Source organism: Pseudomonas sp. LBUM1652 (assembly GCF_059716105.1).
Genome location: NZ_CP166804.1, coordinates 2,480,298 through 2,595,404, shown reverse-complemented (window position 1 = coordinate 2,595,404; position 115,107 = coordinate 2,480,298). Strand labels below are relative to the sequence as shown.

Annotated in this window: 104 protein-coding genes and 1 pseudogene (2 of these 105 running past the window's edge); 66 read left to right on the top strand and 39 right to left on the bottom strand. The window is 60.3% G+C overall.

Translation table 11 applies throughout. The annotated features are described in order from the left end of the window. Window positions 1–320 carry the final stretch of a 2-hydroxyacid dehydrogenase gene (locus ACA069_RS11855; RefSeq protein WP_187680246.1) on the top strand. It extends 649 nt beyond the left edge of the window, so 320 of the gene's 969 nt are visible here — the last part of the coding sequence; the start codon falls outside the window, past its left edge; its stop codon occupies window positions 318–320. Here ACA069_RS11855 and tssA read toward each other — a convergent pair. From tssA to ACA069_RS11830, 5 genes are read right to left on the bottom strand one after another with little or no spacing between them, the layout of a single operon-like run. Next, entirely contained in the window at window positions 317–1,399 is a 1,083-nt protein-coding gene (tssA, locus tag ACA069_RS11850; RefSeq protein WP_497617664.1) for a type VI secretion system protein TssA, read from the bottom strand. The two genes, ACA069_RS11855 and tssA, sit on opposite strands and share 4 nt — an antisense overlap. After that, window positions 1,396–5,217: a type VI secretion system protein gene (locus tag ACA069_RS11845; RefSeq protein WP_497617662.1), complete on the bottom strand. Its 3,822-nt coding sequence runs from the start codon at window positions 5,215–5,217 to the stop codon at window positions 1,396–1,398. The genes tssA and ACA069_RS11845 overlap by 4 nt, the downstream gene beginning before the upstream one ends. Next, window positions 5,214–5,978 (bottom strand): DotU/TssL family secretion system protein, encoded by a 765-nt coding sequence (locus ACA069_RS11840; RefSeq protein ID WP_401270968.1) that lies wholly within the window; start codon window positions 5,976–5,978, stop codon window positions 5,214–5,216. Before ACA069_RS11840 ends, ACA069_RS11845 begins: the two co-directional genes overlap by 4 nt. A gap of 18 nt (window positions 5,979–5,996) precedes the next feature. Then, window positions 5,997–7,328, bottom strand: a complete 1,332-nt coding sequence (gene tssK / locus ACA069_RS11835) for a type VI secretion system baseplate subunit TssK (RefSeq protein ID WP_401270965.1) — start codon at window positions 7,326–7,328, stop codon at window positions 5,997–5,999. Between the two features lie 46 nt (window positions 7,329–7,374). Beyond that, window positions 7,375–7,821: a type VI secretion protein gene (locus ACA069_RS11830; protein ID WP_187680241.1), complete on the bottom strand. Its 447-nt coding sequence runs from the start codon at window positions 7,819–7,821 to the stop codon at window positions 7,375–7,377. A gap of 227 nt (window positions 7,822–8,048) precedes the next feature. Here ACA069_RS11830 and tssB point away from each other — a divergent pair, with 227 nt between their 5' ends. From tssB to ACA069_RS11775, 11 genes are all read left to right on the top strand, one after another. Further along, on the top strand, window positions 8,049–8,591 hold the full coding sequence (tssB, locus tag ACA069_RS11825) for a type VI secretion system contractile sheath small subunit (protein ID WP_249486702.1): 543 nt from the start codon (window positions 8,049–8,051) through the stop codon (window positions 8,589–8,591). Between the two features lie 30 nt (window positions 8,592–8,621). Beyond that, window positions 8,622–10,103 (top strand): type VI secretion system contractile sheath large subunit, encoded by a 1,482-nt coding sequence (gene tssC / locus ACA069_RS11820; RefSeq protein WP_187680239.1) that lies wholly within the window; start codon window positions 8,622–8,624, stop codon window positions 10,101–10,103. A gap of 74 nt (window positions 10,104–10,177) precedes the next feature. Beyond that, the gene (locus ACA069_RS11815; RefSeq protein WP_007911046.1) at window positions 10,178–10,675 is read left to right on the top strand and encodes an Hcp family type VI secretion system effector; all 498 of its coding nucleotides are present in this window, start codon (window positions 10,178–10,180) and stop codon (window positions 10,673–10,675) included. A 15-nt stretch (window positions 10,676–10,690) separates the two neighbouring features. Beyond that, the gene (tssE, locus tag ACA069_RS11810; RefSeq protein WP_497617658.1) at window positions 10,691–11,134 is read left to right on the top strand and encodes a type VI secretion system baseplate subunit TssE; all 444 of its coding nucleotides are present in this window, start codon (window positions 10,691–10,693) and stop codon (window positions 11,132–11,134) included. Beyond that, the gene (tssF, locus tag ACA069_RS11805; protein ID WP_497617656.1) at window positions 11,118–12,911 is read left to right on the top strand and encodes a type VI secretion system baseplate subunit TssF; all 1,794 of its coding nucleotides are present in this window, start codon (window positions 11,118–11,120) and stop codon (window positions 12,909–12,911) included. Before tssE ends, tssF begins: the two co-directional genes overlap by 17 nt. Next, window positions 12,875–13,900: a type VI secretion system baseplate subunit TssG gene (tssG, locus tag ACA069_RS11800; protein ID WP_497617654.1), complete on the top strand. Its 1,026-nt coding sequence runs from the start codon at window positions 12,875–12,877 to the stop codon at window positions 13,898–13,900. The genes tssF and tssG overlap by 37 nt, the downstream gene beginning before the upstream one ends. 1 nt (window position 13,901) lies before the next feature. Then, window positions 13,902–16,442, top strand: coding sequence for a type VI secretion system ATPase TssH (tssH, locus tag ACA069_RS11795; RefSeq protein ID WP_187680235.1), 2,541 nt, complete (start codon window positions 13,902–13,904; stop codon window positions 16,440–16,442). A gap of 57 nt (window positions 16,443–16,499) precedes the next feature. After that, window positions 16,500–17,138 (top strand): YopT-type cysteine protease domain-containing protein, encoded by a 639-nt coding sequence (locus ACA069_RS11790; RefSeq protein ID WP_497617652.1) that lies wholly within the window; start codon window positions 16,500–16,502, stop codon window positions 17,136–17,138. Between the two features lie 63 nt (window positions 17,139–17,201). After that, window positions 17,202–18,101 carry a hypothetical protein gene (locus tag ACA069_RS11785; RefSeq protein WP_401270945.1) on the top strand — a complete coding sequence of 300 codons (900 nt, stop codon included), beginning with the start codon at window positions 17,202–17,204 and terminating at the stop codon, window positions 18,099–18,101. 54 nt (window positions 18,102–18,155) lie between these two features. Next, window positions 18,156–20,165 (top strand): type VI secretion system Vgr family protein, encoded by a 2,010-nt coding sequence (locus ACA069_RS11780; protein WP_489880019.1) that lies wholly within the window; start codon window positions 18,156–18,158, stop codon window positions 20,163–20,165. Between the two features lie 13 nt (window positions 20,166–20,178). Then, complete coding sequence (locus ACA069_RS11775) at window positions 20,179–20,721, top strand: toxin-antitoxin system YwqK family antitoxin (protein WP_497617650.1); 543 nt, start codon at window positions 20,179–20,181, stop codon at window positions 20,719–20,721. 144 nt (window positions 20,722–20,865) lie between these two features. Here ACA069_RS11775 and ACA069_RS11770 read toward each other — a convergent pair whose 3' ends face one another. Then, window positions 20,866–21,261 (bottom strand): DUF4280 domain-containing protein, encoded by a 396-nt coding sequence (locus ACA069_RS11770; protein WP_187680231.1) that lies wholly within the window; start codon window positions 21,259–21,261, stop codon window positions 20,866–20,868. 190 nt (window positions 21,262–21,451) lie between these two features. On the opposite strand from ACA069_RS11770, the gene ACA069_RS11765 reads away from it, so the two are divergent. Together ACA069_RS11765 and ACA069_RS11760 are read left to right on the top strand one after the other, a co-directional pair. Then, a complete protein-coding gene (locus tag ACA069_RS11765) occupies window positions 21,452–22,519 on the top strand; it encodes a phosphotransferase family protein (RefSeq protein WP_497617647.1) in 1,068 nt (355 codons plus the stop codon). 22 nt (window positions 22,520–22,541) lie between these two features. Further along, window positions 22,542–23,309: an SDR family oxidoreductase gene (locus ACA069_RS11760; RefSeq protein ID WP_034152479.1), complete on the top strand. Its 768-nt coding sequence runs from the start codon at window positions 22,542–22,544 to the stop codon at window positions 23,307–23,309. A 156-nt stretch (window positions 23,310–23,465) separates the two neighbouring features. Here ACA069_RS11760 and ACA069_RS11755 read toward each other — a convergent pair whose 3' ends face one another. The 6 genes from ACA069_RS11755 to ACA069_RS11730 form a co-directional block, all read right to left on the bottom strand. Next, a complete protein-coding gene (locus ACA069_RS11755; RefSeq protein WP_401270934.1) occupies window positions 23,466–23,606 on the bottom strand; it encodes a hypothetical protein in 141 nt (46 codons plus the stop codon). A gap of 891 nt (window positions 23,607–24,497) precedes the next feature. Continuing rightward, window positions 24,498–24,755 (bottom strand): DUF1652 domain-containing protein, encoded by a 258-nt coding sequence (locus tag ACA069_RS11750; protein ID WP_187681323.1) that lies wholly within the window; start codon window positions 24,753–24,755, stop codon window positions 24,498–24,500. A 137-nt stretch (window positions 24,756–24,892) separates the two neighbouring features. Next, a complete protein-coding gene (locus tag ACA069_RS11745; RefSeq protein ID WP_401270931.1) occupies window positions 24,893–26,386 on the bottom strand; it encodes a helix-turn-helix transcriptional regulator in 1,494 nt (497 codons plus the stop codon). A gap of 178 nt (window positions 26,387–26,564) precedes the next feature. Further along, window positions 26,565–27,446, bottom strand: coding sequence for a LysR substrate-binding domain-containing protein (locus ACA069_RS11740; RefSeq protein WP_187681325.1), 882 nt, complete (start codon window positions 27,444–27,446; stop codon window positions 26,565–26,567). 6 nt (window positions 27,447–27,452) lie between these two features. After that, complete coding sequence (locus ACA069_RS11735; RefSeq protein WP_497617644.1) at window positions 27,453–29,666, bottom strand: xanthine dehydrogenase family protein molybdopterin-binding subunit; 2,214 nt, start codon at window positions 29,664–29,666, stop codon at window positions 27,453–27,455. Further along, entirely contained in the window at window positions 29,666–30,130 is a 465-nt protein-coding gene (locus ACA069_RS11730) for a (2Fe-2S)-binding protein (protein ID WP_497617642.1), read from the bottom strand. Before ACA069_RS11730 ends, ACA069_RS11735 begins: the two co-directional genes overlap by 1 nt. Window positions 30,131–30,248: 118 nt before the next feature. On the opposite strand from ACA069_RS11730, the gene ACA069_RS11725 reads away from it, so the two are divergent. The 9 genes from ACA069_RS11725 to ACA069_RS11685 all read left to right on the top strand — a co-directional run bounded on the left by ACA069_RS11725 (window position 30,249) and on the right by ACA069_RS11685 (window position 40,012). Then, window positions 30,249–31,139 carry a LysR substrate-binding domain-containing protein gene (locus ACA069_RS11725; RefSeq protein ID WP_187681328.1) on the top strand — a complete coding sequence of 297 codons (891 nt, stop codon included), beginning with the start codon at window positions 30,249–30,251 and terminating at the stop codon, window positions 31,137–31,139. Window positions 31,140–31,471: 332 nt separating this feature from the next. Beyond that, complete coding sequence (locus ACA069_RS11720) at window positions 31,472–32,401, top strand: amidohydrolase family protein (RefSeq protein ID WP_123535936.1); 930 nt, start codon at window positions 31,472–31,474, stop codon at window positions 32,399–32,401. Window positions 32,402–32,405: 4 nt separating this feature from the next. Then, the gene (locus ACA069_RS11715) at window positions 32,406–33,311 is read left to right on the top strand and encodes an amidohydrolase family protein (protein WP_034152486.1); all 906 of its coding nucleotides are present in this window, start codon (window positions 32,406–32,408) and stop codon (window positions 33,309–33,311) included. A gap of 118 nt (window positions 33,312–33,429) precedes the next feature. After that, window positions 33,430–34,815, top strand: a complete 1,386-nt coding sequence (locus ACA069_RS11710) for a UbiD family decarboxylase (RefSeq protein WP_401269283.1) — start codon at window positions 33,430–33,432, stop codon at window positions 34,813–34,815. Next, entirely contained in the window at window positions 34,812–35,441 is a 630-nt protein-coding gene (locus tag ACA069_RS11705) for a UbiX family flavin prenyltransferase (protein ID WP_497617639.1), read from the top strand. The genes ACA069_RS11710 and ACA069_RS11705 overlap by 4 nt, the downstream gene beginning before the upstream one ends. Before the next feature lie 74 nt (window positions 35,442–35,515). Further along, a complete protein-coding gene (locus ACA069_RS11700; RefSeq protein WP_497617638.1) occupies window positions 35,516–36,559 on the top strand; it encodes a CobW family GTP-binding protein in 1,044 nt (347 codons plus the stop codon). A gap of 348 nt (window positions 36,560–36,907) precedes the next feature. Beyond that, window positions 36,908–38,275, top strand: a complete 1,368-nt coding sequence (locus ACA069_RS11695) for a nucleobase:cation symporter-2 family protein (RefSeq protein ID WP_497617636.1) — start codon at window positions 36,908–36,910, stop codon at window positions 38,273–38,275. A gap of 13 nt (window positions 38,276–38,288) precedes the next feature. After that, entirely contained in the window at window positions 38,289–39,677 is a 1,389-nt protein-coding gene (locus tag ACA069_RS11690; RefSeq protein ID WP_497617634.1) for an amidohydrolase family protein, read from the top strand. Between the two features lie 149 nt (window positions 39,678–39,826). Continuing rightward, on the top strand, window positions 39,827–40,012 hold the full coding sequence (locus ACA069_RS11685) for a hypothetical protein (protein ID WP_497617632.1): 186 nt from the start codon (window positions 39,827–39,829) through the stop codon (window positions 40,010–40,012). 17 nt (window positions 40,013–40,029) lie between these two features. Here ACA069_RS11685 and ACA069_RS11680 read toward each other — a convergent pair whose 3' ends face one another. Both ACA069_RS11680 and ACA069_RS11675 read right to left on the bottom strand, forming a co-directional pair. Next, window positions 40,030–40,446 carry an NUDIX hydrolase gene (locus tag ACA069_RS11680; protein WP_497617630.1) on the bottom strand — a complete coding sequence of 139 codons (417 nt, stop codon included), beginning with the start codon at window positions 40,444–40,446 and terminating at the stop codon, window positions 40,030–40,032. Between the two features lie 87 nt (window positions 40,447–40,533). Next, a complete protein-coding gene (locus ACA069_RS11675) occupies window positions 40,534–40,701 on the bottom strand; it encodes a hypothetical protein (RefSeq protein ID WP_187677100.1) in 168 nt (55 codons plus the stop codon). A 172-nt stretch (window positions 40,702–40,873) separates the two neighbouring features. Here ACA069_RS11675 and ACA069_RS11670 point away from each other — a divergent pair, with 172 nt between their 5' ends. Continuing rightward, window positions 40,874–41,302 carry a nuclear transport factor 2 family protein gene (locus ACA069_RS11670; RefSeq protein WP_401269265.1) on the top strand — a complete coding sequence of 143 codons (429 nt, stop codon included), beginning with the start codon at window positions 40,874–40,876 and terminating at the stop codon, window positions 41,300–41,302. A gap of 78 nt (window positions 41,303–41,380) precedes the next feature. On the opposite strand, the gene mqo is transcribed toward ACA069_RS11670, so the two are convergent. Beyond that, window positions 41,381–43,027 (bottom strand): malate dehydrogenase (quinone), encoded by a 1,647-nt coding sequence (mqo, locus tag ACA069_RS11665; RefSeq protein ID WP_123529021.1) that lies wholly within the window; start codon window positions 43,025–43,027, stop codon window positions 41,381–41,383. Window positions 43,028–43,561: 534 nt separating this feature from the next. Here mqo and ACA069_RS11660 point away from each other — a divergent pair. Further along, entirely contained in the window at window positions 43,562–43,993 is a 432-nt protein-coding gene (locus ACA069_RS11660; protein ID WP_497617627.1) for a nuclear transport factor 2 family protein, read from the top strand. Window positions 43,994–44,159: 166 nt separating this feature from the next. Here the strand turns inward: ACA069_RS11660 and ACA069_RS11655 are convergent, their stop codons facing one another. Next, complete coding sequence (locus tag ACA069_RS11655) at window positions 44,160–44,885, bottom strand: methyl-accepting chemotaxis protein (RefSeq protein WP_401269288.1); 726 nt, start codon at window positions 44,883–44,885, stop codon at window positions 44,160–44,162. 132 nt (window positions 44,886–45,017) lie between these two features. Further along, a pseudogene (locus ACA069_RS11650) lies at window positions 45,018–45,773 on the bottom strand (MCP four helix bundle domain-containing protein); the annotation flags it as partial. Between the two features lie 247 nt (window positions 45,774–46,020). Between ACA069_RS11650 and sodC the strand changes: the two are divergent. From sodC to ACA069_RS11635, 3 genes are all read left to right on the top strand, one after another. Continuing rightward, a complete protein-coding gene (gene sodC / locus ACA069_RS11645) occupies window positions 46,021–46,542 on the top strand; it encodes a superoxide dismutase [Cu-Zn] SodC (protein WP_401269255.1) in 522 nt (173 codons plus the stop codon). A gap of 139 nt (window positions 46,543–46,681) precedes the next feature. Beyond that, entirely contained in the window at window positions 46,682–46,996 is a 315-nt protein-coding gene (locus ACA069_RS11640; protein WP_187677095.1) for a DUF2388 domain-containing protein, read from the top strand. Between the two features lie 80 nt (window positions 46,997–47,076). Further along, window positions 47,077–47,478 carry a hypothetical protein gene (locus ACA069_RS11635; protein WP_489880005.1) on the top strand — a complete coding sequence of 134 codons (402 nt, stop codon included), beginning with the start codon at window positions 47,077–47,079 and terminating at the stop codon, window positions 47,476–47,478. On the opposite strand, the gene ligD is transcribed toward ACA069_RS11635, so the two are convergent. From ligD to ACA069_RS11615, 4 genes are all read right to left on the bottom strand, one after another. Continuing rightward, window positions 47,479–50,079: a DNA ligase D gene (ligD, locus tag ACA069_RS11630; protein WP_497617625.1), complete on the bottom strand. Its 2,601-nt coding sequence runs from the start codon at window positions 50,077–50,079 to the stop codon at window positions 47,479–47,481. It lies immediately after the preceding gene. A gap of 17 nt (window positions 50,080–50,096) precedes the next feature. Beyond that, complete coding sequence (locus tag ACA069_RS11625) at window positions 50,097–51,050, bottom strand: methyltransferase (protein WP_497617623.1); 954 nt, start codon at window positions 51,048–51,050, stop codon at window positions 50,097–50,099. A gap of 11 nt (window positions 51,051–51,061) precedes the next feature. Then, the gene (locus tag ACA069_RS11620) at window positions 51,062–52,438 is read right to left on the bottom strand and encodes an iron-containing redox enzyme family protein (RefSeq protein ID WP_497617621.1); all 1,377 of its coding nucleotides are present in this window, start codon (window positions 52,436–52,438) and stop codon (window positions 51,062–51,064) included. Between the two features lie 163 nt (window positions 52,439–52,601). Continuing rightward, entirely contained in the window at window positions 52,602–53,363 is a 762-nt protein-coding gene (locus tag ACA069_RS11615) for a tellurite resistance TerB family protein (protein ID WP_401269240.1), read from the bottom strand. Between the two features lie 259 nt (window positions 53,364–53,622). Between ACA069_RS11615 and pcsA the strand changes: the two genes are divergently transcribed. Continuing rightward, window positions 53,623–54,345, top strand: a complete 723-nt coding sequence (pcsA, locus tag ACA069_RS11610) for a phosphatidylcholine synthase (protein WP_103306921.1) — start codon at window positions 53,623–53,625, stop codon at window positions 54,343–54,345. Between the two features lie 133 nt (window positions 54,346–54,478). On the opposite strand, the gene ACA069_RS11605 is transcribed toward pcsA, so the two are convergent. The 4 genes from ACA069_RS11605 to ACA069_RS11590 form a co-directional block, all read right to left on the bottom strand. After that, window positions 54,479–55,291, bottom strand: a complete 813-nt coding sequence (locus ACA069_RS11605; RefSeq protein WP_497617618.1) for a class I SAM-dependent methyltransferase — start codon at window positions 55,289–55,291, stop codon at window positions 54,479–54,481. Between the two features lie 307 nt (window positions 55,292–55,598). Beyond that, on the bottom strand, window positions 55,599–56,810 hold the full coding sequence (locus tag ACA069_RS11600; protein ID WP_497617616.1) for a cytochrome c biogenesis protein DipZ: 1,212 nt from the start codon (window positions 56,808–56,810) through the stop codon (window positions 55,599–55,601). 48 nt (window positions 56,811–56,858) lie between these two features. Continuing rightward, a complete protein-coding gene (locus ACA069_RS11595) occupies window positions 56,859–57,155 on the bottom strand; it encodes a hypothetical protein (protein WP_497617614.1) in 297 nt (98 codons plus the stop codon). A gap of 27 nt (window positions 57,156–57,182) precedes the next feature. Then, window positions 57,183–57,446, bottom strand: coding sequence for a DUF2790 domain-containing protein (locus tag ACA069_RS11590; protein ID WP_187677085.1), 264 nt, complete (start codon window positions 57,444–57,446; stop codon window positions 57,183–57,185). 306 nt (window positions 57,447–57,752) lie between these two features. Here ACA069_RS11590 and ACA069_RS11585 point away from each other — a divergent pair, with 306 nt between their 5' ends. Beyond that, window positions 57,753–58,493: a response regulator gene (locus ACA069_RS11585; protein ID WP_187677084.1), complete on the top strand. Its 741-nt coding sequence runs from the start codon at window positions 57,753–57,755 to the stop codon at window positions 58,491–58,493. Then, window positions 58,490–59,797, top strand: a complete 1,308-nt coding sequence (locus ACA069_RS11580; RefSeq protein WP_187677083.1) for a sensor histidine kinase — start codon at window positions 58,490–58,492, stop codon at window positions 59,795–59,797. The genes ACA069_RS11585 and ACA069_RS11580 overlap by 4 nt, the downstream gene beginning before the upstream one ends. A 60-nt stretch (window positions 59,798–59,857) precedes the next feature. Here the strand turns inward: ACA069_RS11580 and ACA069_RS11575 are convergent, their stop codons facing one another. Beyond that, a complete protein-coding gene (locus ACA069_RS11575) occupies window positions 59,858–60,601 on the bottom strand; it encodes an HvfC family RiPP maturation protein (protein ID WP_497617612.1) in 744 nt (247 codons plus the stop codon). After that, complete coding sequence (locus ACA069_RS11570) at window positions 60,594–61,433, bottom strand: HvfB family MNIO-type RiPP peptide maturase (protein WP_497617610.1); 840 nt, start codon at window positions 61,431–61,433, stop codon at window positions 60,594–60,596. Before ACA069_RS11570 ends, ACA069_RS11575 begins: the two co-directional genes overlap by 8 nt. 406 nt (window positions 61,434–61,839) lie before the next feature. Between ACA069_RS11570 and ACA069_RS11565 the strand changes: the two genes are divergently transcribed. Continuing rightward, the gene (locus ACA069_RS11565) at window positions 61,840–62,886 is read left to right on the top strand and encodes a class I SAM-dependent methyltransferase (protein ID WP_187677080.1); all 1,047 of its coding nucleotides are present in this window, start codon (window positions 61,840–61,842) and stop codon (window positions 62,884–62,886) included. A 54-nt stretch (window positions 62,887–62,940) separates the two neighbouring features. Next, the gene (locus ACA069_RS11560; protein WP_497617608.1) at window positions 62,941–63,783 is read left to right on the top strand and encodes an NAD-dependent protein deacetylase; all 843 of its coding nucleotides are present in this window, start codon (window positions 62,941–62,943) and stop codon (window positions 63,781–63,783) included. A gap of 24 nt (window positions 63,784–63,807) precedes the next feature. Here ACA069_RS11560 and ACA069_RS11555 read toward each other — a convergent pair whose 3' ends face one another. Beyond that, window positions 63,808–64,683 (bottom strand): LysR family transcriptional regulator, encoded by an 876-nt coding sequence (locus ACA069_RS11555; RefSeq protein WP_497617606.1) that lies wholly within the window; start codon window positions 64,681–64,683, stop codon window positions 63,808–63,810. A gap of 231 nt (window positions 64,684–64,914) precedes the next feature. Between ACA069_RS11555 and ACA069_RS11550 the strand changes: the two genes are divergently transcribed. The 3 genes from ACA069_RS11550 to ACA069_RS11540 are packed head-to-tail and all read left to right on the top strand — an operon-like array spanning window position 64,915 to window position 67,496. Beyond that, on the top strand, window positions 64,915–65,613 hold the full coding sequence (locus tag ACA069_RS11550; protein WP_401269215.1) for a CoA transferase subunit A: 699 nt from the start codon (window positions 64,915–64,917) through the stop codon (window positions 65,611–65,613). A 24-nt stretch (window positions 65,614–65,637) separates the two neighbouring features. Then, entirely contained in the window at window positions 65,638–66,303 is a 666-nt protein-coding gene (locus ACA069_RS11545) for a CoA transferase subunit B (protein ID WP_221733818.1), read from the top strand. 11 nt (window positions 66,304–66,314) lie between these two features. Continuing rightward, window positions 66,315–67,496 carry an acetyl-CoA C-acetyltransferase gene (locus ACA069_RS11540; RefSeq protein WP_489879993.1) on the top strand — a complete coding sequence of 394 codons (1,182 nt, stop codon included), beginning with the start codon at window positions 66,315–66,317 and terminating at the stop codon, window positions 67,494–67,496. A gap of 149 nt (window positions 67,497–67,645) precedes the next feature. On the opposite strand, the gene cobF is transcribed toward ACA069_RS11540, so the two are convergent. Continuing rightward, the gene (gene cobF, locus ACA069_RS11535; protein ID WP_497617603.1) at window positions 67,646–68,407 is read right to left on the bottom strand and encodes a precorrin-6A synthase (deacetylating); all 762 of its coding nucleotides are present in this window, start codon (window positions 68,405–68,407) and stop codon (window positions 67,646–67,648) included. After that, complete coding sequence (locus ACA069_RS11530; protein WP_489879991.1) at window positions 68,407–68,976, bottom strand: histidine phosphatase family protein; 570 nt, start codon at window positions 68,974–68,976, stop codon at window positions 68,407–68,409. The genes cobF and ACA069_RS11530 overlap by 1 nt, the downstream gene beginning before the upstream one ends. Window positions 68,977–69,306: 330 nt before the next feature. Here ACA069_RS11530 and ACA069_RS11525 point away from each other — a divergent pair, with 330 nt between their 5' ends. The 8 genes from ACA069_RS11525 (at window position 69,307) to ACA069_RS11490 (ending at window position 77,761) form a co-directional block, all read left to right on the top strand. Further along, entirely contained in the window at window positions 69,307–70,161 is an 855-nt protein-coding gene (locus tag ACA069_RS11525; protein ID WP_187677072.1) for a MurR/RpiR family transcriptional regulator, read from the top strand. 2 nt (window positions 70,162–70,163) lie between these two features. Continuing rightward, window positions 70,164–70,808, top strand: coding sequence for a cysteine hydrolase family protein (locus ACA069_RS11520; RefSeq protein ID WP_497617600.1), 645 nt, complete (start codon window positions 70,164–70,166; stop codon window positions 70,806–70,808). Beyond that, entirely contained in the window at window positions 70,805–72,136 is a 1,332-nt protein-coding gene (locus tag ACA069_RS11515) for a type I glutamate--ammonia ligase (RefSeq protein ID WP_497617598.1), read from the top strand. Before ACA069_RS11520 ends, ACA069_RS11515 begins: the two co-directional genes overlap by 4 nt. Continuing rightward, window positions 72,120–72,872: an N-formylglutamate amidohydrolase gene (locus ACA069_RS11510; protein ID WP_497617596.1), complete on the top strand. Its 753-nt coding sequence runs from the start codon at window positions 72,120–72,122 to the stop codon at window positions 72,870–72,872. The genes ACA069_RS11515 and ACA069_RS11510 overlap by 17 nt, the downstream gene beginning before the upstream one ends. A gap of 91 nt (window positions 72,873–72,963) precedes the next feature. Further along, on the top strand, window positions 72,964–74,313 hold the full coding sequence (locus tag ACA069_RS11505; protein WP_497617594.1) for an APC family permease: 1,350 nt from the start codon (window positions 72,964–72,966) through the stop codon (window positions 74,311–74,313). Between the two features lie 117 nt (window positions 74,314–74,430). Beyond that, window positions 74,431–75,447, top strand: a complete 1,017-nt coding sequence (locus ACA069_RS11500) for an arginine N-succinyltransferase (protein WP_187677067.1) — start codon at window positions 74,431–74,433, stop codon at window positions 75,445–75,447. Window positions 75,448–75,508: 61 nt separating this feature from the next. Beyond that, complete coding sequence (gene astA, locus ACA069_RS11495; RefSeq protein ID WP_497617591.1) at window positions 75,509–76,543, top strand: arginine N-succinyltransferase; 1,035 nt, start codon at window positions 75,509–75,511, stop codon at window positions 76,541–76,543. Between the two features lie 348 nt (window positions 76,544–76,891). Then, window positions 76,892–77,761 carry an isocitrate lyase/PEP mutase family protein gene (locus ACA069_RS11490; RefSeq protein ID WP_016774123.1) on the top strand — a complete coding sequence of 290 codons (870 nt, stop codon included), beginning with the start codon at window positions 76,892–76,894 and terminating at the stop codon, window positions 77,759–77,761. Window positions 77,762–78,205: 444 nt separating this feature from the next. On the opposite strand, the gene ACA069_RS11485 is transcribed toward ACA069_RS11490, so the two are convergent. Then, on the bottom strand, window positions 78,206–79,444 hold the full coding sequence (locus tag ACA069_RS11485; RefSeq protein WP_497617589.1) for a M20/M25/M40 family metallo-hydrolase: 1,239 nt from the start codon (window positions 79,442–79,444) through the stop codon (window positions 78,206–78,208). Between the two features lie 115 nt (window positions 79,445–79,559). Then, a complete protein-coding gene (locus ACA069_RS11480) occupies window positions 79,560–80,633 on the bottom strand; it encodes a diguanylate cyclase (protein ID WP_187677063.1) in 1,074 nt (357 codons plus the stop codon). Window positions 80,634–80,820: 187 nt separating this feature from the next. Here ACA069_RS11480 and ACA069_RS11475 point away from each other — a divergent pair, with 187 nt between their 5' ends. The 7 genes from ACA069_RS11475 to ACA069_RS11445 all read left to right on the top strand — a co-directional run bounded on the left by ACA069_RS11475 (window position 80,821) and on the right by ACA069_RS11445 (window position 89,344). Beyond that, window positions 80,821–82,275: a flavin-containing monooxygenase gene (locus ACA069_RS11475; protein ID WP_401269185.1), complete on the top strand. Its 1,455-nt coding sequence runs from the start codon at window positions 80,821–80,823 to the stop codon at window positions 82,273–82,275. Window positions 82,276–82,296: 21 nt separating this feature from the next. After that, the gene (locus ACA069_RS11470) at window positions 82,297–83,223 is read left to right on the top strand and encodes an alpha/beta fold hydrolase (RefSeq protein WP_497617586.1); all 927 of its coding nucleotides are present in this window, start codon (window positions 82,297–82,299) and stop codon (window positions 83,221–83,223) included. Between the two features lie 191 nt (window positions 83,224–83,414). After that, window positions 83,415–84,914: a glycolate oxidase subunit GlcD gene (gene glcD / locus ACA069_RS11465; RefSeq protein WP_497617585.1), complete on the top strand. Its 1,500-nt coding sequence runs from the start codon at window positions 83,415–83,417 to the stop codon at window positions 84,912–84,914. Then, window positions 84,914–85,963, top strand: a complete 1,050-nt coding sequence (glcE, locus tag ACA069_RS11460) for a glycolate oxidase subunit GlcE (protein WP_401269180.1) — start codon at window positions 84,914–84,916, stop codon at window positions 85,961–85,963. Before glcD ends, glcE begins: the two co-directional genes overlap by 1 nt. 2 nt (window positions 85,964–85,965) lie before the next feature. Continuing rightward, entirely contained in the window at window positions 85,966–87,186 is a 1,221-nt protein-coding gene (gene glcF, locus ACA069_RS11455) for a glycolate oxidase subunit GlcF (RefSeq protein ID WP_497617584.1), read from the top strand. An 88-nt stretch (window positions 87,187–87,274) separates the two neighbouring features. After that, the gene (hglS, locus tag ACA069_RS11450; protein ID WP_497617583.1) at window positions 87,275–88,654 is read left to right on the top strand and encodes a 2-oxoadipate dioxygenase/decarboxylase HglS; all 1,380 of its coding nucleotides are present in this window, start codon (window positions 87,275–87,277) and stop codon (window positions 88,652–88,654) included. 192 nt (window positions 88,655–88,846) lie between these two features. Next, a complete protein-coding gene (locus tag ACA069_RS11445) occupies window positions 88,847–89,344 on the top strand; it encodes a hypothetical protein (protein WP_497617582.1) in 498 nt (165 codons plus the stop codon). 42 nt (window positions 89,345–89,386) lie between these two features. Here ACA069_RS11445 and ACA069_RS11440 read toward each other — a convergent pair whose 3' ends face one another. Continuing rightward, window positions 89,387–90,202 carry a VanW family protein gene (locus tag ACA069_RS11440; RefSeq protein ID WP_497617580.1) on the bottom strand — a complete coding sequence of 272 codons (816 nt, stop codon included), beginning with the start codon at window positions 90,200–90,202 and terminating at the stop codon, window positions 89,387–89,389. A gap of 166 nt (window positions 90,203–90,368) precedes the next feature. On the opposite strand from ACA069_RS11440, the gene ACA069_RS11435 reads away from it, so the two are divergent. Next, window positions 90,369–91,190, top strand: coding sequence for a glycosyltransferase family 2 protein (locus ACA069_RS11435; RefSeq protein ID WP_497618221.1), 822 nt, complete (start codon window positions 90,369–90,371; stop codon window positions 91,188–91,190). Between the two features lie 335 nt (window positions 91,191–91,525). Here the strand turns inward: ACA069_RS11435 and ACA069_RS11430 are convergent, their stop codons facing one another. The 5 genes from ACA069_RS11430 to ACA069_RS11410 all read right to left on the bottom strand — a co-directional run bounded on the left by ACA069_RS11430 (window position 91,526) and on the right by ACA069_RS11410 (window position 96,672). Next, window positions 91,526–92,110 carry a hypothetical protein gene (locus tag ACA069_RS11430; RefSeq protein ID WP_497617579.1) on the bottom strand — a complete coding sequence of 195 codons (585 nt, stop codon included), beginning with the start codon at window positions 92,108–92,110 and terminating at the stop codon, window positions 91,526–91,528. Window positions 92,111–92,195: 85 nt separating this feature from the next. After that, window positions 92,196–92,378, bottom strand: a complete 183-nt coding sequence (locus ACA069_RS11425; protein WP_187677053.1) for a hypothetical protein — start codon at window positions 92,376–92,378, stop codon at window positions 92,196–92,198. A 115-nt stretch (window positions 92,379–92,493) separates the two neighbouring features. After that, entirely contained in the window at window positions 92,494–93,561 is a 1,068-nt protein-coding gene (locus ACA069_RS11420; protein WP_497617578.1) for a lipocalin-like domain-containing protein, read from the bottom strand. After that, window positions 93,551–96,022 carry an ABC transporter permease gene (locus ACA069_RS11415; RefSeq protein ID WP_497617575.1) on the bottom strand — a complete coding sequence of 824 codons (2,472 nt, stop codon included), beginning with the start codon at window positions 96,020–96,022 and terminating at the stop codon, window positions 93,551–93,553. The genes ACA069_RS11420 and ACA069_RS11415 overlap by 11 nt, the downstream gene beginning before the upstream one ends. Continuing rightward, complete coding sequence (locus ACA069_RS11410) at window positions 96,019–96,672, bottom strand: ABC transporter ATP-binding protein (protein WP_497617573.1); 654 nt, start codon at window positions 96,670–96,672, stop codon at window positions 96,019–96,021. Before ACA069_RS11410 ends, ACA069_RS11415 begins: the two co-directional genes overlap by 4 nt. 171 nt (window positions 96,673–96,843) lie before the next feature. Here ACA069_RS11410 and ACA069_RS11405 point away from each other — a divergent pair, with 171 nt between their 5' ends. Next, window positions 96,844–97,785, top strand: coding sequence for a YncE family protein (locus tag ACA069_RS11405; protein WP_497617571.1), 942 nt, complete (start codon window positions 96,844–96,846; stop codon window positions 97,783–97,785). 16 nt (window positions 97,786–97,801) lie between these two features. Here the strand turns inward: ACA069_RS11405 and ACA069_RS11400 are convergent, their stop codons facing one another. Continuing rightward, window positions 97,802–99,499, bottom strand: a complete 1,698-nt coding sequence (locus tag ACA069_RS11400; RefSeq protein ID WP_497617570.1) for a sulfatase-like hydrolase/transferase — start codon at window positions 99,497–99,499, stop codon at window positions 97,802–97,804. Between the two features lie 390 nt (window positions 99,500–99,889). On the opposite strand from ACA069_RS11400, the gene ACA069_RS11395 reads away from it, so the two are divergent. The 13 genes in view from ACA069_RS11395 to ACA069_RS11335 are tightly spaced (at most 21 nt apart) and all read left to right on the top strand, a layout consistent with a single transcriptional unit that may run on beyond the window. After that, a complete protein-coding gene (locus ACA069_RS11395; protein WP_497617568.1) occupies window positions 99,890–101,242 on the top strand; it encodes a UDP-glucose dehydrogenase family protein in 1,353 nt (450 codons plus the stop codon). Beyond that, window positions 101,239–102,276: an NAD-dependent epimerase gene (locus ACA069_RS11390; protein WP_489880800.1), complete on the top strand. Its 1,038-nt coding sequence runs from the start codon at window positions 101,239–101,241 to the stop codon at window positions 102,274–102,276. Before ACA069_RS11395 ends, ACA069_RS11390 begins: the two co-directional genes overlap by 4 nt. Before the next feature lie 18 nt (window positions 102,277–102,294). Further along, a complete protein-coding gene (locus ACA069_RS11385; protein ID WP_497617566.1) occupies window positions 102,295–103,041 on the top strand; it encodes a sugar transferase in 747 nt (248 codons plus the stop codon). Then, complete coding sequence (locus ACA069_RS11380; RefSeq protein WP_008084477.1) at window positions 103,041–103,688, top strand: CpsD/CapB family tyrosine-protein kinase; 648 nt, start codon at window positions 103,041–103,043, stop codon at window positions 103,686–103,688. The genes ACA069_RS11385 and ACA069_RS11380 overlap by 1 nt, the downstream gene beginning before the upstream one ends. A 21-nt stretch (window positions 103,689–103,709) precedes the next feature. Then, on the top strand, window positions 103,710–104,732 hold the full coding sequence (locus ACA069_RS11375) for a polysaccharide biosynthesis/export family protein (RefSeq protein ID WP_497617564.1): 1,023 nt from the start codon (window positions 103,710–103,712) through the stop codon (window positions 104,730–104,732). A gap of 17 nt (window positions 104,733–104,749) precedes the next feature. Continuing rightward, window positions 104,750–106,342 (top strand): GumC family protein, encoded by a 1,593-nt coding sequence (locus tag ACA069_RS11370; protein ID WP_187677040.1) that lies wholly within the window; start codon window positions 104,750–104,752, stop codon window positions 106,340–106,342. Further along, entirely contained in the window at window positions 106,339–107,433 is a 1,095-nt protein-coding gene (locus ACA069_RS11365; protein ID WP_497617562.1) for a glycosyltransferase family 4 protein, read from the top strand. Before ACA069_RS11370 ends, ACA069_RS11365 begins: the two co-directional genes overlap by 4 nt. After that, window positions 107,430–108,797 (top strand): O-antigen ligase family protein, encoded by a 1,368-nt coding sequence (locus tag ACA069_RS11360; RefSeq protein ID WP_497617560.1) that lies wholly within the window; start codon window positions 107,430–107,432, stop codon window positions 108,795–108,797. The genes ACA069_RS11365 and ACA069_RS11360 overlap by 4 nt, the downstream gene beginning before the upstream one ends. Beyond that, on the top strand, window positions 108,794–109,762 hold the full coding sequence (locus tag ACA069_RS11355; protein WP_497617558.1) for a glycosyltransferase: 969 nt from the start codon (window positions 108,794–108,796) through the stop codon (window positions 109,760–109,762). The genes ACA069_RS11360 and ACA069_RS11355 overlap by 4 nt, the downstream gene beginning before the upstream one ends. Next, a complete protein-coding gene (locus ACA069_RS11350) occupies window positions 109,755–110,891 on the top strand; it encodes a glycosyltransferase family 2 protein (RefSeq protein ID WP_497617557.1) in 1,137 nt (378 codons plus the stop codon). The genes ACA069_RS11355 and ACA069_RS11350 overlap by 8 nt, the downstream gene beginning before the upstream one ends. Before the next feature lie 13 nt (window positions 110,892–110,904). Further along, a complete protein-coding gene (locus tag ACA069_RS11345; RefSeq protein ID WP_401265736.1) occupies window positions 110,905–111,906 on the top strand; it encodes a polysaccharide deacetylase family protein in 1,002 nt (333 codons plus the stop codon). Further along, the gene (locus ACA069_RS11340) at window positions 111,903–113,210 is read left to right on the top strand and encodes an oligosaccharide flippase family protein (protein ID WP_497617556.1); all 1,308 of its coding nucleotides are present in this window, start codon (window positions 111,903–111,905) and stop codon (window positions 113,208–113,210) included. Before ACA069_RS11345 ends, ACA069_RS11340 begins: the two co-directional genes overlap by 4 nt. Beyond that, window positions 113,207–115,107, top strand: partial view of a hypothetical protein gene (locus ACA069_RS11335; RefSeq protein WP_497617554.1) — the 5' portion only. Its footprint extends 22 nt past the window's final position; only the first 1,901 of its 1,923 coding nucleotides appear in the window; its start codon is at window positions 113,207–113,209; its stop codon lies beyond the right edge, outside the window. Before ACA069_RS11340 ends, ACA069_RS11335 begins: the two co-directional genes overlap by 4 nt.

Here is a 115,107-nt window from a genome sequence, read left to right as displayed (position 1 = left end):
ATGCGCTCGGCCCGACAGGTTTCATCGTCAACATCGCCCGGGCCAGTGTGATTGCCACGGCGGATCTGATAACCGCGCTTGAGCAGCGGCGCATTGCCGGTGCGGCGCTGGATGTCTTCGACCATGAGCCGCAAGTGCCGCAGGCGCTGAAAGCCCTGAGCAATGTGCTGCTCACGCCCCACGTTGCCGGTCTCTCGCCGGAAGCCACGCAAGGCACGGTGGAGCTGGTGGGGAAAAACCTGGTGGCGTTCTTCTCCGGGCAACCGGTGCTTACGCCGATCCAGTTACCGCCAAAACTCAGCAGCCAGCGCGTGCACTAAAGTACGCCGAGCAATGTCCACAAGCGCCGCGACTCAGCGTCGGCGCTGATCAGCTCACCGAGCAATTCGCTCAGCGGTTTGTTGCCCCACTCGACCCCTCGCCGGATCAGGTACGGCACCGGGCTGTGGGGTTCGGTGCGCGCCAGGTATTCGGCGATCAGCAGCAGTTGACGATACGCCTCTTCGCGATTGGCCGGTTCACGAAAGGCCAAGGCCACCGGCGCAGTTTCTTCTGGCTGCGCGACGGCAACGGGTGCTTCGAACAGAGGGGGTGGCGGTGCCGGTTGTTGTGGGTGCATGGCGATAAACTCCTGGACCAGTTTCAGCAACGCCTGAATGGTGTCCTGCAGGGGGCGCAACCCCGGCGCCAGAGCCCCCAGAAAGGCATCGCTCCAGGTGTCGAGCCGTTGCAGGTGTTGCAGGCTCAGTAGCAGATTGCCCTGAGTGCGCAGCCAGAAGGCCAGCGGCGTGGCGCGGATCTGCTCGTTGAGTTTCTTCTGTTCATTGCGCGCAGTTTCCGCCGAGGTCTTGGCGTTCTTGCTGTCGTTGGCCTGCACCTGCTGTACCTGCAAACGCCGCCAGACTTCCAGGGTGTAGGCCTCGAAATCGCTGTTGCGGCTGCCGAACAACGGCACCCGAGTGAGCAATATTTCACTGTACCGGCGCACCAGCCATTCCAGCGGAATCACCCGCCACGACTGGTCGCCATCCTCGGCCTGCGGGTGCAGGTGCTCGGGAAAGCGCTCACACAAACCGGCGACCAGCGCCAGACTGCCGGGCAAACCGTCCACCGCTTGCAGGTGCAGCCACGCCTCGCCGAGCCAGGCGCTGAGCATCAGATCCTTACTGCGTTCCAGCAACAAAGTCGTGGTCAGTTTCTCGACGTCCGGCCAGTTCGCGCGCTTGAGCGTCGATTGCCAGACGCCGGTCGGCAGGCTGGCGTCGTCTTCACGACGCAGGTCGCGCAATTGGTCGAACTCGCGTTCATAACGCAGATCGACGCCGCAAGGCGCCTCCGCGCTGATCGGCGTGAGCAACTGGTCAATCAAGTCCGGCAACGTAGTCGATGGCAGGCTCACAAGTCCTCCTTCTGCGATTCAAGAGCGGCTGTACTGCCGGTCACCTGAAACGGCGAACGCGGCGCGCGAGTCGGCAATGGTGCTATCGACAGCGGCAGCTTTGAGCCTTGGCTCATCAGCGACAGGCGCACGAACATTCGTGTGAAGTCGCTGGTGACACTGTCGGGCGAGCCGGTCACGGGCAAACGCAATGTCAGCGGGAAATCGGTGTAATCCACGTTCGGCTGACGCTGCACCGAGAAATGCGCGCGCATCAGGCGCAGCAACGACCACGGCCCGCCGTACTCCCAACCGGCCTCCAGATCACGCACCACCAGATTCGGTTGCAATGGATCATTGACCGGACGCTCCTTGCCGTTGCGCGCCCAACGCAGGGTCAGGCGGATGGGTTGGCCGACCATCCAGCGCAGGTTCGGTTGCTCGGCTGCCGGATAGCTGATCTGCTGATTGCCAGCGAGCAAGCCCCAGGCAATCACCTGATCGGCGCCCTGTTCATCATCTCGATCAGTGCGCCAGCGCACGTCCAGCTCGACCCCGAGGATGCCGCTCTTGTCGCGCACGAACAGCGGCGTCAACCAGGTGCTGGCCTGCTTCAGGCGGTTGAGAAAATCCGCCGCCGCCAGGCGTTCCGGTGTCTGGTTGGTGGCCAGACCGGCCTGAGCGACCGGCAGACGTTTGTCGATCAACTGCAGAAAATACTCAACCCGCGCCGGGTCGGCGTCCTGCATCTGCACGCCGTTGGCAAACGGGAAGCGATCCGCCAGATATTGATTGAAGTAGTTGGCCAGTTCATTCCACGCCGCGGCGGCCTGTTGCACTTGCAGCATCTGGCAACGCTGCATGGCTTCCTGTTGCAACTCCACCGCGCGCATCGCCAGGGTGCCGCGTCCCCCCGCAACGTTGGCGGTCTGCAACATTTGCAGGCAGGAATTGACGTCCATTTCGATGAAATCGCGGCTGACCAGTTGCTCGATCTGCGCTGGCGAACTGGCCGGGTTGGCCTCTTTGTATTTGCGCAGTTCGTCGTTGAGCGCACTGAACTGCGTCACGCGTTCATAATCCAGCGCCGACAGATTGGGCTGCTGCGTCATCAGCCACTGCAACGATGACGTCCGTCGTTCAGTGATGCCGAGCATGGTGTTGAACTGCTGCTTGAGGCTCAGCTTCAGATCCTGCACATCGCTGGCGCCGAACAGTTCCAGGCCGAGGTTTTTCGAACCGTCCCACTGGCTGATTTCGGCACGCCCGCCGAACAGCGGTTGCGCGGTGATTTCATCCAGACCACCGACAATCTGCGCCATGGCACGGCGATTGAGGGCCGCTTGCAGGCGCGTGGCGAGGTCCGGGCGATGCACCTCGACGAAGGCCTTCTGCAAGTCCATGGCTTGCTCGGCCTGAACGTTGAACACGGCGTAAGGATGCGTCTGATCGTTGTGATCCTTGAGGCTCAACCACATCACCTGGGCCGCGGCACGCTCGGCGGCTTTAAGCACCGCAACACGATAGTCCGGCGGAATGCGTGGCAGTTCTTCGGCGATGTAGCTGTTGTAGTCGGCGAAATACTTCAGCGATTCATTGAGGTCATCGCCGTCCACGGTCTGACCTTGCATATTGACGTTGTCTTCGCTGGCACGCAGGGCGACCGAAACGAAGTCACGTTTGAACAGCGCCTGTATTGCGCTATCGAGCTTCACCACTTGATCTTGCAAGACCAGTTGCCCGCTGGCTTGCTGCACCAGCAGGTTGTCCCGCGAGCCGATCTGGGCGATCCATTGATCGCGGAAACTCTGCTGCAAGCGTGACGCTTGCGTGTCGAGGTCTTGTTGGACTTGCGCGCCCAGCAATGTGCTCTTGCCCACTTTGGACAGGAAATCACCATAACCCGGCACCAATTCCTGCCCCTTGCCACGGCTCCACGTCGCATTGGTCAGGGCAATCGCCGCTTGCAGGTCGTCGACCAGCGCGGTCAGGTCTTCAAGATCGCGCAGGCTGTTGCCACTGCCGGCCTCCAGTTGATCCAGGTGCAACTTCAGATAACCGGCCTTGCTGACAAAGTTGTCGGCGAGAAAATACTGATCCAGCCAGCGCTGCATCAATCCGGAAAAATGACTGACGATCAGTGGCCGGTCGACGCTCAGGTCGAGCGCCTGCAAACTGCCGTCTTCCCCTGCCACCAGCAGCCGATTGTAGTAAGCCGCATAGGGCAAGGTGCCGGTATTGAGATTCAGCGACAGCGCGTTGTTGCTCAGTTGCACCAAATCGTCCAGCGGGGTGCGCTGATTGTTTTGCACCTGATTGAACAATTGGTTCTGCTGCTCCAGACGCAGCGCCCGATCCACCAGATCGGTCGCTTTCAGATAGTTCTGCCACTGCGCCGGGTCGTCGCTTTCGACACTGCTGCGCCGGTCGGTGCTGCGGATCGCCTTGATTTGCGCCAGCTCCGCGCTCAGCAGGTCATGCAACGGCACCACCATATGGCGCTGAGTGGACTGCAAAACTTCCTGCTCGAGTTGGTTGTCGAGCGAGGAAAACCACGACGTCGGGAAAACCAGCGAGGCATAGTTCCAGTGCGGGGCGCGTTCCAGTACCCGCCAGAAGGTCTGCACGTTGCGCCGGGTCGAGTCGATCCGCTGCGCCTCATCGCTGATCGCCACGTAGCCTTTTTGTGCGCCCTGCATCTGCCGCGCCAGTTCGTGGGCATCCTTGACCGATGCCTGCCAGACCCACAGCATCGCCACCGCCCAGACTACCCCCACCACCAGCGCGATCCCCGCAGTCAGCCGTTGCCAGCGCTGGCGCAGACGCAACAGGCGCGGCACGCTGTGCGCCAGACCTCGCTCGCCAACCAGGCGCTGGCGCCACAACTGCCGGGCAAACGCACTGCGCTGCAAGCCGCTGTCGTCCACGGCAAAACCGTCCTGCGCCTCTTCACCGGCCACGTTGGCGGTGAAATACACGCCGCGAAAACACGGCGCTTCACCTTGCGCATTGCCCTGAAACACCGGCTCCAGCACGTTCTGCAAACCGCGGCGCAAGGTCTCCAGACGATCCGGCAAGGCATATAAATCCGCACTCAGCTGCCCGGACAAGGTGCCGATTTCGATCACCGCCTCAGCCACAGCCCGGTGCAGGCGATCCAGTGCCTGATCGCTCCACTGGCCCTGCCAGACGGCATCGCGCGCATAGGGTGACGACCAACCCAACGTGGCTTCGCGGGCCTCTTCCGGCAAGGCGCTGATCAGTTCCTGAAACCCCGGCAACTCCTCAAGACCGGTGACAATCACGTACACCGGTACGCTTAGCCCGAAGCGTTGCAGCAGGTCGATGAAGCGCCGACGCGCGGCCAGCCCCAACTGTGTTGCTTGCTCAAGATTGCTCAGCCGACTGGCCGGTACAGTCCAAATCACCGCGTCCAGCGGCCGTTTGCTGCGTAGCCGCAGGATCAGGCCCAACAGCCGCCACCAACTGCCGCGCTGTAAATGCATGCCGTCATCCGGCAGAAACAAGGCCTGCGGCACCACCAGTACTGCGCCTTCGGGGTCTGACCACCAGCGCCCGAACCACGCCGGTTTGTCGGTCGGCTGCAGGCGCCACTCCGTTACCAGTTGTGTGCCCTGCACTTCGTCGCCGAGCATCAGCAGCCACGGCAGTTGATAGCGGTCGAGGTTGCCCTGGTCGCGTTCCATATGGCGCACGGACGCATAGAAACTGCGGATCGCCGCGCCGCTCTGGGTGCGCAACCACCACACCGCCACGCCGATGATCACCAGCAACAACAGTAACGCGACGACCCATGCGACGATCGTCAGCGGGCTCATGAGTCTTGCTCCGGCGCACTCTGCACCTCACCGCTTTGCAGTAACGGCGCCAGCTCCTGGCCGATGTCACGCCACAACCAATGCCCGAGCGCAGTCAACAGCAACACCATGGCGAGAATGCCCAGGGTCAGGCGAAAGCCATCCGGCAGCGCGGTGCGTACCGGCAACTGCAACGGTGTGGCCAGCGAGGGTTGTACCAACCGGCGGCTGACGTCGGCATAGGTGGCTTCGTCTTGCCAGGCGAAGTTGAACAGCGCCAGACGCCATTTTTCCAGTTGCGCCTGGCTGTGTTCACCGCGCAGACGGCCGTGGAAACCGAGAATCAGGCACTGCAAATACACGTTGGCCAGATCGCGGGTGGTCGGTTGTTGTTCGTCGAGAAGGGTTTGAATCGCTGCCGGCAGTTGCTCGCCGGCCTGACGGCTGGAGTACAGGCGCGACTCCAGCGGCTTATCCTGCCAGGCGCCCTGCCCCGGCCACGGCGTGAACAGCAGGGTTTCGTCGACCAGTGCAACGAACGCATAAACCAGTGCCTTGACCTGTTCGGTTGCCGAGTCACCGACCCGCGAATACGCGGTGCGCCATAAGCGTTGTGAAGCCTGGGTGGACAGCTCGACCACAGTCTCGACCAGCGCCGCTTCGTCCTCGCTGTCCTTGGGCAATTGCACCCAGTCCTGTTGCCATTGCTGCCATGTCTGGCGGAACGCGCTGCTCAACGGTGCGTCCTGCAACCCCAGGCTTGCGGCACTTCCTTGCGACATACGGCGTTCCTTGTGTGATCAGGCACTTTCACTGTTCTGGGCGACAAACAGCACCACTTGCCACGGACTGCTGGTCAGCTTCGCAGCAGGCGCGGCGATCATCAGCGGCAGTTGCGCGTCGAACCACGCGCCTTCGGCGGTAACCACAAACAGTCGCGTGTCATCGCCGACGCTGTAGGCCACTTGCTCGCTGCGGCTCATGGCCTGGTGCGTCAAACCGCTCATGCGCTGACGACTGAGCAAGGCAATGTGCGGCGCCGAAGCGATGATCGCGCCGCGCAGCCAGTCAAGCGCGGCTTGCTCGCTGGCACCGTTGGGCATGCGCAGGCCGATGACCAGACGCTGGCTCGGCTGCTCGTCCGGCAACTGGATCGAAAAGCTCTGTTCGCTGCGTTCGAACGGCAGGCTGTGATAGCCGGCACGGATCAGTTCGAGGGTGGTTTCCAGCCATTGCAATACCGCGTCATAGCCGCGCTGCAACTCAAGGAAATCCAGCGGCGCAAACGCCGGCACGCCGGCCAGCGGATCGAGCGCCGCCCAAGCCCCGGCCATGCCGAGCAATTGCACATACAGGGTTTGCGGATGAGCGATGCGGCTGTTCAGCGTGCCTTCGACTTCCGGCAGACGCGCCCACAACGCGGTCAACTGACGGCGGATTTCCAGCGCATCGTCCTGGTTGCCGGCCTGTTGCGCCTGACGCAAGCGGCCGCCGAGAAACAGGCACTTCTCCCGCGCCCGCGCGCAGAGCCCGGCGATGCGCCGAGCGAGTGCGGATTCCGGCAACAGGATCGGTGTCGGCGGTGTATAGGACAACGGCAGAAAGCCGCCGCCCTCCTTGCGGATTTTCAGCAGCGGCAGGCAGATCGAGTCGGCCTTGTTCAGTTGCGTACACAGGCGAGGATTGGGTCGCCATACGGTGATCGATTCGGGGAATTCGCCGCTGGTGAGATCGGGTAAGGCGTCGCCGACCACTGATTGCATCCGCCCCTTGAGCGGCAGCAGTTGCCCGGCGCGCCACATCGGGCTGATCGCCAGAAACACGGTGACGGTGGCATCGTCGGTGGTGTCGATCGCCGCGCTGACGTCCAGTTCCAGCGTCGGCCCGACACCGGCCTGCAAATCCACCGGCAAGCCGTCGGGCATCGTCCCTTGCAACGACAACACCCGCACCACCCCGGCGCTCAGCGCCGAAGGGTCGAACTCCATATGACTGACGCCCCAGAACCACGGATTGCAGGCTTGCGCCAGATGCGCGCCGAGCGCTTCGGCGCGCAGCCCCTGCAACTGAAAATGCTGCGGCAGCAATTGCATGCCTTCGTGCCAGCAAACCGCGTCAGGTAGCAGACTCATACGACTCCTTTCGACCCTGCCGCAAGCCGGCGGCGAGCGGTGTTTTTCAGTTTTCCCGGCTGACCAGATTCATCTCGCGACTGTCGAATTTCAGCCATGCCTCGCGCTGATCATCGAGGCGTAATCGGTGTGCTCCGGGTGTGTTATAGCTGGCGAAGACCAAAAGTCCAGCAGCCTTCTTGCCCTCCAGCGGGAAGGGTTGGCGGTCGATGAATTGCCCCGGCACCAGCTCCAGTCCCCACACACTCATCAACTGACGATAGTCGCGCTGGTACTGCTCGCGCCCGGCGAACCACTGGCTGGCACTGATGCCGGACAGTTGCTTGAGCAGGTCAGGGTCGTTGACGGCAATGAAGTCCACGGCAATCGGCGTGTCGTCATTCGCCTTGGGGGCGACGTCGAGGGTCAGGCTGTCAAGATCCACCTTCGGCCCAAAGAAGGAGCAGCCCGCCAGCAGCGCAAACGCCAACGTTAGAAAAAGTCGTCCAGACAAAATGAATTTTCCTTTTCTCGAGTCTGTCGAAAAATGTTTTTGCTTGCTTTTTTATAGACCTGTTCTAGCGTCTTGGGTAGTTCGGTTCCTACAGCCGAATCAAGAAGGTTTGTCAAAGGAACGACAGGTCATCTGCCTCCCTTTCTAACCTACGGTCCAGCAAGGGAAAGCGATGAACGGGCCTCCCCGATGCATTGCCCCCGCCCATCGCATCGGAGTCCGCCGTCATGGCAGAAAGTACTCAGCACAAACTCGACCGGGTACGCCCGCCCCGAGTGCAAATCACTTACGACGTCGAAATCGGCAACGCCATCGAGAAAAAGGAATTGCCGCTGGTGGTCGGGATCCTCGCCGACCTTTCCGGCAAGCCGCTTGAGCCATTGGCAAAGCTGACTGAACGGCGTTTTACCGAAATCGACCGAGACAATTTCAACGAGGTGCTCGCCTCCATCGCCCCGCGCGCAACGCTGCAGGTCAACAACACCCTCAGTGGCGACGACAGCAAGCTCAACATCGAACTCAATTTCAAACACATCGATGACTTCGATCCGGTCAAGGTGGTGGAGCAAGTCACACCGCTGCGTCGTCTGTTCGAGGCCCGTCAGCGCCTGCGTGACCTGCTGACCAAACTCGACGGCAACGATGACCTGGACAAGCTGTTGCGCGACGTGATCGCCAACACCGAAGGCTTGCAGGAAATCAAATCGGCTCGCCCAGACACCGCTACCCCGGCAGCTGATGCCGAGGCCCCGGCCGAACCGCAAGCCTGATTGTCCAATTAACCGAGGGGAGAATTCGTCATGCCCGCCGCCGCTAAGAATCAAGCCAGCGACAGTACAACCGAGACACTTTCACTGCTCGACCAGATCATCCTCGACGGCCGCATGGCCCACGATGACAGTCAGCAGGATTACGCCCGCGACATGCTCGCGGAATTTGCCACTCAGGTGCTTGACGAAGGCATGGCCATCGACAAGGACACCGTGGCGATGATCAACGACCGAATCAGCCAGATCGACGAGCTGATCAGCGCCCAGCTCAACGAAGTGCTGCACCACCCCGACCTGCAAAAACTTGAAGCCTCATGGCGTGGCCTGCATCTGCTGGTGCAAAACACCGAGACCAGCACCCGGCTGAAACTGCGTCTGCTCAATGTCACGCAGAAAGAGCTGCAAAACGACCTGGAAAAAGCCGTCGAATTTGACCAGAGCGCGCTGTTCAAGAAGATCTACGAAGAGGAATACGGCACCTTCGGTGGCCACCCGTTCAGTCTGCTGGTGGGTGACTACACGTTCGGTCGGCACCCGCAGGACATCGGCCTGCTGGAGAAACTGTCGAACGTCGCCGCCGCGGCCCACGCGCCGTTCATTGCCGCCGCCAGCCCACGGCTGTTCGACATGAACAGCTTCACTGAACTGGCCGTACCCCGTGACCTGTCGAAAGTCTTCGAGAGCCAGGAGCTGATCAAGTGGCGCTCGTTCCGCGAGAGTGAAGATTCGCGCTATGTGTCGCTGGTGCTGCCGCATTTCCTCCTGCGCCTGCCTTACGGCCCGGACACGTCGCCGGTGGAAGGCATCAACTACGTCGAGGACGTCAACGGCACCGACCACAGCAAATACCTGTGGGGCAACGCCGCGTGGGCCCTGTCGCAGCGCATTACCGAAGCATTTGCCAAGTACGGCTGGTGTGCGGCGATCCGTGGCGCTGAAGGCGGCGGCGCGGTCGAAGGCCTGCCGGCACATACCTTCCGCACCAGTTCCGGCGACTTGTCGCTCAAATGCCCGACCGAAGTGGCGATCACCGACCGCCGTGAAAAAGAGCTCAACGACCTCGGCTTCATCGCCCTGTGCCACAAGAAAAACAGCGACGTTGCGGTGTTCTTCGGCGGCCAGACCACCAACAAATCCAAGGTCTACAACACCAACGAGGCCAACGCCAACGCGCGGATCTCGGCGATGTTGCCGTACGTGCTCGCCGCCTCGCGTTTCGCCCATTACCTGAAGGTGATCATGCGCGACAAGGTCGGCAGTTTCATGACCCGCGACAACGTGCAGACCTACCTCAACAACTGGATCGCCGATTACGTGCTGATCAACGACAACGCGCCGCAGGAAATCAAGGCGCAGTACCCGTTGCGCGAAGCGCGAGTGGACGTGACCGAAGTCCCCGGCAAGCCGGGCGCCTATCGGGCCACGGTGTTCCTGCGGCCGCACTTTCAGCTTGAGGAACTGACGGCGTCGATCCGCCTGGTCGCGACCCTGCCACCACCGGTAGCGGCCTGACCTGCTCGCCCCCGCCGACGTACGGCGGGGGCTGTTCCCTTATCTAGCGCGACACCTTTCAGGAGTTTCAAGCGATGGATGCAATCATTCTCGACCTCGGCGGCGACATCAAAGGCGACAGCCTGCTCGAGGGCTTCGCGGACAAAATCGAAGTCATGTCCTACAGCCACAACGTGGCGATGCAGGTGACCAACGACGTCAGCAACTCGGAGCGAACCTCCGGCAAACCCCACGTCGGCGAATTCACCGTGACCAAGTTCATTGACAGCTCGACACCGTCCCTCAACGAATACTGCTGCGCCGGCAAACCGATCCCCGAAGCCATCATCACCATCGGGCGTAACGCCGCCGAAGGCAGCGGACAACTGATGCCGTTCATCGTCTACACCCTGACCAACGTGGTGCTGTCGAACGTCAGCGTCAGCGGGGGTACCGGGGGCAAACCGGTGGAAACCGTTTCGCTGAACTTCACCAAGATCAAATGGGAACTCACCGCGCAGAAAGACGACGGCACCAAGGAAGGCACCGCCGCGTCGACGTGGGACATGGCCGCCAACAAGCTCGTCAGCTAACCCGGCGCGACGGCCATGGCAGGCACCGGCATGCTCCCGCCGCTGTTCGAACGCCTCGCCTCCAGCGAGACCGAGAGCACGCGGGAGTTCGATCGGCAGGACTTGCTCGACTCGGTGCACGCCGAGCTCGGACGCCTGTTCAACACCCGCCGTGGCCCGCGCGCACTGACCGACCCACCCAGCGTAATCGACTACGGCATCGCCGACTGGAGTGCGCTGCAACAGCAACGCAGCGATGATCGCCGTCGCCTGGCGCGGGACATCCGCGAAGCCATTACCCATTTCGAACCACGCCTGAAACTGGGCGAAGTTCAGGTCAATCCCTTGCCCGAGCAACCACAGAAAATGAGCATTCGCCTGGTCGGCGAGATGCGCAGTGGCGAGCAGCACTGGCCGGTGGCATTTGTCATCGAGCCCGGCGGTCAGGGGCTGGAGGTGCGCCATGAGCGACTCGATTGACCCGCAACTGCTCGACTACTACCAACGGGAGTTGACCTGGCTGCGGCATGCCGGCGGCCAGTTTGCCGAGCGCTATCCGAAAGTCGCGCGGCGCCTGCAACTGTCCCCCGGCGAATGCCCCGACCCGCATGTCGAACGTCTGCTCGAAGGTTTCGCCCTGCTGGCGGCGCGTCTGCAACGACGGCTCGATGACGATTACGCCGAGTTCAGCGATGCGCTGCTTGAGCAGCTGTATCCATTGGCCATGCGCCCGCTGCCGTCCTGCGCGATTGTCCAGTTCGAGCCAGACCCGAGCAAAGGCAACCTCGACGAGGGCTATCCCCTGCCCCGCGACACGCCGCTGTTCGTGACCACCAGCAAAGGCGAGAGCATCCACTTTCGTACCTCGGCCGCCGTGTGTCTGTGGCCGATCGAAGTGAGCGAAGCGCTGTTGCTCGGCAGTGATGAAGCGCAGGCGCTGACCGGTGTCGCGCAATCGCGCTCGGCATTGCGCCTGAGCCTGCGCTGCCTTGGCGAAAGCCAATGGGCAGGACTTGGGATTGAGCAATTGCGCATCCACCTGGCCGCGTCACCGGTGGTCAATGCCTGTCTTTACGACCTGCTCGGCGCCCATGCGGTGCAGGTGCTGGCAGGGTCGCCGGGCAGTGTGCCGATTGCACTGAAAGGCTTGCCGAAAATTGTCGGTTTTGGCGATGACGAAGTCATGTTGCCCGATGAAGACGGCGTGCATCCGGGCATGCGTCTGTTGGCCGAGTACTTCGCCTTCCCGGATAAATTCCACTTTTTCGATCTGCCGCTGAGCGGTGTCGCCAGTGACAGCCCGACGCTGTATCTGTACATCGTTTTCGACCGTGCGCCGACCAGTCGCTTGCATTTGCAGGCCAGTGACATTGCTTTGGGCTGCGCGCCGGTGATCAACCTGTTTCCGCGCACCTCCGAGCCCCTGCGCCCGGACGGCACCCGAAGTGAGTACCGCCTGATCGCCGACAGCCATCGCGAGAACAGCGTCGAAATCCACAGCATTCGTGGCATGCGCGCCAGTTCCGGCGCCGGCGTGCAGCGGCTACCCGCCTATTACGGCAGTCAGCACAGCGGCGGCGATCAACAACGTTACTGGCATGCCCGGCGAGTCAGCGGCATGACCCCGAACCGGCTCGGCAGCGATCTGCTGGTGAGCGTGGTCGATACCCGTTTCGAACCGCAAACCGATCTGCCCGATTACAGCCTGACCGCCGAATTGCTATGCACCAATCGGCACCTCGCCCAGAGCCTGCCCGCCGGTACCCCGCTGGGTTTCGAGCGTCCCGGCCCGGTGGCCTGGGCCCGCCTGCGCAACTCGCCGAGCCCGCAAAGCTTGCCGCGACTGGACGGTGATTCGCGTTGGCGGCTGGTCTCGCAATTGACCCTCAATCATCTGTCACTGGTCGAAGGGCCGCAGGCGCTCGATGCCCTCAAGGAGATCCTGCATCTGCATAACCTGCGCGATGAAAGCAGCGCTTTGCGCCAGATCGAAGGCCTGTTTAGTCTGAGCTGCGAACGGGTCATCGGCCATGTCGGCGTCGACGCCTGGCGCGGTTGGCGCAATGGTCTTGAAGTGCAATTGCAGCTCGATTCACAGCATTTTGTCGGTAGCAGCGCGGTACTGTTTTCAGCGGTGCTGGCGCAGTTCTTTTCGGTGTACGCCACGGCCAATCGCTTTGTGCGCACGGTGCTGATGCAGGAAGACAAGGAGATCAAGGCATGGCAACCCCAAGCCGGCATGCCCCTGTCGCTCTGACCCTGAGCCAGCGTCTGCGCCGCGATCCGCAAGCGTTCGAGTGGTTGCAGGCGTTGCTGCTGCTCGAGCGCGAGCAACCGCAAGCCCAATCCCTGGGCAGCGGCACCGCACCGCAAGCGGAAGCGCTGAAACTGCGCGGCCCACTGACGCCGATGTTCGCCGCCAGCCAGATAGAAGGCCTGCACGAGGTGCCGGGCGAACCGCTGACCCTCGATACACCGATCTTCGGTCTCGGCGGCCCCGACGGCCCCCTGCCCTATGCGTATCAGGAATGGCTGCAACAACGGGCGCGGGCCAAGGATCATGCGCCGGCAGAATTTCTCGATCTGTTCCAGCATCGCCTGCTCAGTTTGCTCTACAAGGTAATGCGCAAACACCGCATCGCTCTCGGTTTTGTCACACCGGGCGCGTCGCCGGTACAGGCGCAACTGCGCGCGCTGACCGGATTGCTGCCCAAGTCTTTACAAGAACGCCAAGCGGTTCCCGACTGCGCAGTGTTGGCCTGCACAGCGTTGTTTGCCGATGGCCGCCGCTCCCTGGCCGGGTTCGCCGCGATTGTGCGCGAGCAGTTTGCCGTGCCGGTCGAGCTGAGCGCCTACGAAGGCGCCTGGCGCGAGATTCCACGCACGAGCCGCAGCGTCATCAAGCCCGGCGGGCGCAATCTGCAACTGGGGCGCAGCGCCGTCGCCGGTACACGAGTGTGGGATGAACACGCCGGCATTCGCCTCACGCTCGGGCCCCTGCCCTCGGCACAGGCCGGGCGTTTCCTGCCGGACGGCGAGGCCCATCCGGCACTGGCCAGCCTTGCCGCGCTGTATTTCGGCCCGGACCTGGACGTGACGCTGGTGCTGCTGATACGCGGTGCCGGGCCGATGAAACTCAGTCGTCAGGCGCCGGCACTGGTGAGCTGGAACGGCGGTTTGCAACGTCAGGCCAGCCTCGCCGTGCAGCGCATTGAAACCCGTCTTCGTCAGCCGGAGATCACCTGAAATGGAATTGGCCAGCCTGATCGGACGCCTTAACCCGGACAACCGCCGCGCCCTCGAACGCGCCGCGCAACGCTGCTTGCAACGTGGGCATCACTTTGTCGAAATCGAGCATTTGCTGCTGGAGCTGCTCGACATCGAGGGCGGTGATTTTGCCTTTCTGTTGCCACGGTTCGGGTTGGAACGTGATGCGCTGACGGCGGAAATCAACAAGGCTCTGGAGCTGTTCAAGGCTGGTAGCACGCGCACGCCGGCACTGTCTTCGCACACGTTGGGGTTACTGGAAGATGCGGTGGTGCAGGCCAGTGTGTTGGGGATCGACAGCATTCGTTCCGGGCTGCTCTTGCTGGCGTTGATAGACCGCGACGAGCGCCGCAGTTTGTTGCTTAACAGTGCGTCCTCGTTGCTGCGAATTCCCAAGGAAGCCCTGCGTGCGAATCTGCTGGAGTGGACGGAAAAATCTCGTGAGCATGTCGGTGCGCGTGCGTCATCCTCAGGCAATCCAGCGCCAAGGCAGGACTCGGTACTCGATCAATACACCCAGGATCTGACCGCCGACGCCCACGCCGGACGCATTGATCCGATCGTAGGCCGCGACGGCGAGATCCGTCAGTGCATCGATATTCTTCTTCGCCGCCGCCAGAACAACCCAATCCTGGTCGGCGCACCGGGCGTGGGTAAAACCGCTGTGGTCGAAGGCCTGGCCCTGCGCATCGCCGCCGGGGACGTGCCGCCGTCGTTGCAGGAAGTCAGTCTGCGGGTGCTCGACCTCGGTCTTTTGCAGGCCGGCGCCGGGGTCAAAGGCGAGTTCGAACAGCGGCTCAAAGGCGTGATCGACGCGGTACGCAATGCCGACAAACCGATCATCCTGTTCATCGACGAAGCCCACACATTGATTGGCGCAGGCGGGGCCGAGGGCGGCAGCGATGCAGCCAACTTGCTGAAACCGGCGCTGGCCCGTGGCGAGTTGCGCACCCTCGCCGCGACGACCTGGATGGAGTACAAAAAATACTTCGAGAAAGATCCCGCCCTCGCCCGCCGCTTTCAGCTTGTGCAGGTTGAGGAGCCGGACGAAACCACAGCCGTGGAAATGCTCCGAGGCGTCGCCGCCAAACTCGAACAGCACCACGGTGTGCAAGTGCTCGACGCGGCGATCCACGAAGCGGTGAAACTCTCGCACCGCTACATTTCCGGCCGTCAGTTACCGGACAAAGCCATCAGCGTGCTCGACACCGCATGTGCCCGGGTCGCCCTCGGCCAGCATGACGTGCCACCACCGCTGGAAAGCCTGCGCCACCGGCAGAACAGCCTCAAGGATGAAGTCGAACGCTTGCGCCGCGAACAGGCCACCGGCCTGGATCACCGCGAACGCATCACCCTGCTTGAAACCGAATCCAGCGCTAACGTGCAAGCGATCCGCGAACTGGAAACCCGCTGGGGCGAAGAGCGCGTGGCTGTGCGCGAACTGCTCGACACCCGCCGCGAACTGCTCGACCTGAGCGAGCGTGCCGACAGTGACAAACCCGATGAAACCACCGACAGCCGTATCGATCATCTGGCTGGCGAACTGCTGCGCCTTGAGGCCGGACTCGATGCGATCCGCCAGGACGATCCGCTGGTGCCGGAACAGGTCGACGCGAAAACCGTCGCCGCTGTGATTGCCGGATGGACGGGTATTCCGGTCGGCAAAATGCTCGCCGACGAGGCCCACGCCGTGCGCACTCTGGGACAACGCATGGGCCAACGAGTGATGGGCCAGAGCACCGCGCTCAATACCATCGCCCAGCGCTTGCAGGCCTATCGCGCCGGGCTGACCGATCCGCAAAAACCGGTCGGGGTGTTCCTGCTGGTCGGCCCCACCGGCGTCGGCAAAACCGAAACGGCTTATGCGCTGGCCGATGCGTTGTACGGCGGCGAACGCAACCTGATCAGCATCAATCTCTCGGAATACCAGGAAGCGCACACCGTCAGCCAACTCAAAGGCGCCCCACCCGGTTATGTCGGGTATGGCAGTGGCGGCGTACTCACCGAAGCGGTGCGGCGCAAACCGTATTCGGTGGTGCTGCTCGATGAAATCGAAAAGGCCCATCCGGACGTGCTGGAGGCGTTTTACAACGTCTTCGATAAGGGCTTGATGGAGGACGGTACGGGGCTGGTGGTGGATTTCAAGAACACCGTGATGCTGGCCACCAGCAACGTCGGCGCTGAGCTTTTACTGGATACACCAGTGGCACAACTCGGCAGTGAGGCCTTCAACGAAGCACTGCATAAAGTCTTGCTGCAAGCGTTCCGCCCGGCGTTTCTGGCGCGCATGACCGTGGTTGCCTATCGACCACTGGATGAGGCAACGCTGGAAGGGATTGTGCTGGCGAAGCTGGAGAAATTGCGTGGCCGCTACAAGGCGGCGACGGGCAAACAGTTCGAGTTCGATTCGGGAATTGTCAAAGCGGTGCTCGCCAAATGCAGCGCGGCGGGTGCGCGGGATGTCGAGAATGTGTTGATGACGCAGGTGACGGGGAAGTTGGCGGAGTGGGTGTTGGAGTAGTCCGGCACAGCCACGGGGCACCTGGCACAGGCGTGTGGCTGGAACCAAGGAGGCAACATGAGCTACGAAGCTATTTGTACCAAGATTGCGGGACATGGCGCAGGCGTCTATAACTTTGGCCAATCCAGCTTCTTGCTACTGGTTGGCGACAATCGCGATGGCATCTGTCGCGGCGTCAGCACCGCATGGCTGATCGCCAAGAAAAAAGGCAACGACTATCTCAAGGAAATTGTCGATCCGACGCTGAAAACCGGCTTGCTGCATGAGCAGCACACCGCACGGCAAGCCTCAGACTTTCAGAGTGACTACGTGGACATCAGTGGCGACACGCCGGAGTCGCCCTCACCGGCAACGTTGACGGCACTGAGAACAGGTGGCGTGGGAACACTGGCCAGCCACAAAGCGGAAGCCTTTCAAAGCTTCGCCGCGGCCGGAAAATCCATCGGCGAGGTCGTGCTGACGTCGTCCTGCCGTTACTTCATTTTGTCGATCAAAGGCACGCTGGGCGGGCACTCGGTGGCCTTTTTCAGGCCTTGGGCATTCTTCGGCAAGAGCAGCAGCTGTTTCTTTTTCGACCCCAATTTCGGCGAGTTCTCATTGGAAGGCAGTGAGGGCGTCGCGCTGTGCATGACCGCCGTGGCAGCAGCATACGGTCAGGGTCTGTCGAAAGGTTATCGGATATGGGGTTTCAGCTGACGCAAAAGGCGCCACGAGCGTTTCCATGCATCGTCTTTGAAATCACTTCATCAAGGCCCTGACATGACTACTTTTTTGACGTTGTGCACCGCAGAAATGTCCAAGGCAGAACACGACAAGAACCATGTCGGTGGCGTCTGCAGAGTCAATCGCAATGACACCTACCTGGTGACGTTTCATAACAACAGCTATGAGACACCTGCCACCCCGCCGATGATGGGCGAAACGGTTCTGCAACTCGACCCCGCACCGCGTATTCCACCGGTCAGGGCCAACGTGAGGAAAGAGCTGGAGATCATCCATGAGCATCCGGCAAAGCTTGAGCATAACTACTGGGAAGGCATGCACCGGGCCGTAAAGTCCGGTCAGGTCAGTTACGAACATGAAGCGCTGATGCTGCATCGAGAAAGATTGGCATATGGGCTGGATGACTACGACGGCGCAGTCAGGAAAGTCAAAGCACAGCAACTGGCCAACGTGGAAAGCAAACGCTTGATTGCCACTCGCGAAATGGAGAGAAAATATGACGCGGGGGCGCACTCGAAAATGATCTCGGCAATGGCTGAAGAACAATACATTGCGTTGCAAAAACGCTCACTGACTTACCCCGTGGAATATACCTCGCCGAAAGTCGACAACACGTTGGGCGGCCATGCGGAAGAGAATTTCATACGGGCCTGGAGTTCTCTGTGCACACAGATCCCGGAAAAAATTTCGCATATCGAACTGTTTATAACGCGCATGCCATGTCCCGACGCGTCTTCAGGATTCTGGTTGGGTGCACATCTCTATAAAGAGGGTTGCATGGGCAAACTTGCCAAACTGATAACAACCACAGATGAGTCGATCAGTTGGGAAATCACCTATTCGCAAACCCTGAATGGCGCCGACCAGGCTTTTGCGCAGTCGCTGGCACGACACTTCCCTGAAGCCCGAGTGACCTTCGCCGCCAGAGGCGCATAGTCCGGAGCGACCATTGCCAGCCCTTCCCATCCAAGACGCTTGCGAGGACGTTCGATGCCCCGCTCCACCGACAGCAACACCAGCCTGTCTCTGACCGCCACTTCGCTGTCGGCGCTTTACCCTGAGTCGCTGTCCGGCGACGAAACGTTGAACATGCTCGGCGCACAAACCCTCAACGGTCTGAATGACGGCACGTCTCTCACCCTGACCAGCGCCGTTGCCACCCATGTCACCACCACCCTGCACAACGACGCGCAACTGCGCCCGTTCGACGCGCTCGTTGCGGAAATTCGCCAACTCCCCGCCGATGCGACTGCCGAGCGCTATCAGTTGCTGCTAAGACCATGGCTGTGGTGGCTGACCCTGGCCAGCAACAACCGCGTGTTCCAGAATCTCGCCACTTCAGACATCGTCACCACGATCTTCAAGGCTCACGGTTTTACCGATTTCAAACTCTCCCTGACCGGTAGCTACACCCCACGCGAGTACTGCGTGCAGTACGCTGAAACCGATTTTGCCTTCGTCTCGCGGTTGTTGGAGGAGGAAGGGATTTTCTGGTTTTTCACCCACGATGAAGGCAAGCACACCTTGGTGTTGGGGGATAGCAACGACGCCTTCGTACCGATCCCCAACGGGCCGACAGTCACGTATCTGGGGCAAGGATTGGGTCAGCGTGAGTTGCACGGCATCCGTTCCGGGCAGGTCTGCCTGCAAGCGGTGGCCGGGGTGTATCGGGCGACGGATTATGAATTCACCACGCCGACCACTTCACTGTACGACCAGGCAGAAGCGGTGGCCGGGCCACTTTCCATGTACGAACATCCGGGCGGTTACAACGCCAAGGCGCGCGGCGATACGCTGACCAAGCAGCGGGTCGACGGCTTGCGCAGCGAAGAGAAACGCTTTGTCGGTGAGAGCGACTGTCGCTGGTTGGTGCCGGGGCACTGGTTCACCCTCAGCGGGCATGACGATGCCAGTCTGAACATCGATTGGTTGGTGACGCGAGTCACCCACGACGTCAGCCATGAGCACTATCGCAACCGTTTCGAAGCCATCCCCAAAGCCACACCGTTTCGCCCGCAACGGCTGACGCCAAAACCGCGCATGCACCCGCAGACCGCGATTGTGGTGGGTAAGTCCGGCGAAGAAATCTGGACCGACGAGTACGGCCGGATCAAGTTGCAGTTCCCGTGGGATCGCGATGGCAAGAACGATGAAACCAGCTCTTGCTGGGTACGCGTGGTGTTGCCGTGGAGTGGCAAGGGCTTCGGCATGCAGTTCATCCCGCGTATCGGCCAGGAAGTCATCGTTACGTTTATCGATGGCGACCCGGACCGGCCGCTGGTGACCGGTTGCGTCTACAACGGCGATAACGCCCTGCCCTATGCCCTGCCGGCCAATCAGACCCAGTCCGGGATCAAGACTCAGTCGTCCAAGGGCGGCGGCGGCTTCAACGAGTTGCGCTTCGAGGATAAAAAAGACGCCGAAGAGGTGTTTTTGCAGGCGCAGAAAGATCTGAATATCAACGTGCTCAACGACACCACTGCCACCGTCGGCCATGACGAAACCCTCACGGTGCAGAATGCCCGCACCCGCACGGTCAAGGACGGCGATGAGACCGTCACTCTGGAGAAAGGCAAACGCAGCGTGACGATTCAGACCGGCAGCGACAGCCTCGATGTGAAGGACAGCCGCACGGTGACAGTCGGTGCCGATCAGAACCACAGCACTGGCGGCAACTACACCGACAAGGTCACCGGCAATTACAGCCTGACGGTGGACGGCAACCTGACGATCAAAGTCAGCGGCACTTTGACCCTGCAAAGCGGTGGCAGCTTCACGATCAAGAGCGGCGCCGATCTGGCGACTTCGGCCAGCACCTCAATCACCCAAAATGCCGGCACCGCCATGACCAATCAGGCCGGCACTTCACTGGACAACAAGGCCGGCACCACGCTGACCAACGACGCTGGCATCAGCCTGACCAACAAGGGCGCAGCCTCACAGACCGTCGATGGCGGCGGCATGCTGACGATCAAGGGCGGTCTGGTGCAGGTCAACTGAACAAGGAGAAGTCATGGCGATCACACCGTTGGATTTGCAGCAGAGTGACAAGCAGCTCAAGGGGCGCTTGCAGGATGGCCAGCTCGAGGGCCCGTTGAACATCAAGGATGACGGGCGCAAACAGGCGGATTTGCAGTACAGCCAGGGCGAGTTGCAGGGTACGTCGCTGCTCTATCACCCCAACGGCAAGGTTTCGGCGCAGATGCCGTTTGTGCGGGACAAGCTGCAAGGCGTAGCGAGTTTTTATGCGCCCGAGGGCTTTTTACAGCGCAAGGCGACGTATCGGCGCGGCTTGTTGCATGGCGAGGCGTTGAATTATTTTCCGGATGGGCAAGTGGCGGAGGCCGAGTTTTATCGGGATGGCGTGCGTGAGGGGCGCTATCAGCGCTTTCATCCGAACGGGAAAACAGCGGTGGAGGCGCGGTATGTGAATGGGCAGTTGATGGAGCCAGAGCAAGGGTTTGCCGAGGATGGCCGGCCATTGGGGGCCGATGGCAAGCCGATTTCGCGGGTGCGGTGGTGGTATCAGCGCTGGGCGGATCCGCAGCAAGCCTGATGGTTCTCTATTGGCAGCACTGGCCTCTTCGCGAGCAGGCTCGCTCCCACAGTGACCGGTGCTGTACGCACAATCGAACTGATACCGCAAAACCCTGTGGGAGCGGGCTTGCCCGCGAAGAGGCCGTCACATTCAACACAAGGCTCAGGGAATCAACATCTGCATCTGCCCCGGCACGACAATCTTGATCACCCCCGCCCAGGTGCACATCAACGTACTGTTGGCATCGATCGCCGGCATCCCCCCGAGCAACAACGTCGGTGCGCCGCCGGGAATCCACGGTGTGGCCGTCGCCGGAATACACGGCATTGGCGTCAACACTCCCAGCGCAGCCGCCGTGGCGGCGGCCACCATCGGATTGGCCAGGCTCGTGCACACGCCGAACGGCAGGATATTGACCAAGGGGATGTGATCCATGATGTTCGCTGCAGGCATCCCGCCAGTCAGCGTGCGATTGACCGGCAGCACATTGAGCATCGACGGAGCGGCACCGAAGCTGCATTGCAATGTGGCAGTGGCACAGACTTGCGGACAGCCCATTTCCCGACTCCTTGTTGGACACGGCATACCCGCTAAACCTTAGTCTGCTGTGGCCCGCCCTGCACATTCCCAAAGGTGATTATCCGGCAACACGCTAACCTATAAGACCGACCCGCGCTTGTGAGCACCGTAGCGCGCCATTAGATTAGCCAATGATGTCTGGCCTCCAAAATAAGCAGAAGGGATAAGCATGGCGCTTACTGACCAGTCCACCCGTATCCGCTCTGGCGAAGAACTCGATGCCAGCCTGATCGATCCGTACCTCAAGGCACACATACCGGGCCTGACCGGCTTGCCTGCGATCAGCCAGTTTCCCGGCGGTGCGTCGAACCTGACTTACCTTCTCGAATACCCGGAGCAGGAATTCGTTCTGCGCCGGCCGCCGTTCGGCCACAAGGCCAAATCCGCCCACGACATGGGCCGTGAATTTCGCATCCTCAATCAATTGCGCGACGGTTTCCCGTATTGCCCGAAAGCCTACGTGCACTGCACCGACGAAGCGGTGATCGGCGCCGAGTTCTACGTGATGGAGCGGGTCAACGGGATCATTCTTCGCTCGGAACTGCCACCGGAACTGGGTCTGGATTCAGCGAAAACCGAAGCGCTGTGCAAAAGCTTCATCGACCGCTTCGTCGAACTGCACCGAGTCGACTACAAGGCCTGTGGCCTCGGTGACCTCGGCAAACCCGAAGGCTACGTCGCCCGCCAGATCAAAGGCTGGAGCGAACGCTACGAAAAAGCCCTGACCCCGGACGCGCCGCACTGGGAAGCGGTCAAAGCCTGGCTCAACGACAAGATGCCGGCCGACCATCCGATCTCGAGCATCGTCCACAACGACTACCGCTTCGACAACGTCATCCTCGACCCGAACAACCCGATGCAGATCATCGGCGTGCTCGACTGGGAGCTGACCACACTCGGCGATCCGCTGATGGACCTGGGCAACACCCTCGCCTACTGGATCGAGGCCGGTGACCCGGCGCCGGTGCAACTGATGCGCCGCCAGCCGAGCCACGCCCCGGGCATGCTGACTCGCCGCGAGTTCGTCGACTACTACGCCGAACGTGCGGGCATCCAGATCGACAATTACGACTTCTACTACACCTACGGCCTGTTCCGCCTGGCCGGTATCGTGCAGCAGATCTACTACCGCTTCTACCATGGCCAGACCCAGGACAAACGCTTCGCGCAGTTCATTCAGATGAACAAACTGCTGGAGCAGATGAGCTTGCAGGTCATTGCGAAATCGAGCCTCTGACGGCCCACACCAAGGAACCCTTATGTCCAAGACTCAGTTGTTCGACCTCGACGGCAAAATCGCTTTCGTCTCCGGCGCCAGCCGTGGCATCGGTGAAGCCATCGCCAAACTGCTGGCCCAGCAAGGCGCCCACGTGATCGTCTCGAGCCGCAAGCTCGACGGCTGCCAGCACGTCGCCGACGCGATCATCGCGGCTGGCGGCAAGGCCACTGCGGTTGCCTGCCACATCGGTGAGATGGAGCAGATCAGCCAGGTGTTCGCCGGGATCAAAGAACAGTTCGGCCGTCTCGACATCCTGGTCAACAACGCCGCGACCAACCCGCAGTTCTGCAACGTACTGGACACTGACCTGAGCGCGTTCCAGAAGACCGTCGACGTGAACATTCGTGGCTACTTCTTCATGTCCGTGGAAGCCGGCAAGCTGATGCGCGAAAACGGTGGCGGCAGCATCATCAACGTCGCGTCGATCAACGGTATTTCGCCGGGCATCTTCCAAGGCATCTACTCGGTGACCAAAGCGGCGGTGATCAACATGACCAAAGTCTTCGCCAAGGAATGCGCGCAGTTCGGCATCCGCTGCAACGCCTTGCTGCCGGGCTTGACCGACACCAAGTTTGCCTCGGCACTGGTGAAGAACGACGCGATTCTCAAACAGGCGCTGACACAGATTCCGCTCAAGCGTGTGGCCGATCCGAGTGAAATGGCTGGAGCGGTGCTGTACCTGGCCAGTGATGCGTCGAGCTATACCACGGGTGTTGCGTTGAATGTGGACGGTGGATTCCTGTCCTGACCCCCTTTTCCTGACCCAAGACTGACCTGTGGCGAGGGGATTTAGCGAAACGTCGCACCGTCCCGATGGAGCGCGTAGCGGTCCCTAAAAGTTGGGAACTGCTGCGCAGTCCATCGGGGATAAATCCCCTCGCCACAAGAGTCTGCTAATTCTGGATCAGGCATTCAGCACCTTCGGCAATTGCCCGCCAAAGTGCACCGAGAGCCATCGCAAGGCCAGACACTCCGCGCCCGCCAGCAACGCCACCGCCACCGCCACCGCCACGGGCGACACCGCCGTGGCGACCAGATCAGCCACCCGCACAACCCGCTCAACCCGGGACTTGCGCCCTTCGGGTGCTATTGAGTGACGCAACGGGTGGTGGTGATGTGTCGAGTCACCTGCTCATCCACATAAGCGTCGCCGGCCACCTCGGTATTCTCGATGACCTGGCAGGTACGCTCCGGCGGCGGAGGTGGCGTTACGGGTGGAGGTGGTGGTGGACTGGCACAACCGGCCAATAAAACTGCAAGAAAAGCCAACGGCAACACGCGTTTCCCAAGATTGTTCATAGGACGACCCGCGATAAATGGGAGACCAACTTGCGCGACCGAACCGGCCACGCAAGACCTGACCACTCATTCTTTATAGACGAGACGCTTGCAAGCGCCAGTAAACCGGACGTATCGGGGTGTTATGGCTGTCGATTTTGCGTTGGGACTCAGGCGATGATTACCAGGCAACCGCCTTCGCGAGCAAGCCCGCTCCCACAAGGAAATAAGAACACCCCGCACGCGGCGCATGCCGCCCCACTCAACACAATGAGCGCAAGCTCGAGTACGGCTCTTGATCTAAAAGGCCCGTCGGCAGGCTGAGTGGAGGGATTGATCCGGGGGTGGGAGCGCAGCGACCGTTCGACGAAGTCGAACACATCGAGAGGAGGTGCAGCGAAGCAAACCGGAGGCGATGCCCCCGGATCAATCCCGCAGCGAGGGAACCCGAGCCACAGCGAGGGCCGAACGTCAGGGCAAAGCGTTTTTTGCTTACTTTTTTAGGCGCTTGTAAAAAAGTGAGTCGCCGTAAGGGCGAAACCCTAAGCAGCCGTTACCGCAGCAACGGATATGTACTCAAACCGGATATCTACTCAATCAGCAAAAACCCCACCGCCCAAACCGATGACATCGCTGGCAAGCCAGCTCCCACAGAGATCTAAGCCAAATCAGTGTCAGTCGATGCGCGCAAAGAATTGCTCTCCAACTCATACCGCAACTCCTCAATCAACGCGTCCACCGACTCCGGCGTACGCAATGCTTTGAGCTTCAGCCCACTGATCACCAGATCCACCTGCCCTGACACCGGATGATAGAGCTTCACCGTCAGCGAATGATCCCCATCCACGGAACAATCACAGGCAAGCGGCGAAAAACTCTGCTCCAGCCGCGCACGCAACTGCGCAAGATTCATCATTGAAACTGTTCCTTAAGCCATTTCGAAGGGACACGATCCCAAGCCAGAAAAGACTCGTATCGCACCCCAACAGACTAAGAACAGCCCCTTAACACCAACACACTAATTTGCACCGATTGAACTAGTGCATTTGCACCTTATCGCTGTCCCTTGTTCCCCCCGCCGGAAAACAAACCCCGCTCCCGCGCCCAGACAATCGCCTCGCTGCGGCTGTGCACATCCAGCTTGGAATACACCGTTGCCACATGATTGCGCACGGTGTTCGGCGCCAGTTTCAACCGCGCCGCAATCTCCTTATCCGCCAGCCCTTCGCAGATCAAGCCCAGCACATCGCGCTCACGCGCCGTCAAATCTGTGAACGACATACTCGGCAATTGTGGCGAGTTGACCCTCTTCACATTGGCCAGTTTCTCGATCAACGTGCGACTGAACCACGAAGCGTCTTTCATCACCTCTTCAATCGCCGCGACCAGCTCAAGCTCGGTACGCTTGCGCTCGGTGATGTCCATCAGCACCAGCAGATAGCACGGCATATCCTGAATATTGACCGTGTCGGCAGACACCGCGCACTCCAGCAGATCGGCATCCCGCTTGCGCACCCGCACGTCGACCCGATCAATCCGACCGTTCTTTTCCAGCGCCGTCAGCAACCGTGCACGCGCCCCGCTGTCGTCGATAAACTCCAGCTGCGTCACGGTTTTGCCCAGCACGTCGTCGCTGTCATAGGCCAGCGTATCGAGGAACGCCTGATTGACGTCGAGTACCCGCTGCTCATCGGCGCTACAAACCACAATCGGTACCGGGGTCAGGCGGAACGCCTTGGCAAATCGCTCTTCGCTTTGACGCAGCGCCACCTCAGCCTTGTGCCGCAACTCCATGTCGACGAAGGAAAACAGCATGCACTGCTCATCGTTAAGCAACAGCGGTTGCCCGGCGACGATCACTTGTTTGCTGCCGCCATCGGGCAGGCGCAATTCGGCCTGCATCTGAGGAATCGTCGCCACATCACGCAGACGCTGAATGGCCAAATCCTTTTGTTCGGCCTGTTCAAGAATGTCGATTTCATACGCCGACGTACCGATCACCTGATCGCGGGTATAACCGGTCATTTCCAGAAACCCCGGATTGACCTTGATGTAGCGCAAGTCGCTAAGACGGCAGATCACTGCCGGTGCGGGGTTGGCATTGAAAGTCTTTTCAAAGCGGTGTTCGGCGTTGGCCCAATCGGTGACGTCGCTCATGATCAGCACCAGCGACTCGGGCTGACCCTCGCGATCGGTCAGCACCATGCTGCGCACGCTGTGGACCCAGACACGCTCCGGGTCATCCACGGCGAACACCTCGATCAGCACGTCGCTGAAGGCTTCGCAGCGCGCCACTCGGCTGATCGGATAGTTCTCCGGTGGCACCATGTGATTGTTGCGATACCGCAGGCTGAAACGCTTGGCGTATTCGTCGGCGTTAGCGCCCAGCTCACCGATACGGCTGACGCCGTGCATGGCCAGCGCCGCTTCGTTGGCCCAGAGAATGCTCTGATCCAGCTCAAGCAGAATCACACCATCCGACAGCCCGGCGATGATCTGCTGCAACTGGCGACGATTGGTTTCGCGGGTCAGGACTTCCTGGCTCATTGGATCTCCACAAGTGATACGGCCATGTGAAGGTTACGACCGCAGCCGTGCGCGATCGTGCGCCTCGATCTCACACAACCCACATCCCTGTAGGAGCTGCCGAAGGCTGCGATCTTTTGATCCTGTTTTTTAAGATCAAGATCAACAGATCGCAGCCTTCGGCAGCTCCTACAGGGGGTCACTGCTCGACCAGTTCACGCAGCGTATCGAGAAACAACTTGAGCACCGGCGAAGCATCATCAGCGCGATAGGTAGCGTACAGCGGCACTTCCGGCAGCGCCGGGGTCAGCCGCCGAAACACCAGCCCCGCCGGCGCCAACTGCTCGATCGAGGCGGGTAATAGCGCCACGCCGAATCCCGCGCGCACCAGACTGAGCAAGGTCTGCACTTCGATCACCTGCTGGCGAATCTGCGGGGTGAACCCGGCCTGAATGCAGCACTGATAAAGGAAGTGGGCAAACCGCGACTGCTTCAACTCCAGCGCCACAAAAGGTTCCTGCGCCAGATCCGCCGGGGCCAGCACCTCTAGGCTGGCCAACGGATGATCTGCCGGCATGACCACATGAATCGGTTCGTAGATCAGCAATTCATTGCGCAACAACGGATCGTCATAGCCGACGCGAAATACACAGGCATCGATGCGTTTCTCCTTCAACGCCTTGACCTGCGCCGCCGGGGTCATCTCGTGCAAGCGCCAGATGACCTGCGGATAACGCTCGCGGAACAGGTGCAGGGCTTTGGGCAGCACACCGACCATCACTGAACTGATCATGCCGATTTCCAGTTCGCCGAGTTGCCCACGCCCGGTCTGGCGGGTCAGATCCAGCGCCCGCTCAAGCTGTTCGAAGACCAGCGGCGCCTGCTCCTTGAGCATCTGCCCCGCCGCTGTCAGCTCGACCCGATGATGACTGCGCTCGAACAGCGGCGTGCCCAGTTCCTCCTCCAGCAAGCGAATCTGCTGGCTCAGCGGCGGCTGGCAGATATGCAGGCGTTCGGCGGCACGCCCGAAGTGCAACTCATCAGCCAAAGCCATGAAATAGCGCAGTAGACGCAGGTCCATGGCGGCTTACCCCAGGCTCAACGGCGTCGAGCGCTGACGCACACCGGTCAGCGCGAACAACGCGTTGGCGATGGCTGGCACCACCGACGGACTGCCCAGCTCACCGACCCCGCCGGGTTTGCTCGGTTCACCGTCCAGCACGACGATGTCAGTGGCCGGCATGTCCGACATGCGCGTGACACGGTAGTCGTGGAAATTGCTCTGCACCACGCTGCCCTGTTTGATATCGAGCCGGTCGAACAACGCATGGCCCAAACCCCACATCAGCCCACCATAGATCTGCTCCTCGACGCCGCCCGGCGACACTGCCAGACCGCAATCGACCACGCAGGTGAGCTTCTCGACTTTGGCCTTGCCATCGACCGTGGCAACCCTCGCCACCACCGCGATAAAACTGGTGTAACCCTGATTGGTGGCGAGCCCCAGCGCCGTGCCCGGAGGCAGCGGTTGGCCCCATCCGGCGCGCTCGGCAGCTTGCTTGAGCACCGCCACATGGCGTGGCCGCTCCTGCATATTGGCCAGGCGGAATGCGAGCGGATCGGCACCCGCCGCATGGGCCAGTTCGTCCATGAAGCCCTCCACGGCGAACACGTTGGGAATGAAACTCACCGAGCGATACCAGCCACTGGGCACGCCGCTTTCGTGCTTGACCCAGTTCAAATCCAGATGCGGCGCACGATAGGCGAAGTCCCATGCGGTGATTGCTTCGGTGGTGCTGTAATCCATGTGATCCGGGCGCTCAAAGTAACCCGGTTCCCACTGCTCCGGCGAGGCGGGCGACACCGCGTGCAGTTGCAGCGCAGTGAGTTTGCCCTGGGCGTCGAGCGCGCCTTTGACCCGATGCAGCGTGGCCGGGTGATAGAACAGCGCGTGCATTTCATCTTCGCGGCTGTTGAGCAACTTCACTGGCACACCGGTTTGCTGCGCCAGATACGCCACTTCAAACAACCAGTATTTGGCCTCCCGTGCACCGAAGCTGCCACCGGATACGAGCTCGTTGATGGTGACATTAGCCTTGTCGATACCGCACACGGTTTTCGCCGCTTCCAGCGCTGAGGACGGCACCTGCACGCCGCCCCAGTAAGTAATCGCCTTATCCTCGACCAGCGCGGTGATGCAGATCGGTTCCAGCGGGTTTTGCACCTTGTAAGGCATGGTGTAATCGGCTTCGATCAGCTTCGCAGCGCCCGCCCATTGTCCGCTGACATCGCCGTGGGTCATGGCTTTGACGGTTTGTGCTTTCGGATCAGAAATGGCCGCCGCTTGTACCTTGAACAGTTCTGCACTGTCGAACCCGGCCAGTGGCGAATCACTCCATTTGATCTCCAGCACATTGCGCCCCTGCTGAGCCGCCCAGAACGTTTCCGCCAGCACGGCGACGCCTTCCAGATTGCCGCCGAGCACATCGGGCCGCCCCGGAATAGCGATCACCTTGCGCACACCCGGCACCTGCAAAGCGGCCACCGAATCCACGCTGATCACCTTCGATCCAACCACCGGGGCGCGTTGAATCACCGCCACCAGCATCCCCGGCAATTGCACGTCGATGCTGTATTTGAAGCGTCCGCAGACCTTGGCTGCGGCATCACGTTTATGCCGCAGTTTGCCGATGTACTTGAATTGCGCCGGATCCTTCAGTTTGACGTTGGCCGGCGCCGGCAGATGCGCCGCCACGCCAACCAGTTCGCCGTAACCGAGGCTGCGTTGGCTCGATGGATGGACGACCCGGCCTTCTTCGGTGGCGCAACTGTCGGGGCTGACTTTCCACTGTTTGGCCGCCGCCGCGATCAACAACGCCCGCGCCGTGGCACCGGCCATGCGCAAACGGTCGTATTCCAGCGACACACTGGTACTGCCGCCGGTCGAGAACACCTTCCAGACCGGGTGAATGTAGGTTTCGAAAAACGGATCCTCCGGGGTGATCACCTGCACGGTCATCGGGTTGACGTCCAGTTCCTCGGCCACGCACGCGGCCAGCGCCGTTTGCGTGCCGGTGCCGGAATCGTGCTTGTGCACCACCAGTTTCACCGTGCCGTCAGGGAGTACACGCACCCAGGCATTGGGTTCGAATTCGCGGGCAGGGGCTGGTGCTTTCGGATCAGTGGCGGCGATGCCGGACGGCAGATACAGGGCAATCGCCAAACCTGAAGCCACGGTGACGGCTTGCTTGAGAAATACCCGGCGCGGCAGTTCGATACCGCGATCGTCGATGAGGCTCATCACGCCTCCTTCGGCGCATTCGCCGCGCGTTTGATCGCTTTGTTGATCCGCCCGTAAGTGCCGCAGCGGCAGATATTCCCGGACATGGCGTTGCGGATCGAATCGTCAGTCACCGCCGCGCCGGTGTTGAGCAGCGCGGCCGCGGACATGATCTGCCCCGATTGACAGTAGCCGCATTGCGGCACATCTTCGGCGATCCAGGCCAGTTGCAGCGGATGGTTTTCTGTTGGCGACAAACCTTCGATGGTGGTGATGCTGTGGCCCGCGACGGCGGCCACTGGCATTTGGCAGGAACGTACCGCGACACCGTCCAGATGCACGGTGCAGGCACCGCAAAGGCCCATGCCGCAACCGAACTTGGTGCCGGTGAGTTTCAGTTGATCACGCAGTACCCATAACAAGGGCATGGAGGGGGACGCCTCATCCAGCTCGCGTCGTTCGCCGTTAACCGTGAATGCAATCATTGTCAGGCTCCAAAAGAGCGGCCCGTCTTTGTGCGGGCCTGGTGACCGATTATTGGAACCCTTGGCAAAACGCGGCCAGCGACGATTTCTGCCAACCGGTGTAAGCAGGACTAACAACATGTACAAGCGATACCCGTCGGTGCAGTCCATGAGCGCGTTTATCCACGCAGCGCGTAGCGGCAGTTTCTCCAGCGCTGCGCGCAAGCTCGACCTGACTCATAGCGCTATCAGCCAGCAGATCCGCGCGCTGGAAGATTTCATCGGCCAGCCGTTGTTCGTGCGTGAAGGTGGCGGCAGCAATCTCACCGATGCCGGGCAATTGTTTGCCAGCGTGCTGTCGGATGGTCTGGCGCAGATTGATCGGGCACTGTCCTCGGTGAAAAATCGCAGCGTGGCGCAACGTCTGACGCTGGATGTCGACAGTGAACTGGCGCAGAGCTGGCTCAATCCGCGTTTGCCACAACTGCTCGATGGCTTGCCGGATTACGAGGTGACGCTGCTGTCGATGCCGCGCAGTGATCGCAGCACGTTCGAGCGGGTCGATCTGGCGCTGCGTTATGGCTATGGCGATTGGGACGACTGTGAAATGACCCAGATCTGTGGCGATCGGGTGTTGGCGGTGGCCTCTCCCGAGCTGCTGGAGCGCTATGGGTTGCAGTTGCCATTGAGTCCGGCGCAGGTGCTGGAATTGCCGTTGTTGGGGTATACGCGGCGCTCATGGATTCCGTGGCTGGATGCGGCCGGGATGCCTCCGGTAGAACCCCCGGCGCGGGTGGTGTTTGATAATGCGGCCAATCTGATTGCCGCCGCCGAGGCGGGTGTGGGTGCCGGACTGGTGCGGGGATTATTGGCTGCCGATGCATTGCGCAATGGGCGGTTAGTGGCGTTGAACGAGGCGCAGATTGCGGCGCATTACAACCTGTATGCGGTGTGGCCGCATGGGCAAGCTGAGCGGGTTGGGCCGGTGGTTGAAGTGATCAAGCAGTTGGCTTTGCATACACACCACTGACGCTTTCGCGAGCAGGCTCGCTCCCACAGTTTGACCGCATTTCTCCAGTTGGAATGCAATCCCCCTGTGGGAGCGAGCCTGCTCGCGAAGGGTTCGGCACAATCACCACAAAAACCAAAACCATATCGCCCAAGTATCACCACCGCGCCCAATTAATATTGTACGAAACGCTCCCCCCTTTCCAATACTCGCCCCCAGCAGCCACCCACCCGGGCCGGATGCAAACAGGCGAGGGAATGCGCGTGTCCAGCGCATAGAAATGGCCGATTACCCGGGACGTGGATGCCGAGAGCCGCAAGGCTCCCTTCCCCGCTATCAGGAGATCGACTTCAATGATCATCGATATCAGCTGCTATCCCACCGATCTGGTGGACCTCGCCTGGAGGCATGACGGTGACCCGTTCACCGGCGAGCGTCTGCTGGAGATGATGGATGGCCCGTACATGGTCAACGGCAAACCTCGCCGCATCGACAAAGCCTTCATTCAGCCGCCGCAGGGCAACACGATTTACACCTGGACCGACGGCGAACTCTCGGGCCGCGAATCCATCGACGCCTACATGGCCTACACCCTGAAAATGGTCCAGACCTACCCCGACCGTTTCATCGGTTGCTTCGTCTACAACCCGCGCTGCGGAGTGCAGAACGGCGTCGAGGCGATCGAGCGCTACGTCAAGGAACACGGTTTCAAGATGGTCCAGATGCAGGCCAACATGCACGCCTACCGGCCTGATCGCGCACTGGACTGGGTGCGTCCTTGCTTCGAGAAGTGCGCCGAGCTGGGCATCCCGGTCAAGCTGCACACCGGCGACGGCCCTTACAGCATCCCGTCCGAATGGGTGCCGATGATCAAGGAATTCCCCAACGTCGATTTCATCATGGCCCACTTCGGCGTGCAGACCGGCGGCGTCTACGTGTTCGAACCGATGCAATGGGCAATGGAGCTGCCCAACGTTTACTGCGAATCCGGCTGGTGCCTGCAATCGCGAATCGTCGAATTCGCCAAGGTCTTGCCAACGCACAAGATTCTGTTCGGCACCGACACCCCGCCGAACGAACCGGGCATGTGGCTGCGTCTGCTCGAAGTGCTGTGCCACGAACCGCCGCAAGGCCTGAACCTCGACGAGGACACCCTCGAAGAGTACCTGGGCAACAACACCGCGCGGATGATCGGCCTAGAGCCAACCCCGCCACCGCGTTCCGTTTCTGAAGCAGAGGCGCAGCTCAAGCGCCCCGTCACCACCCAACTGGCCAGGAGCTGAAGCGATGATTATCGATACCCATCTGCACCCCACCAATCTGGTCGACGAGGCCTGGCGCCACACCGGCGAACCGTTCACCGGCGAACGCATGCTCAAGCTGATGGACGGCCCGTACATGATCAACGGCAAGCCGCGCCGTATCGACATGGGTTTCATCCAGCCGCCACCGGGCAATACCGGTTATCGCGACGGCAACCGCCGGGGGCGTGAGGGCGTGCGCGATTACATGTCGTACATCGCCGAGCTCTGCATGAAGTACCCGGATCGCTTCATCGGCAACTTCAACTTCAACCCGCGCTGGGGGCCGGAAAACGGGGCGGCGGAGCTGGAATTCCACATCAAGGAATACGGTTTCAAGATGCTCAAACTGCACGCCAACATGCACGGCTATCGCCCGGATCGGGCCTTGGACTGGTTGCGTCCGGCAATGAAAGTCTGCGCCAAGTACAACATCGTCGTGCTGATCCACACCGGCGACGGCCCGTACACGATTCCGACCATGTTCTACCCGATCATCCGCGAGTTCCCGATGGTCAATTTCATCATCGGCCACTTCGGTATCCAGACTGGTGGCAACTACTCGTTCGAAGCGTTCTGGATGGCCATGGACACGCCGAACGTGTACTGCGAATCCGGTTGGTGCTTCCAGTCGCGGATCGTCGAATTCGCCAAGGAACTGCCGCGCAACAAGATCGTCTTCGGCACCGATTCACCGCCGAACGAACCGGGCATGTGGCTGCGTGAACTGGAGGTGCTGTGCTCGCCGGCGCCGCAGGGGTTGGGGATTGATGAGGATCATCTGGAAGACTACCTGGGCAACAACATCGCCCGGTTGTGCGGGATCGAACCGACGCCACCGCCGAAGGATCTGGTTGAGGCAGATATTCGCCTGACCACGACTTATCTGTAGGCACACAGCGACTTTACAGGCACGAAGATGATCCGGCGTTCGTTCGACCGGCAGGCCAACGGCTTGTCGATTGATTGCCAACTCACCCCTGCGTGCCTGCTTTTTACGAGGTGAAACCATGACCCGTTCGACGCTCGGCGACTCTCAGGACTTTCACGCGTTCATCGATGCCTATCGCCGTGAATACCCGGACGATGTGCTGACTATCACCCAAGCGCTTTCTGCCGATCAGGACGTCACCGCCCTGGTCGACGCCCTTGCCGGACAGGGCCGCGATCCGCTGCTGATCTGCGAAAACGTCGGCGGTCTCGGCGTGCCGGTGGCGACCAATCTGTTCGCCTCCCGCACCCGCATTGCCCGAATGTTTGGCGTCACACCGGCGCAGCTGCACGAAACCTTCCAGACCCGTGCCAACCAGCCAATCCCGCCACGTTTCGTGGAAAGCGGCCCGGTGCTGGATGAAGTGTTCGAAGGTGAAACGCTGGATCTGGCGCTGCTGCCGATGCTCAAGCACTTCGACAGCGATCGCGGCCCGTACATCACCAACGCAATCATCATTGCCGAAGACCCCGTCACCGGCATCGCCAACATGAGCTATCACCGCTCGATGCGCCATGCCCGTCAGGCCCTCGCCACCAGCCTGCATTCACGCGGACACCTGTGGCGGATGCTGCAAACCGCCCGCGAGCGCGGTGAAGAGTTGCGGGTGGCCATGGTGGTCGGCGCGCACCCATTGTTCATGCTCGCCGCTGCTGCACGTTTACCCTACGGCAGCGATGAACGCGCGGTGGCGGGCGGCTTGTTCGGCGCGCCGCTGGAGCTGGTCAAGACGCCACGCTACGGCATCGGTGTACCGGCGTATGCCGAATTCGTGCTCGAAGGCGCGATTGATCCGACGGCTTACGCCGAGGAAGGCCCGTTCGGAGAGTTCAGCGGTTACTCCTCGGATCGCTCGACCAACAATGTGCTGCGTGTCGATACCCTGCTGCGGCGCAAGGACGCCTGGCTGGTCGACGTGATGGGTGGCCGCTACGCCGAACATCTGACGCTGGCGCGACTGCCCCGTGAAGCGGAAATGAGCGAAAAGCTCAAGGCGCGTTTCCCCGCCGTCACTGCCGTGCATTACCCGAACTCCGGCACGCATTTCCATTGCTATGTGGCGCTGGATCAGAGCCGTGACGGCGAGGCGCGGCAGATCATGCTGGCCTTGCTCGGCTGGGACCCGTACCTGAAAACCGTGATCGCGGTGGACAGCGATATCGACATCAGCGATGACAGCCAAGTGCTGTGGGCGCTGGCCACGCACTTCCAGCCGCACCTGGATATTTTCACCATCGACGGCTTGCCCGGCAGTCCGCTCGATCCGTCGTCTTCGGCGAACGGCACCACGTCACGCATGGGTCTGGACGCCACACGCGGCTCGGGTTTTGACGGGATCAAGGCGCAACTCGATCAGGACGTGCTCCAACGCGCCCGGCAACTGATCAAAGGGCTGCAGTCATGAACCGTCAGCGGATGGTGGTCGGCATCAGCGGCGCGTCCGGCTTCATCTACGGCGTGCGTCTTCTGCAATTGCTCGCCGAACTCGACATCGAAAGCCACCTGATCATCAGCCGTGCCGCGCTGCTGACCATGGCCCACGAAACCGACTACAAACTCGCTGACGTCACCGCCCTGGCCAGCCACTACCACCGCGCCGATGACGTCGCCGCCGGGATCGCCAGCGGTTCGTTCCGCTGCCTGGGCATGGTGGTTGCGCCGTGCTCGATGCGCACGTTGGCGGAGATCGCCACCGGTACCTCGTCGGGCCTGATCGGCCGCGCTGCCGACGTCACCCTCAAGGAACGCCGCACGCTGGTGCTGATGGCCCGCGAAACCCCGCTGACCCTGGCCCACCTGCGCAACATGACCGCCGTCACCGAAATGGGCGGAATCATCGCCCCGCCGGTGCCGGCCTTCTACGCCCGCCCGGAAAATCTCGCGCAATTGGTCGACCACAGCCTCGGCCGGGTGCTCGACCTGTTCGGGCTCGATGCCGGTACTGCCACCCGCTGGCGCGAAAACCCCGAACCCTGTGGGAGCGAGCCTGCTCGCGAAAGCGGTGGGTCAGTCGGCATCACCGCTCAATGACACACCGCATTCGCGAGCAGGCTCGCTCCCACAGTTGATCGCACTCCGACAAAAACACAGGTAAGGAGCTTTAGATGAACACCCCCTTCAACGCCCCAACCCCGAACACCAAAATCCCCGTCACCATCCTCACCGGATTCCTCGGTGCTGGCAAAACCACCCTGCTCAACTACATCCTCAAGGAAAACCACGGCCGCAAAATCGCCGTGATCGAAAACGAATTCGGCGAAGTCGGCATCGACGGTGATCTAGTGCTGAGCTCGGAAACCGAAGAAATCTACGAGATGGTCAACGGTTGCGTGTGCTGCACCGCCGAGGTTCGCGAGGACCTGGTACGCATCGTCCGTGAACTGGTGGCGCGCCCGGTGCGGCTCGATCACATCCTGATCGAGACCAGCGGCCTCGCCGATCCGTACCCGGTGGCACAGAGCTTTTTCATCAACGACCCGATTGCCGATGAAGTCGAACTCGACGCCATCGTGACCATGGTCGACGCCAAGCACATCGCCCAGCATCTGGAAGATCTGCAACTGGACGGCGTCGACAATCAGGCCGTGGACCAGATCGTTTGCGCCGACCGCATCGTCATCAACAAGGTCGATCTGGTCAGCCCTGAAGAGGTGGAAACCCTGCGCGGCAAAATCCGTGGATTGAACGCCACGGCGGATCTTGTGACCTCCACCCATGCGCAAATCGACCTGTCGAAAATCCTCGGTATCGGCGCCTTCGAAGCCACACAGAAGCTGATGGAAATCGGCACTGATGAGCACGACCACCATGACCACGAACATCACCACGAAGAAGCGGACCACCAACACGACCCAAGCGTGTCCTCGGTCGGCATCGCCGTGGACGGCGCGGTCAATCTGATGGCCTTCCACCGCTGGATCAGTGAACTGCGCTCTTCGCAGGCCGACAACCTCTACCGCATGAAAGGCGTGCTGGCGGTGGCCAATGAAGACCAACGCTACGTGCTGCAAGGCGTACACAGCCTGGTGGAGTTCAGGGCTTCGACCCCGTGGGGCACGGAGCCGCGCTCGAGCAAGATCGTGTTCATCGGCCGCGACCTGGACCGCGCGGCGCTGAACCAGGGCTTTGCCGCCTGCCTGGCAGGCTGAACAAGGCATCGGAGCCGGTGGATGGCGGTTCCGGGCACGAATGACTGATGCCGATCAGGCACTGTAAATCTATGGAATGAACCCTGTGATGAGGTTACTTGTGGCGAGGGGATTTATCCCCGATGGGGTGCGAAGCACCCCCAAAACCTGAACTCGCGGTTGATCAGACAAACCGCATGCACAGCATTTGCGACTGCTTCGCAGCCGATCGGGGATAAATCCCCTCGCCACAGGCTCCCCTTCACTCCAAGCGCTCATTCCAACAACCGATCTTCAGTGTTCCCAGGTTCGCAAGCATCAGACGAATACCCCTCTCTACCGCATAAAAACAGCCAGAGGTGTTTCCCCATGTCGTCAGCCACATCCCCATCGCAAACCGCATCCACCGTACATCCCGTCGACCGCATTCTCCCGGTACGACAGATGCTCACCCTCGGCCTGCAACACATGGCCGTCTCGTACATCGGCGCCATCGCCGTGCCGTTGATTGTCGCCAGTGCCTTGAAAATGTCCCATGCCGAAACGGTGGCGCTGATCAGCACCACGCTGTTCTGTTCCGGCATCGCCACCCTGTTGCAAACCGTCGGGTTCTGGAAGTTCGGCGTGCGTCTGCCGATTCTGCAAGGCGTGGCGTTCAGCAGCGTCGGCCCGGTGATCGCCATCGGCAGCAACCCGGAGGTGGGGTTTGCCGGCGTCTGCGGGGCAGTGATCGGCGCGGGTGTTTTCACCATGTTGATGGCGCCGTTCGTGGGTCGATTGCGGCGGTTTTTCCCGCCAGTAGTGACCGGGTGCATCGTCACCGTGATCGGTTTGCAGCTGTTCCCGATTGCCTATGAATGGGTCGGCGGCGGGCGCAATACGAGCAACTTCGGTGCACCGGCGTTTCTCGGTGTGGCGGTGGTGGTGTTGCTGACCATTCTGCTGGTTAACCGTTACGGCAGCCCGATGCTGCGCAATATGGCGGTGCTGTTGGGCATGCTGGCCGGTGCAGGTCTGGCGTATGGCCTGGGCATGGGCAGTTTTCACAGCGTCGAAGAAGCGCCGTGGCTGACCGTGCCCTATCCGTTCTACTTCGGTTTGCCCACCTTCAGCCTGATTCCCATCGCAACCATGGTGGTGGTGATGATCGTGCAAATGGTCGAGTCGATGGGGCTGTTCGTGGCCATCGGCGACATCGTCGAAAAACCCGTGGAAGACAAGCAGGTGGTCAACGGCCTGCGCGCCAACGGTCTGGCCAGCACCATCGCCGGGATGTTTGCTGCGTTCCCGTTTATTGCCTTCATGGAAAACGTCGGCCTGGTGATTTTGACTGGCGTGCGCAGCCGTTGGGTGGTCGCGGTCAGCGGCTTGCTCATGTGCTCGATTGCTTTGGTGCCGAAGGCCGGGGCGATCATCGCCTCGATGCCGACCGCAGCCCTCGGCGGCGCCGGCATAGCCATGTTCGGCGTGGTCGCGGCGGCGGGGATTCAGACCCTCGCCAAAGTCGACTACGAGCGCAATCGCTACAACGTGCTGATCGTCGGTTTCACCCTCGCCGCCGCGCTGGTGCCGGTGCTCGCACCCACCCTGTTCAAACAATTACCCGAGTGGTCACAGCCGTTCCTGCACAGCAGCGTGGTCATCGCCTGCCTGGTGTCGGTGCTGCTCAATGCTGCGCTCAATGGCGTCAGCGTGCCCGACTCCACCGCCAGCAAGTCCGCCTCGCACATCCTCTGAACTGGAGCCTGCCATGACTCAATTGCAAAACATCCTGATCAAAAACCCGGTCGCGGTCATGACCGGCCTGCGCGGCCCGCGTGCCCGTGCAGGCGCCGTGGACATCCGCGTGGTCAATGGCCGGATCGCTGAAATGGCCGCCAACCTTGAGCCATATACCGGCGAACGGGTGATCGACGCGCGCCACTGCGTGGTCTATCCGGGCTGGATCAACACCCACCATCACCTGTTTCAGAACCTGCTCAAAGCCGTTCCCGAAGGCTTGAATCAGGATCTGCAAGGCTGGCTCGCCAGCGTGCCCTACCCGCGCCTCAACCGCTTCACGCCACAATTGGCACGAATCGCCGCGCGGCTGGGCATGGTCGAGTTACTGTTGTCCGGCGTCACCACCTGCGCCGATCACCACTACCTCTACCACGCCCACGGCAGCACCGAGACCGGCGATTTGCTGTTCGATCTGGCCGATGAATTCGGCTTGCGTTTCGTCCTGTGCCGTGGCGGCGCACTGGAGTCCGCCAGCGCTCATCCGGGCTTCTCGAAAACTGCCCTGCAACCGGAAAGTCTGGAGCAAATGGTCGGCGACATCGAACGGCTGAAATCGCTGTATCACCAGGACACACCGGATGCGATGCGACGTGTCGTGGTGGCGCCGACCACGCCGACCTTCTCGCTGCCGCCCACCCTGCTGCGTGAACTGGCCCACACCGCTCGCGGCCTCGGTCTGCGTCTGCACACGCACTTGTCCGAGACGCAAAACTACGTGAACTTCTGCCGCGAAAAATACAACTGCCTGCCGGTGGAATTCGTCGCCGAACACGAATGGCTTGGCCCCGACGTCTGGTTCGCTCACGCCGTGCATCTGCAACCCGGCGAAATCCGCATGCTCGCGCAAACCGGCACCGGCATTTCCCACTGCCCGGTGAGCAATGCGCGCCTGGGTAGCGGCGTCGCGCCCATACCGCAAATGTATGAGGCGGGCGTGCCGATCTCCTTGGGCGTCGACGGCGTGGCCTCCAACGAATCCGGAAGCATGGTCGGCGAAGCCAACACCGCGTGGCTGATCCACCGCGCCGAACAAGGCGCTTCGGCGACCACGGCAGAAGACGTCATCCATTGGGGTACGGCAGGCGGCGCGCAGGTGTTGGGTTTGGGCGCGGTCGGCACGCTGGAAATCGGCCAGGCAGCGGATCTGGTGATCTACAGTCTCGATCACCCACGCTTCTACGGTTTCCACGACAGCGCCGTCGCACCGGTCGTGGCGGGCGAACCGATCACAGTGAAATACAGTCTGGTCGGCGGCCGTGTGGTCGTGGATAACGGCGTGATTCCGGGGCTGGATATCGAACGCATGCGCGCCGAGGCGTGGGAAGGTGTGCAGGCGATGATGAAGGTCGAAGATTGATCCCACCGCCAAACCGTGTAGGAGCTGCCGAAGGCTGCTCCTACACAAAACCGGTGGATTCGCGACTTCAGGGATTCTCGACTAACGTTACTTCCTCATCGGACAGAGCCCCTGCCAGCCACACCGGGCTCTTGATCAAGGAGAGACTGATGACGTACCGCCGCAACATCGAACAGACCTACCGCACCTGGTCCAGCCCGATCCTGCTGGAGCTGAAAAAGCGCGAGCACCAAATGAAGCCAGTCGAACGTCAGGCGTTGGAGAATGTACTGGCGGAAAGGAGGTTGCTGGATATCGGCAACCCTGACGGCGTCGAGCGCCGCCAGGGCAAATAAGGGGCGTGAGTCCGTTATCAATCCAGCAATCCGGCGCTCTTCAGCAGTTCGCCCAATCCCTTCGGCACCACATGCCAGCGCACGGTGAAGGGAGCGCCGTCGCTTTCATGACCCTCAATCTGCGTATGCGCGTACACGCTGGCGTCGGCAAACATCGCATCGTAGACCTGGACAATTTCGTGTCCCGGTTTGCCGTTGTAGATGAACAGGTTTTCGAGGGTGCCGAGCAGGCGCAGGTTCGTCATGGACAGGCCCAACTCTTCCTGCACTTCGCGCACGATCGCTTCGGCGCTGGTCTCGCCGAAATCGATTCCGCCCCCAATAGGTCGGAAACAGGTTTGCCGGCTCGCCGGGTCACGAAACTGGTTAACCAGAATTTTTCCGTTGTGGTGAAAAACACAGAGAGCTAGGGCGCGGATACGAGGTTCGGCCATGGGCTGAAATCCATTTACAGGTGTGAGGCGCGGCATTTAAACACGATTTGCGCGGCACACCTGTGGCCGTCATTTGAAGCGCACACCTCAGACCGGAGAAATCGTCGCGAGCAGGCCAATCATGATGGTCAGTACCAAAAAGCCACCCAGAAAAAACGCCATCTTGTTCATGTTGCTCTCCTCAATGCTGAGCTTGCGGTGCACTGGACGCTTCGGGATGAAGGACTGTCGCGAGTGACCGAACTGCCGGGGCATTTTGATCCTGCATCTGAACCGATTACAGAGGCAGATTGAAACGAAAAAAGCGTATCAGATGGGATCTGATCTGTAGGAGCTGTCATAGGGTGGTATTCAGGCAGCGACAACAAGCTTGCCCTGCCAGCGCTTTGATCTAGAGTCGAAGAACAATAAAAACCCAGAGGTGCAAATGACTGACCTGAATCTGCAACCCAGTGCTGCCGAATCCCTGAATCGCTGGCACGAGATGATCCGTACCGGCGACTTGAGCGCCCTGCCCACGCTGCTTGATGCCAACGCCGTGTTTCGCTCACCGATGGCGCACACGCCCTATCCCGGCGCGCAGGTGGTGGCGATGATCCTCAACACGGTGTTCAAGGTGTTTGAGGATTTTGAATATCACCGGGAACTGTCCACGGCTGACGGGTTAAATGTGATTCTGGAGTTCAGCGCCAAAGTCGGCTCTAAGGAGCTCAAGGGCATCGACATGATTCGCTTCGATGAGCACGGCAAGATTGTCGAGTTCGAAGTAATGGTGCGCCCGTTAAGCGGATTGCAGGCGCTGGGTGAAGAGATGGGGCGACGGCTTGGGGCTTATCTGGCTACCGCCAAAGCCTGAACGTCCGCCCACGGTACAGACACAAAAAAGCCCACTGACCGTCGCCGGTTCAGTGGGCTTTGTGTGTCAGGCGTCTAGTTACAGAGCCATGTCACGTGCAGCGTTTTCCTTCGGAGCTTCAGCTTTTTCAGCTGCAGGTGCAGCCGGAGCAGCAGCCTGACCGATCACGGGTGGAGTCGGCAGTTCGAGGATTTTGGCGGTGTAAGCCCACTCGGCAGCCACTTTGGCTGGATCGCTGTTCAGCTGGGTGCCGTAGCTTGGAACGATCTGGTGCAGCTTGGCTTGCCATTCTGGCGTTGCCACTTTGTCTTTGAAGACTTTCTGCAACACGCTCAGCATGATCGGTGCAGCGGTCGATGCGCCTGGCGAGGCGCCCAGCAGACCGGCGATGGAGCCGTCTTGTGCAGCAACGATTTCGGTGCCCAGTTTCAACACGCCGCCAGCGGCTTCATCACGCTTGATGATTTGCACGCGTTGGCCGGCTTGCCACAGGCGCCAGTCTTCAGCTTTGGCGTTCGGGAAGTATTCCTTCAGCGCGTTCAGACGGTCTTCATCCGACAGCATCAGTTGGCCAGCAAGGTACTCGACCAGCGGGTATTCCTTGATGCCGACCTTGGTCATAGGCCAGATGTTGTGGGTGGTGGTGCTGGTCAGCAGGTCCAGGTACGAGCCTTCTTTCAGGAACTTGGTGCTGAAGGTCGCGAATGGGCCAAACAGGATGACGCGCTTGCCGTCCAGAACACGGGTGTCCAGGTGCGGAACGGACATAGGAGGAGCGCCAACCGAGGCTTTACCGTAAGCCTTGGCCAGGTGCTGTTCGGCGATGGCCGGGTTATCGGTCACCAGGAACGAGCCGCCAACCGGGAAGCCAGCGTATTCCTTGGCTTCAGGAATGCCCGACTTCTGCAGCAGGTGCAGAGCGCCGCCGCCAGCGCCGATGAACACGAACTTGGCGTCGGTTTCGGTTTTGGTACCGTCTTTCAGGTTTTTGTAGCTGACGCGCCAGGTACCATCTTCGTTCTTGGTGATGTCCTGGACTTCGCTGGACAGTTTCAAGTCAAAGTTAGGCTTGGTCTGCAGGTAACCGGCGAACTGGCGGGTGATTTCGCCGAAGTTCATGTCGGTGCCCAGCGGGCTCCAGGTGGCCGCGATTTTCTGGTTCGGGTCACGCCCTTCCATCATCAGCGGAACCCACTTCTTGATCACAGCCGGGTCTTCGGAGTACTGCATGCCGGCGAACAGCGGGCTCGCTTGCAGGGCTTCGTAGCGCTTTTTCAGGAACTTGATGTTGTCATCGCCCCACACGAAGCTCATGTGCGGAGTGGTGTTGATGAACGAGCGAGGGTTCTTCAGAACGCCTTGCTGAACCTGCCAGGCCCAGAATTGACGGGACACCTGGAACGCTTCGTTGATCTCGACGGCTTTCGGGATCGTGACGTTGCCTTTGTCGTCTTCCGGGGTGTAGTTCAGCTCAGCCAGAGCCGAGTGACCGGTACCGGCGTTGTTCCAGCCGTTGGAGCTTTCCAGGGCGACGCCATCAAGGCGCTCGACCATTTCCATCGACCAGCTTGGCTCCAGCTCATTGATCCACACACCCAGGGTGGTGCTCATGATGCCGCCGCCGATCAGCAGTACGTCAACTTTCTTGGCCTCTGCCGCATGAACGGACGTCAGCCCCATCGACAAAGCCAGCCCTAGCAAGGCCGTGTTCACTTTTTTAAACATCTGTTGCACCTATGATAAAACGCCTTCCGCCCGCCGCTTTTATCTGTATGCGATCCGCTTTGATGACGCTCAGGCTGGCGTCGCAGATTCCGGCACACTTCAATTTTGACGGGTGGGCACACAAGGCCGACATGCTGCATCGACCCCAGTTAATGTCCCTTCTGAACTGACTTCTTATCATTATTGGCTCAGCTACTTGAGCGACAGGGATTCCGTCGGCCCGCCCTAAAGGCAAGCAAACTGAATAAGGTCAAACCAAGTTGGCGCGAAGAATATCACGTCAGGGCAAACCCGCGCGTCTGTTCCCGACTTGAGAGTCTTTTTCCGCTCTGGGCGTTATCGGCCAACCGGCGCTGAACATGAACCGGCGAAGGCTGTGCCCGCAGCCGTCGACCTTTTTCAGTATAGATACCCTGGCGATTCAGTGCGTGCGGCAGCTGCCGTATCCATAAAGAATCTGCTAAGTTGTACGATGACTGACAAATTCAAAACAATTGATCAGTCATCAACCCGATAACAACAAGGAAACACCTCATGACCAAGACCAGACTCCTGATCGGTTTTCTCTGCGCCTTCAGCGGATATGCCATGGCTGCTGCCGCACCGGCGGAAAAAGATGTCGCCCAAGCGGTCGATCATCTGACCCAGGCGATGCTGCACAAAGACATCGCCGAGTTGAACGCTCTGACGGCCAGTAACCTGACCTACGGCCATTCCAGCGGCAAGATTCAGGACAAGAAAGAATTCATCGCCGACATCGAAACCGGCAAAAGCGCGTTCAAGACCCTCAAGATGCAAAAACAGACCATCACCCTGTCCGGCGACACAGCGCTGGTACGTCACCACTTTTCCGCGCAGGCGTTGAAGGGGACTGAAGTGGTGCCGACCGAGATCGAGAACTTCCAGATCTGGCAGAAGCAGGACGGCAAGTGGTTGCTGGTGGGGCGGCAGGCGTTCAAGTTCTGATTGGACTAAATCTCCTTCAGATTAATCAATCGCGAGCAGGCTCACTCTTACAGGGGGTTGGGCGGTGTTAACGCAACTCAGGCAACTGCACCGCCCACTGTGGGAGTGAGCCTGCTCGCGATGAAGGCAGATCAGCCACCAAAAATACAATTGCCCAACCCCACTGTCACAACCGAAACCGATCCACCGACTGCGCCAACTGCCCCGCCAGGCTCGACAGCTCATCTGTCGTATTCGCCGTCTGGCCGATCACCCGGCTATTGCCCTCGGACATCCCCGCAATCATTTCCACCTGATGGGCAATCTCGTTACTGGCCTGGCTCTGCTCGCCAATGGTGCGGGTAATGTCGTTGACCAGTTGCGTGGTGCTCAACGTCGCCTCGAGGATCTCGCGAATTGCTCGCTCGACATCGGCCGTCACTGCCATGCCCTTGTCGACCTGCGCCACACCCGCCTCCATGCTGCTGACCGCCTCGCGGGTGCTGTGCTGGATGCGCGCGACCATCGCGGCGATTTCCTGGGTGGACGCACTGGTCCGCGCTGCCAGACTGCGAACTTCATCCGCCACCACCGCAAACCCCCTGCCCTGCTCGCCCGCCCGGGCCGCTTCAATCGCGGCGTTGAGCGCCAGCAGGTTGGTCTGGTCGGCGATGCTCTTGATCACCTGAATGATGTTGAAGATGGCTTCGGATTCCTGATCCAGCGTGCGGATCACCTGCGCCGACTGCTGCGCCGAGCGGGCGATATCGTCCATGTCGTTGACTACTTGATGAATAACCTGCCCGCCATTCTTCGCCAATGATTCAGCCTGATTGGCCATGCCCAACGCGCGCTGGGCGTGACGGGTGATTTCCTCGATGCTCGCGGTCATCTGGCTGGCCGCTGCGGCCATGGTCCCGGCGGCGACACTTTGCTGCTGGCTGCTGTCGGCGACCTGATGGCAGCCGTGGCTCAATTGTTCGCTCATGCCGCTGACGCCATGGGCATTGCGCCGCACCACGTCGATCATGTTGCGCAAATCCCTTTGCATGGTCGCCAGGGTGCGAATCAATACGCTGGCCTCGTCCTTACCGGACGGCTCGGCAATCGGTTCACTGAGGTTGCCGTGGGCGATACTCTCGGCAATCCGGCTGGCCGACCGCAGCGGCCCCAAAATGCTCAGCATCACCCAGCGTCCCTGTGCCAGCAGCAATAACACACTGGCGATCAGCACCACCGCGAGGGCGAGATTTGCACTTCGAATCGCCGATTCGGTACCTTCACTGGTCTGTCGGGTATTGGTTTCGATCTGTTCGCTTAGAGCCGCCATCTGCTCTTCGAGTTGACTGAACGCGGTGTTGAACGTGCCAAGTTGCTGCTGCGCCGCATCAGGGTTGTCCAGCGCCAGCCCGACAATCCGCTCGGCTGCGTTGATATACGTTTCGAGGCTCGGCTTGATCTGCTCCAGCGCCGTGCGCAAAGTCGGGTTGATCGGCAACTTGAGGTTTTCATCAAGTACCTCATGGAAATGCCCGGCGTGCTCGTTGATCGAATCGCGAACTTCGGCCGCCGTGCCGGTACTTTTGCCCAACCCCACCAGCATTGCCGAGTAAACATCGGCGCGCAGGGCGTCGTGCATCATGTCGGCTTCCATGTGGTTGCGCAGCGCACTCATGCTGACCACGTTGTCGCTGACCGCCGAGGCCATCCGCAGATTGCCGACATAACTGACCAGACTTACGATCAACGCCGTCAGCAGGCTGGTAACAACCAGCAACACTAAACGCAATTTTATCGACACCGTGAAATCCTCCCAGGGAACGCTCGAAAAGCCTTGCAAGACCTTGAGTTAAGCCCATTTGTGCCGGTCTGCCGTGTCAGAGCGTGTCAACGAGTGTCTGGGCGGGGCGGCAACCCGGGCAAAACTTTCGGATTGTGCGATGAGTCTCATTTTGCAAGGCAGTCGGATCCAGCCTTCATCGCCCGTTAACTCTCAAGAGCTATTGAATCGATCCTTCTGAACACTCGTGCAGCAAAAGGAAACGCTTATGAAACGCGCACTATGGTTGGGTTTACTCGGTACCTTCGCCCTCGGCACGGCCCAGGCGGCGACCGAAAAAGTTGCGATCAACCTGGTCAGCGCCGATGGCGCACCACAGGCAATCGGGGCTATCACTATCAGTGAGACGCCTTATGGCCTGCTGTTCACCCCCGACCTGAAATCCCTGCCCGCCGGCGTGCATGGCTTTCATGTCCATGAGAACGGCAGTTGCGAGGCCGGTGTGAAGGATGGCGTTAAAGGCGCCGCACTGGCAGCCGGCGGACACTTTGATCCGCAAAAAACCGGTAAACATCTGGGCCCTTACGCTGACGGCCACTTGGGTGATTTGCCGGCGGTTTACGTAACCGCTGACGGTATCGCCAACTATCCCGTGCTGGCCCCACGCCTGAAAAAAATCTCCGAAGTCAAAGGGCATGCATTGATGATTCATGCCGGCGGCGATAACCATTCCGACATGCCCAAGCCCCTGGGCGGTGGCGGCGACCGCATGGCCTGCGGGGTAATCTGACTCCACCATGCAACCGGGCAACCCACACGGCGTTGCCCGCGTCTCTCTCATAAACCTCTACGGAACTACCACCCGCTGCGCCCCTCTGACGTTATGTAGTACTTCCCTTTTTGCTTCGCGCTTGTGGAGGAATACCGTCATGCGCAAGTTAGTGCTCGTTTCTTCTTTACTCTTATGCCTGCCAGTCGGTTCAGCGCTGGCCCGTGTTGATGCGGGCGATGTCGCCACCTCGGCAGGTGTCTCCGCGTCGCTGTACTCGACCTTCAAGGATCACAAAATGGTGATTCCAGCCCGTGACGACTTGTCTGCATTTGTCGCCAGCGGCGGGGCCATTCGTGGGGTTTATCTTGAGTCAGTGCTGCAACAGGTTCGTCAGGACAATCCCGGCATCGATGCCAGCGATGAAGACCTGGCCAACGCGATTCTGGTGCATTACGAAGGCCTGAATCAGTAATTGCCAAGGATGCGGCGGCCGATGGACGGCAACTGACGGCGCATAGGCAAAACGGTCCGACGGCCTCTATGATGGAGGCCATGACGACTCTTGCGCCAATGCGCTCACCCTGCCCGCCCGGCGCCTGCGATTGCGGGCGCGATCCGTTGCTGGAAATGCCGGATGCGGATTTGCGCATCTTGCTGCTGACCCGCGAGCAAGAAAAAATCCTCCTCGCGCGCCTGGAACAACTCAAAGACCTCGCCGACCTCCAGCATCTGCAAAAACGTATGTTCGAGCAGTTGGGTATTCGTGTCGAAGTCTCGCCAGGTTTCCACGAAGTACGCACCATGTTGGGCATCGATATTCAGATCGAGGAACTTCCAGGGCTCTGCCGCAAGACTCGAAAGTCTATCCCGGCAGCGATTCGTCGTAGTCTCAACAACAACCCCGAGATCGCCTTCGAACTGCTCAACGCCCACGACTTGCTGCGCGACACCTGATCACTTTTTCATGCCGACCCGTTTGCGCATCTCGGCGGTGATGCTCTGACGGGTTTTCTTCATGTCCGCCCATGGCTCGTCGCCAACCTCCGCCAAGCGCTCATGCACGTTGTGCACATTCCACTGATTGCCCCCCTTGATCTCGGCCACCTCCTCGCGAAACAGCGGCACCGAGACCGGCAAGCCTTCGCGCGTCCGCGCGGCATAAGCGCAAATCGTAGTAGCGCCGAGTCCGTTACGCAGGTAATCGATGAAGATCCGCCCGACGCGATTTTTCGGCCCGGAAACCGCCGAAAACCGGTCTGGCAATAGCTTTGCCATGTGACTGACGATCGCGTGGCTGAAGTCCTTGACCTCATCCCAGCCCAGCTTGCGGGTCAGGGGCACCACCAAATGAATACCCTTGCCACCGCTGGTCTTGAGGAAAGCCTTGAGCCCCAATTCATCCAGCACCGTCAGGGTCAGCGCAGTGGCTTCGACCATGCTTTTCCATGGCAGCGCCGGATCCGGGTCGAGATCAAGGACAAAGCGATCGGGCTTTTCCAGATCAACCGTGGTGGCATTCCAGGTGTGCAGTTCGACGGTGCTCATCTGCACCGCGCCGATCAGCGCTTCGGCGTTGTTGATCAGCATGACCGGTTGGCCGGTCACGTCCTTGTCCAGCGTGGTGATGCCTGGGATCGCCAGACGTTCGGCGTTCTTCTGGAAGAACAGTTCACCGGCGATGCCGTCCGGCGCACGCACCAGCGCCACCGGGCGATCCTTGAGTTGCGGCAGGATCCATTCGGCGACGCTGGCGTAATACTCCGCCAGTTGCATTTTGGTGGTGCCACTGACAGCGTCGATCACCCGATCCGGATGAGTGATGCGTACCTTGCCGTTGGCCAGGCCGAGTTGCGATGGCGCGGTCTCAGTCGTTGCCGGTTTGCTGGCGGCGGCTTTTTTCGGCGCTTTCTTTGCGGCGGTTTTGCTCTCAGGTGTCTTCACGGCCTTCGCTCGCTCCTCGGTGATGCCCTTGGCCGGCTTGTCATCACGCAAACCATGAAACACCGCGTGGCGTACCGAGCCGTCCTTGGTCATTTCGGCGAACGCCACTTCCGCCAACAGTTTTGGTTTGAGCCAGTGCACGCCTTTGGCTTCAAAACCGCTGGGCGGATTGACCACCGCCGCCGTCTTCACCTGCAATGGTTTGAGCTGGGCAAGAATGCTTTTCAACGTTGTTTCATTGAAACCGGTGCCGACCTTGCCGGCATATCTCAACTCGCCACTGTCGCGATCATGCAGGGCCAGCAGCAATGCGCCGAAGGCACTGCGCGAACCCTTCGGATCGGTGTAACCGACGATCACGAATTCATGGCGGTGTTTGCACTTGAGCTTGATCCAGTCACTGCTGCGGCGCGAAACATACGGCGAGCCGATGCGCTTGCCGATCAGGCCTTCCATCTTCATCTGGCAGGCGCTGTTGAGCAGTGCATCCGGGGTTTCATCGAAGGCTTCGGAGAAACGCAGCAGGGGTTGTTCATGGGCGCCGAGCACCGTGGCCAGCGCCGCGCGCCGTTCCTCAACCGGTACTTCACGCAGGTCGACGCCGTTGAGGTAAGGCAAGTCGAACAGGTAATAAAGGATGTTGGCGCTGCTGCCGGAATCAAAAGCATTTTGTAGCGCCTGAAAATCCGGCACGCCTTGCTCATTGGCAACCACCATTTCGCCGTCGAGCCAGGCGGATTCGAGGCCCAGCGCGGCCAACGCTTCGGCCTGTTTCGGCAACTTGTGCGTCCAGTCGTGGCCATTGCGGGTGAATAGCTGCACCTGATCATGATCGATTCGCGCCATGATCCGGTAGCCGTCGAACTTGATCTCGTAGCTCCAATCCCCTTCCGGCGCGCTGTCGACCAAGGTCGCGAGTTCCGGTTTCAGTTGCGAAGGGATTTTTGCCTTGTGTGCGCCCGTCAGTGTGCCCGACGCCTTTTTGCGAGGTTTGGCTGCGGTCTTCTCCAGGGGCTTGACCTGCTTGGCCGCAAGCTTGGGTTTATCGACCAGAGTGCGCTCGCTCAGCACGCTGTCCGGCTCGGCGACCAATACGTCGTAATCATCCTGCGGTCGGGCGGCATTGTCCCGATGCTTGATCAGAAACCAGTTCTCCTTCTTGCCAGGCATGTGCGTGCGGACCAGATTCCAGATCCCGGCGAGTTTTTCGCCTTGCAACTCGAACTTGAGCTTGCCCTTGGCGTAGGCCTTTTGCGGATCTTCCAGCGGAATCCACACACCGCGATCCCAGACAATCACGTCCCCGGCGCCGTAATGCCCCTCGGGAATGCTGCCCTCAAACGTCGCGTAATCGAGCGGATGATCCTCGACATGCACCGCCAGACGCTTGACCTTCGGATCAAGCGAGGGCCCTTTCGGCACCGCCCAGCTCTTCAGCGCGCCATCGAGCTCCAGGCGAAAGTCGTAATGCAGGTGCGAGGCGTCATGCTTCTGGATGCAGAACTGCAAGGCGTGATCCGCAGCAGTCTTCTTGCCCGAGCGCTTGACGGCGGCCGGTTCCGACGTTGCCGAGAAGTCGCGCATGCGGTTGTAGTCGTCGAGATTCCTGCTCATGACGCACCTGCCTTGTTTCAGCCGATTCGGGTCACGGTCAATGCGACCACGGCAATCCGGTCGACTCGCTGATAACCGGGGTTCAACAATTCTTCACCGAACACGTCGGGATCGATTTCGTGGTAGGTCCAGCCAAAGCGCGTTTCATCCAGTCGCGGCAGCACGGTATCCAGAAACGGATCACGGCCATCCACCATCGCCACCCCGGTGTAAAGCAGCAACGACCCGCCCGGTGTGAGCCGATTGAGTGCCTGCTCGACGATACGCAGTGACAGTCCGGCCCCCAGCGTTCCGCCGCCATGTCGATAGGCTCGCGCGGCCGGATCGGCCATGTACGGCGGGTTGGCGACGATCAGGTCGAAGTCGCCATCGACACCCTGTAACAGGTCGCTGGCGTGCGCTTGGACGTTGGCCACTTCCGCCAGTGCGGCGTTGATCGTGGTCAGGCGCAGCGCGGCGGGATTGATGTCCAGCGCCAGCACTTGTGCTTCACGGCGGGCGCGGCCGATCAGGATCGCGCCGACACCGGCGCCGCAACCGATGTCCACGGCGCGATGGATTGGCGCAAAATTCTGCTGCAGGTGCGCGTGAATCAATTGGGCGAAACGATAGGTATCCGGACCCAAGAAAACCGAATCGGCCGCGTCGGTGGGGAAAGCCGAATGCACGAACAGCAAGTCGTCCAGACTCGACCAGCGCACACGACTTTTCAGATGGCCTTCATAGCTATCAATGACCTGGGCATCCTGCAATTGCCGTTGTTCGTCAGCAGACAGCAAGCCCGGTTCGAAGGGGCGCGACCAGCCAAACACATCACGCAGCGAATCGGCGAACTGGCCCTCGTCGCGCTGGTTGACTCGCTGATGGGTCAGCGGCGTCGGCGTGGTGAAACGGTAGCCGTCGGCCTGTAAACGCCGTCCCAATTGCAACAGTACGAGGTCATTGGTGGACAGTTGTTCTTCCTGATTCATGGATGATGTCCTTATGGCAGACAAGATTTGAGTTCGATGAACCGGCGGGTTGCGAGTAGCCCGGCGGGATGCGCATGCCGCGCTGGCGCGAGCCAGGGGATGAGCGCTGCCATTTGTGCGTGGCCATCCAGTCCTTCCAGCGCGGCGTTGAGCTGCTGCACATCGGGATCCTGTTCCGGCACCTCGATCGGTGAGTTGGCCGGCGCGCGTCGGCGCAATGCGGTGGCTTTTTTCGCGGATTTCCAGTCACCGGCTATCCAGTCGTGCACCAGTTGCTTTTCGTAGGCGCTGAATACGCCGAACATCGCCGCGCCATCGCCATCGATCAATTGCCAGAAGCGACTGTTCTGTGGGTCCTCGTGGCGTTTGATCCAGCCTTTGTCCTGCATCGTTTGCAGGAAACCGAGCAAATGTTCCGGCTCGGCCAGCCATTGGTTGACGGTTTTGCCCTCGAAGCGGCAATAGTCCGAGTGCATGTGCTGGGCGAACGGGCACTTGCGTTCGAGCATCGCGAGCAATTCGCCTTCGAGATCAAACCCTTCAATGATCGCGCGACTGCCCTGCCCCAGATCATTGAGTCGATATCCCAGCGACACCCGACGCAGGAAATCAGCGCGATCCGCTTCAAGCGGCAACAGATCCAGCACGGCCTGCACGGCTTTTTGCGCATGGCCGGTACTGGCGTTGTCGATGGTCACGTGCAGGGTGAAATAGTACGGATCGATGCCCAGTTCACTGAGTTCGTAGCTGCTGATGAGTAAGTGCAACGGCAGTTGTTCGTAACCCAGGTTGTATCCGATCACCTCCGGCAAATACTCATCACCGCAGGCGCCGAGCGCAAGTTGCAGCGCGCCTTGCAGGTAACGTTCATCATCAAGCGGACTGGCATGCTCAAGGTCGTGTTCGGCCAGCAGTTTGCGGTAGATCACCACATGGTTCTGTGCCGGATTGCCCTCGCCGAGTTCTTCCAGATAGGTGCACAGCAAACCGCTGAAACGCGGGTCACGCCAGTGCTGCAACAAGCCGTATAACCAGGCGCCGTCAACCAGCTTGGTCGGCGCCACCGCTTGCAGAAAATACAGCGCGTGGGCCTTGCTGGTGAAGAATTGGCGGGGGCCGCCGGCCTTGCGTTGTTGCAGATAGTCCGCGTACTGGCGGGCAACATCGGCACAGTGCGCGGCGACCCACGTGTGCCAGGCAGATGTGTCTTGCGGCAGCTCTTCGGGCAACTCTGTGGCAAGTTGCAACTGTTCATTCAAAAATGATTGCGCGAGGGTTTGCGAGTTTTCCGCCCGCAACAGCGTTTCATAAATGCCACGGATATTTCCGGCGGGATCCATCGCTTGTGCTTGGGCTGGCACAGATTGCAGGGGTGTCAGGACAGTCATGGCAAAGTTCTCGGTCGGTTGGCAGGACGCTGTTTCGTACGCCTCTACAGCAGCAGAGAGGCGGCGCGTGCCAAAAATTCAATCGACGTGAAAATTGCCCGGACGGACGGCGAGCCTCCGCCCTTGGAGTGGCTGACGAAGGCTGCGATATTTCGGTCTTGGTTTATGCCGTGCCCTTGGTCTGCTGCTCCAGATGCACCTGCAACTCAGGATCAATCTGCAACGCCGCCGCCAGTTCATCCAGGTAGTTACGCTCGGCGTCCTGCTGGTCATCCACCAGCATCACGCTGGCCAGGTACATTTCGGCGGCTACCGCCGGGTCGTTGTTTGCGGACTGCGCGACCTCGTTGGGGTCGAGTGGTTTGGCGACCTCTGCATCCAGCCATTGCTGCAGTTGGGGATCCTCGGTGTGCTTGCCGATTTCGCTGCTGATCAGGTGTTTTTCCGTCTCATCGATGCGCCCGTCAGCCTTGGCTGCAGCGATCAAAGCACACAACACGGCGTGGCTGTGTTCTTCGATTTCCGGGCCGGCCAGCAGATTGGCCGTCTGTGGCGTCTGTTGCGGTGCGTTGCTGGCCTGGCTGCGCTGCCAGGCTTGATACGCCTGGAACGCCATCATCCCCAAAGACGCCAGCGCTGCGTAATTGGTCCCGCCTGAACGGCTTTGCGTGCCCGCGCCGCCGCCCAACGCACCGCCCAAACCGCCACCGCCACCGCCGCCGAGCAGTCCACCGAGCAAGCCACCCAGACCGCCAAGCCCTCCGGCCGCAGATCCGCCACGTGTACCGGTGGAGCCCGCACCACCGAGCAAACCGCCCAACAAACCACCGAGACCGCCCAGGCCGTCGCCGGCCGAAGTGCCACTTTGCTGGCCCGCCGAGTTTCTTCCCCGCAGCAGTTGTTCAAGCAAATCGCTGGTGTTCATGACGTCATCCTCAAGCATTGGCATTGACTGCGTCTGGCAACGATAGACCGCTGCGCGGGTTGCGCCAGCACCGTTTGGCCGACAGAGAAAAGTCCTACAGATTTCGCCCACGTATTTTTTTGCGGCCAGCTAAGATTCAAGGATGGTGAACCTTATACCGGCCAAACCGGTCGATAGCTGCAACCCCGACCCGGTTTGCCGGCGCCCTTGCTGCTCAAGGGTGATACCCGGCTTGTTTTACTTTCTGGAGAACGCCCCCGTGATATCGACCGTCCACATTGCCAGGCTCAAGGCCTGGGGTGCCCATGGATTTACCGCGACCGGCGTGGTTACGGCGTTTCTGGCCACCCTCGCCCTGCTGGAAAACCAGCCCGTCCACTGCTTGATGTGGCTGGGTGTGGCGCTGATCGTCGACGGACTCGACGGCGCACTGGCGCGTAAGGTCAATGTGCAATCGGTGCTGCCGAGTTTCGACGGCTCGATCCTCGATCTGGTGATCGATTACCTGACTTACGTATTCATTCCTGCACTGTTTATCTATCGCTATATTCCGCTGCCCGATTACACATTGCTACTGACGGTGTCGCTGATTCTGGTGTCATCGCTGTTCTGCTTCTGCAACGTCAATATGAAGAGCAAGGACAACTACTTTGTCGGGTTTCCGGCTGCGTGGAATGTGGTTGCGTTGTGTCTGTACATCATCGGGCCTGGGCCGTGGATTACCTTCCTGACGGTGATCGGGCTGGCGTTGCTGACGGTGACGCGGATGAAGTTCCTGCACCCGTTCAGGGTGCGCCGGTTCATGCCCATCAACATTGCCGTGACGGCGATCTGGTTGTTGTGCAGCCTTTCACTGGTGCTCAACCACCCGGTAATCAACCCGATGGTGATGGGTTTGTGGTTGCTGATGTCGGCATATTTTCTGGGGATCTGCATCTGGCGCACGGCATTGGAATGGTTTGATCGCTCGCAGTTGAAATAGGTACGAGCCATACCCCCCCCCCTGTAGGAGTGAGCCTTCTCGCGATAGCGGTGTGTCAGCCAAGGATTTTTTGACTGAATGACCGCAATCGCGAGCAGGCTCACTCCTACAGGGAATGTTCTTTGAATCTGGGCTAGCGCTTGGTCACCACCACCTCCAGATACTCACTTGGCACCACCAGCGAGTCCTGCCCCGCCCGGTTCAACCGGTTCAGCAAATCCGCCAGATCATTTTCCAGCGCCTGACCGCTTTCCGGCGGCAGCGCCGCAAACGCCTTGTGCACCGGCCCGTACCAGTGCCGGAAGATATCGATGAAGTGCGCCGCCGAGCGATAGCGAAAGTTGAAGCTGCGGCGGGTCACCTGCACGACAAAATCCTTATCCTTGAAGTGCTCGTGCAGCCACGCTTCCGTACCCCAGTTTGATGGCGGTTGTGCGCCGGCAGGTGGTGGCAGATGGCGGCCGAGGGTTTTGAACATCTGGCCGACGAAGCCTTCCGGCGTCCAGTTGGCGAGTCCGATCCGCCCGCCGGGGCGACAGACCCGCCCCAGCTCAGTGGCAGCGGAGGCCTGATCCGGCGCGAACATCACCCCGAACGTGGAAAGCACCGCAGCAAAACTGCTATCGGCAAACGGCAGTGCTTCGGCATCGGCGACTTGAAAGGTCACGTCCAGATGTTCGGCTCGGGCACGATCCTGGCCACGTTCCAACAGAGCGGCGACATAGTCGGTCGAAGTGACCAGACACCCCCGCCGCGCCGCCGCCAGCGTCGCGTTACCGTTGCCAGCCGCGACGTCGAGCACTTGTTCATCGCAGCGCAGGTCGCAGGCTTCGGCGAGGTTTTCGCCGACGATCTGCAAGGTGGTACCGATCACGGCGTAGTCGCCACTGGCCCAAGCGACTTTTTGGCGTTCCTTCAAGGCAGTGAGATCAATCGGGGTACTCATGAATGGGTGCTCCGCTACAGGTTGGATCGAACGTGACCGGGCGGTGGCAGGTTCTGCTGAGCCTGCTGCTGCACTATCGCGCCGCGTCCGATTGGCGTCCCTGTCAATCGTCCGGCGAGCCTGTAAAACAGGCGCTTCGCCGATGAATGGCGGGATTTTGTAAAGCCGTCGAAACACTCACAGGGATTGCCAGCGCCCAGAGCAATCGGCATTCACCCATTCCTGCTCCCCGTATGGAATCTTTCCGCGCCGGGACAACGAACAATGGCTCATGGTGCGTGACCTATGAGCCATTGAGATTCGCCGATCAGGCAGCAGGCGCCTTGGCCTCTTCCAGCAGTTGCTGAATCATCTGTTCCTGCGCCTCGTAGCGCCCCTCGCCGAAGTGGCTGTAACGCATCTGGCCCTTGGCATCGATCAGGTAATGGGCCGGCCAGTACTGATTGTCGAAGTTGCGCCAGATCGCGTAGTTGTTGTCGATAGCTACCGGGTAGGTGATGCCGAGCTTTTTCACCTGTTCCTTGACGTTGTCGATGATCCGTTCGAAGCCGTATTCCGGGGTGTGTACGCCAATCACGACGAGGCCGTCCTTGCCGTACTTCTGCTCCCACGCCTTGACGTACGGCAGGGTGCGCTGACAGTTGATGCAGTCATAGGTCCAGAAATCCACCAGCACTACTTTGCCGCGTAGCGATTCAGCGCTCAGTTCCGGCGAATTCAGCCATTGCACCGCCCCAGCCAGGGACGGCATCGCGCCTTTGCTCTCATCCATCAGCGAATCCGCACGCACCTTGCTGACAAAGTAATCGACCACTTTCGGCACGTTTTCCAGAACGCTTTTTTCAATGCTGGCAACGCCCTCGGAGGAGGTGCCGGCCAGTAGCGTTTTATCGGCACCGGTAGAAATCACCGCCGCCGCAGCGAGCACCGCAACACCGGCACCACGACGAAACCAACCCGTGAACGGAATCGATGGTTTCAAGCGGTTGACCAGTCCACGCCCGGCGAAAATCAGCGTCCCCAGCGACAAGGCACTGCCCGCACCGTAGGCCAGCAGCAACAGGCTGGTCTGTGCATTGGCGCCTTGCAGCATCGCACCGGTGAGGATCACGCCAAGGATCGGCCCGGCGCACGGCGCCCACAACAGACCGGTGGCGACACCCAGCATGATCGAACCCATCGGGCCGGTCTTGTTCCGGGCGTCCGGATCGAGGCGGTTGCCGAGCATGACAAACGGGCGCGTCAGCCAGTCACCGATGCGCGCAGAAATCAGCGACAGGGCGAACAACGCCATCACGATCAGCGCGATGTGGCGGCCGCTGTTACTGGCTTGAATCACCCATTCGCTGCTGACCACGGCCAGGCTGGCGATCAAGGCAAAGGTCAGGGCCATGCCGCCGAGGGTCAGCAGGATCGAGGCACGGCTGCGATTGGCCCCGGCAAACAGAAACGGCACCACCGGCAGGATGCAGGGGCTGAGGACGGTCAGCAGACCGCCGAGGAATGCGATGAGGTACATAAAGGTCACCCTGGATAAATGTGAACACTGAATCCTGTGCCGAGGGCATCAGGCACTTTGGCTTTCAAGCCACTGCCCCTGCGGAGTGTGACTGGCGCCGATTTCAGCAACCATCTGTCCTTGCGGTGTGCGGCTGGAGCCGTCCGCGGCAACCATCTGCCCTTGCGGTGTGCGGCTGGAGCCATCCGCCGCGATCAAGGCGTCGCTGGCCTTTTTGGCCATCGGCGTCAGTTGAAAACAGCTGCCGCTGTTGCAGCTATGCTGTTCAACCGCAGCATTGGCATGGGTAGCCACACCTGCAAAAGCGAAAGCAACAGCAGTGAGAAAGCGCGAGACGTTATTCATGGTGAGGCTCCGGAAAGGGGTGATGACTCAGTTGTCGTTGTTGCAGCCGTCAGCGAATTTGCTGTAATCGAGGACTCGGGTTTTGCCGGCCGAATCCAGGTAGGTCATTTGCGCATCGACGATGCCGCAGGTCACCGAGTTGTCCTGTGTCAGCGAGATCACTTTCTGGATATCCAGATGGGTGCCGTAGGTGTAGGTTTGCGCGGCGACATCCGCTTCGGCGCGGGCCGACAGGGTGCAGATGTTCAGGGCGGCGAACAGACAAGCGGCGATTACGGATTTGTTGTTCATGGTGTTTTCCTCAAGGCTTCAATGGATAGATCGTTGATTGAGCCGAGGCTGTCTGGTGTGCCTCGATGGAGCTCATTTAAAGCTCACGAGGTATCCCGTATGTGTCGGGAAGCGGCGGGTATAAATGGTTGTGTATCCTTGCCACCGGGGGATACACAGCGATACAAAGCCCTGAAAAAATCGTGTTTTTGCGTCTCCGTGTATCGGTCGTCACGGCGGATACACTGCAATACAAAGGCAGGCAGGCGAGCCGTTGCAGGCTCTATAGACTGCACGTCATCTCCACTTTGCTAGAGGTCTGGCCCCATGGAACATGTCGATCACATCCTGATCGTCGACGACGACCGCGAGATCCGCGAACTGGTCGGCAATTACCTGAAGAAAAACGGCCTGCGCACTACGGTCGTTGCTGATGGCCGGCAGATGCGCAGTTTTCTCGAATCCAATACCGTCGACCTGATCGTGCTCGACATCATGATGCCCGGCGACGATGGCCTGCAGTTGTGCCGCGAGCTGCGCGTCGGCAAGCACAAAGCCACGCCGGTCTTGATGCTGACCGCCCGCAACGATGAAACCGATCGGATCATCGGCCTGGAAATGGGCGCCGACGACTACCTGACCAAACCCTTCGCCGCCCGTGAATTGCTGGCGCGGATCAACGCCGTGCTGCGCCGCACGCGAATGCTGCCGCCGAATCTGGTGGTCACCGAAGCCGGTCGATTGCTGGCATTCGGCCGTTGGCAACTGGACACCTCGGCCCGCCACCTGCTGGACAAGGACGGCACCATGGTGGCGCTGAGTGGCGCCGAATATCGCTTGCTGCGGGTATTTCTCGATCATCCGCAACGGGTACTCAGCCGCGATCAATTGCTCAACCTGACCCAGGGTCGTGACGCCGACCTGTTCGATCGTTCGATTGATCTGCTGGTCAGCCGTCTGCGCCAGCGCCTGCTGGATGACGCCCGTGAACCGGCGTACATCAAGACCGTGCGCAGCGAAGGTTATGTGTTCTCACTGCCGGTCGAGATCCTCGGTGCCACGGCATGACCATCAATCTGCACTGGCCGCGCACCCTCGCCTCGCGGGTGTCGCTGATTTTTCTGGTAGGGCTGATCCTCGCCCAGGCGCTGTCGTTCGGTGCGCAGTATTACGAGCGTTACCAAAGTGCGAAAGACACGATGCTGGGCAATCTGGAAACCGACGTCTCGACCTCGATTGCGATCCTTGATCGCTTGCCCTCCGAGGAGCGCCCGGCCTGGCTCAAGCGTCTGGCGCGGAAAAACTACGGTTATCTACTGAGCGAAGGTGACCGCGGTACGCCGATCAAGCCTGCCGATGTGCCCGTTGCGGTCACTTCGATCACTGAAGCCATCGGCGAAAAATACCCCCTGACCTTCACCGACATTCCCGGTCCGAAAAAACACTTTCAGGGCCATTTGCGCCTGAGCGACGGCAGCCCGGTGACCATCGACGTGCGTCCGGCGATGGTACCGCTGTCGCCTTGGTTGCCGGTGGTGCTGCTCGGCCAATTGGCGCTGATGATCGCCTGCACTTGGCTGGCAGTGCGCATCGCCATCCGCCCGCTCACGCGCCTGGCGAACGCCGTCGAAACCCTTGACCCCAACGCCCACCCGATCCATCTGGACGAGACAGGCCCGAACGAGGTGATCTACGCCGCCCGTGCCTTCAACGCGATGCAGGCGCGTATCGCCGCCTACCTCAAAGAACGCATGCAACTGCTGGCGGCGATCTCCCACGACCTGCAAACCCCCATCACGCGGATGAAGCTGCGCGCCGAGTTCATGGACGATTCGGCGGAACGGGACAAACTGTGCAACGACCTCGGCGAGATGGAACACCTGGTGCGCGAAGGCGTGGCCTACGCCCGCAGCATTCATGGCTCGACCGAAGAGAGCCGGCGTACCAACATGGATTCATTCCTCGAGAGCCTGGTGTTCGACTATCAGGACATGGACAAGGACGTGCAGTTGGTCGGCAAGAGTGCGGTGGTGGTCGACACCCGCCCGCACGCGTTGCGCCGGGTGCTGGTCAACCTGACCGACAACGCCCTGAAGTTCGCCGGTGCCGCTGAGGTGTGGGTCGAGGCGAATAAGGGCAGCTTGTCGATCACCGTCATGGATCGCGGCCCGGGCATTGCCGAAGCGGAACTTACCCAGGTGATGGAACCGTTCTACCGCGTGGAAAACTCGCGCAACCGCGATACCGGTGGCACAGGGCTGGGACTGGCCATTGCCCAGCAACTGGCGATGGCGTTGGGTGGTTCGCTGACCCTGAGCAACCGCGAGGGTGGTGGCTTGTGTGCGGAGCTGCGGATACCGCTGCAATCTTGAGATCACTGCAATAAACCTGTGGGAGCGAGCTTGCTCGCTCCCACAGTGTTTTAAGGTGATTTAAAGAATCCCGATGGCGCCGTCTTCATGCATTTGCTGCAACAGCGCCAAACCGTTATCCATGAACAACGCGTCAGCAAACTGTTCTGCCTCTTGCGCCAACCCTTGCAACTGCTCACGCCCGGTCAACTGCGGCAACTCACCAATGCGCTGCAACAACCGCCAGGCCAGCGGACTCAACTCAGAGAACTTCACACCGAAATCCGCCTCCCGCCGTACCAGCAACAGTGTCGGTTGTGCCGGTGGTGACGAGGGCTGGTGATCTGGCCCAAGCAACTGCACCGGCCAGGTATAAGCCAACGGCCAGGCCAATGCCGATACCTGTAACGGCCGCTCCAGCAACAATGTCGCATCCGTGAACGGCAAGGGCATGGCGTCGGACTGCTGCAAGACCATTTCCACCCACTCGTAATGCGCCAGTTCCAGCACAAACGCGGGGAAGTTGGCCAACACTGCCGGGGCTGCCGAAAGGTAATCGAAAAATTCCTCGGCAATCTCACCGAATTTCGGCGTCTGCGCACGGTAATCACGCAAAAAGCCACGAACCAGCGTGCGCCAGCGCTGATCGCCGATAATCCGGATCAGCACCGGAAAGGTGCCACTCAACAATTGCGAGAGATTGTTGAACACCAGATCGCGGTACACGTTGACTCGTGCGACGTTCATTTCGGGGGGAGGTGTCTGTTGATCGGGATCACGCAGATAGCGCGTCAGCACCTGTTGTTGCAGTAAAAGATTATCCACGGCTGACCTCCTGTTTTTGCAGGTGGCGAATGGTCTGCAGCTCCGCCACCAGTTCGGAAAATGCTGGGAAATTGAAATCCCGCTCCAGCAGCGTCGGCCGTGCGCCGAACCGGGCATAGGCCTCGGCCAGCAACGACCACACCACCGGTTTTACCGAAGCGCCATGGGTGTCGATCTTGAGCGTATCGGACTCGTCGAAATGCCCGGCCACGTGCATGCCAACCACCCTGCCCGGCTCGATCCGGGCCAGAAAATCCTGCGGATCGAAACCGTGGTTGATCGAGTTGACGTAGACGTTGTTGACGTCCAAAAGCAGATCGCAATCAGCCTCGCGCAAAACGGCGTTGGTGAAGGTCACTTCATCCATGTCCTGACGCGGTGCGGCGTAATAGGAGACGTTTTCTACCGCCAGACGCCGACCCAGGATGTCCTGGGATTGGCGGATGCGGGCGGCGACATGGTGCACCGCTTCCTCGGTGAACGGCAGTGGCAGCAAGTCGTAGAGATGGCCGTCGTCGCTGCAATAGCTCAGGTGTTCGCTGTAATGCTGCACGTGGTGATGGTCGAGAAACACTCGCACTTCATGCAGAAAACCGATGTCCAGCGGCGCAGGCCCGCCAAGCGACAGCGACAATCCGTGACAGGACAACGGATAGCGCTCGGCCAGCTCGCGCAACGCAGCGCCATTGGCACCGCCGACGCCGATCCAGTTTTCCGGGGCGACCTCAAGAAAGTCGAAATCGCCGGTGCGTGCGGTTTGCAGGTCTTTCAACAGACCACGACGCAGACCCAGGCCGACGCTGGGTGGCGGTGATGATTGAGGGGTTTGCATGGGGGCTGACCTCGGGTGATTGGCCTGCCCAGTTGAGCCTTCGGCTGTATCGCCACTGTGTTCAGTCAACCCGATATATGCCGCCGCGTGTATCCCCCAGCCAACGTGATACACAGCGATACATCCCCCTCCTGATCGGCATAAATCCCTGTAGGAGTGAGCCTGCTCGCGATAGCGTTACTTCAGTCGAATCAGGAGTGATTGACCCAACGCTTTCGCGAGCAGGCTCACTCCTGCATTTTGCTCAGTGTTTGTCGCAAAAACGGGGCTAGACTCTGTCATGACCCAGTCGAGGGGGCTGCAGGACTTTAGTTGTGCCCTGCCCGTTTCCGTGACCACCGCCCGGTGGCGCATGCCTCGACCCTCTACGCCGCCGGACTGTGATCCTGTTTCAGGAGCACATGTGATGGACGAGTCCCGACTCAACGAATTCATGGGCAAACTGGTCAACGACATGGGCGGCGCTGCGATGCTGGCCAATGTCATCGTCGGCGAAGAACTCGGTTTGTACCGGGCGATGGCTGACAGTCAGCCGATCAGCCCCGAAGCCCTCGCCGCAAAAACCACGTGCAACCCCCGTCTGGTGCGTGAATGGCTCAGCGCCCACGCCGCCTCCGGCTACATGGAGCACCACGATGGCCAGTTCCGCCTGCCGGAAGAGCACGCGCTGGCGCTGGCCGTCGAAGACTCGCCGGTGTATGTCGCCGGCGGACTGGGCGTGGTGGCGTCGTTTTTCCATGACAAGGACAAACTGGTCAAAGCCATGCGCGGCAACGGTGCCCTGCCCTGGGGCGATCACCATCCGTGCATGTTCACCGGCACCGAACGGTTTTTCCGCCCCGGCTACAAGGGGCACCTGATCGCCGAATGGTTGCCGGCGCTGGACGGCGTCGTCGCCAAACTGGAAAACGGCGCGAAAGTTGCCGACATCGGCTGCGGCCACGGTGCCTCGACGGTGATCATGGCCCAGGCGTTTCCCAACTCGCGCTTCGTTGGCTACGACTACCACGCACCGTCGGTCACCGTTGCCACGCAACGCGCCGAAGAAGGCGGCGTCGGCAGTCGGGCGAAATTTTTCCAGGGCACTGCGAAAAGTTACCCCGGTGATGACTACGATCTGATCTGCTATTTCGACTGCCTGCACGACATGGGCGACCCGGTCGGCGCGGCGCGTCACGCTTACGACTCGCTGAAAGAGGACGGCACGGTGTTGCTGGTCGAGCCGTTCGCCAACGACACGCTGGACGACAACATCAACCCGGTCGGACGTTTGTTTTACGCTGCGTCGACGTTTATTTGCACGCCGAACTCGCTGTCCCAGGAAGTCGGCCTCGGTCTCGGCGCACAAGCGGGGGAAATGCGTCTGCGTAAAGTGTTTAGCGAGGCGGGGTTCAATCACTTCCGACGCGCCACGCAAACACCGTTCAATCTGATTCTGGAGGCGCGCAAGTAAGTCGCGCGGATCGCGTGCTAACCTGCTGGCACCGTCTTCCCCGGAGCGCTGACCATGCTCGACAGCCCGATCCGCGAACACCTCGACACGCTGCAACAGGCGATGGCCGATGGTGACTTTCTGGTGCTGACCGGCGCCGGCATCAGCACGCCATCGGGCATCCCCGATTACCGCGACAGCGACGGTGTGCGCCGAGGCCGGCAGCCAATGATGTATCAGGAATTCCTCGCCGCCCCGGAATCACGCCGTCGTTATTGGGCGCGGGCGATGCTCGGTTGGCCTCGGGTGCGTCAGGCGCGGCCGAATGCGGCGCACGAGGCACTGGCCGGTTTGCAGAGCCAAGGGCGGATCAGCGCTTTGATCACGCAAAACGTCGACACCTTGCACGATCAGGCTGGCAGCCACGACGTCATCGAACTGCATGGCAGTTTGCATCGCGTGCTGTGCCTGGATTGCGGTCAGCGCAGTGAGCGCGATGCAATTCAGCGCTTGATGGAAATGCACAATCCGTATCTGGCCGGCGTCGACGCAGTACAGGCACCGGACGGCGATACCCTGCTCGACCCGGCGTTCGAAGCGCGGTTTCAGGTGCCGCACTGCCCGCATTGCGCCGGTGAGCGGATGAAACCGGATGTGGTGTTTTTCGGCGAAAACGTCGCGCAACCCACGGCGGCCCGGGCCATGGCGGCGGCGGAAAATGCGGCGGGGATGCTGGTGGTGGGGTCGTCGTTGATGGCCTATTCGGCGTTTCGCCTGTGTCGGGTGATCGCCGATCGTGGCAAGCCGTTGATTGCGATCAATCTGGGCAAGACCCGTGCGGATGATTTGCTGGATTTGAAGATTGAGGGGTCTTGCGAAGCGTTGTTGCCGCTGCTGGCGCAACGCCTGACCTGCTGAGCACATAAATCCCTGTAGGAGGGATCAATGTTCGGCTTTGAGGATATCGAACAACGCCTGCGCCGCCGCCGACAGTTCATTGCCCGGCTCGGTCAGCACACCAATCGCCCGCTCTACCGAATCATTCAACGTCAGGCATCGCGCACCCAGTTCCTGCATCTGCTCGGCACACAATGCCGGCACCGCACTGACGCCCAGCCCACTGGCAACCATCCGCCCGACCGTCGCCAGTTGATGACTTTCAAATTCCACGGGCAGCTTCATGCCCCGGGCCTGCAAGTGTTCTTCGAGCATCACCCGCACCGTCGACGGTCGTTGCAAGGTGATGAACGGTTCCTGCAACAAGGTTTGCCAATCTGTTTCGGCAAGATCCGCCAGCGGTGAATCCTGCGGCACCACCGCCACAAAGCGATCCATATAAAGAGGCGTGAAGGTCATCGAGGTGTTCTGCATCGGCTCGAACGCCACGCCCAACTCCACCTGTCGGTCGCGAACCATTTCCAGCACTTGCTCGTTGATCACGTCATTCACCGTCACGTTGACGTTCGGATAGCGCGCGCGGAAAGTCTTGAGAATCGGCGGCAGCAGATTACCGGCAAACGACGGCATCGCCGCCAGCGTCACCCGCCCGCGTTGCAGGCTGAAGCGCTGGCGCATTTCGTCCTCGGCGTTGTCCCAGTCGGCGATCAGGCGTCGGGCCAGCGGCAGCAGGGATTCACCCTCCGCAGTCAGTGCGACGTTGCGGGTGTTGCGGCTGAACAGGCGCCCGCCCAAGCCCTCTTCCAATGCCTTGATGGTCAGGCTCAGCGCCGATTGCGACAGGTGCAACCGCTCGCAGGCCACGGCGAAACTTAGGCTTTGGGCCACGGCGAGAAAGGCGCGGATCTGTTTGATGGTCATGAACGCTGAACGCCCTTTAATGTAGGAGCTGCCGAAGGCTGCGATCTTTTGATCTTGAAAAACAAAAACCAAAAGATCGCAGCCTTCGGCAGCTCCTACAGTGAATCGATATGGATTGTTGAGTTTTATCTATCAATCAACCTTAAAAATCAACTTAACAAATATATCCACCGGCGCGACACTCCAACCATTCGGCTAGCCAGCCGCCCGCAAATAATAAAAGAGGTGCATATGGCAGGTTTCGACAAGCGCGTGAGTTCCTACGAGGAAGCCCTCGCCGGGCTTGAAGATGGCATGACCGTCATCGCCGGCGGCTTCGGTCTGTGCGGCATTCCGGAAAACCTGATCGCCGAGATCAAGCGCAAAGGCACCCGCGACCTCACCGTGGTTTCCAACAACTGCGGCGTCGACGGTTTCGGTCTTGGCGTACTGCTGACCGACCGCCAGATCAGCAAGGTCGTCGCCTCTTACGTCGGCGAAAACAAGTTGTTCGAAGAGCAACTGCTCAAAGGCGAAATCGAAGTCATCCTGACCCCGCAAGGCACCCTCGCCGAGAAAATGCGCGCAGGTGGCGCCGGCATCCCGGCCTTCTTCACCGCCACGGGTGTCGGCACCCCGGTTGCCGAAGGCAAGGAAGTGCGTGAGTTCAAAGGTCGCAAGTACCTGATGGAAGAATCCATCACCGGCGACTTCGCCATCGTCAAAGGCTGGAAAGCCGACCATTTCGGTAACGTCATCTACCGTCACACCGCGCAGAACTTCAATCCGCTGGCCGCCACCGCCGGCAAGATCACCGTGGTCGAAGTCGAAGAAATCGTCGAACCCGGCGAATTGGACCCGGCACACATCCACACCCCGGGCATCTACGTCGACCGGGTCATTTGCGGCACGTTCGAAAAACGCATCGAACAGCGCACCATCCGCAAATAATTCAGGCTGACGGAGAATAAAAACATGGCACTTTCCCGCGAACAAATGGCTCAGCGCGTCGCCCGCGAAATGCAGGACGGCTACTACGTGAACCTCGGCATCGGCATTCCGACCCTGGTCGCCAACTACATCCCCGAAGGCATGGAAGTCATGCTGCAATCGGAAAACGGCCTGCTCGGCATGGGTCCTTTTCCGACGGAAGAAACCATCGATGCCGACATGATCAACGCCGGCAAACAGACGGTGACCGCACGCATTGGCGCGTCGATCTTCTCCTCCGCCGAATCCTTTGCGATGATTCGCGGCGGCCATGTCGACCTGACCGTGCTGGGCGCGTTTGAAGTGGACGTCGAAGGCAACATCGCCTCGTGGATGATCCCCGGCAAACTGGTCAAGGGCATGGGCGGCGCCATGGATCTGGTGGCTGGCGCCGACAACATCATCGTCATCATGACCCACGCATCCAAGGATGGTGAGTCCAAACTGTTATCCAAGTGCAGCCTGCCGCTGACCGGCGCCGGGTGCATCAAGCGTGTGCTGACCGACCTCGCCTATCTCGAAATCGAGAACGGCGCGTTCATTCTCAAAGAGCGCGCACCGGGCGTCAGCGTTGAAGAGATTGTGGCCAAAACCGCCGGCAAACTGATCGTGCCTGATCACGTACCGGAAATGCAGTTCGCTGCCCAGTGAGGAATTCGAAAATGCAAGACGTCGTCATTGTTGCTGCCACGCGTACCGCGATCGGCAGTTTCCAGGGTGCGCTGGCCTCGGTATCCGCAGTCGATCTGGGCGCGGCGGTGATCCGCCAGTTGCTCGAGCAGACCGGTCTGGACGGTGCTCAGGTCGATGAAGTGATCATGGGCCAGGTACTGACTGCCGGCGCCGGCCAGAACCCGGCGCGTCAGGCTGCGATCAAGGCTGGCCTGCCCCACGCCGTACCGGCCATGACACTGAACAAGGTCTGCGGCTCGGGTCTGAAAGCCCTGCACCTCGGCGCTCAGGCGATCCGCTGCGGCGACGCTGACGTGATCATCGCCGGCGGCCAGGAAAACATGAGCCTGTCCAACTACGTGATGCCGGGTGCACGCACCGGTCTGCGCATGGGGCACGCGCAAATCGTCGACACCATGATCAGCGACGGCCTGTGGGATGCGTTCAACGATTACCACATGGGTATCACTGCCGAGAATCTGGTCGACAAATACGAAATCACCCGTGAACAGCAGGACACCTTCGCTGCTGCTTCACAGCAAAAAGCCGCCGCTGCCATCGAGGCCGGTCGCTTCGTCGATGAAATCACCCCGATCCTGATTCCGCAGCGCAAAGGCGACCCGGTTGCGTTCAAGGTTGACGAGCAACCGCGCGGCGCTACCACCGCCGAATCCCTGGCCAAACTGCGCCCGGCTTTCAAAAAGGATGGCAGTGTCACTGCCGGCAATGCTTCCTCGCTGAACGACGGCGCCGCCGCTGTGATCCTGATGAGCGCCGAGAAAGCCAAGGCGCTGGGCCTGCCAGTGCTGGCCACTATCGCCGCTTACGCCAACGCGGGCGTCGACCCGGCGATCATGGGCATCGGCCCGGTCTCGGCCACTCGTCGCTGCCTGGACAAGGCTGGCTGGTCGATTGACCAGCTCGATCTGATCGAAGCCAACGAAGCCTTCGCCGCACAATCGCTGGCCGTGGCCAAGGATCTGCAATGGGATCTGGACAAGGTCAACGTCAACGGTGGCGCTATCGCTTTGGGCCACCCGATCGGTGCATCGGGTTGCCGGGTGCTGGTGACTTTGCTGCATGAAATGATCAAGCGTGATGCGAAAAAGGGTCTGGCGACCCTGTGCATCGGTGGTGGCCAAGGCGTCGCCCTGGCGCTGCAACGCGGATAAAGAGCAATACAGACAGCGAGCGGATCCACGACATCCGCCCGCTGTCTACCTGCTTACCTGCTTACCTGCTTACCTGCTTACCTGCTTACCTGCTTACCTGCTTACCTGCAGGAGTTGCCGAAGGCTGCTCCGACAGAGGATTGTGTCGTTCACGAATATGGCTTGCGCAGCAAATAAGTATCCATGATCCACCCATGCTCAGCCCGCGCAGCCTTGCGCACCCGCTCGATCTCATCCGCCACCTCCCCGATTTTGCCGCTGATCAGAATCTCATCCGGCGTGCCCAGATAGGCCCCCCAGTAAATCTCTGTCTGCGGATCAGCCACATGGTGGTAGGAATCTTCGGCGTCGAGCATCACCACCAGACTGTCGGCATCACTCACCTGCCCCGCCGCCAGACGCCGGCCTGTGGTGATTTCTATCGAGCGGCCAATCGTATTCAGCGGCACCTTGTGCTGCGCGGCCAACGCCTGAACGCTGGTAATCCCAGGGATCACCTCAAATTCGAAGGCACAGCGGCCTGACGCCAGAATCGCCTGGAGGATACGAATGGTGCTGTCGTACAACGCCGGATCGCCCCACACCAGAAAACCGCCGCACTCGCCGTCAGACATTTCGTCATTGATCAGCCGTTCGAAGGTTTGCTGTTTGGCGCGATTCAGATCATCGACGCTGGCGGTGTAGTCCACATCGCCACGCTCGCGCTCCGGGCTGTGGGCTTGGACGAAACGATACGTGGGATCCGTGATGTAGCGCTCACAGATCTCGCGACGCAGGTCGATCAGTTGGTGCTTGCTCGCGCCTTTATCCATCAGAAAAAAAACATCCACCCGATTCAGCGCTTTCACCGCCTGCATCGTGATGTAGTCCGGATTGCCGGCACCGATGCCGATCACCAGCAGTTGTTTCATCAGTGCGCTCCTGCAACGTCGAGACCGGGCAAGCGTAGCCGCCAGCGCCCCGTGAAGCGCAATTCGACAACCGATAACGGCTCGACATCAATGTCATGAAAGGCCGAACCGCGCATCATCTGCATCAGCGCGGCGCGGATGATGAACGGATGGGTGACCGCCACGACATGGCCCGGCGTAGCTTGCAAACTGACCAGCCACGCTGCCACCCGTTCACAAAGTTGCGCAACCGACTCACCACCGTGGGGCGTGGCGTGGGGATCTTCCAGCCAGGTGCGCAACGCCGCTTCCTGTGTGCTTTGCAGATCCTTGATCGATTGGCCGTGCCACTGTCCCCAATCACAATCGCGCAGCGCCTCATCGACTTGAGCATCCGCGCCAAACCACGCCGCCGTCTGCCGGGTGCGCAACTCCGGTCCGCAGATCAAACGCCGCGGAGGTTGGAAACGCGTAGCCAGCGCCTCAGAGGCCAAGCCAATATTTTCAACAGGCTCACTCGTAGGAAAACGCGCCAATTTTTGTGCGACGGTTCGTGCATGGCATATCAATGTCAAACGGCTGGTTTGCACAATCAATCACTCGGTCGAGGGACATCAAAATTCAACGGCGCATTGCCGATATGTTGGCCATTGTGCCGTAAACCGAGGCTTGCGGACTGTCCGATGCCGCGAAGTGTCACTCAGCGATAGTGAAAAAGCGGCGATATCTGACACCACAATGGGCAATGGACTACATAACCTGTCGATCTCAATGTAGCCCTTGTTACACGGGCATCTCGCCCCATTTTAGGGCCTTTTCAACACGGCAAAAAAATCGCTAGACATGTAGCGTCCGTTACATAAATACTGTTTTAACGGATTGTGAAACGAATTCGACACACCCATCCAGCAGGAGCCAGGATGCCCCCTCTCAGAGACCTGATCACCGACCCCGGCCTCGACCTTACGCCGTCGGAGCGCAAAGTTGTTCGCGCCCTGCTTGATCAGTACCCACGCAATGGGCTGGGGCCCATGGCGCGACTGGCCGAACATGCCGGCGTCAGCGATCCGACCATCGTCAGGCTGGTGAAAAAACTCGGTTTCGGCGGTTATGCCGAATTCCAGGACGCCCTGCTCAGCGACATGGACCATCGCCTGCGCTCGCCGCGCACCCTGCTGCAGCCACGCGCGCAGCAGCAAAAGGATGACGCCTGGAGCCACTATCTGGGCGACAGCCACCGCCTGCTGGTTGAAACCCTATCGCTGACCCAACCCGAAGACGTGCGCATCCTCACCGACTGGCTGCTCGATGGCCGACATCAGGTGTACTGCTTCGGCGGCCGTTTCAGCAGCCTGATGGCGACTTACCTGCTCAATCACTTGCGCCTGCTGCGGCCCGGTTGCTTTGCGCTGGAGGACAACGCGCAACTGCCCGATCGCCTGTTCGATCTGCAACGCCAGGACGTGGTGCTGGTGTTTGACTACCGCCGTTATCAAACCCAGGCCCTGCGCGTCGCCAGTGCCGCGAAAAACAGCAACGCACGCGTGGTGCTGTTCACCGACATCTACGCCTCGCCGCTGCGCGAACTGGCTGACCTGATCATCAGCGCCCCGGTGGAATCGGCTTCGCCGTTCGACACCATGGTCCCGGCGCTGGCTCAGGTCGAAGCACTGATCGCCTGTCTGACCCTGCGTACTGAAAATCTGGCCGATCGCCTGGAAGGCATCGACGCCCTGCGCAACGACTTCAACACCCACCTGCTGGAGGATAAATAAGGATGTTCAGCCTTCCCCACCGCTCGCCGCGAGACTTGCCGTTTGTCACCGACCATACCGCGTTGCTGCTGGTCGACATGCAGCGTGCCTGGCTCGAGCCGCAGTTCGACCCGCACCTGAACGGCCCGGACGGCGAGTATTTCCTGACCCGCACGCACATGCAGGTGGTGCCCAATCAACGCCGGTTGCTCAGTGCCTTTCGCCAGGCGCGACAAAACGTTCTGCACACCATCATCGAAAGCCTGACCGCTGATGGCCGCGACCGCTCGCTGGATCACAAGTTGTCGGACATGCACCTGCCCAAGGGCAGCGCGCAGGCGCGAATCATTGAAGACCTGACCCCGGTGGAAAACGAAATCGTCCTGCCGAAAACCTCTTCCGGGGTCTTCAACTCGACCAACATCGACTACGTGCTGCGCAACCTCGAAACCCGCCATCTGATCATCGCCGGCATCGTCACCGACCAATGCGTCGACATGGCCGTGCGCGACGCCGCCGACCGTGGCTATCTGGTGACGCTGGTCGAAGACGCCTGCGCCACCTACAACGAAGCCCGGCATCACGCCTGCCTGAATGCGATCAAGGGTTACTGCTGGATCACCGACACCGATACCGTGCTCGCTCGGTTGCAGGAGATGCAGCCATGAGCGCACGCCTGACGCCGCTGCCGATGACCACCATCGTCACCACCGACCTGATCGGCATCACCCGTGGCCGCTCGTTCCCCACCGATGAACTTGAGCATTACCAGGCCGCCGGTTGCGGCTGGGTTCCGGCCAACAGCGCGTTGACGCCGCAAGACATCATTGCCTCGACCAACCCGTGGGGCGCCTATGGTGACTTGCGCCTGATTCCCGATCTGAGCAGCCGCGTCACCGTCAGCAACGGGCCGGATGCCGATGCACCAGCGCTGGATTTCATTCACGGCGATATCCGCGAAACCGACGGCCGCCCATGGGGTGCCTGCCCGCGCACGTTGTTGCGTGATGAAATCGAGCGCTACCGCGACGCGTTGGGGTTGCAGGTCAATGCCGCGTTCGAACACGAATTCAACCTGCACGCAGGTTTTGCCGAACACCTGGCGTTTTCCCTCGAAGCGCAGCGTCAAGGTGCCGAATTCGGCGGCTGGCTGCTCGCCGCACTGCGCGCCGGCGGCGTCGAGCCGGAAATGTTCCTGCCGGAATACGGCAAGCATCAATACGAAATCACCTGCCGTCCAACCCTCGGCGTGGCAGCGGCGGACCGCGCAGTAAACGTGCGCGAGATTACCCGCGAGATTGCCCGGCAAATGGGCCTCGACCTGAGCTTCGCGCCGAAAACCGCCGAGAACGCAGTGTGCAACGGGGTACACCTGCACGTCAGCCTGCTTGATCTGGCCGGCCAGCCAATGCTCTACGACGCGGGCACCAGCAATGGTCTGTCGACCCTCGGCCAGCATTGGGCGGCGGGCATCCTGCATTACTTGCCCGCGCTGTGTGCGTTTACTGCGCCGACGCCGGTGTCGTACGAGCGCTTGCAGCCGCACCACTGGAGCGCGTCCTACGCCTGCCTCGGCCAGCAGAACCGTGAAGCGGCGCTGCGCATCTGCCCGACGGTGACGCTGGGCGGCAAATCCGTGGCCACGCAGTTCAACCTGGAATTCCGCGCCATGGACGCCACCGCCTCGCCGCACCTGGCCATGGCTGCGCTGCTGATCGCCGGACGCCTGGGCATCGAACAGCGTCTGGCGCTGAACGCGATCACCGATGAGATTCCCGACTCACTTAACGACGAGCAACGCACGGCGCGGGGCATCGTTGCCCTGCCCGTCTCGCTGGCCCAGGCACTGGATTGCCTGCGCAACAGTGGCGCCTTCAATAAATGGCTGCCCAAGCCGTTGCTCGATACTTACCACGCCCTGAAAACCGAGGAACTGGCGCTGACGGAACAGCTCTCGCCCGCTGACCTGTGTGAGCACTATGCACGCCTGTACTGAATCCGCCGAGCTGGGGTTGTACACCCGACCGGTCTACAACCTGAGCCGCGCTGACTCGACGCACCCGGTGATTCTGGTGTGCGAGCACGCCAGTCGCTACATCCCCGAGGCCCTGAACAACCTGGGTCTGGACGATGCCGCCGCGCGCGAGCACATCGCCTGGGACATCGGCGCGCTGCAACTGGCCGAGCAATTGTCGGAAACCCTCGGCGCGACGCTGTTGAGCGCCAACTATTCGCGGCTGCTGATTGATCTGAATCGACCACGGCATGCGCCTGACAGCATTCCGGCGCAGAGCGAGATTTACCAAGTGCCGGGCAACCGCGAGCTGGACGAAGCCACCCGAGAATACCGGCGCCAGACGCTGTTCAAGCCGTTTCACACACAGTTGCAGACGCTGATCGACGAACGCATCGCCAAGGGTCAACCGGTGCGGGTGGTCGGGATTCACAGTTTCACCCCGGTGTATTACGGCCAGCCGCGCCCGCTGGAAATCGGCGTGTTGTTCGGTCAGGCCAAGACGTATGCCCAACGGCTGCTCGACGGCCTCGAAGAGCTTCCGCTGAAAGTCGCGGGCAACCAGCCGTACAAGATAGATCCGCTGGGCGACATGACCGTGCCAGTGCACGGTGACGCCCGCGGCCTGGAGTCGGTGTTGATCGAGGTGCGCAACGACTTGCTGCAAAGCCCGGAAGCCGTCTCGCGCTGGGCTGGATACCTCGCACCATTGCTGTAAGGAAAGACGCCTGTAAAGACTGCTGATGCTGTAACGGATTACCGATAGAAGAACTAAAAGACAATCGATGGCTGACAAGGAGTTGCGCTTCATGGAAATTGAAGAATTCGGCTACAAGCAAGAGTTGAAACGTAGCCTCACGCTCACGGATCTGGTGGTGTACGGGATGATCTTCATGATCCCCATCGCCCCGTTCGGCGTGTATGGCTACGTGAATGCCGAGGCACCGGGAATGGTGCCGCTGGCGTACATCATCGGCATGGTGGCGATGCTGTTCACGGCGTTGAGCTACGGCAGCATGGCCAAGGCTTTTCCGATCGCAGGCTCGGTGTATTCCTACGCGCAACGCGGCCTCAATCAACACGTCGGCTTCATCGCCGGTTGGCTGATGCTGCTCGATTACCTGCTGATACCACCGCTGCTGTATGTGTATGCGGCGATGGCGCTCAACCATTTGTATCCGGACATTCCGAAAGTCGGCTTCATTCTGGCGTTCCTCGTCAGCGCGACCTTCGTCAACCTGCGCGGCATCACCTTCACCGCGCGGATGAACATCATTTTCCTGCTGGCGCAACTGGTGGTGCTGGGCATCTTCCTGTTCTACGCCTGGAACGCCCTGCACAACGGTGGCGGTAACGGCGAGCTGACTCTGGCGCCGCTGTATCACCCGGAAACCTTCAATTTCGCCCTGCTGATGCAAGCGGTGTCGATTGCGGTGCTGTCGTTCCTCGGCTTCGACGCGATTTCCACCCTCGCCGAAGAGATCAAGGACGACCCGGGCCGCAGCGTCGGCAAAGCCGCTCTGATCACCTTGATGGTGATGGGTGTGATCTTCGTCGCGCAGACCTGGATTGCTACTGATCTGGCAGCGGGCATGGGCTTCAAATCCGCCGACACCGCGTTCTATGAAATTGCCGAAATCGCCGCTGGCAGTTGGCTGGCGACCCTGACCGCTGTAGCGACTGCGCTGGCCTGGGGCGTGGCGGTGGCGATCACTTCGCAAGCCGCTGTCTCGCGCCTGCTGTTCGGCATGGCCCGCGACGGCAAGTTGCCGAAAGTGCTGGCCAAAGTGCATCCGAAACACAACACCCCGTACCTGAGCATTTATCTGGTGGCGGTGCTGTCGCTGGTGATCTGCTACCTGTTTATCAACTCGGTCGACACCCTGACCTCGCTGGTGAACTTCGGCGCGCTAAGCGGTTTCATGCTGCTGCACCTGACCGTGATCAACTACTACTGGCGTCGGCAAAAATCCGGTCAGGTCGTGCGTCATCTGATCTGCCCGGTGATCGGCTTCATCATCGTCGCGGCCATCATGTACAACATGGGCGTCGATGCGCAGAAACTCGGCCTGATCTGGATTGGTCTGGGCCTGGTGTACCTGTTTTTCCTCAACAAGTTCGGCGCCAGTACCGCGCTGCCTGACCCGAGCAACGGCTGACAAGAAAAAGAGCGGCGTCTGACAACAAATCAGGCGACCGCCGCTTTAACGCGTGGAAACCGACAGTGATAGTCAGGTTCGGTGATTCGCCGAACCTTTTGATACAGGAGTACATCCATGCTGGTCTTACGCCCAGTCGAGCAGAATGACCTGCCCCAGCTCCAACAATTGGCCCGCGACAGTCTGGTGGGCGTGACCTCCTTGCCGGACGACAGCGAGCGTTTGCGCGAGAAAATCGCTGGTTCCTGTGCCTCGTTTGACAGCGAAGCCGCAGCACACGGCCCGGAGAACTATTTCTTTGTGCTGGAAGATTCCGACAGTCAGCGGCTGGTCGGTTGTTCGGAGATCCTCGCCAAGGCCGGTTTTGGCGAGCCGTTCTACAGCCTGCGCAATCGCCATTTCACCAGTGCCTCGCGGGAGCTGAATATCGAGCACGGCGTGCCGGCGCTTTCGTTGTGCCACGACCTGAACGATCACACCCTGTTGCGTGGTTTCCACATCGACGCAGCGCTGGTGCGAACGCCGTTTTCCGAATTGCTCTCGCGGGCGCGCCTGCTGTTCATCGCGGCCCATGCGCAGCGCTTCGCCGAAGCAGTGATTACCGAAATCGTCGGTTACAGCGACGAGAACGGTCATTCGCCGTTCTGGGATGCGCTGGGCAAACACTTCTTCGACCTGCCCTACGCCGAGGCCGAGCGCCTGTGCGGGTTGCAGAGCCGCGCGTTCCTCGCCGAACTGATGCCGCAATACCCGATCTACGTGCCGATGCTGCCGCAAGCGGCGCAGGACTGTATCGGCCGTATTCACCCGGATGGCCAGGAAGCCTTCGACATTCTTGAGCGCGAAGGCTTTGAAACCAACAGCTACATCGACCTGTTCGACGCCGGCCCTACGCTGTATGCGCGTACCGCGAACATCCGTTCAGTCGCTCAAAGCCGGACCGCACAGGCGCAGCAACAATCGCACATTGATGCACGCAGCCGTTATCTGCTGAGCAACGATGCGCTGCATGGCTTCCGGGCCATCGTCGCCGAACTTGATTACCACCCCGATCAACCGCTGTCCCTCACCCCTGCAATGTGTGCGGCGCTGAACGTGACCGATGACAGCCCGATCCGGCTGATTGCCCTGTGAACCGCGCCCGGTTCCGCACCCAACGACAGTGCCCGAACAGGCGCGAAGAAGGAGTTACAGCATGATTGTCCGCCCGGTTAAAGTCAGCGACCTGCCCGCGTTGATGACGCTGGTACAGCAGGCAGGCCCGGGGTTCACCACCCTGCCGGCCAACGAAGATCGCCTGTCCCACCGGGTACGCTGGGCGCAACGGGCGTTCGCCGAGCAGGTGGAACGTGCCGATGCCGACTATCTGTTTGTGCTCGAAGACGATGACATGCGCGTGGTGGGTGTCAGCGCAATGGCCGGCGCGGTTGGTTTGCGCGAGCCCTGGTACAACTATCGGGTCGGGCTGACGGTGAGTTCGGCCCCGGACCTGGGCATTCAACGGCAGATCCCGACGCTGTTCCTCAATAATGAACTGACCGGCCAATCGGAGTTGTGCTCGTTGTTTCTGGGCCATGACCATCGCCACGGCAGCAACGGCCGCTTGTTGTCGTTGGGGCGTTTGCTGTTCGTCGCTGAGTTCCCTCATCTGTTTGGCGAGAAAATGATCGCCGAACTGCGCGGCAGTGCCGATGAGCTGGGTTGCTCGCCGTTCTGGGACAGTCTGGGCCGACACTTCTTCCAGATGGACTTCAGTCACGCCGATCACCTGTCGGGGCTGGGTAACAAATCGTTCATCGCCGAATTGATGCCGCGCCAGCCGCTGTACACCTGCCTGCTCACCGAACAGGCGCAAGCCGCCATCGGTCAGGCGCACCCCAATACCGAACCGGCGCTGAAGATCCTCCAGGCTGAGGGTTTTGCCCACAAAGGCTATATCGACATTTTCGACGGTGGGCCGGTGATCGAAGCGCCAATCCGCAATATTCGCACGGTGCGCGACAGCCTTGAGTTGGCCCTTAGCCTCGGCACCCCGGACGAACAGGCGCCGCTGTGGCTGATCCATAACCGCCGCCTGGAAAACTGCCGCATCACCGTCGCCCGCGCTCGCCGGGTCGGCAGCAGCCTGGTGATCGACCGCCTCACGGCCAAGCGCCTGCAACTGCAACCGGGCAATTCGGTGCGGGCAGTGATGTTGCCCAATCAACAGCAGCAGGCCGTGGCTGCCTGATCCCCCCTATATGGAGGAGATCCAACTGTGGCGAGGGGATTTATCCCCGATGGGCTGCGAAGCGGACCCAAAAAAAGCCAACACCGCTTCCTTTCAGGCATACCGCATGCACCGGTTTTGCGACTGCTGCGCAGCCGATCGGGGATAAATCCCCTCGCCACAGTCGGGTCCTCTCAGACAGGCAAACCCTTCATTATAGGTTAATCCTTTCAGCACTTTATTCATCATCAACCTCTACCCTCGCAAATTCGTCATGATCATTGACCCATTCGCGTGATAGCCTTTTCATTCTTCGGCGTTGACACCTTTGCTCAAGCCGTTCCATTCCTTTGTATTGGTGGAACTCGTATGACCAGGCTTTCCCATCAAGATTTGCGCCGTAACTTCCGTCAGCTGCTGGCCTCCGACACCTGCTACCACACGGCCTCGGTGTTCGACCCGATGTCCGCCCGCATTGCCGCGGACCTGGGTTTTGAAGTGGGGATTCTCGGTGGTTCCGTGGCCTCGTTGCAGGTATTGGGCGCGCCGGACTTTGCCCTGATCACCCTCAGCGAGTTCGCCGAACAGGCCACCCGCATCGGCCGTGTCGCCCAATTACCGGTGATTGCCGACGCCGACCACGGCTACGGCAACGCCCTCAACGTGATGCGCACCATCGTCGAACTGGAACGCGCCGGCGTCGCCGCCCTGACCATCGAAGACACCTTGCTGCCCGCCCAATTTGGCCGTAAATCCACTGACCTGATCACGGTTGCCGAAGGCGTCGGCAAGATCCGCGCAGCGCTGGAAGCCAGGGTCGACACGGAAATGGCGATCATCGCCCGCACCAACGCCGGCATCCTGCCGAACCAGGAAATCATCAGCCGCACCCGCCAGTATCAGGCTGCCGGCGCCGATGGCATTTGCATGGTTGGCGTGCAGGACTTCGATCAGTTGGAGCAGATTGCAGAACATCTGACCGTGCCGCTGATGCTGGTGACCTACGGCAACCCGGCACTGCGCGACGACAAACGTCTGGCCGAACTGGGCGTGCGCGTGACCATCGACGGCCATGGCGCGTACTTCGCGGCGATCAAGGCAACCTACGACAGCCTGCGCGAACAGCGGCAGATCTTTACCCAGGCTTCGGACTTGAGCGCGACCGAATTGACGCATACCTATACCCAGCCGGAGGAATACATTCTCTGGGCCAAGGAATATATGAGCGTCAAGGAGTGATGTGTTGGCCGCACCGGCCTCTTCGCGAGCAGGCTCGCTCCCACATTTGATCTGTGTCGAACACACATTCTGTGCTCACTACAATCCACTGTGGGAGCGAGCCTGCTCGCGAAGGCATCTGCCGCTACACCGCTAAATCGGGGTTTTGTAAGCCTCCTCCCGCTGCATCGCCCTGGCCTGAATCACATTCAAAATCGCACACCCTTCGCGCATCAACAGATGGGGAGGACGTGGCATTACTTGGTCGGTCATAGAATTCACTCCAAATGTGTCAGGTTCTGTATTCGACCGGCCACGATCGTCGCGGAGTTGAAGCCCCTGTAGGAGCTGCCGAAGGCTGCGATCTTTTGATTTTCCCCCTGAAGATCAAAAGATCGCAGCCTCGTTTCACTCGACAGTTCCTACAGGACGGGGGGTTACGCTATGAATAACGACAAACTCCCGTCACTGCCCCTTGGACAACTCCATGATCATCCGCGACAACAGATATATCCGCGGCGCCACACTCGCCACCTCCGCATATTCCTCCGGCGTATGAATGTTGCCGCCAACAATCCCGAAGCCATCCAGCGTCGGCGTGCCAACCCCGGCCGACAGACTCGCATCGGCCGCGCCACCGCTGCCCTCCTCGGTCAATTTGCGGCCGATTTCGCCGTAAATCCCCTGAGCCATGGCCATCAGACGATCTGACTCGGCCGTCTGCGGCATCGGCGGTAGACCCCGTTGCAAACTCGTGGTCACCACGGTGTCTGGAATCAGCTTGTCCTGCGACACCCGCGCCAGATCCTTCTCGATCCGGTCGAACTCCTCCGGCACCGCCGCACGCACGTCAGCCTTGGCCGTGGCTTGATCCGGAATCACGTTGGTGCGATCGCCAGCCTTGAGCACGGTGAAGTTGATGGTGGTTTTCTTCGCCTCATCACCCAGCTTGCCCAGTTGCAGAATCTGGTGCGCCGCTTCCATCGCCGCGTTGCGCCCCAATTCCGGCGCGACCCCGGCATGCGCCGCTTTGCCCTTGACCTCGACCACCGCCGTCGCGCTGCCCTTGCGCCACACCACCAGGCCATCGGCCGGACGACCCGGCTCAAGATTGAGCGTCACGTCATGCAGTTTGGCGGTTTTCTTGATCAGGTCGGTGGCGACGTCCGAGCCGGTTTCTTCGCTAGCGTCGAGCAGGAAGGTGATTTGCGCGTAGTCCTTGAAGTCGAGGTTTTTCAGGATTGTCAGTGCATAGATCCCGGCGACGATGCCGCCCTTGTCGTCCATCACCCCCGGGCCGTAGGCGCGTCCGTCCTTGATGTGGAATGGCCGCTCGGCCGCCGAACCTTCCTTGAACACCGTGTCCATGTGCGCCATCAGCAGGATTTTCGCCTTGCCGGTGCCCTTGAACGTGGCCAGTACGTGGTTGGTTTTTTCCGGGGTATTGGGTACCAGTTCGAGGGTGGCTCCGAGCTTTTTCAGCTCATCAATGACAATCTCGCTGACTTGCTTGAGGCCTGGCTCATAACCGGAGCCTGTATCGATATTAACCAGGCGTTCCAGCAGTTTCAGGGCTTCGGGCTGGTATTGCTCAGCATTGGCGAGGACTTGTTTATGCGGTTCGGCATTGGCGGTAGCGGCAGAGAAAGCGAGCGTCAGGCCGAGGCTGGCGGCCAGCAGGGAGCGGGAAAATGAGAACGTCATGAATCGATCCTTGTTTCGCGTCGGGAGGGACTTGAACCGTACCTGACATTGACGCGAGGCTCTATCCCGGATGCGACACCGATTGAACCGGTTCACACAGTTGATATACGGGGAGTCAGACCGAGTCGAGCACCGGCTGCTTGGGCAGGTTGTCGCAATTGCAGATAACCCGGTTGCGCCCACTGGCCTTGGCCTCGTACAACGCCTGATCCGCATCATTGAGCCAACGCGTCGCATCGGCATGGGCCGGATCGTACTCCGCCAGTCCGATGCTCAAGCTGACCTTCAACGCCGGGTTCTGCTCATAACCGAGCGTGGCGAAGCGCTCGCGCAACGCTTCCATGGCCTGGGCGGCATGGAACAATGGTAGCTCCGGGAGAATCACGCAGAATTCATCGCCCCCATATCGCCCCGCGATGTCGGTGGCACGCAGGTTCTGCTTGAGCAGTTTGCTCAGTTGCCGCAGCACGATGTCGCCGGCCACATGGCCGTAGGTGTCATTGATCGCCTTGAAATGATCGATGTCGATCAATGCAATCGCCGCCCCCTGTTTCTGCCGTTTGCAGCGCTGAAAGGCGATTTCCAGTTGATCCTTCCAGGCACCGTGGTTGAGCAGCCCGGTGAGGCTGTCGGTGCGGCTAAGCGCGAGCAATTCACGTTTATGCAGCCCCAGCGTGTAGGCCTGGCGAAAACAGATCCAGCCCAGCGCCAGCGGATAGAGCATCAGCAACGGCAGGCAGGCATACAGTTGCAAGGGTGAGGTTTGCGGAATGAAGGCTGGGGCAAACACCACCAGCCCTACGCCAACCCCAAGGAGCTGCGCCGCAGAACCGGCCAGCAGAAAGCGCACACCGCCGATGGCCACGTTATTCATCGCCATCATCGAGATGGTCGTGGCGCTGGGCAGCGGATTGAACTGCATGGCGGCGACCCAAAAACCGCCGAGAAAGGCGTCGATCAATAGATTTCGGTGTTCGCCGTGGTAAGGCACGCTTGAACGGCGCGCCCATTGAAAGGCCAAATGCGGCCAGACCAGGCCGTTGATCAGCATCAGCGCCCATACCCACAGCGGTGGATCGAGCGGGTACATCGCCACGCTCACGCACAGAAGCCCCAGGACCAGACCGAGGGTTCGCGATGTGTAGAGCCTCCTGGCCAATGAAAGTCCCTTCCCTCCCGTGTTTCCCATAGGGGCCTCGATCACTCGACGGAACTTGCACACCGTCAGACGGACTTGCTTGGAGTCTAACAGGGCGACGTTAAATAGCCATCACCGGCTAGCGGGCTCAACGGGCGCTGATCCGCCGGGCACAGTGCAAATATTTGGCTATACATGAAAGGAGGAAAACGGAAAAACAACTATAAGAAGGAGGCCCATGCAGACTTACCAAGTGTTGATCATCGGTAGCGGTTTTGGCGGCCAGTGTGCGGCGGTCAACCTGCTCAAGGCCGGGATCGACGATTTTCGTATGCTGGAACGGCGCGACTTCTTCGGTGGCACCTGGTGCCAGAACACTTACCCCGGCGCGGCGGTGGACGTGCCGTCGCCGCTGTATTCGCTGTCGTTCGCGCCGTACCGCTGGTCGCAGATGTTTGCCGAGCAGGCGGAACTGCACCGTTACACCGAGCATGTGATCGACCAGTTCGGTCTGCGTGAGCGGGTGGAACTGCAGGCCAATGTCGAGCGCGTCGAGTGGGACGAGGCTGAAAAACGCTGGGCCGTCCACACCGCGACCAAGGGCACGTTCTACGCGCAGTTCATGATCAATGCCACCGGGCCGTTGAGCCAACCGGTGATCCCGCACTTCCCGGGGCAGGAGCGCTTTCAGGGCAAGACTTTTCACACAAACCATTGGGATCACAGCTACGACTACCGCGGTAAACGCGTGGCCATCGTCGGCAGCGGCGCCAGCGCGGCGCAGGTGATCCCGGCGATTGCGCCGAAGGTCGAGCAGTTGCATGTGTTCCAGCGCACACCGCATTGGGTGTTGCCTCGCGCTGATCGCGTGTTCGGGCCGTTTCAGCGTTGGCTGTTGGGCTTGAAACCGGCCTACAAGCTATTGCGCTGGCTGATCTACTGGCAGTTCGAAACCCGGGTAATTGCCTTCAAATACTCGAAGCCGGCGATTCACCTGGTGCAGAAGCAGGCATTGCGCTTTCTCAAGCGCCAGGTGCCCGATCCGTTACTTCAGCAAAAACTCATCCCGGATTTCACCATCGGCTGCAAACGGGTGCTGGTTTCCAGTACTTACTACCCGGCGCTGACTCGGCCTAACGTCACCTTGCACAGTCGCGAACAAGGCATCGCCTCCATCGACGAAAGCGGGATCAACACCCAGGACGGTCAGCACATCGATGTTGATCTGATCGTCTGGTCGACCGGTTACGACGCCACCGATGGCGTTATTTCCTACCCGGTCAGCGGAAAAAACGCCGTGCAGCTCAGAGAGGTCTGGGCCGAATACCCCCGCGCCTACCTCGGCACCAGCCTGCCGGACTTTCCCAACCTGTTTATCGTCACCGGCCCCAACACGGGCATTGGCCACACATCGGCGCTGTTCATCATCGAATCGCAGATGAACTACATCCTCGACTGCATCCGCACCGTGCAGGCCAAAGGCCTGCGCAGCATCGAAGTACGTCCCGAGGCAGAACGTACCTACACTGAGATGATCCACCGGGAGATGGAGCGCACGGTCTGGAAGTCCGGCGGCTGCCACAGTTGGTATCAAAGCAAGAGCGGTCATGTGATCGCTATGTTTCCCGGCTTCAGTTTCAGCTATTACCGCTTGACCCGGGCGCTGAAACCGGCCGATCACATTCTGTCCTGACTACGTAAAAGGAAGACGTCGATGCTTTTGCTGTTTGTCGCCCTCGCAGTGTTCGTGGCCTGGAGTTGGTTGAGTTACCCGGCGGTCGGCCATTGGCTGTATGACCTGAACATGGCCACCGAAGCCAAGTTGTACAAGCTGCACAAGATCGAAGTGCCGATCGCCGAGATGACCGTCTCGACCTGGCAAGGTGGGCCGTACGAAGCTGCCAGCGCGATCCTGATGCTGCACGGTTACAGCGCCGACAAGAACCTGTGGCTGCGCTTCTCGCGGCATTTCGTGCGCCAGTATCGAGTGATCATTCCGGATCTGGCCGGCCACGGTGAAACCGGCTTCAAGGCCGGCGGCGGCTACGATATCCCGCTGCAGGCCAAGCGCATGATCCAGTTGCTCGACGTCTGCGGCGTGGAGAAAGTCCATGTGATCGGCAACTCCATGGGCGGCTACATTGCGGCGTGGTTGGCGGCGACGTATCCGGACCGGATTGCCTCGGTAGCGCTGATTGATCCGGCCGGCGTCACGGCGCCGGAGGTCAGTGACATGGAGCGGCATCTGGCCCGTGGGCATAACCCGTTTCTGATAAATTCCCGAGAGGAATTCCAGCAGTTTTATGCCATGACCATGGCTTCGCCGCCGTGGGTGCCGAAGCTGGTACTGGACGCCATCGCCCAGCGCTACGAACGGCAACGCGATGAACTGGAAGAGATCTTCCGCGATTTCCGCGCCAGCCCGCCGATGGAGCCGAAACTGGCCGATATCAAATGTCCGGCGCTGCTGCTGTGGGGGCGCAAGGATCGGCTGATCGACGTCAGCAGCGTGCCGATCTGGAGCAAAGGCATCGTCAATTTGCAGGTGGATGTGTGGGACGGCGTCGGGCATATGCCGATGGTCGAACAGCCGGTTAATACCGCGCGGTTGTACCGGGAGTTTCTGGAAACCCAGCGATGAACGTCCGGAAGAACGCGATCCCTGTGGCGAGGGGATTTATCCCCGATGGGCTGCGCAGCGGCCCCCGTCTTGGCATTGAGTTGGTTCAGGACAGATCGCATTCACTGGGTTGGGTCTGCTACGCAGCCCATCGGGGATAAATCCCCTCGCCACAGGAAAGTATTTCTACCCATAAGACGGTGGGTTTTGCGATGAACATTTTGTATGACGAACGCCTCGACGGTTCGCTGCCTGACGTGAACAAGGCCGAGCTGCTCAAGGCCTTGCAGCAAGCCGTGCCCGACCTCGACATTCTGTGGCGTGAAGACGAACTCAAACCCTACGAATGCGACGGTCTGTCGGCTTACCGCACGACGCCCATGCTGGTTGCCCTGCCCCGTCGGCTCGATCAAGTGCAGACCCTGCTCAAACTCTGCCATCAACAAAACGTTCCGGTGGTCGCCCGTGGCGCGGGCACCGGTTTGTCCGGCGGTGCCTTGCCGCTGGAAAAAGGCTTGCTGCTAGTCATGGCGCGTTTCAACAACATCCTGCACATCGACCCGGCTGCGCGCACCGCACGGGTTCAGCCGGGCGTACGCAATCTGGCAATCTCCCAGGCCGCCGCGCCGTTCGGCCTGTATTACGCGCCGGACCCGTCGTCACAGATCGCCTGTTCGATCGGCGGCAATGTCGCCGAAAACGCCGGCGGCGTGCATTGCCTCAAGTACGGCTTGACCGTGCACAACCTGCTGAAAATCGAAGTGCTGACCATCGAAGGCGAACGCCTGACGTTGGGCTCCGACGCCCTCGATTCAGCGGGTTTCGACCTGCTCGCGCTGTTCACTGGTTCCGAAGGTTTGCTGGGGATCATCACCGAAGTCACGGTCAAACTGCTGCCCAAACCCCAAGTCGCCAAGGTGCTGCTGGCCAGTTTCGATTCCGTGGAAAAGGCCGGGCGCGCGGTGGCGGAAATTATTGCGGCAGGGATTATTCCCGGTGGCCTGGAAATGATGGACAACCTGGCCATCCGCGCCGCTGAAGATTTCATTCACGCCGGTTACCCGGTCGACGCCGAAGCCATCCTGCTATGCGAACTCGATGGCGTCGAAGCCGATGTCCATGACGACTGCCTGCGGGTGCGCGCCGTCATGACCGAGGCCGGCGCGACCGAAGTACGCCAGGCCCGTGACGAAGCCGAACGCGTGCGTTTCTGGGCCGGGCGCAAAAACGCCTTCCCGGCCATCGGCCGATTGTCGCCGGACTACTACTGCATGGACGGCACCATCCCGCGCCGCGAATTGCCCGGCGTGTTGCAAGGCATTGCGCGCCTCGGCGAGGAGTACAACTTGCGTGTGGCCAACGTGTTCCATGCCGGCGACGGCAACATGCACCCGCTGATCCTGTTCGACGCCAACCAACCCGGCGAACTGCATCGCGCCGAAGCGCTGGGCGGCAAGATCCTCGAATTGTGCGTGCAGGTCGGCGGCAGCATTACCGGCGAACACGGGGTCGGCCGCGAGAAAATCAATCAGATGTGCGCGCAGTTCAATAACGACGAACTGCGCCTGTTTCACGCGGTAAAAGCCGCGTTCGACCCGAAGGGCCTGCTCAACCCCGGCAAGAACATCCCGACCCTGCACCGCTGCGCCGAATTCGGTGCGATGCACATTCACGCCGGGCAACTGCCATTCCCTGAGCTGGAGCGCTTCTGATGGCCGATTTCGATGCCAGCAGCGCCCTGCTCGATCAGGTCAATCAAGCGCGGGCCAACGCCACGCCGCTGAAGATTCAGGGCGGCAACAGCAAGGCGTTTCTCGGGCGCGAAGTGGCCGGTGAAGTGCTGGATACTCGCGCGCACCGTGGCATCGTTCGTTATGACCCGACCGAGTTGGTAGTCAGCGTGCGTGCCGGCACGCCGTTGTCCGAGTTGCTCGCCGCGCTGGACGCTGCCGGGCAAATGTTGCCGTGCGAACCGCCCGCGTTCGGCGACGGCGCCACGGTCGGCGGCATGATCGCCACCGGGTTGTCCGGGCCACGGCGGCCATGGTCAGGCTCGGTGCGGGATTTCGTCCTCGGCACAAGGGTGATCACCGGTCTCGGCCAACACCTGCGCTTCGGCGGTGAAGTGATGAAAAACGTCGCTGGTTATGACCTGTCGCGGCTGATGGCCGGTAGTTACGGCTGCCTCGGCGTGCTGACTGAAGTCTCGCTGAAAGTCCTGCCCAAACCCCGTCAGTGCCTGAGCATCCGCCTCGATATCGACTGCACCCGCGCCTTGGCCAATCTCGCCGAATGGGGCCAGCAACCGCTGCCGATCAGCGCCGCGTGTCACGATGGCGACAGTCTTTACCTGCGCCTTGAGGGCGGCGAAGGCTCTGTGACGGCGGCGCATCAACGTTTGGGCGGTGAACCGCTGGACTCGGTGTTCTGGCGGGATTTGAACGAACAACGTTTGCCGTTTTTCGACGAAGGCCTGCCGCTTTGGCGCCTGTCACTGCCCAATAACCTCGGCCCACTGGACTTGCCAGGCGAGCAACTGATCGACTGGGCCGGCGCGCAACGCTGGCTTAAATCCGACAAACCGCACATTCATATCCACGCTCAGGAACTCGGCGGCCACGCCACGTGCTTCACTCACGGCGCCAGTGACTCGCCGTTCCAGCCGCTGGACTGGACCCTGCTGCGCTATCACCGGCAACTCAAGGCGCAACTCGACCCGCAAGGGCTGTTCAATCCAGGCCGGATGTACGCGGAGTTCTAGCCATGCAAACCACCCTCAGCGAGCAATCCCGACTGTTGCCCCGTGCCGCCGAGGCGGAAAAGATCCTGCGCACTTGCGTGCATTGCGGCTTTTGCAACGCCACCTGTCCGACCTATCAATTACTCGGTGATGAACTCGATGGCCCGCGCGGGCGCATCTATCTGATCAAGCAAGTGCTCGAAGGCGCACCGGCCACCCCGCAGACGCAACTGCACCTGGACCGCTGCCTGTCGTGCCGCAACTGCGAAACCACCTGCCCGTCCGGCGTCGATTATCACAACTTGCTCGACATTGGCCGGGCGGTGGTCGATCACGCGGTACCGCGTCCGGCGGCGCAGCGTTTGTTGCGTGAGGGACTGCGGGCCTTGGCACCGAATCCGGGGTTGTTCAAGGGTTTGCTGCGGATGGGCACGGCATTCCGACCGCTGTTGCCGCGAATGTTTGAAAGCAAACTGCCACAGCATCTGCCGAGTTCGGGTGTGCGCCCGCACCCACAGCATGCGCGCCGGGTTTTGCTGCTGGAAGGCTGCGTGCAACCGGGTTTGTCGCCGAATACCAATGACGCCACGGCGCGGGTGCTGGATCGACTCGGGATCAGTGTCACGCCAGTGGCCGAAGCGGGTTGTTGCGGCGCGCTGGACTATCACCTCGACGCCCAGGCCAAAGGCCTCGACCGCGCCCGGCAGAACATCGACGCCTGGTGGCCGCGTCTGCAAAACGGCGCCGAAGCCATCGTGCAGACCGCCAGCGGCTGCGGCGCGTTCATCAAGGATTACGGGCATCTGCTGGAGGATGATCCGGCTTACGCCGACAAGGCGCGGCGGATCAGCGAACTGACCCTCGATCTGGTGCAGGTTATCGCGCAGGAACCGCTAGAGCAGGTGTGTGCCGCCGGCGAACAGCGCATCGCCGTGCATTGCCCGTGCACCTTGCAGCACGCGTTGAAACTTGGCGGCGCCGTTGAAGCGGTGCTGACTCGCCTGGGCTTCAACCTGACCAACGTGCCGGACGGTCATTTGTGCTGCGGTTCGGCGGGCACTTATTCGCTGACCCAACCGGCCATCGCCCGGCAACTGCGCGACAACCGCCTCAATGCTCTGGAAAGCGGCCGCCCCGAGCTGATCGTCACCTCCAACATCGGCTGCCAGAGCCACCTCGCCAGTGCTGGTCGGACACCGGTCAGGCACTGGATCGAACTGGTGGATCAGTCGTTGGCAGAATGAAGTTCGTAGGATTCTTCGTTTGCCCGCGCGGGAGAAGGCTGCGATCTTTTCCTCCATCCATTTCGTGACCGTGGCAGGAATTTTTTTCATGACCGTGCAGCCTTTCGTCAGCCCCGACCTGATCCGCCAACGCTTCTCCAAAGCGATGTCCGACATGTACCGCGAAGAAGTCCCGCTGTACGGCGCGCTAATGGAACTGGTGGAGCAGACCAACCGCGACGTGCTTTCACGTCAGCCAGACATCGCACGACAACTCAACAGTACCGGCGAAATCGAACGGCTGGACATGGAGCGTCATGGCGCGATCCGTGTGGGCACCGCGACGGAACTGGCCACCCTCGCCCGCCTGTTCGCGGTGATGGGCATGCAACCGGTGGGTTATTACGACCTGACGCCGGCGGGTGTGCCGGTGCATTCCACGGCGTTTCGCGCGGTGCATGAAGAGGCGCTGCAAGTCAGTCCGTTTCGAGTGTTTACCTCGTTGTTGCGGCTGGAGTTGATTGAAGATCCTGAACTTCGCGCCTTTGCCGAATCGGTGCTGGGCAAGCGTTCGATCTTCACGGCGGCGGCATTGCGTTTGATCGCGCAGGCTGAGACCGCTGGCGGACTCAACGAAGCCGAAGCACAGGAATTCGTCCTACAAGCGCTGGAAACCTTTCGTTGGCATCACAGCGCAACCGTCACCGAGGCGCAGTACCAGACGTTGAGCGCCCAGCACCGTCTGATCGCGGATGTGGTGGCGTTCAAAGGCCCGCACATCAATCACCTGACACCGCGCACTCTCGACATCGACGTCGTTCAGGAGCAGATGCCGGCTCATGGCATCACGCCAAAAGCCGTGATCGAAGGTCCACCGCGCCGGCAATGCCCGATCCTGTTGCGCCAGACCAGCTTCAAGGCCTTGGATGAGCCGATCGCCTTCACCGACCAAAGCGAAACTCGTGGCAGTCACAGCGCGCGTTTCGGCGAAATCGAACAACGTGGCGCGGCGCTGACACCCAAGGGCCGGGCGTTGTATGACCGCCTGTTGAATGCGGCGCGGGATGAGCTGGGTGATTTCCCCAACGAAGCCAATGCCGCACGCTACAACACGCTGATGACTCAGCACTTTGGCGAATTTCCTGACAGCATCGAAGGCATGCGCGAACAGGGTCTGGCCTACTTTCGCTATTTCGCCACGGAAAAGGGCTTGGCGGCGGGTAGTCTCAATGAGGCCTCGCTGGAAGACTTGTTACGTGACGGCTATGTGAAAGCGGAGCCGTTGGTGTACGAAGATTTCCTGCCGGTCAGTGCGGCGGGGATTTTTCAGTCCAACCTTGGGGATATGGCGCAGGCTCACTATGGCGAGCATTCCAATCGGCAGGCATTTGAACAGGCGCTGGGACGTCCGACGATTGATGAGTTGGGGTTGTATGCGCAGACGCAGCGGCGGTCGATTGAAGAGTGCCTGGCGCTACTTTCGCGCTGATAGATCAGTATCCGGTACTTCAGGTTTCGATGATTGGCGTGCTCCAATGGTCCCGACCTCGAAGACTATGGCTACCAGGGCCGTTTTCATCGACCGCAATCGCGGAAACACTCGTTTGACAAAGAACTATAAAGACTAAAAAGCAATGGCTGCCCTATCGAGTTCGAGACGCTTTAGCTGACCAGGTAACCCATGAATAAACATCAGATCAAGCTTGCAAACGGCTGGACCGCCACCTTTGAAAACAAGGGTGAGTTCCGCATGGGGGTGGAAGGCTGGGGCTTGTTTCTCCAGGGGCCGGACAACAGGAGCATCCAATATTTCGCAGACCAGATCATTCTGGTAAACGATGAGGACGGCACCCAGGCCAATTCGTGCATCCTTCTATCAAGCGATGGCGTATATGGCTACTTGAGTACAGGCGTTGATAGCTGCTGGGTGATCGATTTTGCGCGATGCATGATCGCCCCTCACCGCGTAAGCATCCGTCACTACCATGACGCCTACGACGAGAGTATTGCCCTTTATGAACAGCCAGCCTTCAAACGTGCGCGGCAATACATCAGTGTTGTTGGAAGGCACATTTATCTGACCTTCCCACTGACCCGCGATGAGGACTTCCCCAGAGTATGGGATGAGTATCTGTCGATACGCAGACGCCAGTTGGACGAGTTGTATTTCAGAAACTGATCACATCACGCGCGCGCAGTATCTTCAAATAGTATCCGCGCGCTATCCGATCAACTCCTCCGGCACCGCATATTTGACCACCACACAATTGCAATAGAGCCGCTCCCGCACCACCAACTCCCCCACCTGCCCCTTCTCCCTGACCTCCCGCCAAATCTCATTCTCCCGATACACCCTCCCCCCATCCCGCACAAACCGATGCCCTTCCTGAAACACGTGATACCGATACGCCCGCACCTGGTCACACAACAACTCACCCTCCAACTGCGTCTCGCCCACCTTCAACTTCAACTGAAAACTGCGATCCGTCGGGTTATGCAGCACCAGATCAACGTAGTTGTAAAAAATTGCCGCCCCAGAGCCAAACGGTAGCACTCGGCCCTCATCCGGAAACGGATCAAAGCTGTGATTGGAGCGTTCGACCACTACCAGTGGCGAGTGAATGGCCATCCAGTGAATGAGGTTGCTCAGTTGGCATATCCCGCCACCCACCCCGGTTCGTGCTTCGCCGAAAGACAGTTCCATGCCTTCAACGTAGCCGCGCTTCAGAGTCGGACGGCCGACGAGGCGGCAGAAGGAGAAGTGTTCGCCAGGTGCAATGACGACGCCGTCGATGGCGGCGACGGCGAGCTTCAGGTTGATGACTTTGTTGTGTTGCAGGGCGAGGTCGGAGTCGCCGAGTTTGCGGATGAGTTTTGAGGTGTGTTTGAGGTAGCGAAATGGAAGCCGCTCGGCCAATTCAACAGGTCGTGCGTAGCGTTTGCCGGAGCAGTGCCAGGCGATTTGGCGGAACAGTCTTTTTTGCCATACGCGCAGCCAGTACAGGGCTGGATGGTAGAGGGAGAGTGGTTTTTTCATCCGTGACACAACGGCGCTCGCCGTTTCTTCCTTGAACCGTAAAGGGGCGCGCAGTTTAGCGTGTCTGCCGCGCGATTCTGGAAATTAAGCTTCGCCTAAGGTTGCCTCGCTACCCTCCCGGCTCATGAACCCTGTCGCCATTGAATCGCGGATGAGTCTTTCTGTTATGAGTGCGTTTGATCTGCCAACCCAGCCACAGCCGAACTTCAGTCTCGTTTTGGTCAATTACAAAACCCCGGACATCACCAGGATGTGCCTGGAGTTATTGCACCAGCACGTCGTTGAACAGCGAATTCCGGTGTGGGTGGTGGACAACGATTCGGCAGATGAAAGTCTGGATTACTTGCGTTCGCTTGATTGGATCAATCTGATTGAGCGGCCTTCGCCGTGCAAAGAAGCCGGCCATATTGCCCATGGCAAGGCACTGGATCTGGCGCTGGAAAAAGTTGAAACCGATTACCTTTTCTTGCTGCACACCGACACCTTTGTCTACGACAAAGAAGTGTTTGCGATGATGATGCGCGAATGCACGAAAAGTGCGGATATGGCGGCAGTCGGTTGTGTCGAGCAAATCAATCGGGGGGTTGTGCGGGATACCTGGCGCTTAACTTCGCGCTTTTGCAAGCATTATGTTCGCCAGTTAAAAGTCCGTTTGGGTTTGAAATCCAAACCGCCGAGACCTTATAAAGAAACTCATCTGAAAAGTTTCTGCACCTTGTGGAATGCTCGATTGATGAAGTCGCTGGGCCTGCACTTTTGCATGGATGATCGAGTGCCGGGTTATACATTGCAGGATCGGATGGAGGGTCTGGGCTATGGCATCAGGTTCCTGTCGCCACGCAAGATTTTCCGCTATCTCGATCACATCCAGGCAGGAACGGTCGCTGCGGCTGGCACCTACGGGGAAAATCACCGTCGGACGAAAATGTATCAGGCAACGATCAAGCGCTTTCAGGGACAGCGAACCAAAACTGCGACGCATGCATGAAAATATTCAGAGCAACAAAAAGGGCGACTTTAAAGTCGCCATTTTTGTTAACTGAAATTGTATACATCTGCTCCCGAGGAGGTGTTCGCCCAGTGTAATGGCCTGGCAATCCATGCACCGGTAAAGAGCCCTGACACTGGGCGAACGGGAGGGATTTTAATAGAAGTTGGCGGTTATGTCGTCATCGACGTACATGAAATTTATGTACGAATAAGTTAATAGATATTTATCGGCGATTGCTTTCGGGAAACTTTCAAGAAAAGCAAACTCAACTAATAGTATGACTACTCTCATACATAAACTGTACAAGAGCAGTCACCCTGTAGAGTTAATACTCAACTTTCGTGTTGACTGGTCACTTTTAAGATATCGGTGTAAGTGACAAAAACGCTCTGTCCGACTTTCAGATCTTTCAGCTTGGCTTGGTTTTCAGGCGATTTCACGTCGAGGGTTTTCGACTGGCCCGCCGGGTTTTTCAGGGTTACCTGATTTTTCTTCAAATCAATTTTGGTGATTTCCAACTGCACCTGAATCTGGCGATAAGCCTCTCCGCCGGGATTATCGCTGCCGGGAGCGTTACGCACTTCGCCGGACCGTTCGACGGTGCCAGGCAGACCTTTATCCACATCGGTGTCGAGGTAGGCCGCGACGGATCGCTGAACTTCGACCTTGACCAGATCACCGACCTTCAGATTGGCGAGGTTTTTCGCTTTGTCGCTGAGCTGAACGTGAACCTGACGACCCTCAGCGCCTTCCAGCACGACCTGATGATTGGCTGCATCAACGGACACCACTTTGGTGGTGACCTGATCTGCCTCGATGGTGGCGGACAGGGGTATCTCGGCGGCAATCGCGCCAAGGCTGGTGGCGGACAGAAGGGTTGCAAGGGTGATCGACTTGGCCAGTGCATGGAGCTTCATAAGCGTACTTTCCCTGTAGTGAGTGGCAGCACCCGGCGCCGGACTCGTCCCAAGCGTCAGATGTGTCACTGAGCATAGACGCTGTTCAGGGCTTGACCTTGGTGTGTGGTGCGGCGGTTTCTTGCGCGGTGGATTCGCCACTGGCGGTGCCTTTGCCGCTTTCCTCGCGTTTCTTCGGATCGGTGGGCCGCAATGCATCGTTGTCACGCTCGGTTTCCCCCGCTGGCCGGGGTTCGTCGGGGTGCTCGTTTTCGGATGTCGGTTTCATCGGGGTAGTCCTCAGGCTTCGGGGCCGTCCATTTCGCGGGCGACGTTAATGGCGGGCGAGTCCTTTTGTAGAGGTTGAGAGATCAAATGGAGTTCAACTCAATCCATGCACTCCCTCAGTAACCGGTCATTTCCAGATAGCCCTGCCCGCCATGACTGCCGTTGATGCGCACCGGGCCTTCCCAGTAGGGAATGCGCAGGTTCATCCACGCATTGGGGTTGAGCGCCGACAGGCTGATGTCGAGGTGTTTTTCCGGGATGCTGATCGACCAGCGCACCGGCATCGAGCGGCCAGCGACCTGGGCAGTGTCTTGCGGCGTGAGTTTGATCTGCTCGCTGTGCAGGGTTTGCGTCTGGCCGTCAGCGTTGATCCAGGTGCCGTTCAGATAAGGCGCACCGTTCTTCTGGCGCATGCGGTACAGCATGATGTGTTCGCCACTATCCAGATGCAGGGAGAACCAGTCCCAGCCGGTCTGGTTGGCGGTCAGCGGTTGGCTGCTCCACTCGCGGTCGAGCCAGGCCGGGCCGCTGACGGTGTAGGTCTGGCCGTCGATCTGCAAGGTGCCGCTGGCCTGGAAAAACGGCTGGCTGTAGTAATACGACGCCTGCCCCTCCTCCGATTTCTGACTGAATCCTTTATCACCCTGCAGCACCAGCGGACGGCTGGAGGTGAGGTGTAGTTGATAGGCGAAGGATTTATCGCGCGCACTCAGTTGCAGGTCAGTCAAAGGATCCTGCGCCTGACTGGCGAACATCCAATCGTCAATCCACGCCTCGAACGGCACCAAACGCACGCCAGCCTGACCGACGCCACCCCGGGCATAGCGTTCGGCAGCATGATGCACCGAGCTGGAAGTCACCGCCGCATGCCCCAGCCAGATCGTTTGATTGCCCCACCCTGTTTGCTCCGGCACTGGTTTCAATGCACTGCGAAAAAGCGTCCATTGCACGCCAAATTCATTGCCCTGCTGATCCTTGAGATTGGCGGTGACGTACCACCACTCGATGCGAAACCCGTCGTGGGCAGCATGATCCGCCGGGAAGCTGAACACCCGTCCCGGCACCACCGGAGTAAATGCCTGTGCCTGATCGCCCATCCCGGCAAAACCCTTCTGCTCAGGCGCTGACTGATCGCAGCCAGCGAGCAACAGCACAAGCATCAGCACAACGAGGTTAATCCTCATGGGCAAACGTCCTCAGCAGATCCACCGGTTGCGTGCGGTACAGCGAATACAATGGCCACGCCGAGGCCAGCAAAGTCGCGAGCAACGCCAAGCCCATCAACTGCACCAATTGCCACGGAAACACTCGCAACGGCAGACGCCAGCCAAACGCCTGCACGTTGATCACCGCATCCAGGCACCACGCCAGCGCGATGCCCAATGGCAGCGCCAACACCAGCGTCAATACTGCCAGCAGCCAGGTCTGGCCGAGGTTGAGCAGCATCAACTGACGTCGCGTCACGCCCAACGCCCACAGTGGTGCGAGTTGGCCGAGACGACTCTGGCTTTGGGTCAGCAGGCTGATGAACAGCGCCACGCCCGCGACCGCCAAGGTCAGGCTATTCAGCGCGGCGGTGGCGGCGAAGGTGCGTTCGAACACCTGAACCGACCAGCCCTTGAGCCGCGCCTGATCGACGATTCGACTGTCATCCAGTTGGAAGCGCGCCTGCAACGCACTCACGAATGCCGGAATGTTTTGCGGGTCGATGCGCAGATTGAACCGGTTTGGCGTCAGTTGTGGCCAGCCGCGCAGCAGGTGATTGATGTTGACCAGCAAATGGCCCTTGGGATTGCCGTAATCGGCGTAGATGCCGACGATGCGCGGCGACCAGGCGCCATTCGGTGCGGGAATTGTCAGGCGATCACCCGCGCGCACTTTCAGCCGTCGCGCGAGTTGCTCGCTGAGCATCACCGCATCGTCCGTTGCCAGATGCGCCCACGGATCACTGCCGCTGGCGTCTAGCAACGGCCAGTGCTGACGATAATAAGCATGGTCGATCACCCCGAACACATCCGCCGGCCAGCCTTGCAACGTTACCGACACCTGCCAGTTGGGCAGTATTGCCGTGACCTGCGGCTGTTGTTTCAGCCAGCTGTACATTTCGCGGGCCTGAGCCGGTTTGGTCGGGTTGATGTAAAGCTCGGCGCTCAGACGTTGTTCGAGCCAGTCGTTGAAGGTCTGGCGAAAACCGGCGGTCATGCTGCCGGCGCCGATATTGGCGGCGAGCGCCAGGAGCAAAGCCATCAGCGCCAGACTCAATGCCGGAAGTTGCTGCCGGCAGTCGGCGAGAAACCACTGGCCGAGCACTGAGCGACTGCGTCCGAGCAATGGACTCAATATCGCACTCAGCAACACAGGCAAGGCCAACGCGGCACCGAGCAACAACCCCGCCATCAACACAAAACCGCTGGCCAGACTGTCGCCCCAGATCAACGCCACCAGCGCAATCACGCCCAACACCAAGGCCAGCCAACCCTGGCGACGCAGCCAACGCGCATATTGCTGGTGCCAGGCTTGCGGATCGGCCACCGCCAACAGCGGCAAACGCGCCGCCCGCAACAGGCTGTTGGCCCCGGCCAGCAAAGCTCCAAACAGACTCAAACCAATCCCGCTGAACCACCACCAGGGGCTCAAGCGCAACTGCCCCGCCACTTCCGCGCCGTACAAACCGCGCAGGCTGGCGGCGACATCCGGCAGCAAGACGCTGGCCAGCCAATAACCGCTGACCACGCCGAACACGCCGCCGATCAGTGCCAGCACACCCAGCTCAACCACCAGACAGCCAATCAACATCCGCGCACTGACCCCACAGGCGCGCAGCGTGCGCAGCAAGCCGCGCCGTTGCTCCAGAGCAAGGCCAATGGCCGCGTGGACGATGAATAAACCGACCAGGAACGAGAGGAATCCCAAGGCATCAAGGTTGAGATGAAAGCTCTCGGTCAGTCGCGCCAGATTGTTTTCCTCGCCACTGCTCTTGAGCTGCAATTGGCCTTCAAACGTGGCCGGTAACTCGCCGTGGAAATCCTTCGGCAGTAACAGCCGTGACAGTTGTCCGGGTTGTTCGAGCAAGGTTTGCGCGACGCCGATATCCACCAGTAACACGCCGGGTGCCATGTCCTTTTGCGCGCGCAGCGGCGGCAACGTCTGGCCAGTGATCGTTTGCGGCGTGGCGCCTTCGCGCAGGTTCAAGGCCTGCAAGGTTTCCGGGGAAATCCACGTACTGCCCGGTGGCGTGAAGAACTCGACGATGCGTTCGATCGGCATCGCCTCCCCGGCCACCGCAGAATCGGCCGGCAGTGACACCGGCTCAATACCCATCACCTGCAGACGCTGATTGTCGTGATCCTTGAGGTTCAAGCGGCCCTGCAACAGGGGCGACACCGGCCAGCCCTGACGGCGCAGATCGATGAACCATTGCTGCGGGAACGTCGCGTCGTTCGGCGTGCTCAGGCTCGCCTGCGGTTCGCCGCCGATCAGTTGGCTCGCGCGGGCGTAGCTGTCACGGGCCTGACTGTTGAGCGCCTCGACACCGGTCAACAGGCTGGTGGCCAGCCACAACCCGGTCAGTACGCTGAAGAACTGCACCGGGTGCCGCCGCCAATGGCTGAGCAGCGCGCGCAGGGTTTGCCAAAAGACGATCACGTCAGCCGCCCGTTGGAGAGCACCACCCGCTGCGCCAACCGCGCTGCCAACCGGGGGCTGTGGGTGACCATCAACAAGGTTGTTGGTGTGTCATCGAGCAACTCCAGCAACAGGCGCAGCACTTCGTCGCTGGTCGCTTCATCGAGACTGCCGGTGGGTTCGTCGGCCAACAGCAGTTTCGGCTGCGAGGCCAGCGCCCGGCCCAGTGCGACCCGTTGCTGTTGGCCACCGGACAATTGCTCGGGATAGCGCTTGAGCAAATCGCCCAGCCCCAGACGCTGCACCAGATGCGCCTGCCAACGCGGTTCATGACGCCCGGCCAGGCGCGCCTGAAACGCCAGATTGTCCTCGACGCGCAAACTGCCGATCAGGTTGAACTGCTGGAACACCAGACCGATTTCCGTGCGTCGCCAGTTGGCCAGTTGCGCTTCGTTCATGCTTTCGAGGCGATGCTCGCCGCTGCGAATGCTGCCGCTGTCAACCTTGTCGAGGCCAGCCACCAGATGCAGCAGGGTGCTTTTGCCACTGCCGGATTCGCCCATCAGCGCCAGGCTGCTGCCGGGTTCGAGCGTCAGGTCGACGCCTTGCAGCACCGGCAAAGGGCCTTGGGGGGTGAGATAGCTTTTAAAGACATCCAGAACATGAAGCATGCCGTCATCCAAAAGTTGCAAGTGGCTCAAGGATAGCGGCCGTGGGTATTTTTGGGGGGCGGTACCTGTCAACTCTGACAGTAGCGCAGTACAGGGCACGGGTATCTAATAGGCTCGCCCAGTAGACAGGCCGTCGAACAGGGACAGTTGAGTGCAAAAGGCAATGCCATTATGAAGACAACCATCGTGTATGAATCGCTCCCTGCTTTGCTCAAATGCACCTCCCGGGTCATCGAGGTCATCACAGTGGGGCGTGAACCCGGCGCCATCGCCCTGCACCCGAAACTGCCGGTTGCCTATGTGTGCAATACCGAAGGCCGCAGCCTGTCGATCATTGATCTCCAGTTGCACAGGGTGAGCGCGTTGATACGGCTACCCATCCGGCCCATGGCGATCGTCATCGACAACAGCGGTTTGACCGCTTATATAACCGGCCTCGATCAACCGCTGGTACTGGCCATCGATACCCGCCGCCAACGTATCCGTCAGACCATCGGCGCTGCCCAAGGACATTCTTTGGCGCTCAGCGCTGACGGCGCGCGGTTGTTTGTGCACAGCAACAACCATGTAAACGGGCATATCCATGAGATCGATACGGCGAGCGCCAAGGTCGTCGCCAGCTTCGATACCGGGCCGTTCACCAGTGGCGCGGCATTGAGTGCCGACGATCGGTTGTACTACTGCGACTACATTCATCATGAACTGCGGTTCCTGAACACCCGCAATGCCGAGACGCAGATTGTTTTGACCCTCCCCAGCTCCTTTGAGGAAGTGACTCTAAGTCCCGACAATCAGTTGGCCTATGTGCCCTATCGCAGCGCAGATAGCAGTACTGCGGTCATCGATCTGGGCATGGGCAAACTGATTGACTTGATCCCGACCCCTCAATTCCCCCACGGCTTTGTCGTCAGCGCGGACGGCCGTCTCGCCTGCTGCTGCAGCGCCGGCGAACGAACGGTCTCAATCATCGATACCGTATCGCGGCGCAGTATTCACACGTTTACGGCCGGCGAATATCCGCAAAGCCCTATGTTCAGTCGCGACCGTCAGCAACTGTATGTCTGCGACTCGTCAGCCGATGCGCTCTGGGTGTTTGCCTTGCAAACCGACTGAGCGTTTGCCTCGAAACCTACTGCCCCGCCGCCACACTGGTCGCAGCCTGCGACGGCGTCACAATGCTGCCCAGATCAATGTGCTTCCATTCAGGCTTGGCCCCCAGCCGAGCATTGAAGCGATAGTTGAAGGTGAACTCATCCGCCGTCGACACCGTCAACGGCTTGCCATACACCGCCTCGATCCCCGCCAGGTCGTAACCCATCAACTGCAACAGGGTCGGGAAGATGTTGTAGTGACTGGAGCGATCCTTGTTCGCCGCCAGTTGAACGGGCCAGTCCAGTGTCTTCAGGTTGCTGCCGGAAATCACCACCAACGGCACCAACCCCTCTTCCTCCACCGGATCGCCTCCACAATGCGTGTTGAGCCCTGGATTGCCACGCTCATGCAGATCCTGGCCATGATCGGAGGTGTAGATCAGCAACGCATTGTTGAGGTTGGCCTGGGCAAACACTCGCGAAAAGAACTCGCCGACATTCCATAAAACAGTGTTCTTGTAGGCGTTGCGGTACAGCACCCAGTCATCCGGCTGACCGTTGAAACCGTTACGCTCGCCAGTGTCGGCCACTTCAGTGAACTGCCCACGCGGCAAGGTCGGACGGTACGCCATGAAGGCATCCGGATATTTATCGTGCACCGGGAAATGCGCGCCGACCTTGTTGATCAGGATCAGCTCTGACTTATCGTCGTTGAGCAGACTGATCAGCTTCGCCGCTGCGGCCATGTCGCGGTCGCGCACGCTGGTCTGGTCGAATTGCACAAACTCGTCGATGTCCTTTTTCTCGGCGTCGTTCATCAGGTTCTGCAGGTTGCCGGCCGTGCGCTGGGCGTCGATATATACGGTGCGCAGCCCGGCATTTTTTGCGTACTGCCAGATTGACGGCAACGTGCTGTTGATACGCATGTAGTCGGCGCGGGTGCCGCCGTAACGCAGGGTGATGTTGGTGTCGGCGCTGCAATTGGCAATGGACGCGGCGTAACCGTAATTGAAAATGTCTACGCCGGCCTGCGGTTGTTTGAGGTTGCTGTGCACGCCGAACGGCGCGTTGATGTCCAGGTAATTGCCGGAAATGCTTTCGTCGATGATCAGCACGATGTCATGGCCGACCGCTTGCGCGTTGCGCGCCAGCGTTACCGGTTCACGCGGGCCGACGGTGTTGTGCAGTGCTTCATAGGCAAAAAGATTCAGATAGGCCAGCGGCGTGTACATGATCGGCAAGCCACGGGCGCCCTCGCCTGCACGCAAAAACAGCACCGCACTGAGCAACAGCACGCCACAGATCGGTGCCGCAACACGCAATGCATTCGGCACCCTCAGTGAATGCCGTGGTTTCAAACCGATGCCAAACAACAGCAACAAGCCACTTAGGGCGCCGTGGATGATCGCGTCGCGATACTGGTAAGCCGCCTCCTGAATGAAGCCGCCGGAGTACACCAGCGAGACGAAGCTGCTGTAGTTCAGGTAATCCGCCGTGACCCGGGTATAGACATCAAAAAACACCGCCGAAACAAACATCGTCAATGCGAATAAATGTCGAACGAGAGTGTTCCGTATATAGGCCGTTAGATATAACGCTAAAGTAAGCGCCAAAAACATCGCGCCAAAAAGAAGCACAGCAAAACCCAGGCCGATAGCATTTAACCGCTCTATGTAATATTCGGAATAAAGCAGCAAATAAACAATTAAAAGCAGTTCTTTGACGTATCTGAACATGGGCAATACCGGTCGTGCAAAACGGCAGAGGGTCAAGGGATTGTCGGTCAAAACCTGACACTAGCACCCGGCCATCAAAGCGCAAGAATTGACTGTTTTTTTTAGAAAGCGTCAAAAAAAAGATGACTCAAATCTGACACACCAAAAACGCTACAAGCCTTAAGACTAGCGGCTTACGACCATCCATCGCTTATTTGAAATCTGAACAAATCTGCAAAAAATCAACAAATCCAATCGCAGCAATGACTTGATGGCTAATCGCCAAAAAACGCTCAAGTGTTATACAGGTGCAACATGTCATTTTGCTGACACGCTTTTCAAACCCTGCGCTATACCCCTTTTACAGTCTTCTTCCGAACTTCTTCTTTTCGCTCTATCGAGGGTGCGCAGATGGACGTGAGCGTATTTGGCACGGGCTATGTTGGACTTATACAAGCCGCCGCACTTGCAGATGTAGGTCATCGGGTTTTATGCGTTGATATTGACCCGAACAAGATTAAACAACTGCAACAAGCCGTACCGCCAATCAGTGAACCTGGCCTCTCCAGCACCCTTGAAGAAAACATTAAGGCCGGGCGCCTGCTGTTCAGCACCCAGGCCAGCGACGCGGTCGAGCATGCCGAATTGATCTTCATCGCGGTCGGCACTCCGGCCGATGAGGACGGTTCCGCCGACCTCAGCCACGTACTCAATGTCGCTCGGCAAATCGCTTCGCACATGGAGGCCGATCGCACGCTGATCATCAAATCCACGGTGCCGGTCGGCACGGCGGATCAGGTGTTGGCCGCCGCCAACAGCGAGTTGCTGCGCCGCGGCAAGACCGATTTGCAGGTGCGCGTGGTGTCCAACCCCGAGTTCCTCAAGGAAGGCAGCGCCCTCGCCGACTGCATGCGCCCGGACCGGATCATCGTCGGCACCCGCGACGAAGAAGCCCGCGAGCAGATGAGCGAGTTGTACGCACCGTTCTGCCGCAATCGCGAAAAACTGATGTTCATGGACAACCGCAGCGCCGAGCTGACCAAGTACGCGGCCAACGCGATGCTCGCCACCCGCATCAGTTTCATGAACGAACTGGCCAACCTCACCGAACTGCTTGGGGCCGACATCGAAGCGGTGCGCAAAGGCATCGGCTCCGACCCGCGCATCGGCTATCACTTCATCTATCCGGGCTGCGGCTTCGGTGGCTCGTGCTTTCCCAAGGATTTGCGCGCCCTGCTGCACACCGCCGAACACAACGGCATGCCGCTGAAACTGCTGCGCAGCGTCACCGACGTCAACGATCTGCAGCGGCACATTCTCTTCAGCAAATTGAAAGCGCAGTTCCCCCAAGGCCTGGCCGGCAAGTCCATCGCCATATGGGGACTGGCGTTCAAACCGAACACCGATGACATGCGTGAAGCGCCCAGCCGCTACCTGATGGATGCGTTATGGGCCGAGGGCGCCAGCGTGCAGGCCTACGATCCGGAAGCCATGTCCGAATGCCGACGCATTTACGGCTACCGCAACGATTTGCACCTGTGCGCCACCCGCGACGACACCCTCGAAGACGCCGATGCACTGGTGATCTGCACCGAGTGGAAAAACTTTCGCGTGGTGGATTTCGAGCTGCTGGCCAGCAAACTGCGCTCACGGGTGGTGGTCGACGGTCGCAACCTTTACAACCCGGAACATCTCGCCGCAGCGGGTCTGCATTACAGCGGCATCGGCCTGCGCCACATCGCCCCCGAAGGGCTGCGACCATGAAGATTCTGGTCACCGGCGCGGCTGGCTTCATTGGTGCCCATTGCGTCCTTCGGCTGATGCGCGACGGGCACTCGGTGGTCGGCCTGGACAATTTCAACGCCTACTACGACCCGCAGCTCAAGCACGACCGCGTGCAATGGGTGCGCGGGCAGGTCGGCGATTTCCAGCTCGCCACGGTTGACCTGGCCGATGCGTCGGCCATCGACGCGCTGTTTGTCCGTGAACGTCCGCAAGTGGTGATCCACCTCGCCGCGCAGGCGGGTGTGCGTTATTCACTGGAAAATCCGCGGGCGTATCTGGACAGCAACCTCAACGGTTTCCTGAACATTCTTGAAAGCTGCCGGCATTACCCGGTCGAGCATTTGATCTACGCCTCATCCAGCTCGGTGTATGGCGCCAACCAGCACACGCCCTACTCGGTGAAGGACGGGGTCAATCATCCGCTGTCGCTGTACGCCGCGACCAAGAAAGCCAACGAGCTGATGGCCCACAGTTACAGCCATCTGTTCGGCATTCCCTGCACCGGCCTGCGCTTTTTCACCGTGTACGGCCCTTGGGGTCGGCCGGACATGTCGCCGATCCAGTTCGCCCGGGCGATCAGCCAAGGCGAGCCGCTGAAACTGTTCAACTACGGCGAGCACCAGCGCGACTTCACCTACATCGACGACATCATCGAAAGCATCGCCCGCCTCACCGATATGCCGCCGCTGGCACAGCCCGAGTGGGATCGCGAGCAACCCGACCCGGCTAGCAGCATGGCGCCATGGCGGCTGTTCAACATCGGCGGGCAACACCCGGTGGCACTGAAAACCTACTTGGCCCTGATGGAAAAACACCTCGGCCAGAAAGCCATCGTCGAGCTGCTGCCGCTGCAACCGGGCGATGTGCTCAACACCTGCGCCGAGGCCAGCGATCTGGCCCAGGCCACCGGGTTCCAGCCCCAAATAGAGCTGGATGAAGGACTGGAGCGGTTCATCGCCTGGTTTCGCGACTACTACCCCACTGCCTATCGCCCACGTGCCGCTCGCGGCTGAATTTATGTGGAGGACTCCATGACTGGACATGAAAAAGGTGTGTCGATCCAAGAGATGCGTCGTGACAAGCGCGTCGACCCCGAGCACCGAATGCGCCTCGATGCGGCGATTCATCGCCAGGGCCGCGGCTGGTTCACGGGGCGCGACGGCGGTCGTCCATGGCAACTGTCGCGTACCAATCGGGTGGTGGCCTGCTTCGGCGCACTGACGATTCTGCTGTTGATTTCGCCGCTGTTGATTGGCCTGGCACTGATCATCAAATTCACCAGCCAAGGGCCGGTGATGTTCGTGCAGAAACGCACCGGCTACCGCGGTCGCAAGTTCGGCATGTACAAATTTCGCACCATGGTCGCCAACGCCGAAGAGCTGAAAGAGTCGCTGCGTCACCTCAACAAGCACGGGGTCGACGCCATCGACTTCAAAATCGACAAGGACCCACGCATCACCGGCATCGGCAGTTTTTTACGGCGCACCAGCCTCGACGAACTGCCCAACCTGATCAACGTGGTGACCGGTGACATGCGTCTGGTCGGCCCCCGCCCGACCTCGTTCAACGCTTACCGCTACAAGGACAACCACCTCGCACGTCTGGCTATCTACCCCGGCATGACCGGCCTTTGGCAGATCTCCGGACGCAGCAACATCGACTTCGACCAGCGCGTTGAGTTGGACCTCAGCTACATCGCCGAGCAAAGCCTTTTGCTTGATCTGAAGATCCTGTTGAAAACCCCCTTCAAAGTATTCAGCGGCCACGGAGCAAGCTAATGGACGGTTCAACCAACAAAAGCCTGAGCATTGCCAACCCCAGCGAATCGAACCTGACGTCGACCGTGCTGGATCTTGATCTGCGGATCCTGTTCCTGACCGCCGCCAACCCCGGTGCCGGCACCACCACCAGCGCTTTGGCGCTGGCCAGTCAACTGGCGCAAATGAGCAGCGGCCAAGTGCTGCTGGTCGACGCCAGCCAGTCGGCGAGCAATCTCACCCAGCAGTTGAACCTGAGCAAAGAGCGCGGTCTGCGCGACTTGCTGTTCAATCCGGATAACCCACCACTGTTGCAGGACTGCGTGGTGCAGGTGTCGAGCCTGCCATTTCACGTACTGCCCAATGGCCGGCCGATCCGCACCATGGAACACCTGACCGCCGAGCGTTTGAGTCCGTTGCTCGACCAGTTGGGCAGCCAGTACCGCTTCGTGGTGATCGATGGCGACGCGGTGTACTCCGCCGCCGACACGCTGGTCATCAGTACTCAGGTGGATGGCGTGGTGTTTGTCGTTCGCGCCGAAGACACCCGCTGGGAAGTCGCCCAGGCCGCCGTGCAACGCCTGACTCAGGCCGGGGCAAAAGTGGTCGGTAGCGTGTTCAACCGGCGCAAGTACTACATGCCTAAATGGCTTTACAAAAACCTGTAAGCGAACGCAAAGGATGACGCCATGAACGCCAAGATTCTTGTGCTGCTGATGCTGCCGCTCGCGGGCTGCTCAAGCACCTCCGAAACCCAGACCATGCCGGTGAATATCCTCACCGCCGCCCCGGCCAACGCCCAGGCGACCGACATGCCGAAGATCGAGCAGACCCTGCGCCCACAGGATGTGCTTGACGTGATTTTCCACATCAGCACCAGCGGCTCGGACGCTTATCGCGTGCAGTCGGGTGATCAGATCGGTCTGAACTTCACCGCCGCCAGCCAGCTCAACGGCAACCAACTGGTGCTGCCGGACGGCACCATCGAACTGCCGGGCGCCAACACCTCGGTGAAAATCGCCGGGCTGACCAGCGAGCAAGCGCGTGAGGAAATCCAGCGGGCCTACCAGCGCAAACAACTGTTCCAGCCCAACCGCAATCAGTTGACCGTGCAGATCATCAGCCCGCTGACCAACGAACAAAACCTGAAAAACGCGCTGAATCACCCAGCCACCGGCATGAGCCGCGAGATCACTGTGGGCACTGACGGCTACGCCAGTTTCCCCGAGATCGGTGCCGTGCCGCTGCAAGGCATGACCGTCAATCAACTGGAAACCTTCCTTAACCAGAGGTACGAAAAACTGCCTGGTCGGATGACTGTGGATGTGCTGCTCAAATCCACCGCCGGAAACGAGATTTACGTGCTCGGTGAAGTCGGTCAGCCAGGCTCCTACCCGATTCGCCGGCCGGTCTCGGTGCTTGAAGCGCTGACCTTGGCGCGCGGAACCAACGTCAAGGCGCGGCTGGACTCGGTGGTGATCATGCGTCGCAACGGCAATCAGGTGCAGGCCGTGCATTACGACGTAGAGAAAGCCCTTTCCGGCGATGCTTCGCAGATCGCGTATCTGCAACCGGACGACATGCTCTTCGTACCGAAAACCAAACTGGCCAGCGCCGGCGAACTCGCCCGGCAATTGGCCGACGTGGTGTTGTTCCAGGGCGTCGGTTTCAGCTTCGGCTACCGCGTCGACAACAAAGACAGTGATAACTAACTCTCAGGTGACCGACCATGAACCCAAAGGAAAACTACCTGCATGAGTTCTTCAGGATTTTCTTCGCCAACAAGCAACTGGTGAAGCGCGTCTTCCTGACCTTTGCAGTCATCGCCCTGCTGCTGCCCCTGTTGCTCAAACAGAGCTTCGATATCACCGCGCAAGTGATCGTGCAGTCGAAAAAACTCTCCCAGGGTGACGCCACCACGTCGCTGACGGTGGACAACGCCACATTCATTCCACCTTCACTGGCGGACATGGAAACCGAGAGCAATATCCTCCGTTCGCCAGCGCTGATCCGCCAGACCATCAGCGAATTGCGCGACAAAGGCGAATACACGCCTTCGCCGGGCATCTTCAGCAAACTGGTGAGCGAGCCGTTCAAGCGCTACATCAGTTCGCCGCTGCGCCAATACGTGATCAACCCGACGCGCAACATGCTCGGGCTGGAAACCGATCCGGTGCGTGACACGGCGCTTGATGCGTTGACCCAGCAAGCCATCGACAGCCTGAAAATCGAGACCCTGCCCGGCTCCAACGTGATCTCGATCATCTACAGCTTCCCTGACCCGCATCAAGGCACGACGTTTGTCGCCGCTCTGCTGCAAAACTACCTGTTCAGCCGCCAGGCGCTGCAATCGATCGACCTGCCACAGTCCTTCTATGAATCGAAGAAGCACCTCTATCAAGTGCGCCTCGATGGCTTGGAAGGCAACCGTCAGGCCCTGCTGGAGAGTGTCGGCGCGTCCGATCCGAAGGAAGAAATCACCTTCCGTTTGAACGCGATCAACACCGAAGAGCAAGCGCTGAACCTGTATCGCGACCGCCTGCTGCAAAGTCAGCGCTGGCTCGAATACCTGAAAACCGCGATGACCGCCGCCAGCACCAGCAAACTCAACGATTACACCTTCCCCTTCACCTTCACCACCACAGTGGACAACGTGGCGTTCGAGGATCGGGAAATCAAACAGATGGGCGAGCAACTGACCACCCAGGTCAGCCGCTATATGAATGACCTCGCCGTCTTCCAGCCCAGCAGCGAACCGATGCTGTTGACCCGCGAGCAGATCGCCCGCACCCGTCAGCAATTCCTCAAAGTGGTGAGCAACCGCATTCAGGAACGCACCAACGATCTGGCAGTGGTGCAACAGGTGATCGATCAGAAAACCGCGCGCATCACCGAGTTCAAGGCGCGCATCCGCGACCTGCAGCAAACCCAGAGCAAGCTGCGGCAGATGGACACCGAAATCGACGCCTTGCATGCCGCGTTCTCGACCTACGCTCAGCGCTTTGCCGAAAGCAGTACAACCGGTGCGCTGAACGATGATCTGTCCAACGCCCGGGTATTGAGCCCGCCGTTCGAACCGACCGAAGCGGCGTTTCCCAAGCCGGGGCTGATTATCCCGTTCGGCATGCTCACCGGTCTGCTGCTGGCGATCGCTTTCGTCTACGTGCGTGAGTTCTTCGATCATCGCTTCAAACATCCGGCGCAAATCAGCCACGAACTGGGCATTCCGGTGCTGTTGGTGATCAACGACCAAAACGTGCTGCCGAGCAATCCACACAAGAACTGGACGGTGCCAAGCTTCTTGCACTGGGTGCGCAATTGAACACCGCGCCTACCCCGAACGCCGCGCTGCCGATCATTCATTTGCTCAGCAGCGGCGGGTTCTATGGAGCCGAGCGGATGTTGCTGGATCATTGTCTGGCGACGCCGGGGCAGCATCAGGTGCTGTTTCTCGACGCGCCGCCAGAACTGATCGCGCGCTTTCGCGAGGCCGGGGTGGACTGCCAGGGCTGTGCCGGGCTGGGTGAATTGCTGCGGCACTTGCGTCAACGGCAACACGAGCAGCCGCTGATCAACACGCACAACTTCAAAGGGCTGCTGTTCGGTTGGGCAGGCGCAACGCTGTTGCGCCTGCCGCTGGTGATCACCCAACACGGGTTCACTCCGCGTAGCCGCAAGCAAAAGTTCTACACCTGGCTCAGCCTGCAACTGTGCCGCACTGCTTCGGTAAACCGGGTGGTCTGCGTGGCGGAAAGCATCGCCGTGTTGCACCGTCAGGCCAGTGTCCGGGCGGAGAAGTTGCAGGTGATCCCCAATGGTTTGCCGGCCGCCCCTGCGCAGATGGTCCACAACACTGATCGGCCACGCTGGCTCGCCGGATATGTCGGTCGGCTCAGTAGCGAGAAAGGCCCGGATCTGTTTCTTGATGCGCTGATTCCACTGTGTCATCAGCATCCGCAATTGGACGCTGTGATGCTCGGCGACGGCCCGGAACACGAGGCATTGCAGGCGCGTATCGACGGCGCCGGCTTGCAGCAACGGATTCGCTTGCCCGGTTATCAGATCGCGATGCAACCCTGGTGGCAGCAACTCGATGCGCTGGTGATCAGCTCGCGCACTGAGGGCACGCCGATGATTTTGCTGGAGGCGATGCAGGCCGGTGTGCCAGTGGTGGCGTTCGGTGTTGGCGGGATTCCCGATGTGCTGGAACACCGGCACAACGGTTTACTCGCCGAACCGGCCGACAGTGCTGCCCTCGCCCGCCAGCTCGACGCGCTGTTGAACGAACCGAAACTGGGGCGGCAACTGCGCGACAACGCAAAACGCACGCAACAGGATCGCTACGACCTCAAGGCTTTGGCCGAACGCTGGTCGCAGCTGTACATCCGCACGGCACGGGAGGCACGCGCATGATTTTCCCGCTCTCGATCGTCAGTTTGCTCGGTCTGGTCTGCATCGCTTTGCTGGCCAGCCCTTATCCTTATCTGGCGCCGGGAGCAGTGCTGGGCCTGGTGGGTTTCGCGGTGTTGTATCGCAAGCCGACCTGGGGCCTGCTCGGTATCGTTGCGCTGGTGCCGTTCGAAGGTTTCTTCAAGGACAGTCTTCTGTCCGGAAGCAAACTCCTCGGCGCTTCGCTGGCGGTGATCCTGATGTTGCAACTGGCTCTGCACCAGATGCCCTCGGAGCGCCTGCGCAGCAATATCTGGCGTTACTTGATCTGGTTCATGGTTTTGTACTTCCTGAGCCTGTTCAATACCGATGACATGGGCATGTCGCTCGGGCACCTGCGCGAACTGATTGTCGGCCTGGTGCTGTTTGTCATCACCCTGCTGATCGGTCGCGAACTGAACCTTGATCTGTTCGCCCGACTGGCAACTCTGGCCATCAGCACCACCTGCGCCATGGCCATGTTCTCGGCAAAGTTCCAGGATCAGGGCCGTGCCGCCGGGTTGCTCGAAGACCCTAACGCTTTTGCCATGCTGATCGCCTTCGCCATTCCGCTGGCGCTGCTGCTGGTGATCCGCAGCCCGAACCTGTTGCATCGGTTGTTCTGGGGCGGCTGCTGCATTCTGTTACTCGGTGGCATGACGAAGACCGAATCGCGCTCGGGGCTGGTGGTGGTGGCCTTGAGTCTGTTGATCGGCTGCTGGCATTACCGCTCCCAACTGACGCGGATTCGTCCTCGGCATTTAGGCTTCGCCATGCTTGGCGCGGCAATCGTGATTCCGTTGGCCATTTATGCGATGCCCGCCGGCTACATGGCGCGCATCCAGTCGCTGAGTATCCTCAGCGCCGGCTCCAAGGCGCAGGACGAGTCCCTTGGTCGCCGCGCTTCGTACATCGTGGTTGGCAGCCAGATGATCCGCGAGAACCCGCTGCTCGGTTCCGGCCCGGGCACCTTCCCGCTGCACTACGCCACCACCGGTTACGCCAAGGCGTTTTCCGCCAACCGCAAGATCGGCGACCTGTACCGCCGCGCCCACAACACCTACCTGGAAATCTTCAGTGAAATCGGCGTTCCGGCCGGCCTGTTGTTTGTCGGCATGCTCGGTCTCGGGTTGTACAACCTGATCCGCGCGCGGGCAGCGTGGATGCTGCGACGCGATTGGCAACAGGCCGACTTGATGACCCACTTGGGTGTGAGTTTTCTGTCGCTGACCCTGTTCCTGATGTTCCTCAGCGCACCGAACCAGAAATACGTGTGGATCATGCTCGCGCTGACCAGCGTCCTGCGCCTCAAAGCCGAGCAAGCCCCATTGACGGAGGCCAAGGCATGAGCCGGATCAGTATCGTCCTCCCGATGTTCAACGAAGCCCGGCACATTGGCCGCACCCTGCTGGCCGCGCAAAAAGCGGCGCATGCGGCCAATCTCGAATGCGAGCTGATCGTGGTCGACAACGGCTCCAGCGATGACGGCCCACAGATTGCCCGGCAGTTCGGCGCTCACGTGCTGGTCATGCCCGGCCTGTTGATTGGCGCCCTGCGCAATCGCGGTACGGCCATCGCCACGGGTGAATGGCTGGCGTTTATCGACGCCGATATCGAAATGCCGGAAGACTGGCTGCTGCCGCTGTTCGACCTGGAGGCCAGCGCTCAGGCCGATGTGTTCGGCCTGGACTTGCACACCCCGGCCGAAGCGCCGTGGTACGCGACCGCGTGGCAGCGGCGCACCTTGCGCGCTTCCTCCCAAACCTCCCATGAGGTGGACTGGCTGCCCAGCTCCAACTTGTTGATGCGCCGGCCCTGGTTCGACAAGGTCGGGGGGTTCAACGAGAGCCTGCGCACCGGCGAAGACAAGGAGTTCACCCTGCGTCTGCGCCAGCACGGTGCGATCCTGCTGTCGATCAACAACAACGTAGCCCTGCACTGGGGTTATGAAATGAACTGGCGCGAGTGGATGGGCAAGGAACTGTGGCGCCAGGGTAGTCATCTGCAACTGCTGCGTACCCACGGCTTCAGCCTGCGTTTGCTGCGCTTTCCGATGCTGTCGATTGCGGTGTGGGTGCTGGATTTTCTGGCGATTTCTGCACTGCTCGACGGCTTCCCGCATCACGCCGCGATCATGGTGATGTTGACCTTGTTACCGGGCCTGGTGCTGAGCATTCGCCAGAGCATCAAACATCGCGATGTCGGCCTGACCCTGCAACTGTGGGGCTTGCATTGGCTGCGTCTGCATCTGGCCGGTGCCGCGTTCATTCTCAGTCTGTGTCATTGGAACGCCAGGAGGCCCGCCCGTGGCTGAATTCATGTTCTGGATGTGCCTGTTGTTGCCGGTGTACGCCTATATCGGTTATCCGCTGCTACTGACGATCTTGGCGCCGCTGTTTCCGGCTTGGCGCCACACCCCGGCGCCGCCGCCGAACATCAGCATCGTGATCGCCGCGCACAATGAGGCGCGGCATATCGAGCACAAGTTGCGCACTCTGCTGGCCCAGGATTATCAACCGGCGACGCTGCAAATCATTCTGGCCAGCGACGGCTCGAGCGATGACACCGTGGCCTGCGCGCGCAAAGTGATCGATCCGCGCATCACCGTCCTCGACCTGCCGCGCCAGGGCAAAGCCGCCACGTTGAATGCCGGCGTGGCGCTGAGTACCGGCGACATTCTGGTGTTCACCGATGCCGACAACCAATGGTCGCGCGACACCCTCGGCCACTTGCTCGCGCCGTTTAGCGATCCGCAGGTCGGTGCCTGCGCCGGGCACATGGTGATTCCCGTCACAGGCGGCGGCTTGAGCGTCGGCGACAGCCTCTATCGCCATTACGAAGGCTGGCTGCGCCGGGTGGAAAATCGCACCGGCTGCATGGTCTCCGCCGACGGGGCCCTGCTCGCCCTGCGCCGCGAGCTGTTCCAGAACGTCCCGGCCGAAGTGAACGACGATTTCTTTATCAGCACCTGCGCGCCTGTGGCGCACAAACGCATCGTCTACGTGCCCGAGGCGCAGGTGATCGACCACGGTGTAGACGAGGCGGATAAACAGTTCCGCCGTCGTCAACGGGTCACCGTCGGTGGCCTGCAAAGCCTGGCCCAGCGCAGCGAGTTGCTCAACCCACTCAAACACGGCCTGTATTCGCTCGCACTGATCAGCCACAAACTGATCCGCCGTCTGGCGCCGATCCTCCTGCTGCCGTTGCTGCTGAGCAACTTCTGGCTGTGGAACGAGCATGGTTTCTATCGCCTGAGCCTGATCGCGCAACTGTTCGGTTACGCCGTGGCGATCGCCGGACTGCTGGATTCGCAACACCGCTTGCCCAAACCGTTTCGTCTCGCAGCCTTTCTGCTGGTGACACTGGCGGGCATGAGCATCGGCCTCTGGCAGTTCTTGCGCGGCCAGCGGTATGCCCAGTGGAATCCTGAACAGAACCGTTAAGAGGACCGAAGCCATGGCGATCAAACAACTGCTAAAACGCACCAGTGGCTGGCTCTATCTGAACTCGCACGTGGGGCGTAATCAATTGCAAGGCGCCGGCGTGATCCTGATGTTGCACCGGGTACTGGCCAACGACCGCGCAGCCGATCTGCCGCACCGCAACGAATTGTGCGTCGGGCCCAAAGCCTTCGAGCATTTGCTGGTGTGGTTGCGCCGACACTTCGACTGCGTGCCGCTGATGGAAATCCTCCAGCCCAACTCCCTGCGCAGCGAGCGCCCACGGGTGGCGCTGACCTTCGATGACGGCTGGCGCGACAACGCGGTCAACGCCTTCCCGTTGCTGCAAAAACATCAGGTGCCAGCGAGCATTTTTCTCTCCACCGACTTCATCGGCAGTCGGCAGCGCTTCTGGTGGGAAAGCCTGGGCGAAACCCTGTGGGGCAGCCATGGCGACAAGGCGCGTATGCACTTGATCGAATGCCTGCACGCCAGCGGTCATCCGGTGCCCGTGCTGGTGGATGACATTGATGTCGATCGACGCAGCCTGTCGATGCTGCATTACCTGCAAGGGCTGAAGACGCTGGCGCCACGAGAGCTTGAACGTCTGACCGATGAGTGCCCACCGGAATCACAACCGCAAGCCCTGGACTGGCATCAGGTGCGCGCACTGGAGGCGTCCGGTCTGGTGCGGTTCGGCCCGCACGGTGCCAGTCACGCGATCCTCACCGGTCTTGATGACGTGCGTTTGGACGAAGAAATCAGCCGTAGCCGCCATGCCCTGCAAAACGGCTGCAACCGGCCGCTGCCGGTGTATTGCTACCCCAACGGCGACAACGACGAGCGCGTGCGCAAGCAGATTGCCGATCACGATTATCCGTTTGCGCTGGGCACCGGCACCGGCATTTATCGCGGTGAAGGCGATCCGCTGAACCTGCCGCGTTTCGGGGTCAGTCAACGCACCGCGCGCAATCCGCAGTTGCTGTCGTGGCGGATCTTTCGCGGGGCGCGACCATGAGTCGAGGCAACTACCTCAAGCACCTCGCCCTGAGCATGGGCACCAAACTGGCGATGATTGCCCTGCGTTTGCTGCGCAACGTGCTGCTGGCGCGGATCCTCGGGCCGAGCGAACGTGGTTTGTTTGCCCTGCTCAGCACCCTGCCGGACTTGATCAGTGCCGCCACCAGCGGCGGCTTGAATTCGGCGGTCGGCTATCAAGCCGCCAAGCAGCGGCCGATGGGCTTGTTGCTCAGCCAGGTGTTGGTGTTCGGGTGTTTGCTCGCCGCTTTGCTGACCTTGCTGGTGGTGGCGCTGGCGCGGGAGTTTGGCAGTGAACTGGATGTGACGATGCAACTCGGGCTGCTCGCGTGGCTGTTGCTGCTGGCGGTGCCGATGACGGTGCTCAAAAGCGGTCTGCTGACCTTGCACAACGCCTCCGGCGGCGTGGTCGCGTTCAACGTCTTGCGTCTGGTGGAATCGCTGGCGCCACTGCTGCTGTTTCTCGGCTTGTTCTGGATGTGGAAAAGCGCCGCCCTGGAAGCGGCGCTGATCAGTTGGCTGGCCGGGATCAGTCTGGTGGTACTGGTCGGTTGGGTCTGGCTCAAACGTGCGCAGCCGCTGCAACTGCAATGGGATCGTGCCAGCCAGAAAGAACTACTGCGCTTCAGTGCACGCAGCCATCCGGATCTGCTGTTCCAGCAAGTGATTCTGCGTTCGGACTACCTGTTTATCGGCGCCCTGCTCGGCAGCACCGCGCTGGGCCATTACGCCATGGCCAGCGCCGCCGCCGAACTGCTGCTGATCGTCCCGGAAGCGGTGACCACGCCGCTGATGAAGCGCCTGTTGCAGCAGGACGCAGGCATGGACAAGGTCACCCCGCTGGCGTTGCGCCTGACCGCCACAGTGATGCTCGGTGCCTGCCTGACCATGGCGGTGATCGGCGAATGGCTGATCGTCACGCTGTTCGGCGTTGCTTACCAACCGGCCTATCCGGCGCTGCTCGCCTTGCTGCCGGGGCTGTTGGGCTTGTGCTACGCGAGCATCCTGCGCCTGGACTTGATCGGCAAAAATCGCCCCGGCACGGTGTCCATGCTGATGGGCCTCGGCGCCCTGCTCAATCTGGCACTGAACCTGGTGTTGATTCCTGCCTACGGGATCGTCGGCGCCGCAGCCGCTTCGTCGATTGCCTATCTCGCCGTCACCGTGGCGATGCTGGTGTTGTACTGCCGCCTGAGCGGCGTGCCGCTCTGGCAAACCCTGATCATCCTGCCCAGCGACATCACCCCGATGTGGCTGATGCTGCAACGTCGGAAGGCCGCATGAAAGGCCTGGCCCTGCTGTTCGGCCTCGGCCTGTCGCTGGATGCGTTTGCTGCGTCAATGCGTTGGGGCGAGATCCGCGACGGCAGCCTGTATCTGCAAACCGATCGCCCGGACACAGTGACCGTGCGCTGGACGCCGGCGTGGCAGGCGGATGCCAACGAAGAGCATCTGTACCTGCTCGACGGTCAGGGCAAGTTGCAGGGCGACCGGTTTATCAAAGCCGACGAAATTCGTGGCAGCCAGAGCTGGTCAATGGTGCCCGGCGCGGCCAGTTATCGGTTGGAAATCCCCGGCTACAGCTTCCGCAATTACCGGGTCGAACATGACGAACGTACAATCGCCTTGTTCGCCCCGGCCAAGGTGCATTTCAGCGTCGATACCCGTCACGGCGATGAGCTGTTTTTCAGAGTTGCGCCGGGCGAGCGCGCGGTGCTCGCCGGCAAATTTCACGGTGGCGTCACCGCGTTGCAGGCGCAGCGTGCAGGTGATGGGCAATCGTTGACGCTGGCGCTGAAACCCTATCGGGCCTATTGGCAATTCGATAAGGTCGCGCTGCCGGTCAGCGACCGTGAACAAGTCTGGCGCATGCGCGTGCAAGGCAGCGGCAAAGCGGCATTCTGGCTCGACGGCACGGCCAATCTGTTTGCGCAGAATCCGCAGCAACTCAAAGCCGTACGCGAAGACGCCGGTCAGACGCGTTTGACCCTGCACGACAAAGTCCTCGGGCGCACGCCGGATCTGGGCATCGCCCTGCCCTATGTGATGCCGCCGCCAGCCAGTCACGCCGCGCTCGATGCGCTGAAACCGACAGCGGCGAGTTACTACAGCTTTGTCGATGTCACGGCGAAGGAGCCGCATTTCGAAGACGCGTTCCGCCAGTTTTATCAGGATCGTTTCGGCATCAAACAGGACATCACCCTGCTCGCCGGCAGTCAGCGTCAGGCTGATCTGCGCGCCGATGTGCAAAGCAACAGCGGCCTCGACGCCTGGCTCGCCGGCACCCGCGCCCTGGGTGGCAAAGGCACGCATTACATCGGTTTCGCCGACGAGCCTAATCTCAACTATTCAAGCTACGAACAATACCGGGCGATCTTCAGCAGCATGGCGCGGCAGGTGCGCAGCGACCCAGCCAACGCCAAGGCAGGCGTGCGCATCGCCATGCCGGCCAGTTCGCGGCTGGTCAATGGCCCGTTCGCCAACAATGCGGCCGACAAGCGCGGCATCGATTGGGCGCGGCGCTTGCTCGCGGAGTCCGGTGATCAAGTCGATGCGCTGGCGTGGCACGAATGGATGATCCGCGATCTGCTCGCCACCCGCGTCTACCGCGACAGCGTGCGTCGTGCTGCTGAACTGGTCGGCCTCGATGGCCAGGGCCAACCGCGCAAAACGCTGCTGCTCGATCAGACCAATATGTCCAGCGGCTCCAGCCTCAGCCCCTACGATCAGGAAACCCACTACGCGTCGCTATGGTGGGCCTCGGTGGTGATCAACGCCTCGCAGGACGGCTTGCTGAGCATGCTCAACTGGTTTCAGGCCGCCGATGAGCCGCAGTACCCCAAGGGCATGTTGCGGGTGTCGGCCGACGAAAATCGCTTCGAACTGAAACCGGTGGGGCTGGCCCAGCAGTTCATTGCGCAACACTGGCTGCATCAAGTGTTGTGGCTGGAAAACGATGCGTTTGAAGTCGATGTGCTGGCGATGGCCGGCGACGAGCAGCGTGAGCTGCTCGGCGTAAACAAAGGCACGCGTTTACAGCGTGTCGATCTGAGCGGTGCCAAGTGCCCGCTGAACAACGGCGCGTTGCGTTACTTCGGCGCCGACAACCGCAGCCGCGATGCGCCTTTTCACTGCCAGGACGGCCGTGTGCGCTTCGAGCTGCCAGGACAAACGCTATTCGC

What these genes read in the sequence shown, in the direction of transcription:
- ACA069_RS11845 (WP_497617662.1), bottom strand. Translation starts at nt 5,217, where the DNA reads ATGAGCCCGCTGACGATCGTCGCATGGGTCGTCGCGTTACTGTTGTTG.
- ACA069_RS11840 (WP_401270968.1), bottom strand. Translation starts at nt 5,978, where the DNA reads ATGTCGCAAGGAAGTGCCGCAAGCCTGGGGTTGCAGGACGCACCGTTG.
- tssK (WP_401270965.1), bottom strand. Translation starts at nt 7,328, where the DNA reads ATGAGTCTGCTACCTGACGCGGTTTGCTGGCACGAAGGCATGCAATTG.
- tssB (WP_249486702.1), top strand. Translation starts at nt 8,049, where the DNA reads ATGGCAGAAAGTACTCAGCACAAACTCGACCGGGTACGCCCGCCCCGA.
- tssC (WP_187680239.1), top strand. Translation starts at nt 8,622, where the DNA reads ATGCCCGCCGCCGCTAAGAATCAAGCCAGCGACAGTACAACCGAGACA.
- ACA069_RS11815 (WP_007911046.1), top strand. Translation starts at nt 10,178, where the DNA reads ATGGATGCAATCATTCTCGACCTCGGCGGCGACATCAAAGGCGACAGC.
- tssE (WP_497617658.1), top strand. Translation starts at nt 10,691, where the DNA reads ATGGCAGGCACCGGCATGCTCCCGCCGCTGTTCGAACGCCTCGCCTCC.
- tssF (WP_497617656.1), top strand. Translation starts at nt 11,118, where the DNA reads ATGAGCGACTCGATTGACCCGCAACTGCTCGACTACTACCAACGGGAG.
- tssG (WP_497617654.1), top strand. Translation starts at nt 12,875, where the DNA reads ATGGCAACCCCAAGCCGGCATGCCCCTGTCGCTCTGACCCTGAGCCAG.
- tssH (WP_187680235.1), top strand. Translation starts at nt 13,902, where the DNA reads ATGGAATTGGCCAGCCTGATCGGACGCCTTAACCCGGACAACCGCCGC.
- ACA069_RS11790 (WP_497617652.1), top strand. Translation starts at nt 16,500, where the DNA reads ATGAGCTACGAAGCTATTTGTACCAAGATTGCGGGACATGGCGCAGGC.
- ACA069_RS11785 (WP_401270945.1), top strand. Translation starts at nt 17,202, where the DNA reads ATGACTACTTTTTTGACGTTGTGCACCGCAGAAATGTCCAAGGCAGAA.
- ACA069_RS11780 (WP_489880019.1), top strand. Translation starts at nt 18,156, where the DNA reads ATGCCCCGCTCCACCGACAGCAACACCAGCCTGTCTCTGACCGCCACT.
- ACA069_RS11775 (WP_497617650.1), top strand. Translation starts at nt 20,179, where the DNA reads ATGGCGATCACACCGTTGGATTTGCAGCAGAGTGACAAGCAGCTCAAG.
- ACA069_RS11770 (WP_187680231.1), bottom strand. Translation starts at nt 21,261, where the DNA reads ATGGGCTGTCCGCAAGTCTGTGCCACTGCCACATTGCAATGCAGCTTC.
- ACA069_RS11765 (WP_497617647.1), top strand. Translation starts at nt 21,452, where the DNA reads ATGGCGCTTACTGACCAGTCCACCCGTATCCGCTCTGGCGAAGAACTC.
- ACA069_RS11760 (WP_034152479.1), top strand. Translation starts at nt 22,542, where the DNA reads ATGTCCAAGACTCAGTTGTTCGACCTCGACGGCAAAATCGCTTTCGTC.
- ACA069_RS11750 (WP_187681323.1), bottom strand. Translation starts at nt 24,755, where the DNA reads ATGATGAATCTTGCGCAGTTGCGTGCGCGGCTGGAGCAGAGTTTTTCG.
- ACA069_RS11745 (WP_401270931.1), bottom strand. Translation starts at nt 26,386, where the DNA reads ATGAGCCAGGAAGTCCTGACCCGCGAAACCAATCGTCGCCAGTTGCAG.
- ACA069_RS11740 (WP_187681325.1), bottom strand. Translation starts at nt 27,446, where the DNA reads ATGGACCTGCGTCTACTGCGCTATTTCATGGCTTTGGCTGATGAGTTG.
- ACA069_RS11735 (WP_497617644.1), bottom strand. Translation starts at nt 29,666, where the DNA reads ATGAGCCTCATCGACGATCGCGGTATCGAACTGCCGCGCCGGGTATTT.
- ACA069_RS11730 (WP_497617642.1), bottom strand. Translation starts at nt 30,130, where the DNA reads ATGATTGCATTCACGGTTAACGGCGAACGACGCGAGCTGGATGAGGCG.
- ACA069_RS11725 (WP_187681328.1), top strand. Translation starts at nt 30,249, where the DNA reads ATGTACAAGCGATACCCGTCGGTGCAGTCCATGAGCGCGTTTATCCAC.
- ACA069_RS11720 (WP_123535936.1), top strand. Translation starts at nt 31,472, where the DNA reads ATGATCATCGATATCAGCTGCTATCCCACCGATCTGGTGGACCTCGCC.
- ACA069_RS11715 (WP_034152486.1), top strand. Translation starts at nt 32,406, where the DNA reads ATGATTATCGATACCCATCTGCACCCCACCAATCTGGTCGACGAGGCC.
- ACA069_RS11710 (WP_401269283.1), top strand. Translation starts at nt 33,430, where the DNA reads ATGACCCGTTCGACGCTCGGCGACTCTCAGGACTTTCACGCGTTCATC.
- ACA069_RS11705 (WP_497617639.1), top strand. Translation starts at nt 34,812, where the DNA reads ATGAACCGTCAGCGGATGGTGGTCGGCATCAGCGGCGCGTCCGGCTTC.
- ACA069_RS11700 (WP_497617638.1), top strand. Translation starts at nt 35,516, where the DNA reads ATGAACACCCCCTTCAACGCCCCAACCCCGAACACCAAAATCCCCGTC.
- ACA069_RS11695 (WP_497617636.1), top strand. Translation starts at nt 36,908, where the DNA reads ATGTCGTCAGCCACATCCCCATCGCAAACCGCATCCACCGTACATCCC.
- ACA069_RS11690 (WP_497617634.1), top strand. Translation starts at nt 38,289, where the DNA reads ATGACTCAATTGCAAAACATCCTGATCAAAAACCCGGTCGCGGTCATG.
- ACA069_RS11685 (WP_497617632.1), top strand. Translation starts at nt 39,827, where the DNA reads ATGACGTACCGCCGCAACATCGAACAGACCTACCGCACCTGGTCCAGC.
- ACA069_RS11680 (WP_497617630.1), bottom strand. Translation starts at nt 40,446, where the DNA reads ATGGCCGAACCTCGTATCCGCGCCCTAGCTCTCTGTGTTTTTCACCAC.
- ACA069_RS11675 (WP_187677100.1), bottom strand. Translation starts at nt 40,701, where the DNA reads ATGCCCCGGCAGTTCGGTCACTCGCGACAGTCCTTCATCCCGAAGCGT.
- ACA069_RS11670 (WP_401269265.1), top strand. Translation starts at nt 40,874, where the DNA reads ATGACTGACCTGAATCTGCAACCCAGTGCTGCCGAATCCCTGAATCGC.
- mqo (WP_123529021.1), bottom strand. Translation starts at nt 43,027, where the DNA reads ATGTTTAAAAAAGTGAACACGGCCTTGCTAGGGCTGGCTTTGTCGATG.
- ACA069_RS11660 (WP_497617627.1), top strand. Translation starts at nt 43,562, where the DNA reads ATGACCAAGACCAGACTCCTGATCGGTTTTCTCTGCGCCTTCAGCGGA.
- ACA069_RS11655 (WP_401269288.1), bottom strand. Translation starts at nt 44,885, where the DNA reads ATGGCCGCAGCGGCCAGCCAGATGACCGCGAGCATCGAGGAAATCACC.
- sodC (WP_401269255.1), top strand. Translation starts at nt 46,021, where the DNA reads ATGAAACGCGCACTATGGTTGGGTTTACTCGGTACCTTCGCCCTCGGC.
- ACA069_RS11640 (WP_187677095.1), top strand. Translation starts at nt 46,682, where the DNA reads ATGCGCAAGTTAGTGCTCGTTTCTTCTTTACTCTTATGCCTGCCAGTC.
- ACA069_RS11635 (WP_489880005.1), top strand. Translation starts at nt 47,077, where the DNA reads ATGACGACTCTTGCGCCAATGCGCTCACCCTGCCCGCCCGGCGCCTGC.
- ligD (WP_497617625.1), bottom strand. Translation starts at nt 50,079, where the DNA reads ATGAGCAGGAATCTCGACGACTACAACCGCATGCGCGACTTCTCGGCA.
- ACA069_RS11625 (WP_497617623.1), bottom strand. Translation starts at nt 51,050, where the DNA reads ATGAATCAGGAAGAACAACTGTCCACCAATGACCTCGTACTGTTGCAA.
- ACA069_RS11620 (WP_497617621.1), bottom strand. Translation starts at nt 52,438, where the DNA reads ATGACTGTCCTGACACCCCTGCAATCTGTGCCAGCCCAAGCACAAGCG.
- ACA069_RS11615 (WP_401269240.1), bottom strand. Translation starts at nt 53,363, where the DNA reads ATGAACACCAGCGATTTGCTTGAACAACTGCTGCGGGGAAGAAACTCG.
- ACA069_RS11605 (WP_497617618.1), bottom strand. Translation starts at nt 55,291, where the DNA reads ATGAGTACCCCGATTGATCTCACTGCCTTGAAGGAACGCCAAAAAGTC.
- ACA069_RS11600 (WP_497617616.1), bottom strand. Translation starts at nt 56,810, where the DNA reads ATGTACCTCATCGCATTCCTCGGCGGTCTGCTGACCGTCCTCAGCCCC.
- ACA069_RS11595 (WP_497617614.1), bottom strand. Translation starts at nt 57,155, where the DNA reads ATGAATAACGTCTCGCGCTTTCTCACTGCTGTTGCTTTCGCTTTTGCA.
- ACA069_RS11590 (WP_187677085.1), bottom strand. Translation starts at nt 57,446, where the DNA reads ATGAACAACAAATCCGTAATCGCCGCTTGTCTGTTCGCCGCCCTGAAC.
- ACA069_RS11585 (WP_187677084.1), top strand. Translation starts at nt 57,753, where the DNA reads ATGGAACATGTCGATCACATCCTGATCGTCGACGACGACCGCGAGATC.
- ACA069_RS11580 (WP_187677083.1), top strand. Translation starts at nt 58,490, where the DNA reads ATGACCATCAATCTGCACTGGCCGCGCACCCTCGCCTCGCGGGTGTCG.
- ACA069_RS11570 (WP_497617610.1), bottom strand. Translation starts at nt 61,433, where the DNA reads ATGCAAACCCCTCAATCATCACCGCCACCCAGCGTCGGCCTGGGTCTG.
- ACA069_RS11565 (WP_187677080.1), top strand. Translation starts at nt 61,840, where the DNA reads ATGGACGAGTCCCGACTCAACGAATTCATGGGCAAACTGGTCAACGAC.
- ACA069_RS11560 (WP_497617608.1), top strand. Translation starts at nt 62,941, where the DNA reads ATGCTCGACAGCCCGATCCGCGAACACCTCGACACGCTGCAACAGGCG.
- ACA069_RS11555 (WP_497617606.1), bottom strand. Translation starts at nt 64,683, where the DNA reads ATGACCATCAAACAGATCCGCGCCTTTCTCGCCGTGGCCCAAAGCCTA.
- ACA069_RS11550 (WP_401269215.1), top strand. Translation starts at nt 64,915, where the DNA reads ATGGCAGGTTTCGACAAGCGCGTGAGTTCCTACGAGGAAGCCCTCGCC.
- ACA069_RS11545 (WP_221733818.1), top strand. Translation starts at nt 65,638, where the DNA reads ATGGCACTTTCCCGCGAACAAATGGCTCAGCGCGTCGCCCGCGAAATG.
- ACA069_RS11540 (WP_489879993.1), top strand. Translation starts at nt 66,315, where the DNA reads ATGCAAGACGTCGTCATTGTTGCTGCCACGCGTACCGCGATCGGCAGT.
- cobF (WP_497617603.1), bottom strand. Translation starts at nt 68,407, where the DNA reads ATGAAACAACTGCTGGTGATCGGCATCGGTGCCGGCAATCCGGACTAC.
- ACA069_RS11525 (WP_187677072.1), top strand. Translation starts at nt 69,307, where the DNA reads ATGCCCCCTCTCAGAGACCTGATCACCGACCCCGGCCTCGACCTTACG.
- ACA069_RS11520 (WP_497617600.1), top strand. Translation starts at nt 70,164, where the DNA reads ATGTTCAGCCTTCCCCACCGCTCGCCGCGAGACTTGCCGTTTGTCACC.
- ACA069_RS11515 (WP_497617598.1), top strand. Translation starts at nt 70,805, where the DNA reads ATGAGCGCACGCCTGACGCCGCTGCCGATGACCACCATCGTCACCACC.
- ACA069_RS11510 (WP_497617596.1), top strand. Translation starts at nt 72,120, where the DNA reads ATGCACGCCTGTACTGAATCCGCCGAGCTGGGGTTGTACACCCGACCG.
- ACA069_RS11505 (WP_497617594.1), top strand. Translation starts at nt 72,964, where the DNA reads ATGGAAATTGAAGAATTCGGCTACAAGCAAGAGTTGAAACGTAGCCTC.
- ACA069_RS11500 (WP_187677067.1), top strand. Translation starts at nt 74,431, where the DNA reads ATGCTGGTCTTACGCCCAGTCGAGCAGAATGACCTGCCCCAGCTCCAA.
- astA (WP_497617591.1), top strand. Translation starts at nt 75,509, where the DNA reads ATGATTGTCCGCCCGGTTAAAGTCAGCGACCTGCCCGCGTTGATGACG.
- ACA069_RS11490 (WP_016774123.1), top strand. Translation starts at nt 76,892, where the DNA reads ATGACCAGGCTTTCCCATCAAGATTTGCGCCGTAACTTCCGTCAGCTG.
- ACA069_RS11485 (WP_497617589.1), bottom strand. Translation starts at nt 79,444, where the DNA reads ATGACGTTCTCATTTTCCCGCTCCCTGCTGGCCGCCAGCCTCGGCCTG.
- ACA069_RS11480 (WP_187677063.1), bottom strand. Translation starts at nt 80,633, where the DNA reads ATGGGAAACACGGGAGGGAAGGGACTTTCATTGGCCAGGAGGCTCTAC.
- ACA069_RS11475 (WP_401269185.1), top strand. Translation starts at nt 80,821, where the DNA reads ATGCAGACTTACCAAGTGTTGATCATCGGTAGCGGTTTTGGCGGCCAG.
- ACA069_RS11470 (WP_497617586.1), top strand. Translation starts at nt 82,297, where the DNA reads ATGCTTTTGCTGTTTGTCGCCCTCGCAGTGTTCGTGGCCTGGAGTTGG.
- glcD (WP_497617585.1), top strand. Translation starts at nt 83,415, where the DNA reads ATGAACATTTTGTATGACGAACGCCTCGACGGTTCGCTGCCTGACGTG.
- glcE (WP_401269180.1), top strand. Translation starts at nt 84,914, where the DNA reads ATGGCCGATTTCGATGCCAGCAGCGCCCTGCTCGATCAGGTCAATCAA.
- glcF (WP_497617584.1), top strand. Translation starts at nt 85,966, where the DNA reads ATGCAAACCACCCTCAGCGAGCAATCCCGACTGTTGCCCCGTGCCGCC.
- hglS (WP_497617583.1), top strand. Translation starts at nt 87,275, where the DNA reads ATGACCGTGCAGCCTTTCGTCAGCCCCGACCTGATCCGCCAACGCTTC.
- ACA069_RS11445 (WP_497617582.1), top strand. Translation starts at nt 88,847, where the DNA reads ATGAATAAACATCAGATCAAGCTTGCAAACGGCTGGACCGCCACCTTT.
- ACA069_RS11440 (WP_497617580.1), bottom strand. Translation starts at nt 90,202, where the DNA reads ATGAAAAAACCACTCTCCCTCTACCATCCAGCCCTGTACTGGCTGCGC.
- ACA069_RS11435 (WP_497618221.1), top strand. Translation starts at nt 90,369, where the DNA reads ATGAGTGCGTTTGATCTGCCAACCCAGCCACAGCCGAACTTCAGTCTC.
- ACA069_RS11430 (WP_497617579.1), bottom strand. Translation starts at nt 92,110, where the DNA reads ATGAAGCTCCATGCACTGGCCAAGTCGATCACCCTTGCAACCCTTCTG.
- ACA069_RS11425 (WP_187677053.1), bottom strand. Translation starts at nt 92,378, where the DNA reads ATGAAACCGACATCCGAAAACGAGCACCCCGACGAACCCCGGCCAGCG.
- ACA069_RS11420 (WP_497617578.1), bottom strand. Translation starts at nt 93,561, where the DNA reads ATGAGGATTAACCTCGTTGTGCTGATGCTTGTGCTGTTGCTCGCTGGC.
- ACA069_RS11410 (WP_497617573.1), bottom strand. Translation starts at nt 96,672, where the DNA reads ATGCTTCATGTTCTGGATGTCTTTAAAAGCTATCTCACCCCCCAAGGC.
- ACA069_RS11405 (WP_497617571.1), top strand. Translation starts at nt 96,844, where the DNA reads ATGAAGACAACCATCGTGTATGAATCGCTCCCTGCTTTGCTCAAATGC.
- ACA069_RS11400 (WP_497617570.1), bottom strand. Translation starts at nt 99,499, where the DNA reads ATGTTCAGATACGTCAAAGAACTGCTTTTAATTGTTTATTTGCTGCTT.
- ACA069_RS11395 (WP_497617568.1), top strand. Translation starts at nt 99,890, where the DNA reads ATGGACGTGAGCGTATTTGGCACGGGCTATGTTGGACTTATACAAGCC.
- ACA069_RS11390 (WP_489880800.1), top strand. Translation starts at nt 101,239, where the DNA reads ATGAAGATTCTGGTCACCGGCGCGGCTGGCTTCATTGGTGCCCATTGC.
- ACA069_RS11385 (WP_497617566.1), top strand. Translation starts at nt 102,295, where the DNA reads ATGACTGGACATGAAAAAGGTGTGTCGATCCAAGAGATGCGTCGTGAC.
- ACA069_RS11380 (WP_008084477.1), top strand. Translation starts at nt 103,041, where the DNA reads ATGGACGGTTCAACCAACAAAAGCCTGAGCATTGCCAACCCCAGCGAA.
- ACA069_RS11375 (WP_497617564.1), top strand. Translation starts at nt 103,710, where the DNA reads ATGAACGCCAAGATTCTTGTGCTGCTGATGCTGCCGCTCGCGGGCTGC.
- ACA069_RS11370 (WP_187677040.1), top strand. Translation starts at nt 104,750, where the DNA reads ATGAACCCAAAGGAAAACTACCTGCATGAGTTCTTCAGGATTTTCTTC.
- ACA069_RS11360 (WP_497617560.1), top strand. Translation starts at nt 107,430, where the DNA reads ATGATTTTCCCGCTCTCGATCGTCAGTTTGCTCGGTCTGGTCTGCATC.
- ACA069_RS11355 (WP_497617558.1), top strand. Translation starts at nt 108,794, where the DNA reads ATGAGCCGGATCAGTATCGTCCTCCCGATGTTCAACGAAGCCCGGCAC.
- ACA069_RS11345 (WP_401265736.1), top strand. Translation starts at nt 110,905, where the DNA reads ATGGCGATCAAACAACTGCTAAAACGCACCAGTGGCTGGCTCTATCTG.
- ACA069_RS11340 (WP_497617556.1), top strand. Translation starts at nt 111,903, where the DNA reads ATGAGTCGAGGCAACTACCTCAAGCACCTCGCCCTGAGCATGGGCACC.